This is a genomic window from Vibrio pomeroyi (assembly GCA_041879425.1).
Classification (GTDB): Bacteria; Pseudomonadota; Gammaproteobacteria; order Enterobacterales; family Vibrionaceae; genus Vibrio; species Vibrio pomeroyi_A.
This window is the reverse complement of record CP090855.1, coordinates 922,743-1,038,085: the sequence shown is the minus strand read 5'-3', so window position 1 is coordinate 1,038,085 and position 115,343 is coordinate 922,743. Positions and strand designations below refer to the sequence as shown.

114 protein-coding genes (1 of these 114 only partly in view) are annotated in these 115,343 nt (G+C 44.9%); 54 read left to right on the top strand and 60 right to left on the bottom strand.

Annotation, left to right across the window (positions count from 1 at the left end):
• Nucleotides 1–76 precede the first annotated feature (76 nt).
• Entirely contained in the window at nucleotides 77–859 is a 783-nt protein-coding gene (locus L0992_20530) for an FCD domain-containing protein (GenBank protein XGB68788.1), read from the top strand.
• Between the two features lie 208 nt (nucleotides 860–1,067).
• Complete coding sequence (gene uxuA, locus L0992_20525; GenBank protein XGB68787.1) at nucleotides 1,068–2,255, top strand: mannonate dehydratase; 1,188 nt, start codon at nucleotides 1,068–1,070, stop codon at nucleotides 2,253–2,255.
• A gap of 100 nt (nucleotides 2,256–2,355) precedes the next feature.
• Here the strand turns inward: uxuA and L0992_20520 are convergent, their stop codons facing one another.
• The gene (locus L0992_20520; GenBank protein XGB68786.1) at nucleotides 2,356–3,129 is read right to left on the bottom strand and encodes a helix-turn-helix transcriptional regulator; all 774 of its coding nucleotides are present in this window, start codon (nucleotides 3,127–3,129) and stop codon (nucleotides 2,356–2,358) included.
• A gap of 97 nt (nucleotides 3,130–3,226) precedes the next feature.
• On the opposite strand from L0992_20520, the gene L0992_20515 reads away from it, so the two are divergent.
• The 4 genes from L0992_20515 to L0992_20500 all read left to right on the top strand — a co-directional run bounded on the left by L0992_20515 (nucleotide 3,227) and on the right by L0992_20500 (nucleotide 7,456).
• Nucleotides 3,227–4,348, top strand: a complete 1,122-nt coding sequence (locus L0992_20515) for a multidrug effflux MFS transporter (protein XGB68785.1) — start codon at nucleotides 3,227–3,229, stop codon at nucleotides 4,346–4,348.
• A 168-nt stretch (nucleotides 4,349–4,516) separates the two neighbouring features.
• Nucleotides 4,517–5,035 carry a TetR/AcrR family transcriptional regulator gene (locus L0992_20510; protein ID XGB68784.1) on the top strand — a complete coding sequence of 173 codons (519 nt, stop codon included), beginning with the start codon at nucleotides 4,517–4,519 and terminating at the stop codon, nucleotides 5,033–5,035.
• A complete protein-coding gene (locus L0992_20505; GenBank protein ID XGB68783.1) occupies nucleotides 5,032–6,087 on the top strand; it encodes an alcohol dehydrogenase family protein in 1,056 nt (351 codons plus the stop codon). The genes L0992_20510 and L0992_20505 overlap by 4 nt, the downstream gene beginning before the upstream one ends.
• A gap of 238 nt (nucleotides 6,088–6,325) precedes the next feature.
• Nucleotides 6,326–7,456 (top strand): HDOD domain-containing protein, encoded by a 1,131-nt coding sequence (locus L0992_20500; protein ID XGB68782.1) that lies wholly within the window; start codon nucleotides 6,326–6,328, stop codon nucleotides 7,454–7,456.
• Nucleotides 7,457–7,616: 160 nt separating this feature from the next.
• Here L0992_20500 and L0992_20495 read toward each other — a convergent pair whose 3' ends face one another.
• From L0992_20495 to L0992_20480, 4 genes are all read right to left on the bottom strand, one after another.
• A complete protein-coding gene (locus L0992_20495; GenBank protein XGB68781.1) occupies nucleotides 7,617–8,015 on the bottom strand; it encodes a DUF1090 domain-containing protein in 399 nt (132 codons plus the stop codon).
• A gap of 136 nt (nucleotides 8,016–8,151) precedes the next feature.
• Nucleotides 8,152–9,657, bottom strand: a complete 1,506-nt coding sequence (locus L0992_20490) for an SgrR family transcriptional regulator (GenBank protein XGB68780.1) — start codon at nucleotides 9,655–9,657, stop codon at nucleotides 8,152–8,154.
• Between the two features lie 9 nt (nucleotides 9,658–9,666).
• On the bottom strand, nucleotides 9,667–10,677 hold the full coding sequence (locus L0992_20485; protein ID XGB68779.1) for a Gfo/Idh/MocA family oxidoreductase: 1,011 nt from the start codon (nucleotides 10,675–10,677) through the stop codon (nucleotides 9,667–9,669).
• Between the two features lie 132 nt (nucleotides 10,678–10,809).
• Nucleotides 10,810–11,709 (bottom strand): homocysteine S-methyltransferase family protein, encoded by a 900-nt coding sequence (locus L0992_20480; protein XGB68778.1) that lies wholly within the window; start codon nucleotides 11,707–11,709, stop codon nucleotides 10,810–10,812.
• Between the two features lie 240 nt (nucleotides 11,710–11,949).
• Here L0992_20480 and L0992_20475 point away from each other — a divergent pair, with 240 nt between their 5' ends.
• Nucleotides 11,950–12,651 carry a lipoate--protein ligase gene (locus L0992_20475; GenBank protein XGB68777.1) on the top strand — a complete coding sequence of 234 codons (702 nt, stop codon included), beginning with the start codon at nucleotides 11,950–11,952 and terminating at the stop codon, nucleotides 12,649–12,651.
• A gap of 144 nt (nucleotides 12,652–12,795) precedes the next feature.
• Complete coding sequence (locus L0992_20470; protein XGB68776.1) at nucleotides 12,796–13,803, top strand: LacI family DNA-binding transcriptional regulator; 1,008 nt, start codon at nucleotides 12,796–12,798, stop codon at nucleotides 13,801–13,803.
• A gap of 73 nt (nucleotides 13,804–13,876) precedes the next feature.
• On the opposite strand, the gene edd is transcribed toward L0992_20470, so the two are convergent.
• Nucleotides 13,877–15,673, bottom strand: coding sequence for a phosphogluconate dehydratase (edd, locus tag L0992_20465; protein XGB68775.1), 1,797 nt, complete (start codon nucleotides 15,671–15,673; stop codon nucleotides 13,877–13,879).
• The gene (locus tag L0992_20460) at nucleotides 15,670–16,194 is read right to left on the bottom strand and encodes a gluconokinase (protein XGB68774.1); all 525 of its coding nucleotides are present in this window, start codon (nucleotides 16,192–16,194) and stop codon (nucleotides 15,670–15,672) included. Before L0992_20460 ends, edd begins: the two co-directional genes overlap by 4 nt.
• A 242-nt stretch (nucleotides 16,195–16,436) precedes the next feature.
• Here L0992_20460 and ascF point away from each other — a divergent pair, with 242 nt between their 5' ends.
• The 3 genes from ascF to L0992_20445 all read left to right on the top strand — a co-directional run bounded on the left by ascF (nucleotide 16,437) and on the right by L0992_20445 (nucleotide 20,066).
• Nucleotides 16,437–17,915, top strand: a complete 1,479-nt coding sequence (gene ascF / locus L0992_20455; GenBank protein XGB68773.1) for a PTS cellobiose/arbutin/salicin transporter subunit IIBC — start codon at nucleotides 16,437–16,439, stop codon at nucleotides 17,913–17,915.
• Between the two features lie 71 nt (nucleotides 17,916–17,986).
• Nucleotides 17,987–19,417 (top strand): 6-phospho-beta-glucosidase, encoded by a 1,431-nt coding sequence (gene ascB / locus L0992_20450; protein ID XGB68772.1) that lies wholly within the window; start codon nucleotides 17,987–17,989, stop codon nucleotides 19,415–19,417.
• A gap of 31 nt (nucleotides 19,418–19,448) precedes the next feature.
• Complete coding sequence (locus tag L0992_20445) at nucleotides 19,449–20,066, top strand: bifunctional 4-hydroxy-2-oxoglutarate aldolase/2-dehydro-3-deoxy-phosphogluconate aldolase (GenBank protein XGB68771.1); 618 nt, start codon at nucleotides 19,449–19,451, stop codon at nucleotides 20,064–20,066.
• 56 nt (nucleotides 20,067–20,122) lie between these two features.
• Here L0992_20445 and tsaA read toward each other — a convergent pair whose 3' ends face one another.
• Nucleotides 20,123–20,533, bottom strand: coding sequence for a tRNA (N6-threonylcarbamoyladenosine(37)-N6)-methyltransferase TrmO (tsaA, locus tag L0992_20440; GenBank protein ID XGB68770.1), 411 nt, complete (start codon nucleotides 20,531–20,533; stop codon nucleotides 20,123–20,125).
• A gap of 45 nt (nucleotides 20,534–20,578) precedes the next feature.
• Nucleotides 20,579–21,469: a DMT family transporter gene (locus tag L0992_20435; GenBank protein ID XGB68769.1), complete on the bottom strand. Its 891-nt coding sequence runs from the start codon at nucleotides 21,467–21,469 to the stop codon at nucleotides 20,579–20,581.
• A 119-nt stretch (nucleotides 21,470–21,588) separates the two neighbouring features.
• On the opposite strand from L0992_20435, the gene L0992_20430 reads away from it, so the two are divergent.
• Nucleotides 21,589–22,173 (top strand): TetR/AcrR family transcriptional regulator, encoded by a 585-nt coding sequence (locus L0992_20430; protein XGB68768.1) that lies wholly within the window; start codon nucleotides 21,589–21,591, stop codon nucleotides 22,171–22,173.
• 125 nt (nucleotides 22,174–22,298) lie between these two features.
• Here L0992_20430 and L0992_20425 read toward each other — a convergent pair whose 3' ends face one another.
• The 3 genes from L0992_20425 to L0992_20415 form a co-directional block, all read right to left on the bottom strand.
• A complete protein-coding gene (locus L0992_20425; GenBank protein ID XGB68767.1) occupies nucleotides 22,299–23,174 on the bottom strand; it encodes a radical SAM protein in 876 nt (291 codons plus the stop codon).
• A 218-nt stretch (nucleotides 23,175–23,392) separates the two neighbouring features.
• A complete protein-coding gene (locus tag L0992_20420; GenBank protein XGB68766.1) occupies nucleotides 23,393–24,229 on the bottom strand; it encodes an SDR family NAD(P)-dependent oxidoreductase in 837 nt (278 codons plus the stop codon).
• A 172-nt stretch (nucleotides 24,230–24,401) separates the two neighbouring features.
• Entirely contained in the window at nucleotides 24,402–25,247 is an 846-nt protein-coding gene (locus tag L0992_20415; protein ID XGB68765.1) for an enoyl-CoA hydratase/isomerase family protein, read from the bottom strand.
• 328 nt (nucleotides 25,248–25,575) lie between these two features.
• Between L0992_20415 and L0992_20410 the strand changes: the two genes are divergently transcribed.
• Both L0992_20410 and L0992_20405 read left to right on the top strand, forming a co-directional pair.
• The gene (locus L0992_20410) at nucleotides 25,576–26,949 is read left to right on the top strand and encodes an MATE family efflux transporter (protein XGB68764.1); all 1,374 of its coding nucleotides are present in this window, start codon (nucleotides 25,576–25,578) and stop codon (nucleotides 26,947–26,949) included.
• Nucleotides 26,950–26,958: 9 nt separating this feature from the next.
• Nucleotides 26,959–27,873, top strand: coding sequence for a LysR family transcriptional regulator (locus L0992_20405; GenBank protein XGB68763.1), 915 nt, complete (start codon nucleotides 26,959–26,961; stop codon nucleotides 27,871–27,873).
• Nucleotides 27,874–28,001: 128 nt separating this feature from the next.
• On the opposite strand, the gene L0992_20400 is transcribed toward L0992_20405, so the two are convergent.
• Nucleotides 28,002–30,074, bottom strand: a complete 2,073-nt coding sequence (locus L0992_20400) for an MBL fold metallo-hydrolase (protein XGB68762.1) — start codon at nucleotides 30,072–30,074, stop codon at nucleotides 28,002–28,004.
• 189 nt (nucleotides 30,075–30,263) lie between these two features.
• On the opposite strand from L0992_20400, the gene L0992_20395 reads away from it, so the two are divergent.
• Nucleotides 30,264–31,178, top strand: coding sequence for a LysR family transcriptional regulator (locus tag L0992_20395; protein ID XGB68761.1), 915 nt, complete (start codon nucleotides 30,264–30,266; stop codon nucleotides 31,176–31,178).
• A gap of 100 nt (nucleotides 31,179–31,278) precedes the next feature.
• On the opposite strand, the gene L0992_20390 is transcribed toward L0992_20395, so the two are convergent.
• Nucleotides 31,279–32,175 (bottom strand): DMT family transporter, encoded by an 897-nt coding sequence (locus tag L0992_20390; GenBank protein XGB68760.1) that lies wholly within the window; start codon nucleotides 32,173–32,175, stop codon nucleotides 31,279–31,281.
• A 209-nt stretch (nucleotides 32,176–32,384) separates the two neighbouring features.
• Between L0992_20390 and L0992_20385 the strand changes: the two genes are divergently transcribed.
• Nucleotides 32,385–32,774, top strand: coding sequence for a VOC family protein (locus L0992_20385; protein XGB68759.1), 390 nt, complete (start codon nucleotides 32,385–32,387; stop codon nucleotides 32,772–32,774).
• Nucleotides 32,775–32,825: 51 nt separating this feature from the next.
• Nucleotides 32,826–33,350 carry a hypothetical protein gene (locus tag L0992_20380; GenBank protein ID XGB68758.1) on the top strand — a complete coding sequence of 175 codons (525 nt, stop codon included), beginning with the start codon at nucleotides 32,826–32,828 and terminating at the stop codon, nucleotides 33,348–33,350.
• Between the two features lie 55 nt (nucleotides 33,351–33,405).
• On the opposite strand, the gene L0992_20375 is transcribed toward L0992_20380, so the two are convergent.
• Nucleotides 33,406–34,320, bottom strand: a complete 915-nt coding sequence (locus L0992_20375; protein XGB68757.1) for a DMT family transporter — start codon at nucleotides 34,318–34,320, stop codon at nucleotides 33,406–33,408.
• Nucleotides 34,321–34,556: 236 nt separating this feature from the next.
• Between L0992_20375 and L0992_20370 the strand changes: the two genes are divergently transcribed.
• The 3 genes from L0992_20370 to L0992_20360 all read left to right on the top strand — a co-directional run bounded on the left by L0992_20370 (nucleotide 34,557) and on the right by L0992_20360 (nucleotide 37,842).
• Nucleotides 34,557–35,996 carry a 6-phospho-beta-glucosidase gene (locus L0992_20370; GenBank protein XGB68756.1) on the top strand — a complete coding sequence of 480 codons (1,440 nt, stop codon included), beginning with the start codon at nucleotides 34,557–34,559 and terminating at the stop codon, nucleotides 35,994–35,996.
• A gap of 110 nt (nucleotides 35,997–36,106) precedes the next feature.
• Entirely contained in the window at nucleotides 36,107–37,105 is a 999-nt protein-coding gene (locus L0992_20365; GenBank protein ID XGB68755.1) for a LacI family transcriptional regulator, read from the top strand.
• Nucleotides 37,106–37,281: 176 nt separating this feature from the next.
• A complete protein-coding gene (locus tag L0992_20360) occupies nucleotides 37,282–37,842 on the top strand; it encodes a sugar O-acetyltransferase (protein XGB68754.1) in 561 nt (186 codons plus the stop codon).
• Nucleotides 37,843–37,898: 56 nt separating this feature from the next.
• On the opposite strand, the gene L0992_20355 is transcribed toward L0992_20360, so the two are convergent.
• On the bottom strand, nucleotides 37,899–39,083 hold the full coding sequence (locus L0992_20355) for an MFS transporter (GenBank protein ID XGB68753.1): 1,185 nt from the start codon (nucleotides 39,081–39,083) through the stop codon (nucleotides 37,899–37,901).
• 164 nt (nucleotides 39,084–39,247) lie between these two features.
• On the opposite strand from L0992_20355, the gene L0992_20350 reads away from it, so the two are divergent.
• From L0992_20350 to L0992_20340, 3 genes are all read left to right on the top strand, one after another.
• Nucleotides 39,248–40,129: a LysR family transcriptional regulator gene (locus L0992_20350; protein XGB68752.1), complete on the top strand. Its 882-nt coding sequence runs from the start codon at nucleotides 39,248–39,250 to the stop codon at nucleotides 40,127–40,129.
• A gap of 171 nt (nucleotides 40,130–40,300) precedes the next feature.
• A complete protein-coding gene (locus L0992_20345) occupies nucleotides 40,301–41,449 on the top strand; it encodes an S-(hydroxymethyl)glutathione dehydrogenase/class III alcohol dehydrogenase (protein XGB68751.1) in 1,149 nt (382 codons plus the stop codon).
• A 164-nt stretch (nucleotides 41,450–41,613) separates the two neighbouring features.
• The gene (locus tag L0992_20340) at nucleotides 41,614–42,894 is read left to right on the top strand and encodes a dicarboxylate/amino acid:cation symporter (GenBank protein XGB68750.1); all 1,281 of its coding nucleotides are present in this window, start codon (nucleotides 41,614–41,616) and stop codon (nucleotides 42,892–42,894) included.
• Between the two features lie 81 nt (nucleotides 42,895–42,975).
• Here L0992_20340 and L0992_20335 read toward each other — a convergent pair whose 3' ends face one another.
• The 3 genes from L0992_20335 to L0992_20325 all read right to left on the bottom strand — a co-directional run bounded on the left by L0992_20335 (nucleotide 42,976) and on the right by L0992_20325 (nucleotide 44,660).
• Nucleotides 42,976–43,266: an antibiotic biosynthesis monooxygenase gene (locus L0992_20335; GenBank protein XGB68749.1), complete on the bottom strand. Its 291-nt coding sequence runs from the start codon at nucleotides 43,264–43,266 to the stop codon at nucleotides 42,976–42,978.
• A gap of 224 nt (nucleotides 43,267–43,490) precedes the next feature.
• On the bottom strand, nucleotides 43,491–43,988 hold the full coding sequence (locus L0992_20330; GenBank protein XGB68748.1) for a hypothetical protein: 498 nt from the start codon (nucleotides 43,986–43,988) through the stop codon (nucleotides 43,491–43,493).
• 138 nt (nucleotides 43,989–44,126) lie between these two features.
• Entirely contained in the window at nucleotides 44,127–44,660 is a 534-nt protein-coding gene (locus L0992_20325) for a dihydrofolate reductase family protein (GenBank protein XGB70360.1), read from the bottom strand.
• A gap of 93 nt (nucleotides 44,661–44,753) precedes the next feature.
• Here L0992_20325 and L0992_20320 point away from each other — a divergent pair, with 93 nt between their 5' ends.
• A complete protein-coding gene (locus L0992_20320; protein XGB70359.1) occupies nucleotides 44,754–45,323 on the top strand; it encodes a TetR/AcrR family transcriptional regulator in 570 nt (189 codons plus the stop codon).
• Between the two features lie 206 nt (nucleotides 45,324–45,529).
• Nucleotides 45,530–47,062 carry a phospholipase D family protein gene (locus L0992_20315; GenBank protein ID XGB70358.1) on the top strand — a complete coding sequence of 511 codons (1,533 nt, stop codon included), beginning with the start codon at nucleotides 45,530–45,532 and terminating at the stop codon, nucleotides 47,060–47,062.
• Between the two features lie 105 nt (nucleotides 47,063–47,167).
• Here the strand turns inward: L0992_20315 and nfsA are convergent, their stop codons facing one another.
• From nfsA to arcC, 3 genes are all read right to left on the bottom strand, one after another.
• Entirely contained in the window at nucleotides 47,168–47,890 is a 723-nt protein-coding gene (gene nfsA / locus L0992_20310; protein XGB70357.1) for an oxygen-insensitive NADPH nitroreductase, read from the bottom strand.
• 93 nt (nucleotides 47,891–47,983) lie between these two features.
• Nucleotides 47,984–48,604 carry a TetR/AcrR family transcriptional regulator gene (locus tag L0992_20305; GenBank protein XGB70356.1) on the bottom strand — a complete coding sequence of 207 codons (621 nt, stop codon included), beginning with the start codon at nucleotides 48,602–48,604 and terminating at the stop codon, nucleotides 47,984–47,986.
• Nucleotides 48,605–48,729: 125 nt separating this feature from the next.
• Entirely contained in the window at nucleotides 48,730–49,638 is a 909-nt protein-coding gene (gene arcC / locus L0992_20300) for a carbamate kinase (GenBank protein ID XGB70355.1), read from the bottom strand.
• A 396-nt stretch (nucleotides 49,639–50,034) separates the two neighbouring features.
• Between arcC and L0992_20295 the strand changes: the two genes are divergently transcribed.
• The 8 genes from L0992_20295 (at nucleotide 50,035) to L0992_20260 (ending at nucleotide 59,183) form a co-directional block, all read left to right on the top strand.
• Entirely contained in the window at nucleotides 50,035–51,471 is a 1,437-nt protein-coding gene (locus L0992_20295; GenBank protein ID XGB70354.1) for an APC family permease, read from the top strand.
• A 16-nt stretch (nucleotides 51,472–51,487) separates the two neighbouring features.
• Nucleotides 51,488–52,579: an agmatine deiminase gene (aguA, locus tag L0992_20290; GenBank protein XGB70353.1), complete on the top strand. Its 1,092-nt coding sequence runs from the start codon at nucleotides 51,488–51,490 to the stop codon at nucleotides 52,577–52,579.
• Nucleotides 52,580–52,768: 189 nt separating this feature from the next.
• Nucleotides 52,769–53,815, top strand: a complete 1,047-nt coding sequence (gene argF, locus L0992_20285; protein ID XGB70352.1) for an ornithine carbamoyltransferase — start codon at nucleotides 52,769–52,771, stop codon at nucleotides 53,813–53,815.
• 175 nt (nucleotides 53,816–53,990) lie between these two features.
• Complete coding sequence (locus L0992_20280; GenBank protein XGB70351.1) at nucleotides 53,991–55,256, top strand: reactive intermediate/imine deaminase; 1,266 nt, start codon at nucleotides 53,991–53,993, stop codon at nucleotides 55,254–55,256.
• 176 nt (nucleotides 55,257–55,432) lie between these two features.
• Nucleotides 55,433–56,416, top strand: coding sequence for a haloacid dehalogenase-like hydrolase (locus L0992_20275; GenBank protein XGB70350.1), 984 nt, complete (start codon nucleotides 55,433–55,435; stop codon nucleotides 56,414–56,416).
• A gap of 161 nt (nucleotides 56,417–56,577) precedes the next feature.
• Nucleotides 56,578–57,273, top strand: a complete 696-nt coding sequence (locus tag L0992_20270; GenBank protein ID XGB70349.1) for an aspartate/glutamate racemase family protein — start codon at nucleotides 56,578–56,580, stop codon at nucleotides 57,271–57,273.
• Between the two features lie 582 nt (nucleotides 57,274–57,855).
• Entirely contained in the window at nucleotides 57,856–58,092 is a 237-nt protein-coding gene (locus tag L0992_20265) for a YdcH family protein (protein XGB70348.1), read from the top strand.
• Nucleotides 58,093–58,286: 194 nt separating this feature from the next.
• Nucleotides 58,287–59,183, top strand: coding sequence for a LysR family transcriptional regulator (locus tag L0992_20260; GenBank protein XGB70347.1), 897 nt, complete (start codon nucleotides 58,287–58,289; stop codon nucleotides 59,181–59,183).
• Between the two features lie 102 nt (nucleotides 59,184–59,285).
• On the opposite strand, the gene L0992_20255 is transcribed toward L0992_20260, so the two are convergent.
• The 6 genes from L0992_20255 to L0992_20230 all read right to left on the bottom strand — a co-directional run bounded on the left by L0992_20255 (nucleotide 59,286) and on the right by L0992_20230 (nucleotide 66,666).
• Nucleotides 59,286–60,095, bottom strand: coding sequence for an SDR family NAD(P)-dependent oxidoreductase (locus L0992_20255; protein XGB70346.1), 810 nt, complete (start codon nucleotides 60,093–60,095; stop codon nucleotides 59,286–59,288).
• 255 nt (nucleotides 60,096–60,350) lie between these two features.
• Nucleotides 60,351–61,910 (bottom strand): glycerol-3-phosphate dehydrogenase, encoded by a 1,560-nt coding sequence (gene glpD, locus L0992_20250; protein XGB70345.1) that lies wholly within the window; start codon nucleotides 61,908–61,910, stop codon nucleotides 60,351–60,353.
• A 348-nt stretch (nucleotides 61,911–62,258) separates the two neighbouring features.
• Nucleotides 62,259–63,050 (bottom strand): DeoR/GlpR family transcriptional regulator, encoded by a 792-nt coding sequence (locus L0992_20245; protein XGB70344.1) that lies wholly within the window; start codon nucleotides 63,048–63,050, stop codon nucleotides 62,259–62,261.
• Nucleotides 63,051–63,361: 311 nt separating this feature from the next.
• Entirely contained in the window at nucleotides 63,362–64,882 is a 1,521-nt protein-coding gene (gene glpK / locus L0992_20240; GenBank protein ID XGB70343.1) for a glycerol kinase GlpK, read from the bottom strand.
• 59 nt (nucleotides 64,883–64,941) lie between these two features.
• A complete protein-coding gene (locus L0992_20235; GenBank protein ID XGB70342.1) occupies nucleotides 64,942–65,796 on the bottom strand; it encodes an aquaporin in 855 nt (284 codons plus the stop codon).
• Nucleotides 65,797–66,234: 438 nt separating this feature from the next.
• Complete coding sequence (locus L0992_20230) at nucleotides 66,235–66,666, bottom strand: PACE efflux transporter (protein XGB70341.1); 432 nt, start codon at nucleotides 66,664–66,666, stop codon at nucleotides 66,235–66,237.
• 128 nt (nucleotides 66,667–66,794) lie between these two features.
• Between L0992_20230 and L0992_20225 the strand changes: the two genes are divergently transcribed.
• Nucleotides 66,795–67,676 (top strand): LysR family transcriptional regulator, encoded by an 882-nt coding sequence (locus L0992_20225; protein XGB70340.1) that lies wholly within the window; start codon nucleotides 66,795–66,797, stop codon nucleotides 67,674–67,676.
• A gap of 71 nt (nucleotides 67,677–67,747) precedes the next feature.
• On the opposite strand, the gene arsB is transcribed toward L0992_20225, so the two are convergent.
• The 3 genes from arsB to L0992_20210 all read right to left on the bottom strand — a co-directional run bounded on the left by arsB (nucleotide 67,748) and on the right by L0992_20210 (nucleotide 69,887).
• Entirely contained in the window at nucleotides 67,748–68,803 is a 1,056-nt protein-coding gene (arsB, locus tag L0992_20220) for an ACR3 family arsenite efflux transporter (protein ID XGB70339.1), read from the bottom strand.
• Between the two features lie 104 nt (nucleotides 68,804–68,907).
• Nucleotides 68,908–69,249 (bottom strand): metalloregulator ArsR/SmtB family transcription factor, encoded by a 342-nt coding sequence (locus L0992_20215; protein XGB70338.1) that lies wholly within the window; start codon nucleotides 69,247–69,249, stop codon nucleotides 68,908–68,910.
• A 119-nt stretch (nucleotides 69,250–69,368) separates the two neighbouring features.
• Entirely contained in the window at nucleotides 69,369–69,887 is a 519-nt protein-coding gene (locus L0992_20210; protein ID XGB70337.1) for an HPP family protein, read from the bottom strand.
• 131 nt (nucleotides 69,888–70,018) lie between these two features.
• On the opposite strand from L0992_20210, the gene L0992_20205 reads away from it, so the two are divergent.
• Complete coding sequence (locus tag L0992_20205) at nucleotides 70,019–70,600, top strand: TetR/AcrR family transcriptional regulator (GenBank protein ID XGB70336.1); 582 nt, start codon at nucleotides 70,019–70,021, stop codon at nucleotides 70,598–70,600.
• 75 nt (nucleotides 70,601–70,675) lie between these two features.
• Here L0992_20205 and L0992_20200 read toward each other — a convergent pair whose 3' ends face one another.
• Nucleotides 70,676–71,341: an START domain-containing protein gene (locus tag L0992_20200; GenBank protein XGB70335.1), complete on the bottom strand. Its 666-nt coding sequence runs from the start codon at nucleotides 71,339–71,341 to the stop codon at nucleotides 70,676–70,678.
• Nucleotides 71,338–72,369 carry a glycosyltransferase gene (locus tag L0992_20195; GenBank protein XGB70334.1) on the bottom strand — a complete coding sequence of 344 codons (1,032 nt, stop codon included), beginning with the start codon at nucleotides 72,367–72,369 and terminating at the stop codon, nucleotides 71,338–71,340. The genes L0992_20200 and L0992_20195 overlap by 4 nt, the downstream gene beginning before the upstream one ends.
• A 409-nt stretch (nucleotides 72,370–72,778) precedes the next feature.
• On the opposite strand from L0992_20195, the gene L0992_20190 reads away from it, so the two are divergent.
• The 3 genes from L0992_20190 to L0992_20180 all read left to right on the top strand — a co-directional run bounded on the left by L0992_20190 (nucleotide 72,779) and on the right by L0992_20180 (nucleotide 75,647).
• On the top strand, nucleotides 72,779–73,576 hold the full coding sequence (locus L0992_20190) for a Cof-type HAD-IIB family hydrolase (GenBank protein ID XGB70333.1): 798 nt from the start codon (nucleotides 72,779–72,781) through the stop codon (nucleotides 73,574–73,576).
• Between the two features lie 180 nt (nucleotides 73,577–73,756).
• Nucleotides 73,757–74,404 carry a DsbA family oxidoreductase gene (locus L0992_20185; GenBank protein XGB70332.1) on the top strand — a complete coding sequence of 216 codons (648 nt, stop codon included), beginning with the start codon at nucleotides 73,757–73,759 and terminating at the stop codon, nucleotides 74,402–74,404.
• Between the two features lie 34 nt (nucleotides 74,405–74,438).
• The gene (locus L0992_20180; GenBank protein XGB70331.1) at nucleotides 74,439–75,647 is read left to right on the top strand and encodes a winged helix DNA-binding domain-containing protein; all 1,209 of its coding nucleotides are present in this window, start codon (nucleotides 74,439–74,441) and stop codon (nucleotides 75,645–75,647) included.
• 43 nt (nucleotides 75,648–75,690) lie between these two features.
• Here the strand turns inward: L0992_20180 and L0992_20175 are convergent, their stop codons facing one another.
• Nucleotides 75,691–76,629 (bottom strand): LysR family transcriptional regulator, encoded by a 939-nt coding sequence (locus L0992_20175; GenBank protein XGB70330.1) that lies wholly within the window; start codon nucleotides 76,627–76,629, stop codon nucleotides 75,691–75,693.
• A gap of 106 nt (nucleotides 76,630–76,735) precedes the next feature.
• Between L0992_20175 and L0992_20170 the strand changes: the two genes are divergently transcribed.
• Together L0992_20170 and L0992_20165 are read left to right on the top strand one after the other, a co-directional pair.
• Nucleotides 76,736–77,050: an antibiotic biosynthesis monooxygenase gene (locus tag L0992_20170; GenBank protein ID XGB70329.1), complete on the top strand. Its 315-nt coding sequence runs from the start codon at nucleotides 76,736–76,738 to the stop codon at nucleotides 77,048–77,050.
• A gap of 3 nt (nucleotides 77,051–77,053) precedes the next feature.
• Nucleotides 77,054–78,028 (top strand): Gfo/Idh/MocA family oxidoreductase, encoded by a 975-nt coding sequence (locus L0992_20165; protein ID XGB70328.1) that lies wholly within the window; start codon nucleotides 77,054–77,056, stop codon nucleotides 78,026–78,028.
• 111 nt (nucleotides 78,029–78,139) lie between these two features.
• On the opposite strand, the gene L0992_20160 is transcribed toward L0992_20165, so the two are convergent.
• The 7 genes from L0992_20160 to L0992_20130 form a co-directional block, all read right to left on the bottom strand.
• Nucleotides 78,140–78,778 (bottom strand): 2-dehydro-3-deoxy-6-phosphogalactonate aldolase, encoded by a 639-nt coding sequence (locus tag L0992_20160; GenBank protein ID XGB70327.1) that lies wholly within the window; start codon nucleotides 78,776–78,778, stop codon nucleotides 78,140–78,142.
• Nucleotides 78,768–79,676 (bottom strand): 2-dehydro-3-deoxygalactonokinase, encoded by a 909-nt coding sequence (locus L0992_20155; protein XGB70326.1) that lies wholly within the window; start codon nucleotides 79,674–79,676, stop codon nucleotides 78,768–78,770. Before L0992_20155 ends, L0992_20160 begins: the two co-directional genes overlap by 11 nt.
• 134 nt (nucleotides 79,677–79,810) lie before the next feature.
• Nucleotides 79,811–80,956 (bottom strand): mandelate racemase/muconate lactonizing enzyme family protein, encoded by a 1,146-nt coding sequence (locus L0992_20150; GenBank protein ID XGB70325.1) that lies wholly within the window; start codon nucleotides 80,954–80,956, stop codon nucleotides 79,811–79,813.
• Nucleotides 80,957–80,970: 14 nt separating this feature from the next.
• The gene (locus L0992_20145) at nucleotides 80,971–82,239 is read right to left on the bottom strand and encodes a TRAP transporter large permease (GenBank protein XGB70324.1); all 1,269 of its coding nucleotides are present in this window, start codon (nucleotides 82,237–82,239) and stop codon (nucleotides 80,971–80,973) included.
• Between the two features lie 9 nt (nucleotides 82,240–82,248).
• Nucleotides 82,249–82,722, bottom strand: a complete 474-nt coding sequence (locus tag L0992_20140; GenBank protein XGB70323.1) for a TRAP transporter small permease — start codon at nucleotides 82,720–82,722, stop codon at nucleotides 82,249–82,251.
• 135 nt (nucleotides 82,723–82,857) lie between these two features.
• The gene (locus L0992_20135) at nucleotides 82,858–83,913 is read right to left on the bottom strand and encodes a TRAP transporter substrate-binding protein (GenBank protein ID XGB70322.1); all 1,056 of its coding nucleotides are present in this window, start codon (nucleotides 83,911–83,913) and stop codon (nucleotides 82,858–82,860) included.
• 58 nt (nucleotides 83,914–83,971) lie between these two features.
• Nucleotides 83,972–84,697, bottom strand: coding sequence for an IclR family transcriptional regulator (locus L0992_20130; protein XGB70321.1), 726 nt, complete (start codon nucleotides 84,695–84,697; stop codon nucleotides 83,972–83,974).
• A 224-nt stretch (nucleotides 84,698–84,921) separates the two neighbouring features.
• Between L0992_20130 and L0992_20125 the strand changes: the two genes are divergently transcribed.
• The gene (locus L0992_20125) at nucleotides 84,922–85,260 is read left to right on the top strand and encodes a Fis family transcriptional regulator (protein XGB70320.1); all 339 of its coding nucleotides are present in this window, start codon (nucleotides 84,922–84,924) and stop codon (nucleotides 85,258–85,260) included.
• A gap of 73 nt (nucleotides 85,261–85,333) precedes the next feature.
• Here the strand turns inward: L0992_20125 and L0992_20120 are convergent, their stop codons facing one another.
• Nucleotides 85,334–86,233, bottom strand: coding sequence for an AraC family transcriptional regulator (locus tag L0992_20120; GenBank protein XGB70319.1), 900 nt, complete (start codon nucleotides 86,231–86,233; stop codon nucleotides 85,334–85,336).
• 501 nt (nucleotides 86,234–86,734) lie between these two features.
• Here L0992_20120 and L0992_20115 point away from each other — a divergent pair.
• Nucleotides 86,735–88,966: a hypothetical protein gene (locus L0992_20115; GenBank protein XGB70394.1), complete on the top strand. Its 2,232-nt coding sequence runs from the start codon at nucleotides 86,735–86,737 to the stop codon at nucleotides 88,964–88,966.
• Between the two features lie 71 nt (nucleotides 88,967–89,037).
• On the opposite strand, the gene L0992_20110 is transcribed toward L0992_20115, so the two are convergent.
• The 4 genes from L0992_20110 to ulaR form a co-directional block, all read right to left on the bottom strand.
• Nucleotides 89,038–89,490 (bottom strand): hypothetical protein, encoded by a 453-nt coding sequence (locus L0992_20110; GenBank protein XGB70318.1) that lies wholly within the window; start codon nucleotides 89,488–89,490, stop codon nucleotides 89,038–89,040.
• A 206-nt stretch (nucleotides 89,491–89,696) separates the two neighbouring features.
• Entirely contained in the window at nucleotides 89,697–89,939 is a 243-nt protein-coding gene (locus L0992_20105) for a hypothetical protein (GenBank protein ID XGB70317.1), read from the bottom strand.
• A 68-nt stretch (nucleotides 89,940–90,007) separates the two neighbouring features.
• Nucleotides 90,008–91,075 (bottom strand): L-ascorbate 6-phosphate lactonase, encoded by a 1,068-nt coding sequence (gene ulaG, locus L0992_20100; protein ID XGB70316.1) that lies wholly within the window; start codon nucleotides 91,073–91,075, stop codon nucleotides 90,008–90,010.
• Nucleotides 91,076–91,195: 120 nt separating this feature from the next.
• Nucleotides 91,196–91,951 (bottom strand): HTH-type transcriptional regulator UlaR, encoded by a 756-nt coding sequence (ulaR, locus tag L0992_20095; GenBank protein XGB70315.1) that lies wholly within the window; start codon nucleotides 91,949–91,951, stop codon nucleotides 91,196–91,198.
• Nucleotides 91,952–92,291: 340 nt separating this feature from the next.
• Between ulaR and L0992_20090 the strand changes: the two genes are divergently transcribed.
• From L0992_20090 to L0992_20065, 6 genes are all read left to right on the top strand, one after another.
• The gene (locus L0992_20090; protein ID XGB70314.1) at nucleotides 92,292–94,094 is read left to right on the top strand and encodes a PTS ascorbate-specific subunit IIBC; all 1,803 of its coding nucleotides are present in this window, start codon (nucleotides 92,292–92,294) and stop codon (nucleotides 94,092–94,094) included.
• A gap of 66 nt (nucleotides 94,095–94,160) precedes the next feature.
• Nucleotides 94,161–94,628 (top strand): PTS sugar transporter subunit IIA, encoded by a 468-nt coding sequence (locus L0992_20085; GenBank protein ID XGB70313.1) that lies wholly within the window; start codon nucleotides 94,161–94,163, stop codon nucleotides 94,626–94,628.
• A gap of 10 nt (nucleotides 94,629–94,638) precedes the next feature.
• Nucleotides 94,639–95,337: an L-ribulose-5-phosphate 4-epimerase gene (locus tag L0992_20080; protein ID XGB70312.1), complete on the top strand. Its 699-nt coding sequence runs from the start codon at nucleotides 94,639–94,641 to the stop codon at nucleotides 95,335–95,337.
• A 111-nt stretch (nucleotides 95,338–95,448) separates the two neighbouring features.
• The gene (locus L0992_20075; protein ID XGB70311.1) at nucleotides 95,449–96,270 is read left to right on the top strand and encodes a pyridoxal phosphatase; all 822 of its coding nucleotides are present in this window, start codon (nucleotides 95,449–95,451) and stop codon (nucleotides 96,268–96,270) included.
• A 4-nt stretch (nucleotides 96,271–96,274) separates the two neighbouring features.
• Entirely contained in the window at nucleotides 96,275–96,922 is a 648-nt protein-coding gene (locus tag L0992_20070; GenBank protein XGB70310.1) for a 3-keto-L-gulonate-6-phosphate decarboxylase UlaD, read from the top strand.
• Between the two features lie 8 nt (nucleotides 96,923–96,930).
• A complete protein-coding gene (locus L0992_20065) occupies nucleotides 96,931–97,812 on the top strand; it encodes an L-ribulose-5-phosphate 3-epimerase (GenBank protein ID XGB70309.1) in 882 nt (293 codons plus the stop codon).
• A 162-nt stretch (nucleotides 97,813–97,974) separates the two neighbouring features.
• On the opposite strand, the gene L0992_20060 is transcribed toward L0992_20065, so the two are convergent.
• A complete protein-coding gene (locus L0992_20060; protein ID XGB70308.1) occupies nucleotides 97,975–98,184 on the bottom strand; it encodes a hypothetical protein in 210 nt (69 codons plus the stop codon).
• A 245-nt stretch (nucleotides 98,185–98,429) separates the two neighbouring features.
• Here L0992_20060 and L0992_20055 point away from each other — a divergent pair, with 245 nt between their 5' ends.
• The 3 genes from L0992_20055 (at nucleotide 98,430) to L0992_20045 (ending at nucleotide 100,123) form a co-directional block, all read left to right on the top strand.
• On the top strand, nucleotides 98,430–99,029 hold the full coding sequence (locus L0992_20055; GenBank protein XGB70307.1) for a beta-phosphoglucomutase family hydrolase: 600 nt from the start codon (nucleotides 98,430–98,432) through the stop codon (nucleotides 99,027–99,029).
• 36 nt (nucleotides 99,030–99,065) lie between these two features.
• A complete protein-coding gene (rpe, locus tag L0992_20050) occupies nucleotides 99,066–99,737 on the top strand; it encodes a ribulose-phosphate 3-epimerase (GenBank protein XGB70306.1) in 672 nt (223 codons plus the stop codon).
• Between the two features lie 248 nt (nucleotides 99,738–99,985).
• Nucleotides 99,986–100,123, top strand: coding sequence for a hypothetical protein (locus tag L0992_20045; protein XGB70305.1), 138 nt, complete (start codon nucleotides 99,986–99,988; stop codon nucleotides 100,121–100,123).
• A gap of 195 nt (nucleotides 100,124–100,318) precedes the next feature.
• Here L0992_20045 and L0992_20040 read toward each other — a convergent pair whose 3' ends face one another.
• From L0992_20040 to yiaK, 13 genes are all read right to left on the bottom strand, one after another.
• A complete protein-coding gene (locus L0992_20040; GenBank protein ID XGB70304.1) occupies nucleotides 100,319–101,518 on the bottom strand; it encodes an MFS transporter in 1,200 nt (399 codons plus the stop codon).
• An 89-nt stretch (nucleotides 101,519–101,607) separates the two neighbouring features.
• Nucleotides 101,608–101,931, bottom strand: a complete 324-nt coding sequence (locus L0992_20035; GenBank protein ID XGB70303.1) for a hypothetical protein — start codon at nucleotides 101,929–101,931, stop codon at nucleotides 101,608–101,610.
• A gap of 10 nt (nucleotides 101,932–101,941) precedes the next feature.
• Nucleotides 101,942–102,811, bottom strand: coding sequence for an L-ribulose-5-phosphate 3-epimerase (locus L0992_20030; protein ID XGB70302.1), 870 nt, complete (start codon nucleotides 102,809–102,811; stop codon nucleotides 101,942–101,944).
• 9 nt (nucleotides 102,812–102,820) lie between these two features.
• Nucleotides 102,821–103,579: an IclR family transcriptional regulator gene (locus L0992_20025; GenBank protein ID XGB70301.1), complete on the bottom strand. Its 759-nt coding sequence runs from the start codon at nucleotides 103,577–103,579 to the stop codon at nucleotides 102,821–102,823.
• Nucleotides 103,580–103,586: 7 nt separating this feature from the next.
• Entirely contained in the window at nucleotides 103,587–104,231 is a 645-nt protein-coding gene (locus L0992_20020; GenBank protein ID XGB70300.1) for a 3-keto-L-gulonate-6-phosphate decarboxylase UlaD, read from the bottom strand.
• Nucleotides 104,224–105,717 carry a carbohydrate kinase gene (locus tag L0992_20015; GenBank protein ID XGB70299.1) on the bottom strand — a complete coding sequence of 498 codons (1,494 nt, stop codon included), beginning with the start codon at nucleotides 105,715–105,717 and terminating at the stop codon, nucleotides 104,224–104,226. The genes L0992_20020 and L0992_20015 overlap by 8 nt, the downstream gene beginning before the upstream one ends.
• A complete protein-coding gene (locus L0992_20010; GenBank protein ID XGB70298.1) occupies nucleotides 105,717–106,205 on the bottom strand; it encodes a YhcH/YjgK/YiaL family protein in 489 nt (162 codons plus the stop codon). The genes L0992_20015 and L0992_20010 overlap by 1 nt, the downstream gene beginning before the upstream one ends.
• Nucleotides 106,206–106,213: 8 nt before the next feature.
• The gene (locus L0992_20005) at nucleotides 106,214–107,056 is read right to left on the bottom strand and encodes a Cof-type HAD-IIB family hydrolase (GenBank protein ID XGB70297.1); all 843 of its coding nucleotides are present in this window, start codon (nucleotides 107,054–107,056) and stop codon (nucleotides 106,214–106,216) included.
• A 10-nt stretch (nucleotides 107,057–107,066) separates the two neighbouring features.
• Nucleotides 107,067–107,777: an L-ribulose-5-phosphate 4-epimerase gene (locus L0992_20000; GenBank protein XGB70296.1), complete on the bottom strand. Its 711-nt coding sequence runs from the start codon at nucleotides 107,775–107,777 to the stop codon at nucleotides 107,067–107,069.
• A 94-nt stretch (nucleotides 107,778–107,871) separates the two neighbouring features.
• Nucleotides 107,872–108,846, bottom strand: a complete 975-nt coding sequence (locus L0992_19995; protein XGB70295.1) for a DctP family TRAP transporter solute-binding subunit — start codon at nucleotides 108,844–108,846, stop codon at nucleotides 107,872–107,874.
• Between the two features lie 21 nt (nucleotides 108,847–108,867).
• Nucleotides 108,868–110,148: a TRAP transporter large permease subunit gene (locus tag L0992_19990; GenBank protein XGB70294.1), complete on the bottom strand. Its 1,281-nt coding sequence runs from the start codon at nucleotides 110,146–110,148 to the stop codon at nucleotides 108,868–108,870.
• A complete protein-coding gene (locus L0992_19985) occupies nucleotides 110,148–110,636 on the bottom strand; it encodes a TRAP transporter small permease (protein XGB70293.1) in 489 nt (162 codons plus the stop codon). Before L0992_19985 ends, L0992_19990 begins: the two co-directional genes overlap by 1 nt.
• 24 nt (nucleotides 110,637–110,660) lie before the next feature.
• A complete protein-coding gene (gene yiaK, locus L0992_19980; GenBank protein ID XGB70292.1) occupies nucleotides 110,661–111,662 on the bottom strand; it encodes a 3-dehydro-L-gulonate 2-dehydrogenase in 1,002 nt (333 codons plus the stop codon).
• A 426-nt stretch (nucleotides 111,663–112,088) separates the two neighbouring features.
• Here yiaK and L0992_19975 point away from each other — a divergent pair, with 426 nt between their 5' ends.
• From L0992_19975 to L0992_19965, 3 genes are all read left to right on the top strand, one after another.
• Nucleotides 112,089–113,261: a glycerate kinase gene (locus L0992_19975; GenBank protein XGB70291.1), complete on the top strand. Its 1,173-nt coding sequence runs from the start codon at nucleotides 112,089–112,091 to the stop codon at nucleotides 113,259–113,261.
• A gap of 287 nt (nucleotides 113,262–113,548) precedes the next feature.
• Nucleotides 113,549–115,000 carry a catalase gene (locus L0992_19970; protein ID XGB70290.1) on the top strand — a complete coding sequence of 484 codons (1,452 nt, stop codon included), beginning with the start codon at nucleotides 113,549–113,551 and terminating at the stop codon, nucleotides 114,998–115,000.
• Between the two features lie 124 nt (nucleotides 115,001–115,124).
• A protein-coding gene (locus L0992_19965) for an IS110 family transposase (protein ID XGB70289.1) crosses the window boundary here: on the top strand, nucleotides 115,125–115,343 show its start. The gene runs 795 nt beyond the window's last position; only the first 219 of its 1,014 coding nucleotides appear in the window; its start codon is at nucleotides 115,125–115,127; the stop codon falls past the right edge of the window.

Sequence of the window (115,343 nt, the reverse complement as noted above, 5' to 3'; positions counted from 1 at the left end):
AACAAGGTGTTACTGCATTTTAGGATATAGAGGTTGACCAATTATATTTGGTCATTATGATGGCGAGAGAAATACAATGGAAAGAAGCGACAATATCATCATGATGCCTTTCGAGCCGAAAAGACCTTATCAGGAGATAGGGTTAGTACTAAGAAAAGAACTGATTGAAGGCCTGTACAAGGTCGGAGATAGGTTGCCTCCAGAACGAGATATTGCTGATCGTCTAGATGTTAGCCGCACTGTGGTGCGTGAAGCGATCATCATGCTGGAGCTTGAAAACTTAGTTGAGGTAAAAAAAGGGTCAGGTGTTTATGTCCTGAACATTCCTACTCATTCTCGCGAGAATGTGGTCAGCGATGATGCTGGTCCATTCGAGATGCTGCAGGCCCGTCAATTACTGGAAAGTAATATCGCGGAGTTTGCGGCAACTCAGGTCACTCCGGGCGACATCATTAAGATGCGCTCTGCACTCGAACTCGAGCGCGAAGAGCTTGCAAGCGGCACGACCGATTGCAGCGGAGATGAAAGATTTCACATGTGTATTGCAGAGGCTACTCAAAACTCTGTGCTAGTAGACATGTTGAAGCAATCCTGGGATCGACGCGAAAAGAGTCCAATGTGGAATAAACTCCACTCTCACATCAGTGGTCAAGATTACCGTGAAGAATGGTTAGATGATCATGCTCGTATCCTCGCTGCCTTACAGCGCAAAGACCCTGTCGCTGCTAAGAACGCAATGTGGCAACACCTTGAGAATGTTAAACAGCGTTTGTTAGCGCTGTCAGACATTGATGACCCAAACTTTGATGGTTACTTATTTAGCTCAAACCCAGTGGTGCTGCTGAGCACTGAAAGTTAGTTCTGAAAGCTAACGTTGAATTCAGCTTCAAGACTCTTTTTGGAAGCTGATTCATTCACTAGGTTGTAAATAAGGCATCGTCTTTAGACCGGCGTAGACCGGTGCTATCTCGGGCAGTAATTGTCATTGCTGCCATTAAGAAGTCGTTATTGCATTTAGCTTGATTAATTCGAGCCGGCTAAGTGCGTCTTAAAGAAAGGTAAGTCTCATGGAACAAACGTGGCGTTGGTACGGCCCTAATGATCAAGTTTCGCTAGATGATATTCGTCAAGCGGGCGCAACTGGTATTGTGAATGCACTGCACCATATTCCAAATGGTGAAGTTTGGACAAAAGAAGAAATCCTGAAGCGCAAAGCCATTATCGAAGAGAAAGGCTTAACGTGGTCGGTAGTCGAAAGTGTGCCTGTGCACGAAGAGATCAAAACTCAAACTGGTAACTACCAGCAGTGGATCGATAACTATAAACAAACTCTGTCTAACCTTGCTGAGTGCGGCATTGACACGGTTTGTTATAACTTCATGCCTGTGTTGGATTGGACACGTACTGATTTAGAATTTGAAATGCCAGATGGCTCTCGCGCACTGCGCTTTGACCAAATTGCGTTTGCGGCATTTGAGCTGCATATTTTGAAGCGTCCGGGTGCAGAATCGGACTATTCAGAGTCAGAGCAAGTACAGGCGTTGGATTACTTCAACAATATGACGCCAGAGCAAATCCAACAACTGACTAACAACATCATTGCGGGTCTACCGGGCGCTGAAGAAGGCTACACACTTGAAGCGTTTCAAGCACAGCTAGACCGCTATGCGGGCATCGACAAAGATAAACTACGTGAGCATATGTCTTACTTCCTTGCTGAGCTGATGCCTATCTGTGATGCGAGTGGTTTGAAGATGGCGGTTCACCCAGACGATCCACCGCGTCCAATTCTAGGCTTGCCTCGCATCGTTTCTACGATCGAAGATATCGATTGGTTGACCGAACATGTGCCGAGTAAAATGAACGGTTTGACGATGTGTACAGGGTCATACGGTGTGCGTGGCGACAACGACTTGGTTAATATGATCAAAAAGCACGGTGACCGAATCTACTTTACGCACTTGCGCTCAACCAAGCGTGAAGAGAGCAACCCAATGACATTCCACGAAGCGGCGCACCTAGATGGTGATGTGGACATGTACAACGTTGTAATGGCTATCTTGGATGAAGAAAATCGTCGTGCAGAAGTGGGCGATCACCGTTTAATTCCAATGCGTCCGGACCACGGTCATCAAATGTTGGATGACCTAAAGAAAACCACGAACCCTGGCTATTCGGCAATTGGTCGATTGAAAGGCTTAGCTGAAGTTCGTGGTTTAGAGATGGCATTGAAACGTGCTTTCTATACCAAGTAACGATTGCATCTAGCTTTAAAATACTTCTAAAAACCAGAACTTATGTTCTGGTTTTTTTGTGTCTGAGCTAAGTAAAACTTAAGAGTTTGGATTACTACAATCACGCCCCTAATTTGGTAAAGGCCAACGGGGTTTGTCCGGTTTGTTGTTTGAAAAAGGCAATAAACGCGCTGTTGGATGAAAACTCTAACAGATGCGCGACATCGCCGACTTGTCGGTTTTCTGAGAGTAGTTCAATTGCCTTAAACAAGCGCCACTGTTGTCGCCATTCTTGATAAGTCATGCCTGTTTCTGCCTTGAACAATCGAGTGATGGTTTTAGTGCTTGCCCCAACTGAATCAGCTAATGTCGATAACCCGGGGGCTAAGAATGAATCGCTTCTAACTTGTTCACAAAAGCGTTTGAATCGGCGATCTGTCGGTAGCGGCAAGATGAACGAATGCTGATTGGCGCTGTAAAATTCTTCCCAGAATAGGTTGGCGGTGTTGGTGGTTTGCTCCGGTGAGATGTTCCAATCCCAAAAAGCCATCTTATTGATCAGCGCCTTCAAAAGCTCGTTCACTTCCACAATCTCAATGGCCTCCGGGCAGGTGTAAATGCTGCTATCGAAATAGAGCGAGCGATAGGCGACTACATTAGTCATTTGCGCTCGGTGCTTGGTATAGGGCGGGATCCACACGGCTTTGGTCGGCGGTAAAATGCAAAGGGCGTTTTCTAAGGTCAAGGTGATACAGCCTTGCGGAGCATACAGAAGCTGCCCCTTAACGTGGTGATGTATGCCCGAGTCATGTTTGCCTAGCTCTGCGGCAATGCCAATTACAGGCGCGGGTAAGCTGTCTGCATCAAACTCGATGGTCTCACTAATTAATGCCATTTGTCCCAATCTTGTTGTTTTTGGTTTTAATGTTGTTAACGAGCCAAGGTTAGTTTCCCCTAGACTTCGCGTCAAGTTCACTGGTCTTGGAAAAATGATGAAAACAAAACCTTCTTTATGGCAAATGGTGCTGCTGTTGATGTTCCCTCAAATCGCAGAAACCATCTATAGCCCGACTCTGGATTCAATATCGAAATCCTTTGATGTCAGTTACACACAAGCCGCTCAAACCCTATCGATTTACTTCTCTGCATTTGCGGTGGGTGTAGTGGTATGGGGCGTGTTAGCGGATAAATGGGGACGTCGTCTCACCATGTTATTGGGGATCGGATTATTCGCCTGTTCTGCACTCATAGCCATGCAAACCGACAGTTTTACGTGGTTGATGATAGCAAGAGCAATGGGCGCTTTCGGACTTGCGGTTGGCTCTGTCGTCACTCAAACCATGCTTCGAGATGCTTTTCGCGGCACAGAGCTAGCCAAGGTGTTTGGTTACATGGGTATGGGGTTGTCGATTAGCCCAATCATCGGGTTACTACTTGGTGGTCAATTAAGCCAAGCTGGCGGGCATCAATATGTGTTTATTGCCTTATTTATTATGGTATTAGCGTTGCTGGCACATAGCTTATGGTCGCTGCCTGAAACGCAAAAATCTAAGCAGCCATTGCAATTGAAATCGCTCAGTATTCATATGATTAAAGACGGTGGCATTTGGCTATCAGCACTGCTTGTGGCGTCGTTCAATATTGCGCTGTTCTCGTATTACCAACTGGGTTCATTCACCTTCTTACAGCTTGGATTCAGCATCGAGCAGTTTGGTTATAGTGGTGTGGTGCTTGGATTCGGAACCTTGTTGGGAAGCTTGGTTAACAAAGCACTATTGAAGCGACAAGTATCATCTATCTCTTTGATTAGCTTAGCGGCAGGGCTCCAAATATTAGGTGCGGTGGGTGTGTATTTTTCACAACACACGATCTGGTTCCTACTTCCGATGATGCTGGTGGTTATGGCGTTTGGCATTGCGATCCCTAATGTATTGAGCCGTGCGTTGGTTCGCTATCAATCTCAAGCAGGAAGTGCAGGCGCACTGTTTGGTTTGATGTATTACACCTTAATTGGTTCAGGGCTTGCTTTAGCGGGAATGATTCAAGATCTAGGTGTGGTGTTGGTACTTTGTGGTGCGCTATCTGTGTCGGTGACGATACGCAGTAGACTCTAGCTTAAACGGTAAGTCTCTCATCTATATCGATAAATTCCGTATCCTATTGGGCGCGGAATTTTTCATTTTATTCATTCGTAAATTAGGATGTTGACATGGGTAGAGTGATCGTTCTACCCTGTAAGTAGAACAATCATTCTACCCTTTGTCAGGTATTGAGAGAGCACTATGTTGAGAGAACAGATTGCAGCAAGCCTTGAAGTAGCGTTCAGCCAACAAGGTTTTGCTGAGCCGAGCGTTGCACAGCTGAAAACAGCGTGCGGTGTAAGCCTAAGAACCCTGTATAAACATTTCCCTTCAAAAGAAGCGATGATTGTTGGTGCATTGGAATACCGACACCAACGCTATCTCGACTTCTTACTGGAGGCGTCGCCAGAGGCTGGATTGGAATCTGTCACTCATATCTTCAACAAGCTTCAACAATGGTTAGAAGAGTATGCGCCGCATGGGTGTATGTCGATGAATGCGATTGCTGCATTTCCAGATAATGAGCTTATCAACCAATCGGTTACGCAACATAAAGAACAAGTTCGTTTGCTTATAGGCAAGCAGAGCCTGCGAGATGATCTCGCGACACCACTGTTTTTACTTCATGAAGGCGTATCAAGCGCGTGGCCAGTATTAGGCGAAGAAGCGGTGGCATCAGCACAGAATATGGTTACAAAATTACTCGAGGAAACACGATGAAATTCGAACTACCAAAGACAATGAAAGGCGTAGAGATGTTGGGTCACGGCGGAGCAGAAATGCTTGGCTACCGCGAAGATATCGCTGTTCCTCAAATCGAACCTAATGAAGTGCTGATCAAAGTGATGGCGGCAGGCGTTAACAATACGGATATCAATACGCGAATTGGTTGGTACTCAAAAAGTGACGATTCAGACGATGCAAGCTGGTCGGGTGAAGCGCTAAAGTTCCCTCGAATCCAAGGTGCTGACGTGTGCGGTTTCATCGTTGCAGTTGGTGATGAAGTCTCTGTTGACCGTATTGGTGAGCGCGTTCTTATCGAGCCTTGTTTAACGGAAGTGTACGGACGAGATCTGCCACAGCCATGGTATTTCGGTTCTGAGTGCGATGGTGGTTTTGCTGAATACACAAAAGTCGCCGCGAAACACGCTTATGCGGTGAACAGCACTATGTCGGATGTTGAGCTAGCCTCTTTTCCATGTTCTTACTCGACGGCAGAGAACATGCTGACTCGCGCAAATGTGGCTGAAGGTGATCGCGTACTTATCTCTGGCGCATCGGGCGGTGTCGGTTCGGCGGCGATTCAATTGGCGAAAGCACGCGGTGCATACGTGATTGCAATTACTAGCCCAAGCAAGAATGAACAGCTACTTGAATTAGGTGCTGATGAAGTGATTGCTCGTGATGCTGATTTGGTAAAAGCATTAGGTGTAAACAGTGTGCATGTGGTTATCGATTTGGTTGCCGGTGACAAATGGCCAGAGTTTCTTGACGTTCTAAAACCGCACGGCCGTTATGCCGTCTCTGGTGCAATTGGTGGTGCGATGGTCGAGCTTGATGTTCGTACTCTGTATCTGAAAGACCTTAGCTTTTTTGGTTGCACAGTTTTAGAACCACAAGTATTCCAAAATCTGGTTAACCGCATTGAGAAACAGCAGATCGGCGCGATTGTCGCGGAGTCTTTCCCATTGGCTGATATCCATACTGCACAAGATGAGTTCTTGAAGAAAAAGCACGTCGGCAAGATCGTACTAGAAGTAGCAGAGCGCTAATTTAGTCAGCTGCACGATTTAGATTGATGGAAGAGCGAGCAAGCTTTATTTGCTCGCTCTTTTTGTTTCTGGCGAATGCTGGGGGGGGGCTTGGCCTAGCAAATCGTTGAGTAACAGATCCTATACAGCTGAAAAATTAATGATTCATTTATCACTGTATGGTTTATGAGTTGCCTGTGCAATAATCACCGCCCTTATATATCCCGATCTATGTTGTATTCATCTAGGAGCCGTATTGATGTTTAAAAGGGTATTGCAGGCACTATTTTCCCCTTTCGTTGCTAATCAAAGTAAGCAAAGTCATTCTTCAAAAAGTGTCTCCCAACAAGCTACCTCCCAACAAACGACCTCTGAACAGGAAAGTGTTAAAGCAGCGCAAGTCACGCCTCGCTCTTCAATCTTTGTTCCGCCTTCGTCTGCTCAGCCATCATTATTAATTGTCGATAAAACGATGAGCCTTCACGATGGGGAGTTTCTTGATTATCTGTTTGGAGAATCACGCCTGAGAACAGAGTCAGATCCGTTTAGCGATTTTGTGGCTTGCCAAATCGAACGTTTGATTCGTTCTCCGAAAGCGTTGCTGAATGAGTTACCTGTTATGCCTGCCTCTGTCACTACATTAATGGGCGAACTACAGAATGATGAGTTTGATGTTGAGGCACTGTTGAGAGTGATTGAGCGTGAGCCAAGCATGGCAGCCGATGTGATTAAACTGGCTAACAGCGCCTTCTACAAACGCAGTGAAAAACAAGTTACCGACTTAAAAACCGCTTTCCTAAATATGGGCTCACAAGGGCTAATTGAAGGAGTGGTGAATTCTTACATGAAGAACTTTACGCCGGGCAATAACATTTACTGGCGTCATTTCGGTGAGAAGATTTGGAATCACAGCATCCAAACTGCGTCCTTTTCTAAAGAGCTGATGAAAGAATCACAAGCTCAAGAAGACCGAGCCACAGCCTACTTTGTTGGGTTAATTCGTAATCTGGGCAAGATGATCATCTTCCAAATGATGGTTGAAGCCTTCAAACATGTAGACCCTTCTGTTCCGCCGAATTCGTTAGCATTGAAGCGTTTGATGAACAGCTACTCCATTCGTTTGACCTACACCATTGCGAAGTTTTGGGAAATGCCGGAATCGGTGCTGACGGTGATCGGATACCAAGAATCGAGCCGATACGAATGCACACCGCTTGGCCAAGCCGTGTTTGAGGCTAACTACCTAAGTGAGCTGAAATACTTGTTGGAAGAGCAGGCTATTGATATTGAGCAGTTTAAAGCGCGATGCAAAGAAACGCTGATGTCACCAGCGGCATTCGAAGTGGCTAACCGTATCTATAAAGAGTCTGAAGTAGCATTGGCAGGATAAGCTGGTGGCTTAGGGCTTCGTGACCTAGGAGCTGGGGATTAGTCGTGTTAATTCTGGACACTGTTTTTCAGCGGTAGATTGTAAATGGTCTTACGAATCAGTAAGACCATTTTTGTTTTTGGTTGACTGTATTTAGTTTTGAATTGACCGCAACAGCGGTTTAGGGGATCTCAGCCAGTTGCTGCTTTAAGCTATCGATCTTGCGCAGTTCCTTGTCGATCTTATGTTGGTACTTTTGGACCTTATCGGCTTTGTCGTCTTGTTTGGCTTCTTCTAAGTCGGCTCTGTATTCGGCCAAATCTTCCTCACTGGATTCGATTTTTTCACGGAGGTCGTCTTTCAAACCTTCATTGGTGCAGTTCTCTTTCGCAGCTTTTAACGCTTTTGTTAATCGCTCCACTTTGTACTGATTGTCGTACTGTTCCGCTTTCTTGATTTGGTATTCGATCTCGCAGAACTTCTTCTCACAACCTGTGAGCGCGTCGCATTCAGTGCTTGCCATGCTGTTAAATGAAAATGCACAGAGAAACAGCATTGAGCCTTTTAGATATCGATTCATGATTTACCTTCTAATGGGTCTATTGAATTTGAGTCGAGTTTCCATCGTAATCTAACACTCCCGTTGTGTGCTATTGGCAGAGGAGTGTTAAAGATAAGTCTTTGTGCCTAAAGATTTATCTCTATCAAGGAGTGCTTCAGATATGACTAATCCACACATCCCCGAGGTCGCACCAACCGAATCCATCCACTTGAGCGGCCTGAATCTTTTCTGATACTTCCAAGTTAAACGCCTCCTGTTTGAGTTCAACCACAACCCCGGTTTCATCTAGCCAATGTCTAAGTTCAAACAGCCTATTCATTGCTAGAACGATGTCTGGCTCGCGTCGAATTGAGGTGATCCCTTGCCCAATAGTATTTAGCATCTCTGTGGCTAGCGATAAGTCTTCAAAAGGGAAACGAGTAAAGAAGCTCAACCATGAAGAGAAGGTGTCGTTTTCATCAATAATACTGCATAGGGCTATGTCTTTGGTCGCCGTGTAGTGCCCGTATTCGACATTGGTTTTTTGATCGCCAGATATTGATAATTGCTCGAAAAGCGCTTGGCATTCAGAGGTGTCCTCAACGGTGAAATCACGAGTGGTTTTCGACAGCTTTGGGTTTTGAATCTTAAAGAAGATTGACCCGTAATTCTGTAGATCTGAATGGCGCGCTCCACTCACCGCGATCGTTTTCTCTGGCACTTTGACGCACACTTGGTTTTGCGCACATGCCTTAGTTTTTGACCATTCAGGATAAACCCAAAGCTCGACTCGATTGAGAATCGGTGTGCTGTGTGAATAGGCATTGTTGCGGTTTAACCTCATCATCTTGCTTGAAAAGATGTCCAAAGCGAACGCACCGGAGCCGATAAGTTTATCTTCTGATGTGTTCTCAAATATCGAAGCCTCAGCTCTAGCCAGTAATCGAGGCAAATGCCAATCAGGCTCGCTCAGAGTCACTTTGATCACATCGCCAGTGACAGCCGAGACTTCAACAATATGTTGATAGCAACGACGCCAGAGTTTGCTCTTAGAGAGTGAGGAGAGACAACGCACTATGTCTTGGACTTCAAGCTTTCGACCGTTATGGAATTGAACACCATTACGAACTTGGAAATGCCAAACGGTAGCATCTTCATTAGGTTGCCAATGATAAGCCAAATCACCGCTGAGCTTCCCTTGTTGAATTGCAGTGAGGCGTTGGCAAATCTGCATCACTAAGAAACGTTCAGTACGCCTTAGTACACGCTGAGGGTGGAGTACTTCAAGTTCTCGGTGAAAGGGAACATACGCGACGTTCTGTGTTGAATGATTGTTGCTGCTCAGAAAGGTTTGTAACTCAGAGCCAGCGTTGCGGCCATTGAAGCTTAGGGTGTTAAACACCTGCTCAATATTGCCTGAATCTGCTTGGCTTTGGGCGTATTGGTAACACGCTTCAATCGGCTCAATAAGACACGTAAGCTGCGCCTTTTTATTACGCCCCGAACTGGCTTGCCACTCAATCCAGCCTTGCGCTGTCATTGCTTTCAATAGAGTTTGAACGTGACGTTCACTCACATGCAGTAGCGCTGCTAATTGGCTAACTTGGCAGCGTGATACTCCAGGCCCAAAAGCCTGAAATATCTTTTCATACAGTTCAAGCTTTCGCTTAAGGTTGCCCAATTCGAAGTCCTAAATCTTAGGTTGAGTTAAGTGTTGGTAGCCAGCATCAATGAGTGCTTTCTCCATGGTATCCAGTACGTGAGCACTTACCTCTGAGCTTAGGATATCGGAGTGCGTTTTTCCCTCTAACACCAGCTGTGAGAAGTGTTCGATTTGATATTCGAACCCATTACCTTGAATTGGGTGCTCGATGGTGACGGTTTCATTCTGATATTCAACCTCGATGTAGGCAGGGTTCCACCATTTTTCTTGAATCGTGATGGTGATATCTGAGCCACTTAATCGTGCAGTGCGTGGTAGGTTGTGCACTGTCGATGCCGAGATGGTGGCGTTGATCTCGCCAGAAAACTGGAAGCATGAGTCGGTATCGACATTTGAACCCTCATAAAGGCTCGACATTTCTACTTGAGGGCTGGAAGGTGTAACTCCAAGCGTGCGGCATAAATCGTAGAAAAACCACAGTCCGTAGACGCCAACATCGAGCGTTGCTCCACCTGCTAAGTCCGGGTTGAAGATAAACAAATCAGGGTCATAATCGTGATGGTTACCAAAGCTGGCTTCTACCGAATCAATCTTAATCTTGTTGTTGGTTAAGAATGACGTGAGCTCTCGATAAGCGGGGAACACGACGGTCTTCATCGCTTCTAGCAGCATCACACCGTTTTGCTCTGCGAGGGCTTTCATCTCCAGCAAATCGCCGAGGTTGGTGAAGGCTGGCTTTTCTACCAGCACGTTCTTTTTATGGCTTAGAAACAGTTCAGCCAAAGGCTTGTGATAAGGATGAACCGTGGCTATGTATACCGCTTCAACATCTGGGTCTTGCGCCATGGCTTCATAAGATCCATAAGCCTTGTCGCAACCGAATTTATCTGCAAACAGAGTGGCTCTTGAGTGATCTCGTGCTGACACCGCATAGAGTTCGCCATGTGAGCAATGCTCGGTGAGTGCAGTCGCAAAGCGGTTAGCGATGTTACCTAATCCAGCGATGCCCCATTTAATCTTGCGTTGCATGTTGCTCATTACTTACTCCAAATCTTTGCTTTGTAATAAGTGTACTTAGAGTTGCCCAATACAAATAGAGAACAGATTTCTCAACCTGTTCTCTATTTTTAATTAGCTTGTTTTGTTTGTGCTGCGCTTTGCTGTGCATGACTAGCCTTGTATTGAGCGCTTCCAATCAGCTAAAGCCTGAATGTGTTTTGGCCCAATACCGCAGCAACCACCAACAATATTGGCACCCAATGCGTACCAACGTTTTGCGTAAGCTAAGTAACCTTGGCCATCTAACTCACGCATCTCTTGAAGCATGTCATTCGCTTCATGTTCGCTGCTGATCGGCGCAAAGTTATTGGCGTAGACACCGATGTCTAGATCACAGCCTAACTCTTCAATTACTTGTTTAGCATCGATGATGGCTTGGTCCATTACTTCAGGCACTGAGCAGTTAAACATAATGCCTTTCGCGTTAGATTGGCAGGCCAGCTTGATGGCGTCTGTTACGCTCTCGCCAGAACGAATGTTGGCAGAGTCACCCTTAGCGTCTTCCAAGCTAAAAGCGTAGTAGCACGGCTTATCGGACTGCTTAAGTACCGCATGAATGGATTCGAATTCTTGCAGGCTACAGATTGTTTCCGCGATCCAAAGGTCGATGTTTGGATCTTGCGCATCGTAAAGGGTTTGAATGATTGGAGCCGCTTCTTCGACCTTGAACAAGTCTGGTCGGTAGCTGCCAAACGGTGGCGGAATCGCACCTGCAACTTTAACTGTGTGAGGTGCATTGTCAGCAACTGCCTTAGCCAGTTCACCAGATAGAGCCGCTAGCTCAAAGCCTCGTTGTGCAAAGAGATCTTCACCCAAATGAAAAGGCACACACGCATAGCTGTTTGTTATCAGGAGTTCAGCGCCTGCATCGACAAAGTTTTGATGCGCTTGGCTAACAAATTCAGGTGCTTCAATCAGTGCTTGAGCGCTCCAAAGAGGCTGTGAGAATGGCGCACCAATTTCTTTGAGTTCTCGGCCCATGCCGCCATCAAGTATGGTTAGTGTTTTCATATTCAATACTATCTAAACAATTGCTGAAGTTCTGCCGTCACCATATCAGACAACCTTGTCAGACAGAAGCCATCAAAGTGGAAGTGGTTTAGCTAAGTCAATACATCTCAATAACACAAGGAAAAGGGCTGGAGAGGTAATTGGTGCTATGCTGCATTGGATTTTAGAGATATGTTTGTCTCATTAACCATTGCGGAATGTTAAATGGTCGGTCACCACAATCTGTAGAGGAAAAGTGCATTGAAGTTATCGAATAAGCTCGTGCGTTACCCGCACATTGATGTTGAGCGTGCGTTTGAAAAAGAAGATGAGCTATTGCAGCAAATACAGGCTGGTGAGATTGGACAAGCCTTAATGCTGTGGCAAGCAAAAACGCCGACACTCGTTTTGCCTGCAGGTAAAAAGTGGCCAGTGACGGTAGAGTCTAGAAAGCAACTCGAGGCACAAGGTTGGCAACTCTCTTCGCGTAAAACGGGTGGCGCTCCCGTTCCCCAATTACCGGGGATCATTAACCTATCGCACATTTACCATTGGCCTCGTGATGAAGCTTACAATATTCAAAAAGCGTACCTGCATCTTTGCAATGTCTTGACCCTGTTTTTTAAAGAGTTAGGCGTGGATGTGGATGTACACGCGACTCCCGGTTCTTATTGTGACGGCGACTACAACCTCAATATCAATAAACAAAAAATAGTGGGTACTGCTCAGCGTGTTTTGTTGAAACGAGGAGGCGGTCAAATCGTACTTTCACAAGCCTGTATTTTGCTCGACGTTGACTTAGAGAACATCGTTGCGCCAGTGAATTTTTATAATCAAATTTGCGATAACCCGACCGTGGTTGATGCGCAGGTTCATACGCTGTTGTCCGCGCATGTGACGCCTCTACCCAACGTAGATTCACTCTTTCAGCAGTTAAGCCAAACCTTCATCAAGTATGCGTAGTATGAGTCTACTTTAAACTCTATACGAACTAGTTGGGGGACGAAAAATTCCAAAACTATGTGTTGATGAGAACGAATGGGTTGAAGTTGAGGGAGCGGAAACTTTATAATGTTACTTGTAACATAATAAAGAGTTCACATAGTTATGAAAGAGCCGCACAAGAAAACTCGAACCACACTTCAAGATGTGGCAGACAAAGTAGGCGTCACCAAGATGACCGTCTCTCGTTACATGCGTAATCCCGATTCAGTTGCAGCCAAAACTCGCGAGAAAATTGCTGCGGTTATTGAAGAGATGGGATACATCGAAAACAAAGCGCCAGCGATGCTCTCTAAGTCGTCGAGTAAAGCGATCGGTATCTTGCTCCCTTCATTATCAAACCAAATCTTTGCCGCGTTTGTTCAAGGTATCGAAACGGTTACCAAAGAGAACGGCTACGAGACGTTGCTCGCTCACTTTAGCTATGATGCTGTGGAAGAAGAGGAAAAAATTGCTTCGCTGCTTTCGTATCAAGTTGATGGGTTGATATTGACAGAAAGCCACCACACCCCCCGCACGTTACAGATGATTAAGAACTCTGGGGTCTCTGTGGTTGAAACCATGGAATTGCCGAGTAAACCGATTGATATGGTTGTCGGCTTAGACCACATCGATGCTTCTTATCACGTCGTGAAGCGCATGATTGAAGCCGGTAAGTGCTCTATTGCTTACTTTGGCGCTCGACTGGATGCGCGAACTAAATTGCGTTTGCAAGGCTATGACAAAGCGATGCATGAGGCTGGATTAGAGCCTAAGCACGTGTTGACTGAACAGCACTCTAACTTCTCTTTGGCTGAGGATCTGCTTGATCGCGCTCTTGCAGATTATCCAGATCTAGATGGCGTGTTCTGCACCAATGATGACATCGCGATAGGTACCTTGCTCATTGCCCAACAACGTGGAATCCAAGTGCCGCAACAGCTATCTGTGGTGGGCTATAACGCTCTAGATATCGGTCAAACGATACGCCCCAAACTGACCAGTGTGGATACGCCACGTTATGAAATAGGTAAGAAAAGTGCCGAGCTACTGCTTGCCCGATTGAAAGGTGAGCCAGTCGCGGAAACGGTAGTGGATATGGGCTATCGCATCACTGATGGCGAAAGCGTTTAACCAAGTATCGTGGAAACCGAAAGGGGCATCGAAATGATGCCCCTTTTGCGTTTACATTTAAGCGATAACACAGTTAGACGATAAAACTCGCCCCTTGTTCTGCACTCGAAACGCTTTGGCGCATCACGCTAAATAGGTTGCGCCCCATGGTTTGTTGGTTGGCGTCTACCTCAAACACTCTCGCTTGGCGAGACTGCATGTCGTTGAGGTTATTGAGTTCACCACTCGCACAATCTAAGCGCAGAATATCGCCTTCGCGAATAAGCCCAATGGCTCCGCCTCGAATAGCCTCCGGAGAGACATGAATTGCAGACGGGATCTTTCCTGATGCACCAGAGAGGCGACCATCAGTAACCAGAGCCACTTTAAAACCTTGTTTTTGTATGTTGCCTAGAATCGGCATGAGCTTGTGCAGTTCCGGCATCCCGTTTGCTGCTGGGCCATTGTTTATCACCACAACAATGCAGTCTTTGTTGAGCTCACCTCGTTGATACGCGGCTTCTACCTTGTGTTGGCAATCAAAAACTACCGCAGGTGCTTCTATTACACGTTGCTCTTCTGCAACAGCTGACACCTTAATCACTGCCTTGCCAAGGTTCCCTGAAAGGACTCGCGTTCCACCTGTGCTTTGGAATACTTGTTCTGGACCTGCAATTACCTCTGCGTCTGCCGACTGCTCGCACTTTTTCCACGTTAGCTTTCCATTTTCCAACTCTGGGATACTCATTTGATCTTCAAATGAGCCAAAGGTAGGTGTGACATCTCGGTGCAGTAAGTTGGCTTGATCTAAACGGCGCAATAGCGCGGGTACTCCTCCCGCCGCTTGGAATGCATTCATATCTGCAGGCCCGTTGGGGTAAACTCGAGCAAGTAAAGGCACCACATCGGATAGATCACTGATGTCTTGCCAAGTCAGAATAAACCCTGCTGCACGTGCGACCGCAACCATGTGAATGCTGTGGTTAGTACTGCCTCCTGAGGCGAGTAGGGCAACAATGCCATTGATTAAGCTTTTAGCGGTAAAGACTTCAGAAAGTGGGCGGAAACCTGAAGCTTGTGGTGTCATCGAGGCGATTTCGATTGCAGCATGCTGAGTCAGTGATGCGCGCAATTCAGAGTCAGGGTGAATAAACGCTGAGCCCGGTAGCATCAAGCCCATTGCTTCAAATACCAGCTGATTGGTATTGGCTGTGCCGTAAAAAGTGCAGGTGCCCGCTGAGTGATAAGCGTTGCACTCCATATCCAGTAAGGCATTTTTACCTACTTTACCTGCAGCATACTCTTGGCGGACGTGTACTTTCTCTTCGTTGCTGATGCCCGTTGCCATTAATCCTGCTGGAACAAATGCCGTGGGCAGATGCGCAAAAGAGAGTGCGCCTATTAACTGCCCCGGGGCTATCTTGTCGCAAATGCCAAGTAAAAGTGTTGAATCAAACACATTGTGGCTAAGTGACAAAGCCGTAGATTGAGCAATCAAGTCTCTTGAGAATAAAGACATATCCATTCCTGGTTGCCCTTGAGTTACTCCATCGCACATTGCAGGAACACAACCCGCTACTTGAGACGTGTGGCCGAACTTAGCTAATGCCTTTTTGATCTGATCAGGATAGTGTTGATACGGCTGGTGGGCGCTTAACATATCGTTGTAAGAGCTGATTAACGCCACATTAGACTTAGTGAGATCAAGGATGGATCGTTTCTCATCGGAACAAGAAGCCGCGACAGCGTGAGCTAAGTTGCCGCAAGAAAGCCCTTTGCCACCTTTGCCTGCATAGGCTTGATGTTTAGTTCGGTTTAGAAACGCTTCACGATCCGCTGTGCTTCGTTCGATTAATCGTTGAGTAACCGCTTGGATGGTTGGAAGGGTCATGCTATTTCTGCCTCATCAGTCATTGAAAGCACAATCGCAGCACAGTCCACAACGTCATCAATATCGCCATCAATGCTAATGACAACCGTATCTGGCTCGTGATCGGGTCTTTCTAATGTTTCGAATTGGCTTTTGATCATGTTCTCTTTCATGAAGTGGCCTTGGCGTTGACGCATTCGATGCAAGATCAGGTCAACATCGCCATCTAAAAAGAGAAAGGTGAGGTTTTTGTTCCCTTCGCGAATTTGGTCCCGGTATTTCTTCTTCAACGCAGAACACACAATAACGCCGTGCTCATTTTTACTTTCTAGGCTGTACGCTGCATCACGAACACGTTCCAGCCATGGAATACGATCATCATCATTAAGAGGTTGGCCTGACGCCATTTTTTGAATGTTTGCTCGAGGATGAAGGTCGTCACCATCAATAAACTTACGCCCAAGTTTTTTTGCCAACTGCTCGCCTATCGTGCTTTTCCCGCAAGCACTGACACCCATGACGATGACACTACTACCAGCCATAACTCAATCCTCTTAACAAATTTGCGCGTGATCTCAATTTTGAACATCGCTTGTAAATATGGCTTTATCTTATAAGTGTTATCGGTAACATGTTACCGGTAACTTAAGGAAGTGTGATGAAGGACACAAAACAACAATTCACAACAATTGTGATTGTTTTTGCATCCTACTGACTGAAAATTAGTCACATCTCACTATATTCGCGTTTAAAAATCACTGGAAAGAGATCTTTGGGGGATAAAATGGCCAACGATTACCGCGCAATTGCGAAATCTGTTGTTGAGCATCTTGGGGGCAAGACAAATGTGGCAGCCCTGACACACTGTATGACTCGACTACGATTCGTTTTACACAGCCAAGATGGCGTCGATATCAACAAACTAAAAGCACTGAAAGGTGTGATGGGTGTTGTTGATAATGGAGACAAAGTACAAGTTATCATTGGTAACGAGGTATCGTATGCATACAAAGAAGTGATGGCGCTTTGTGAGCTATCCACTGTATCTGAGTCAGAGGTTCCTGCTAAAAAAGAGAAGCTAACGGCTAAGTCAATTGGTGCGAAAATGTTGGATGCACTGGTTGGCACCATGTCGCCTCTTATCCCAGCAATCATTGGCGCTTCAATGGTCAAACTGCTCGCCATGGTACTTGAGATGCTGGGTTGGGTTGAGCCAAATGCGCCAACTTTGATTATCTTGAAAGCGATTGGCGATGGTGCTTTCTTCTTCCTACCGGTTATGGTTGCCGCTTCTGCATCGATCAAGTTCAAGACCAATATGTCTCTTTCCATTGCTATTGCTGGCGTCTTGATTCACCCGAACTTTATGGAATTGATGGCGCAAGCTGCAGAAGGCAAGCACGTTGATTTCTTCGGAATCCCAATCACGTCAGTAAAATACACCTACACGGTTATTCCTGTACTTGTGATGACTTGGGCTCTTTCTTACATAGAACGTTGGGTAGATAGCATTACCCCTGCTGTGACTAAAAACTTCCTGAAACCTATGTTGATCGTATTGATTGCAGCTCCGGTTGCTATCGTACTGATCGGCCCATTTGGTATTTGGGTAGGTACTGCACTTTCAGCGCTTGTTTACACAATTCATGACACGCTAGGTTGGTTGTCGGTTGCTATCATGGGGGCATTGTGGCCACTACTTGTTTTGACTGGCATGCACCGTGTATTTACTCCAACAATTATTCAAACCATTGCCGAGACTGGTCGTGAAGGTATGGTTATGCCTTCAGAAATCGGTGCCAACCTTGGTATGGGTGGCGCGTGTCTAGCTGTTGCTTACAAAACCAAAAACAGCGCATTAAAGCAGACATCATTAGCGGCGGGTGCTTCAGCTATCTTCGCTGGTATCTCTGAGCCTGCTTTGTACGGTGTGCTTGTTCGTCTTAAACGCCCACTTATCGCAACAATGATTACTGGTTTCATCGTAGGTGCATTAGCGGGTATGGGTGGTCTTGCGAGTCACTCGATGGCAGCACCAAGCCTGTTTACGAGCGTTCAGTTCTTCGATGTGAATGACCCGATGAGTATCGTTTGGGTGTTCGGTCTGATCGCATTGTCTATTGTTCTGTCATTCGTTCTAACCCTAGTTTTAGGCTTTGAAGATGTTCCAGAAGATGATGCCGATGAGAAAGCAACTTCAGAGCCAGCAAAGAAAGAAGCTGGCAAGGCTGAAGAGAAGACCACTGTAGTGTCCGCTTCTTAATTAGAATTGATTAATTTATTCAGTCACCTTACTTCATCGTAAGGTGACTTTTATTGTTTCCGAGGTATTCGATGTCAAACATTCAATTTCCCGAAGATTTCTTATGGGGCGGCGCTATTGCCGCAAACCAGTCTGAAGGCGCTCACTTAGCGGGTGGTAAAGGCCTTACAACCGTAGATATGATTCCTTACGGTACGAACCGCATGCCAATTAAGCTTGGTCAGGTTGATAAGGTGACGCTCAGCGAAGACGAGTTCTACCCAAGCCATAACGCGATAGATTTTTATCACCGTTACAAAGAAGACATCGCCTTGCTGGCAGAGATGGGATTTAAAGTGTTTCGCGTATCAATCGCATGGAGCCGAATCTTTCCAAAAGGTGATGAGTTAGAGCCGAACCAAGCCGGGTTAGACTTTTACCGTGATGTTTTTGAAGAGTGTAAGAAATACGGTATTGAGCCATTAGTTACCTTGTGTCATTTCGATGTGCCAATGCACTTGGTGAACGAGTATGGTTCGTGGCGCAATCGTAAGATGATTGAGTTCTTTAGCCGTTACGCGAGAACCTGTTTCGAGAACTACAAAGGTTTGGTGAAGTATTGGCTAACCTTTAATGAAATTAATATCTTACTGGCAAGCCCATTCTCTGGTGCTGGATTGTTGTTCCAAGAAGGCGAAAATCACGATCAAGTGAAATACCAAGCTGCCCACCATGAGCTAGTGGCGAGTGCTTTAGTGACTAAAATTGCCCATGAAGTTGATGAGCAAAATCAAGTGGGTTGTATGCTGGCGGGCGGTAACTTCTACCCTTACTCTTGTATGCCTGAAGATGTACTTATGGCGATGGAAAAAGACCGTGAGAACCTATTCTTTATCGATGTTCAATCACGTGGTTACTACCCATCTTATGCTCAAAAAGTATTTGATAACAAAGGTGTGGTGCTTGAAACACAAGAAGAAGATTTCGAGATCCTGAAAAATACTGTCGATTTCATCTCTTTCAGTTATTACGCTTCACGCTGTGCTTCCGCTGATATGAATGCAGGAAATACGAGTGCAGCGAACGTCGTCAAGTCAATCAAAAACCCTCACCTGCCAGCAAGTGATTGGGGATGGGTGATCGACCCTACTGGTCTTCGTATCACGATGAATACCCTATATGATCGTTACCAGAAACCGCTTTTCTTGGTTGAGAATGGCTTAGGCGCTCGTGACACCTTAGATGACAAGGGGGAGGTGAACGATGACTACCGTATCGATTATCTCCGTCAGCACATTGTTGCGATGCATGAAGCGATGGAAGATGGTGTTCCATTGATGGGATATACACCTTGGGGTTGTATTGATTTGGTCGCAGCGTCGACTGGCGAAATGAGTAAGCGCTACGGCTTCATTTATGTGGATAGAGACAACCTAGGTAATGGTACGTTAAATCGTATTCCTAAAAAGTCGTTCCATTGGTACAAAAAAGTGATCGCAAGCAACGGCAGCGACTTGGCTTAATTTGTCTGTTTGATAGTGAGAGAAATGAATAATGAAAACAATTGAGCAGCGACTCAGAGATATTCGCATCGTTCCTGTGATCGCCATTAACGACGTTGCCCAAGCGGTTCCTCTTGCCAAAGTACTGGTTGAAAATGGTTTACCTTGCGCAGAAGTGACCTTTCGTACTGAAGCGGCAGCAGAGTCGATTCGTTTGATGCGTGAAGCCTACCCCGAATTACTGATTGGCGCTGGTACGATACTAACGACAGAGCAGGTGGATATTGCGATTGATGCGGGTGTTGATTTTATTGTGAGCCCTGGCTTAAATCCAACGACGGTAAAATACTGTCAGCAGCGTGGCGTTGTGATTGTACCTGGGGTTAACAATCCGAGCCTAGTCGAGCAAGCAATGGAAATGGGCCTTAAAACACTTAAGTTCTTTCCTGCAGAGCCATCAGGTGGTGTTGCTATGTTGAAAGCACTTACGGCTGTTTATCCAGTTAACTTTATGCCGACAGGTGGCGTGAGCCCAGCTAACGTAGATTCTTACTTAGCGCTAAAATCAGTCGTTGCCTGCGGTGGAACTTGGATGGTTCCTACCGACAAAATGGATAAGGGTGATTGGGACGGAATTGCTGAATTAGTTAGAGCTATCGGTTCGAGATAGTTCGATAGATAACAATATAGATAGAAAATGAAAGGGCCAGTTGATACTGGCCTTTTTTATTTTCCTTCATTCAGCTCTTTATAGATCGCAGGCTTAATATCCAACAGCGGTGTGTTGTTCAAGCAATCTAAACCTCTTACTGTCACTGTGCCATTCTCGATTTTCTCAATCGGCAATATGGCTGCACCTATTGGGTTTGGCCTGTGGGGTGAACGCAGTGCGAAGGTCCCTTTGGTTGGTATCTCTTCGTCCCAGCTTTGTATCAGTTCATCTCGATTAGCGCCTTCTAACCAATACAATATCAAGATGTGATCGCCACTGTGTAAGCCCAGTAAACCTTGTTGGAACTCAGCGTCTAATTTGATTTCGCATATCCGACCGTTGTCCGGTTGAATGTTGTTTGGGCAATCAGCAACCGAGTGATAGGGCGTGGTAATTCGGCCTATAAATTTCAGTTCAGTAGACATGTTTAGCTCCTGTTCAGTTCTTTAGTAGTCTCTTTATTAATCTATTTATTTGTCATCGTTTTTCATGGTCACGAAGGTGTAGATAAAGATCGTAATCAGGATCACCACACCACCGATAATGCTGGTCATTGGTGGGATTTCGGTGAAGAAGATAAACGCCCATACCGGAGCTAATACAGTTTCCAACATCAGAGTCATTGATACTTCAGGTGCGGTAATGTGGCGAGTGGCAACCATGGAAAGCACACGCCCAACTGGAGCGGTAAACAAGCCCATCATGCCCATGATTAGCCACGTTTCAACGCTGTAGCTTGATGGTGTTGCAAAGAAGAACATCACCATCGCCAGTAACAAGCCACCTAAGCCAACACTCGCCAATCGGCTGACATCTTGATATTTACGCAGCAAGGTAAACATCATTGAAAGGCAGATCACCGCGAACACCGCCAAAGCGTCACCCATCCAATTACCCGAAGAAAACGAACCTGAGACGACGATCGTAATGCCGATCATCACGGCCACAATCGCAATTAAGGTCGAGCGGCTGGTGGCTTCTTTCAAGATCAACCAACTGAAAATAGCCGCCACAGCAGGAGCAGCACTGAGGATCACAAAGGTATTAGCGATCGAAGTCATCTTGATGCTGAACACCAAGCCCGATGCACTGCCCAACATAAGTACGCCAGCTGCCAATAATGGCCAACCGCTCTGGACCACTGCTTTTCGAACCCCACGTTTGTCGTTGAACTTAAGCAAGATCGGCATCGATATCGCGCTGAATAAGCCAAACAAGAAGGCCGTGTCGAAGCCGCTTACGCCAGCATAGCGAATGAATATCGGATCAATACTCATCAATACAGCACCTGCAATCGCGAGGGTGAAGCCGAAGGTTCGTGTGTTTCTTACTTCTGTTTTCGGGAGATTAATTGTCGCCATTTCTCTATCCAATTTTTCATTATTAACAAATCATACTGGTTAGTATGATTTTTGAAATTGGTTGAGTCAACACAAATCATACTTTAAAGTATGATCTCTGTTTTGGGGTGGATGAAGTAATGAGCAAGATTGAGCAGAACAAAGAGAAGAAGCGACTCGCGATTTTGAAAGCGGCGAAGGACATATTCTTAGCTGAAGGCTACGTGCAGACCAGCATGGATAGAGTTGCTAGCGAAGCGAAAATGACCAAGCAAACGCTCTATCGTTACTTCTCGTCTAAGGATGTGTTGTTTGAAGCAACCTTGAGACAAATGGGCAGCCAAACCGACGACAAGTTGGTGGTGCATTTACAACAGGAAGATACTCGACAAGCATTGGTGGGTTTCGCAAAAGACTTTGTCGCGTTTCATCTTTCTAGTGAACACATCGCGACATTTAAGCTGCTCATCTCAGAGGGCAGTAAGTCTCCTGAATTGGTCAGTCGCTTTATGGAGGTTGGCCCAGATGATACCGACCGAGTGCTAACGCAGTTTTTCAATGACCGATTCAAGCTCGAAGAACCGAAAACCAAGATAAACCTGTGGCTTGGTATGGTGATGAGTCTCAGAGATGGTGTATTGATGGGAATGCCAGCACCAACAGAACAAGAGATTGAAGCACACGTTGAAGCGAGTACTGACTTGTTGTTAGCGGCTTTGGCTTAGGGTTTTAAACCTAAAAAGTAAGAGATACGTTAGGCGCTGCTGGACTTTGATTATTCCATAATATGGAGTGGCAACGCCTGTCGTTTAGTTTGTCTACGTTTATCGTTATGAGTTAAATCGAGCGACTACCAGGCAAAGGTTTTAATTACGTTCTGCTTAGTGATCGGGTTATGCGCGATGTCTTGATTGATCTTATCAAGAAACGGCTTGCGCGCTTGAGGGAGCATGCCTCGCATCGGTGAGATATTGTTCCCGTGATCGCCCCAGTAGTAACAATCGAAGTCCTCTAAGTTTTCGAGCAAGTACTTCTCTTCTTCTAGAATCTGCAATGGTGTCGGTAATACGAATTCGCCGCGCTGCACTTCTTTCTCTAATACTGAACCCGGTTGAACCGCCAAAGCCATCGGTGCAATCGCATCTGGCTGCATGATGTTCAGCAAGCTAGTGGTATTAATCGCATGTTCTTTTGAACGTTCACGACCACCAAGGCCAAAGATAAACGAAGCCAATACTTTAATGTCGGCTTCACGCGCTAGGTTCATGCCTTCAATTGCGTGTTCACGTGTCATGCGTTTTTGAATACGATCCAGAACAATAGGGTCACCTGACTCTAAGCCTGAATACGCCATGCTCAAACCTGCCGATTTGATCTCTTTCAGTTCCGATAAACTCTTACGACGGAAGTCGTTGAAGCCTGAATACAGAGAAATATTCTTGATCTCTGGGAAGGTGATTTTGATGTAATCCAGAATCGAAATCAGCATCTCGGTTCGGATTGCCATCACGTTACCATCGACTAAAAAGATAGACTCTACATGCGGGTAGATCTTTCTCGCGGCATCAATATCTTCAAAGATGTCTTTGATGTCTCTTACTTTGAAACGCTTATCATCAAACATCGTGCAGAAGGTACATTGGTTGTTGCTGCATCCCAATGTTGTCTGGATGAGTACGCTCTCTGCTTCCATCCAAGGACGATAAACTTTGCCTTCAAAACGCATAAATGCTCCTCGGCCTTAGCCTGTATTGTTTCGACGAGGACAAGTCTAACAACCTGCATCTTGGGTGATAATTGGGCAAAGCAGGGAATCAGTATTAAAGAAATTTTAATAATCGAATGAGCACACAGTTCTTGATTTAAATGGAAGAACTGCGTGCTCGGATTAGGTGGTATTCGAGGCTATTTGTTGGGGCTATCTATCAACGTGTTAGCGGAGAGTTATGAGTGTGCGACGCACAACTTCTCTTCGAGTAACTGGTCAAGCACCGCGACCAGTTGTCGGTTTTTGGTAGGGTCTAATGCATCCGCGTGAGGGTCTTTGAATAACCCTGAATCATTATCAAAATATTTCCCAGAAGCGTTGGCAAATTCTTCTGACAGTGCAGCACGACAAAGAATATCTGCACCAATCGCCAGATCGTTACCATCAACGCCATAAGCATCTTTTACTAACTTGCTGCCGAGGAAAGAGGCTGGGTTTACAGGGATAACGGCGGGGCTATTCTCTAATCGAGAGTTAGATAAGGAATTGGCTAATTCGATAGACCACATCGTCAGTGCAAGCTTACTTTGTGCGTAAACAGGGCCATCCAGTTCGCCTGCGTTTGGGCTGGTTAGCGCGTCCAAATCTACGGATGACTGGGCTGCTGAAGATAGGTTCACGATACGACCTGTCGCATCAAAAAGAGGGAGCAGCTTTTGTGTCAGAAGATAGGGCGCAATGGTGTTCACCACAAAACGCACATCAAGATTATCTGGAGTAGTGACGTCCGACACCTTGTAGACGCCAGCGTTGTTGATGAGTATATCGAGTCGCTTGTGATTGCTTTTGATTTGGGTCGCTAGCTTATCAACATCGGAGAGCGTCGATAGGTCGGCGATGTAGCTTTCGATGATGGCGTTCTTAGACAGGCGAGATAAAGCCGTCACGACTTTGTGGACCTTGGCTGGGTTGCGGCCATGAATGAGAACGTGGTGTCCTTGCTGAGTCAGCGCTTTTGCGGTCTCTAAACCAATGCCATCTGTGGCTCCTGTGATCAGAATTATTTTTTGCATTTTTGATCCTTCAAAAAATAGTTTGAACAACGTTATAACAAAGATTAATGACACATAGTTGCATTTGGCTCACAGGCTGAAGACTCAAATGTGAGTCTATGGGACAAAAAATGGCTAATTTAAAGATAAATGGGTCAGCTTTTGGCTGACCCAAATGAGGGAAGTGAACGAGCTATTTGATGTCTTGAACGTTCATAACCAGATTTTCCCAGTTACGTTGGTTTTCGATATCGTGCTCTAAGCCTTGTTCATCGGCAATTTGGAAACGCTTAACCGCAGGGGTTTTGCTGGTTGCTTGGTACAGCCAGTAGGCTTCCGCTTTTAGTGCTTCTTCGATAGGTTTATCGATGGATTCGTACACCGCTTGCTTACATGCGTTGATCGATTCAGCTGGGAATTTTGAAATTCGTTTCGCTAGTGTATCAACGTATTCACCGATCTCATCCGGCTCTAAAGCCTTGTTGATGGTGCCGTACGCTTCTGCTTCATCTGCATCAAAATCTCGAGCACTTAGGATGATTTCGAGTGCGCGCCCTAAGCCAACTTGACGAGCCATTCGTGATGCGCCACCGCCACAAGGAAGGATGCCCATGCCTACTTCCATTTGCATGAATTTATACTTACCACGAGCGGCGAATCGCATGTCACACGCCAGTGCAAATTCATGGCCTCCACCTCGTGCGAACCCTTCAAGCTTGGCAATGGTGGCTTGTGGTAGTTTGCTGATGCGCTCTAATACAGATTGCAGGTCGAGCAGTTTTGCTTCTTCACGAGACACAGCTTCTGTCGACATGTCTTTTAATAAATTGGTGTCGTAGTGACAGACCCAAATTTCAGGGTTTGCTGATTGGAAAACCACAACCTTGATGTCACGGTCGCGCTCCAGCCTCATTGCTAAGCCATTTAAATCGGCAAGCATCTCTTGCCCTTGAACATTCACAGTACCGAAGTCAAAAGTGACGGTAAGAATCCCATCTTCGGCTTGAGCTTTAAACGTTGTATAACCTTGATATGCCATTTCCATATTCCTTCTGAAAGATTTCATTTCAGCCTATTCGGTGGTGAATGCGGCCTAAATTCAGGCTAGCTAGGAATGCTCAAACCAACAATTAACCATTAAACGAAACACTATTAACGAATTATTAAGAGTGATCTTTTGGTTGCTAACTATCATAAATTCAGAGTGTTACGTTAGGCTTGTTGTTTTGATTATGCTACCAATTCGATTGTTAACGAAAACTAAAAACTCATTCAGCCTTTAGCGCTCTTATCATTTCACTCTGGCTTCGTATACTGCTCAACTAGGCCATTAATGCCCCACACAACAGATGAGAGTAAACCGACCTATGTTGATGCGATCCGCGACTTTGAAAACCATTATTGATAAAACGCTGCCCCTGACGTTGGGTGTGTTTGCGATCATGATGGTGCAACTGGTCGACTCGATTTTTATCGGTCAACTTGGGGTGAATGAGCTGGCGGTGCACGGTATTACCTTGCCATTTCAGGCGGCATTTACGGGTGTTCAAGTGGGCATTGGTGTGGCGGCAACGTCCATTATTTCTCAGGCGGTGGGGGCAAAAGAGCAACGAAAATCCACCTCAATCGCCACGCTGTCGGTTGGCTTCGGCGTCACAATCATCGCCTTGATTTGCCTCGGGTTAGTGGTTTTTGGTGACTCTGTTTTTGCATCGTTCGTTAATGATGTGTCTGAGGGGCAATACCAATCTATGCTGTCGATTTTTAACGTGTATTGGCCGCTGTGGTTGTTCAGTGCACTGACGGTAGCAGCGCTTTATTTGGCAACCTGTGTTTATCGAGCAAACGGTGATACCAAAACGACAGGCAGCATGTTTTTGGCTGCCAGCATTATTAACCTGATTCTCGACCCCATTCTGATCTTTGGTTTGGATATGGGCATCGCAGGCGCAGCGATTGCGTCCAGTATTGGCTATGCATTTGGTGCGATTTACATGTTGGTTAAATCACGAGGTAAAGGGTGGTTTGGCTTTAATGGTGCGTGTAATGACCAGATCAGAGGCTATAGCTTCGAGTTAATTAAGACGGTCATTCCTACCACGGCTAATCAGATTCTGCCTGCGGTAAGCGCATTCGTTTCTGTACTTTTGATTGCTCGAATCGGGACAAGCGAGATGGCTTTTTGGAGCCTGTTAGCACGTGTTGAGAGCTTTATGTTGGTGTTTTCACTTGCTCTGACCATGTCGATTCCCCCTATGATAGGCCGTTACTTAGGGGCGCAGCAACGATGTAAAATACCTGAGTTATTGAATACCACCGCTAAATTCCTATTGATTTTCCACACCGCAATGGCGGCACTGTTGGCTATTTTTAGTGGTTGGATTATTCCTGTGATTTCAGAAGAGCAGAGCATTCGAAGCTGGTTTGAAGTGACTTTGTTGTTCATACCATTTAGCTATGGCCCACTGGGACTTTGCATGTTGGTGGCTTCGGTGTTTAACGCATTGGGTGTGCCTCGCAAAGCGTTGAGTGTATCTTTCTCTCGCCTGTTTGTGTTCTACATTCCGGCGATATGGCTAGGGGCGCTAACCGGAGATATGGTCAATGCGGTTATCGCTGCGACCATCGCCAATGTTTTAGCAGGCGCTTTTGCATGGTTTAAGCTTAATGCCTATATTAAAACTCACATTATTCCTCGTGTCGCTGCTGCCAACAAGCAGTGTGCACTCAGCGCAGGCTAATAAATATTGATGAATATTGAACATCTAAAATTGTTTGTGCGACTCGCATCTACGCACAATATCAGTCAAGCCGGACAAGAACTGGGGTTGTCGCCGCCGGTTGCCAGTATTCATATTGGTAAGTTGGAAGAGAGCCTTGGCGCTCGTCTTGTGCATCGCACCACACGAAAGGTGTCTCTTACTGAAGAGGGCATGGCCTTTCTGCCTCATGCTAAACAAATTTTGTTGAGTGTGGAGGCGGGTGTCGCGTCGGTCGGAACCGGTAACGAACTACCAAAAGGTGTATTGCGAATATCGGCTCCGTCATCGTTTGGTCGAATGCATGTTATGCCCGCGTTGAAAGGCTTCTTAGCTAAGTATCCTGATTTGTCAGTCGATATTTCATTGAGTGATTCAATCGTCGATTTGATTGATGGCGGCTTTGATGTAGCAATTCGTAATGCCGAGCTACAAAACTCAAGCCTGATCGCTCGTAAGCTTTCTACGGATAAACGCATTCTGTGTGCGTCGCCAGAATACTTAGCCACTCACGGTTACCCTGAAACGCCAGAAGATCTCAAGCAGCATCAATGTATCAATCAAACCGGTTTGGAAGGTTGGACATTCGATACGCCCGAAGGTGATATCACCATCAAGAAAAAGGGCGCGATTCGCGTCGATCATGGTGAAGCGGTAAGGGATGTGTGTGTTGATGGTTTGGGCATTGCGATGTGCGCGTCATGGATTGCTTACAAGCAGTTAGCTGAGGGCACATTGGTCGAGGTGTTACCTGATTACCCACTAAAAGATGCGGCTGCGATTTGGGCGGTATACCCAAGTGCTCAATTGCTTGCGCCTAAGGTGCGTGTCTTTATCGATTACTTTGTTCAGTATTATGGTTCGCCATCTTATTGGGACTGTGAAGTAAACGGTCAAACGCAGTAAACTATTCAAGCGCGATGCAATAAACAAGAAAGCCCCGACCAAAGGTTGGGGCTTGTTTTTATGTTCTATATAGAACGTTTTTCTAGCTAACTGCTTGTTGTTTTTATTAGGTTTAACGTGTCGGGCATCTAATGAGCGTGTACCGCTGAATCTTGGTATAGCTCAGCATCTACTTCTTCGCCTTTTTTCGGGCGTGGGACAATCTCAAACGAGGTGTCAGCCTCAGTCAGTGAAGACAACAGTTTGTTCAAAGACGACTTGTCACCTTTCACGCCTGCTTGTCCCTCTTCTAAAAGCTGATTGAGTGTGGTTTCTTTCAACACGATATCAGACACGTCTGATTTATTGATGATCAGTGTGGTGTCAGCGTCTTGCAGTTCGCTCACTTGAATGTTGTTTAAGTTGCCGTTCGACATCTCTACGTAGTAGAACTCTTTCACGTCGGGCAGCTGAATGTTCATGGTGAACGGCGTGTCTTGCGCCTTCAATGAATCCACTTTTACTGCTAAGTAATCCAGCAGGTTTTCGATGGTCATGTTCGCCAATACATCCGGAGAAGCCGTTTTCGGTGCGCCCGGTTGTGTGCCGATACGCAGCTCTTGTGCACCCGTCAGGTAGATGTTTCTCCAGCCCGCACCTTCAGATTGGTAACCCAGCTGTTCGTAAGTATCGGCCAGTAGGCCACGTGCGACTTTGTTTTCTGGCTCCGCTTGAACAACCTTGTTCAATGCCGTTGCGACAAAGCGGTATTCACCTTGTTTAAAGTCTTGCTGCGCTTTTTCAATCACAGCATCGCTGCCACCCATGTATTCAACAAACTTAACCGACTCCGGGTGAATTTGTAGCGGGTTCAGGTTCGCAGGGTTCATATCGAAGTAACCAAGGTACATGTTGTACACCGCTCGAGCGTTATGTGAGTAAGTACCGTGATAACCATTGGTGTGCCAAGATTGTTGAATGCTGTCTGGCATCACTTTGTAGATCTCGTCACCGATGTCTTGCAAAACTACGCCGTTATTCGCTAAGCGAAGGGTTTGGTTGTGAGTAAAGCCGTACGCGTCACGCTGCATTTTTAGGTAATCAGAGATCTCTTGCTCGCCCCAGATTGGCGATGAGTGAGAAGCAAACAGAACCTCGGTTTCTTCACCCCAAGTTACCAACATTTCGTTGATTTTCTTAGACCACTTCAAACCATCACGCACCTTTGCGCCGCGCAAAGTATACAAGTTGTGCATGCCTTGATAAGTCAGTTCGCCCGTCCAAAGCGCCTTCATGCTTGGTATATACGTCACCATTTCAGACGCTGCTTCAGTGCCCGATGCATCCATGAATTGCATTTCTAGGCCGTCGATAATCAGCGTTTCAATTTCTTCGTTATGGTTAAGCTCGTAATCTGGCAATACGTAAGTAATGGTGCCAGTCGACAAGCCTTTCGCGAGTGCCGCATCCACAATACCGTGCTCATGACGATTCAGTGTCGCACCATATTGATAAGCAGTGCGGCGAGACATCGCGTTACCCGCTAATACGTTTTCATCTACGATTTCTTTGGTGATGTTTTTTGAGCCATACACTTTTACATCTGGATACGCTTCTTTGATCGCTCTAGCACCACCAAAGTGATCGGCGTGTGAGTGAGAATAGATCATCGCGACGATAGGTAAATTACCGCCCTCAGGGACATTCTTTTGGAAGAAATTGAGTGATTTCTCCGCGGACTCTTTAGTAAGTAGCACGTCATAAGCGATCCAACCGTTGTCACTGCGGATAAAAGAGATAGACGCTAAATCGGCACCGCGAACTTGGTAAACCTTACCTGGGACAACCTCATACAGGCCTTCGGCAGCTTGGTTCAATACCGCTTGTCGCCACAATGATGGGTTGACTGAATCTGGCGCTTTGTCGGCGTTGGTGACACTGGGTTCGATAAAGTTGAAGCTGTTACGGATGATGTCGCCAGTTTCTTGGTCGAAGCTCGCGATCAGGCCTCTGTTGTTATTGTCGAAGGCACGCGTGTCTGAGTAGTTCAGCGTTTTCGCAAACTCTTGGTTGGCTTGTGCCGTCATCTCGGTCGCGTCTTTGCCACCTTGATCGCCAATCTCACTAAAGTGTGCATGGTCGTGATTCGCTGCAATGGATGGGAATGCAAGAGAGATTGCAAGGAACAGGGATGCGTTCTTGAAAGTACGTAAAGTTGTCATTAGCGCCTCTTCAATTCTAATTTCGTTTCGATGAGGAAATTGTATGACTAACACATATAGCAAAAAATAAAGTAAGCTTTATTTAACACATCACGAACTGTTATGTGTTGTACGCTTTATCAGTGACCTATTGAAAACCGAACCTTGTCGTATGCTCGATACAACCTCAAGCGAACATGGAGAGTAGCCGTGAGTGATGTTGAAAAGTTAGACCTGAATTTACTGAGCGTGTTCTTGGAAGTGTATCGATTAAAGTCGATTACTTTAGCCTCGGAATCCCTTGGTATGACTCAACCCGGAGTCAGCGGTGCATTGAAGCGACTGCAATCTCAACTGGATACCGATCTCTTTATTCGCGAAGGACGAGGGATCACTCCGACCAATGCGGCGGTGCAATTGGCAATCCGAGTTGAACCTGCCTTAGAAGGGATAACCAGCGCGGTCAGCACCCTAAAGCAGTTTGATAATCAGCAGCATCATGTGTTTCGTATTCTGGTTAACGAGATCGGTCTCACCAAGCTTCAACCTCTTGTCGAGCAAGATGATACGCTGGGCAATATCTCAATCGAGTTCAATATGGTGCCGAATAACGAAGAAGAGTTATTGCAGAGCTTGAGCATGCAGCAGGCGGATTTAGCGATTGATGTTCACTACCCGCAAGTGAATGGCTACATGAAACAACCTGTGATTGAAGATGAACTGGTGCTCATTGCGAGAAAAGGTCACCCTAGAATCAATGGTTCGGTCAACGAAGAGCAATATTACAACGAGAAGCACATTACTTTTCGGATGCGTCGTACTCGCTTGTATACGGCGGATTACTTCACCAAGTCGCCACTCAAGCAACGTAAGGTCAGCGCAGAGTGTGACTCGTTGATGACCATGTGTGTATTGGTGTCGGGCTCAGATTGCGTAGGCAGTACATCGCGTGATTTTGCCAATCAATTTGCAGAAGCCTTCCAACTGCAAGTGCTCGATCAGCCGTTTGAAATTCTGCCAATGCAGCAATACATGATTTGGCATAAACGAACCGATGTGAACTCGGCTCACCAGTGGTTGCGAAACAAAATTCAGCAGTACATGAATAAGTCTGCAATCAGTTAAATCCCTAGATAACACTTATAAAAACGGCCTCGAAAATGAGGCCGTTTCTGTATCTAATTGTTCCACTTTTATTGGTATAAGAGGCGGAACGGATTCGAGTCTAGCTCGCTTTTTGTCGGCGCTTTTCTCGCGCGTTTTTGATCATCTGAGCTGGCGATAAGCCCGTCACCAACATAGTACCAGTGATAACAAGAACGGAACCAACCACTGTGTTGATACCAATCGCTTCATCTAAGAATAAGTTCCCCCAAAGGATACCAAACACCGGAATCAAGAAGGTGACTGATAGTGCCGAAGGCGCGCCAAGTTCATTGATGAGGTTGAAATAAAGGAGGTACGCTAGCCCAGTACAAACAGCACCCAACAAGATAACCGATGTGGTAATCGTGAGATCGGGTGCTTCTCTCATCGGAATGAAGAACACAAATGGCAATACGATTAATACCGCCGCCCACATACTGCCGTGTGCGTTATTGAAGGCTTCTACTTTTGGAGCTGTTTTGGTGTAGTTAGAGGCGATACCGTAACTAAACGCAGCCATTACTGCAGCGAAAATAGGAATAATCGCTTCCTGGCCTATGTTCATCGCATCCCAACCGACCAATACACAGACACCCGTGACGCCAATACCCAATCCGAGTAATACCTTGCTTTCAAGCGCCGTTTTTGTCCAAATCGCCCCTATAATAGCTGCCCAAATTGGCGCAGTGGAGTTAAGAATAGCAAGGGTCGACGCATTGAGTGTTTGAGCCGCATAAGCGAAAAACAGAAAAGGAAGCGCGGTGTTAAACAATCCAAGAATGAAAAAGTGCTTAGCGTGGGCATTAAAAGAGAGCTTCCTTTTCAGATAAAAAGAAACCAAGAGTAGGGTGATTGCTGCGCACAAAACTCGCGCTTCAATAAGGACTGCTGGGCCTAAAGGATTAGCCGCAATTCTCATGAAAAGGAACGAGCCCCCCCATATTGCAGCTAGCATGATCAGTTTTAAAAAGCTCACAGTGTAAATCTCGGATTGTGTTAAAACCCGACTATGGATCAAAGCTATGTATTACACAAACTTAGATGTTAATACTGTGCAGCCAATTGTTGTTATTTTGCTAATTCAACCGCTCCTTAAATAGGAACATCTTTGATGAATTCTGTTCTGTTTATCCTTCCTTGTTTGGCGAGTAATCTAGTGTCATACGTAAACATTAGGTGGTAAAAATGAAGATTGAACATATCGCGATTTGGACCAAACAACTCGAAGTACTTAAACGCTTTTATGAGGATTACTTTGGTGCGACATCTAACCAGAAATACCACAATCCAACCAAAGGCTTCTCGTCTTACTTCTTATCTTTTGAGAGTGGTAGCCGCTTAGAGATCATGGAAATGGACTCGGTTCCTGAATCGAAAGATGACATCTATGATCAATTCACCGGCTTCATTCACATGGCGATTTCACTGGGTTCAGAGCAAGCAGTAGATGAGCTTACTCGCCGCTTAGTTGAAGAGGGTTATGAGCGCTTAGATGGGCCAAGAAGAACCGGTGATGGTTATTATGAGAGCTGTGTACTCGATCCTGATGGTAATCGCTTGGAACTTACCGTTTAATGTAGAGACTTAATGGAGTGACTCATCTACGAACGGAACTGAGGTATTACAATGATCAAGCGTGCTGTGACTTTTCTTTTTAGTCTTGGGCTTATAGGATGTGCTACCTCAGAACCGGTTTATGAGCCAGAGACTGACGCTAAGCCTGAACCATCACAGCCAATAGGCTACCTCGGCTTTAAAGCTCACGAAGAGTGGGCCATTAAGTTCAATGACTGCACCGTTTATGATTTAACTGGCGCACAGCCTTACCAATGGTTTGACCGCACTTCAGAGTCTGTCAGTTGTTATACGTTTAAGCCAAGCGATGCTATCGAGCCTATGCTGGTTTATTCCAATGCTGACTTCAGCAGCAACAAACTTACCCCGATTAATCGTTTCCAAGAACTGCAAGTATCAGAGTCAGGCTGGGGCAGTTTTCCTAGCGTCTATGAGACAAGCGGCACCAATTGGCTGAGAGTCAAAGAAGGTTGGATTCACCTCACTTTAGCTGATCAAACGCTCGTACAGTTCTATCCTGGCACTCAAGACCAATCAGCTAAATCACAACACGACCAGTATTTTGAGCAGCATTGATGTTGGGATAACAAATAGCCCCTATCAAATGTGTAGGGGCAAATTGAATGGTGAACTACTGAGCTTTCTTTCGCTTAATTACAAAGGACATAACCGCACTGAAAACGATCACTGCTGCGCCAATCAAAGCTAAGCTGTTTGGTAATTCCGCGAACAACAGATACCCAAGAATCATTGAGTAGATCATCTGTGAATATTCGACATTCGATACCACGTTCGCTTCTCCCCACTTGTAGGCAGTGACGCCAAACCATTGGCCGATGGAAGAAATCACGCCGACCAACACCAATAAAGCCAGTTCAGACCATGTTGGCCATTGCCATTCAATGATCGCAGGGATAAGTGCGACGGCTCCAACAAAGATCGCTTGATAAGCCAGTACCACAACTTTCGATTCTACATTCGCCATTTTCCTTACGCAGATAACGGCAATTGCTGCGCCTAACGCAGCCACTAAGCCCGTTCCAACATAGAACAGAGATTCGCTCTCTAGGGTCGGCTGAACAACCAACATCACCCCAGTAAATCCGACTAATATGGTTGTCATTCGTGCCCAACCAACGTTTTCTTGTAGGAGCAGACGGGAAATGACCGCCACAAATAATACCTTCATAAACCCTAACGCCGTTGCGTCGGCAAACGGGATGTTACTCACGGTTAAGAAGCTAAAGTAGAGCGCGATGAAGGCTCCAGTGACGCGCCATACATGCATCGACACCATCTTAGGATTGAGCATCGCATCCATGTTACTGACGATAGAAGGCATCAGTAGGGTGACAAAAACCAACTGTCGGAATAGCAATATTTGGAAAATATCGATGGTCTGGCTGAGCTCTCGCACAATCACACCGACTAAAATGAATAGCGCGTTTGAGATTAAAGCGAGTGCAATTCCTTTTGCGGGATCGGATAGTCCATTAAAAAAAGAAAGCAGCGGCTGAGGGACAGCAAAGGAACGATGGATAGACATAACACATCTCTTGTTGAATGGGTGCTGAGCATAAAGCCTACACTGGTAGACGGGTCAAACGAGAATTTGAAGTTTATCCAATGTAGCAAGAGCTAACTCTGAGCAAAAAAAGATCAAAAAGGCATTGTTGAAACCGGTTTCAATGTGTATCTTTGCTTTTATTGAAATCGGTTTCAGATTTGCAATTGCTTCTCTAATCCTGATCTTTTTACGAACAACTTCTAGCGAGTAATGGTATGAACAACGAATTTCCAAACGATTTTTTATGGGGCGGTGCGGTTGCGGCACATCAGCTTGAAGGCGGCTGGGATGCGAATGGTAAAGGTGTGAGTGTGGTCGATGTGTTAACGGCAGGCGCTCATGGTGTTCAACGTCGAATCACCGATGGTGTGATTGATGGCGAAAACTACCCAAACCAAGTTGCTGTGGATTTCTACCATCGCTACAAAGAAGACATCAAGTTATTTGCTGAGATGGGCTTCAAGTGTTTTCGCACCAGTATCGCGTGGACACGTATTTTCCCGTACGGCGATGAATCCGAACCTTGTGAAGCGGGCTTAAAATTTTACGATGACCTCTTTGATGAGCTTTTGAAATACGATATTCAGCCAGTAGTGACGCTGAGCCACTTTGAAATGCCTTACCATCTAGCCAAAGAATACGGCGGCTGGATGAACCGTAAAGTGATCGACTTCTTTGTTAAGTACTCGACCACCGTGATGGAGCGTTACCAGCATAAAGTGAAATACTGGATGACGTTTAACGAGATCAACAACCAGATGAATACCTCAGCGGACATCTTTGGTTGGTTATGTTCTGGCGTGAAGTTCCCGCAATGCGAAAAGCCGCAAGAAGCGATGTACCAAGCGGTTCACCACCAGTTTGTTGCAAGCGCATTGGTAGTTAAGAAAGGTCACGAGATCAACCCAGATCTTCAGATCGGTGCGATGTGTGCGATGGTACCTTTCTACCCTCGTTCTTCTAAGCCAGAAGACATCATGCTGGCGCAGCAAGCGATGCGTGATCGTTATTTCTTCTCTGATGTCATGGTTCGTGGTCACTACCCAAGCTATGCCAAGCGTGATTGGGCCATCAAAGGCTTTAATATCGAAATACAGCCTGAAGATGAGCAGATCCTAAAAGAGGGTAAAGCCGATTACTTAGGCTTTAGTTACTACATGTCGAACACCTTGGATTCTTCTTCGCATCAGTCGACTGAAGAAGCTATGGACGGCGGTCATGAAAACTCGGTTGATAACCCGTTCATTCAGTCTAGCGATTGGGGCTGGCCGATTGACCCAACAGGTTTGCGTTTCTGTTTAGCTTCTCTCTATGAGCGTTATGAAGTGCCATTGTTCATCGTTGAAAATGGCTTTGGCGCGGTCGACACCATCGAGGAAGATGGCGGCATCAATGATGACTACCGCATCGCTTACCTTGGCGACCACATTAAAGAGATGAAAAAAGCGGTTGCGATTGATGGTGTTGACCTGATGGGATATACCCCTTGGGGCTGTATCGATTTAGTGTCGTTCACCACGGGCGAAATGAAAAAACGCTACGGATTCATTTACGTAGATAAGCACAACGACCAATCTGGTTCTTTAGAGCGCAAACGCAAGAAGTCGTTTGAGTGGTATAAAGGTGTGATTGCATCTAACGGTGCCACTATTTAGAATGCGTTGTGCTGCGTAGTTACACGAAATATAAAGTTATACGCAATATGAATTAGCATTAAATTAGTCGGCTTATGTCGGCTAATTTTTTATATAAGGAAAAGAAGCAAATGGTCACAATGCTTGATGTCGCGAACCGCGCGGGTGTATCAAAGTCGACGGTTTCTCGTGTCTTAAACGGCAAGAATATCGTGCGCCCTGATGTGGTGAAAAAGGTCTTTGATGCGATTCAAGAAACGGGCTATCGACCAAACCTGCTAGCTCAACAATTGGCGACTAAGAAGACTAACTTTATCGGCTTTGTTATTACCAACGAGCTTTTCAACGGCCCTTACTTTTCATCTTTGATGTATCACGCCGCTTCTTACAGTGAAAAATCCAATCATCAGTTGGTAATTACCGATGGTAAACACAGCGCTGAAGACGAGCGAAAAGCCATTAACTTTCTACTCGATATGAAGTGCGCTGGGATCATCATTTACCCGCAATGCTTGAGTGAATCTGAAATCGTGCAGATCATCGAGAGTACTGACACACCCATTCTTGTGCTTAACCGAGAAATGCCTTCGAAGCCTGAGCATGCTATCACTACCGATCATTATCAAAGTGCTTGTTTGATGGTTGAACACATCATCGATCAGGGTCATACAGATATTGCGGTTATTCGTGGTAAAGCTGGTTCGTCGACCGATGAACAGCGTTATCAAGCCTATCAAGATGTGCTCACGAAGCATGGTATTGAGCTAAACCAGTCTAACGTTGCTCAAGGCGACTGGACGATGGAGAGTGGCTATCGTGCCGCGCAAGCTTTAGTGGCAAGCAAAGCAAGTTTCACTGCGATCTTGTCTGAAAACGATGACATGGCGATTGGCGCGATTAAGGCGTTAACGGAGCTGGGTTATTCATTACCTAACGACATTTCTATCGTCGGATTTGATAACAGCAAAGTGGGCGAGTTTCTCACACCAAGCTTAACCTCTGTGAGCGTTCCATTAGAGCAAATGACGCAAAAGGCGATTCTGCAAATCGTCGGTGAAACTGAGCAAGCACAAGCCTTAGATACGACGGGCAGTTTAGTGATTCGTGACTCAGTCGCTCAGCGTATTTAAGCTCAATTAACAGAGAGTAGATTTCATAGTTAGCCTACAAAAAGTGATGGGCTACACATCTCTGAAATCGAGCTCAAACCTTGCTTACTCCGTTTTATTAGATGTGCGATATTGCGTTTTTTGGTCGATGTGTTGATCATTATTAGGTAAGTAATGTGAAAGAGTAGGTAAGTAACGTGAAAACAGAAAAACAAAAAATGCTAGCAGGCGAACCTTATCAGGCTTGGGATAAAGAGCTTTATTCAGCTCGTATCGAATGTCGTAAGGTGCTTCAAAGACTCAATAACAGTATTCCTGACACACCTGAGTGGGAAGCAGCAACTCAAGAGCTGATTCCGGGCTGTGAAAATGCGCATTTAGAACCTCCATTTCGTTGTGATTACGGCTCGAACATCAAGCTGGGCAAGAACTTCTACGCCAACTTTAACTGCGTGATCTTAGATGTGGCTGAAGTCACCATTGGTGACAATGTGCTGCTTGGTCCTAATGTACAAATCCTTACAGCAGGCCATCCATTAGATGTGAAAGGCCGAGTTGAAGACGGCGTCGAGTTCGGTACTCCGATTAACGTTGGCGACAATGTTTGGCTTGGTGGTGGTGTCATCATTTGCCCCGGCGTGAACATTGGCAAGAACAGTGTGATCGGTGCGGGTAGCGTGGTGACCAAAGGTATTCCAGACAATGTGGTCGCAGTCGGTAATCCATGCCGAGTTTTGAAGCCAATTGATAATGAATAGTAGAGCAACCAAATAGACAAAGCCCAAACCTAGATTCGGGCTTTGTTTTTTCTATTCTAGCTAGATGCAGCGACTTGCTGAGTCTGTTTCTTGTCTAGCAGACCACTGAATCGAGTCAGTGCTAATGCAACTAAGACAATCACAGCGCCAATCCAAGGAGTGTTCATTAAGCCTGACTCTGCGACAATGATACCGCCTCCCCAAGAACCAAGTGCGATGCCTACATTGAAGGCTGCGATGTTCAAGCCTGATGCTACGTCTACTGCATCTGGCGTGTATTTCTCTGCTAGCTTAACCACGTAGACTTGTAAGCCTGGAACATTACCGAAGGCAAAAGCACCCCAAACTAAAATTGTCGCGACTGATGCGTAAGGGTTAACTGCCGTGAAGTTAAACACAACCAGTACCGCAGCTAGACCAGAAAAGATAACCGTCAGCGCTTTGATTGGCCCCATTTTGTCAGCCATCTTACCGCCCCAGATGTTACCTACCGCGACTGAAACACCGTAGACCAACATGATTAGGCTGATTGCGCTTGAGTCGAAACCAGACACATTTTCTAGGATTGGAGCAAGGAACGTAAACGCGGTAAATGTGCCGCCGTATCCCAGTGCGGTAATTGCATAAACCAGTAGCAATCTTGGTTGAGTCAGAACTTTCAATTGAGCAGAAAGCTTCGTTGCTGGTGGCTGTTTAAGGTTGTTAGGCACCAATAACGCACTGCCGATCAGAGCGATAAGACCAAGCAGAGCAACGATCAAGAAGGTCGCTTGCCAGCCAAAAGTCTGGCCAATATAAGTGCCCAGTGGTACGCCAGTCACGAGTGCTACCGTTAGACCGGTAAACATAATCGCGATCGCACTTGCCGCTTTCTCTTTGGCCACCAATCCAGTCGCGATGGTTGAGCCGATCGAGAAGAATACACCGTGTGCAAGGCCGGTGAGAATACGTGCGGCAATCAAGGTGTTGTAGCCAGGAGCCTGCCATGCCAATAAGTTACCGACAACAAACAGAGACATCACGGATAGCAGTACTATTTTACGATTCCATTTTCCCGTTAACGCGGTGAGTACTGGTGCGCCAATCGCAACGCCTAGAGCGTATAAGCTCACTAATAATCCCGCTGATGGCAGTGATACATTCAGATCGCTCGCCATGGTAGGAATCAAGCCTACGATGACAAATTCTGTAGTTCCGATGGCAAAGGCGCTGAGCGTCAATGCAAGTAAAGCTAAAGGCATGATTATTTCTCTCAAAGATTATTCTTAAAAGTGGAGCCTATTTACTGGCTCGTTTTGTTGGCGAGGATTATGAGATAAATATCCTTTGCCAAAAATAGTGTGATTAACAAATTACTTTTGTTATAAATGCAATAGTTGTTCTGTTAATGGCCTAGGAGATTCCCGTGTTAACGCGATCGGATGATTTAGAAATTATGCTTACTGTTGTTGATAGCGGTGGCTTTTCTGCAGCGGCGCAGACGCTCGATATCCAAGTGGCTCGCGTTTCTCGAAGCGTCAGTCGAATTGAGAGTCAGTTGGGTGTTTCTCTCTTCAATAGAACCACTCGTCGAGTTGAACTGACGGAAGAGGGGCGACAGTTTGTTGACTCCGTTAGGTTAGGTCTGCAAATGATCCAGAGCGCTGAAGAGGAAATTGTGTCGCGCGGTGAACTACCAAAAGGACGTTTGCGAGTCGATGCCGCTAGCCCATTTGTGTTCCACCAGTTAGTGCCGATAGTCGGTGAGTTTAATGAGGCTTATCCTGATATTGAGCTTGAACTGACCTCAAATGAAGGGTTTGTCGATTTAATCGAGAAACGAACCGATGTCGCTATACGAATAGGAAAATTAACGGACTCCACACTCCACGCTCGCCCATTAGGTAAGAGTCTCCTCTATATGTTGGCATCACCTGCCTATCTGGCCAAACGCGGCATACCACAAAATGCAGATGAGTTATCAACGCATCAGACGGTGGGCTTTACTGGTGCGAAGGTGTTAAATCACTGGCCACTGCCAAACCAAAACTTCGTAGAACCAACCATCACAGCAAGCAACGGTGAGACTGTGCGCCAATTGGTATTAGCAGGTAATGGTATCGCTTGTTTGTCTGGCTTTATGGTGCAACAAGATATTGCTGAAGGGCGATTGATTCCGGTATTGGAACATTTGAAGCTGAATGACACAGATCGAGAGCGAGTCAATGCGGTATTCTACAAATCATCATCGGTAACTAAGCGTATCTCCGCGTTTATTGATTTTATTCAGCCTAGGCTAAACCTTTGATTTACCGTTAGACGAAGTTAATCTTGCTATTGATTATTACTAAAGTGTAATAATCATTCTCAAAAACATGGGATTATCAAATTGGATGGTCGCACCTATACTAGCCTCAACAAAACGAGAGAGCGATAACTAACAAGCTCAACGTTGACTGACTAATATAGGAAATATCACATGACTATCGAAATCAAACCTGGTCAAACTCATATCCAATCTAAAGCAATGGTCGCTTGGAAAGCAGGTGAGCCGCTAAAACGTGAAACGGTTGACGTTGAACTGCCAAAGGCTGGCGAAGTACTTGTTCGTATCGTTGCTACTGGTGTTTGTCACACTGACGCATTCACTCTTTCAGGTGACGATCCAGAAGGTATCTTCCCTTCTATTCTTGGTCACGAAGGTGGCGGTATCGTTGAAATGGTTGGCGAAGGCGTAACAAGTGTTGAAGTTGGCGACCACGTTATCCCACTTTACACAGCTGAGTGTGGCGAATGTAAATTCTGTAAGTCTGGTAAAACTAACCTTTGCCAAGCGGTTCGTGAAACTCAAGGTAAAGGCCTCATGCCAGACGGCACAAGCCGTTTCTCTATCAACGGTGAGCCAATCTTCCACTACATGGGTTGTTCTACTTTCTCTGAGTACACTGTACTTCCTGAAATCTCACTAGCGAAAGTAAACAAAGAAGCACCTCTTGAGGAAGTTTGTCTTCTAGGTTGTGGCGTAACCACTGGTATGGGTGCGGTACTGAACACAGCTAAAGTTGAAAAAGGCGACACAGTTGCTGTATTCGGCCTAGGCGGTATCGGTCTTTCTGCAATCATCGGTGCTCGTATGGCTGGTGCAAGCAAAATCATCGGTGTTGATATCAACGAGAGCAAATTCGAGCTAGCAAAACAACTTGGCGCGACTGACTGCATCAACCCAATGAACTACGACAAGCCAATCCAAGACGTTATCGTTGAGATGACAGACGGTGGTGTTGATTACTCATTCGAATGTATCGGTAACGTAAACGTGATGCGTCAAGCTCTTGAATGTTGTCACAAAGGTTGGGGTGAATCAGTTGTGATTGGTGTTGCAGGTGCAGGTCAAGAGATCTCAACTCGTCCGTTCCAACTAGTAACAGGTCGTGTATGGCGAGGTTCTGCTTTCGGTGGTGTTAAAGGCCGCTCTGAACTTCCAGAAATCGTAAACCGTTACATGGCGGGTGAGTTCGGACTACAAGAGTTCATCACTCACACTATGGGTCTTGAAGACGTAAACGAAGCATTCGAACTAATGCACAAAGGCGAGTCTATCCGTACTGTTCTACACATGGATAAATAGCCTTAAATTTTAAACCTTATCTGGTTTTCATAAAGTCCGTTAGATTGAATCTAACGGACTTTATTTTTTCCTAGGCATGCTTTACCAAGGAATATTTTTATTAAAGGTTCTTCCCTTTAATAAAGGTATCTGAATTGTCCTACAGGGTTACTGGAATTGTCCTTATGTTGACTAAACTTCGCCACTCTTTACCTCTACAGTTGATGCTAGCTGCTTTGCTTGCATGGCTTTTTGCACAACTTATTGCTTCAACCTCTGGTATTACCCAAACGGGGTGGTATCAGTTCTTAATGCTTGGCAAAACTACCTATATCAGCTTGCTGAAAATGGTCGTTGGGTTAGTGGTTTTATTCTCGTTGTTGCAAGGTATAACAAGCATTGGTTCGATAACTCGATTGAAGAAAATTGGCCGCAATACGGTGCTTTTCTATAGCTTCACGACGTTGATAGCCATCTCTTTGGGCTTGGGTGCTTCACTGCTGTTACCTGCTTGGGAGCCTTTAACCAGCGTTGCTACGATTGGAGACGACGTTCAGCTTATAAGCGAAGATGCGGCAGGTGGCGCTGCGATTGCCAGCAAGCTTTTTAGTATGGCACTCGTGAACCCAGTAGCGGCGTTAACCAATGGTAACTTGCTCGCGATTGTCGTGTTCTCATTTATGTTGGGTATTGCTCTGCTTTCTTCATTGCCAGAAAAACACCCGATTTTTGAGGTGCTTAATGGCTTGAACAAGAGCATCAATACCATTGTTGGTTGGATAATTCGTTTAGCACCGTTCGCGGTTTTCGCCATTGTTCTCGATTTTACCGTTCGTGGTGGTGAATCACTGTTTGAGCAATTGGCACTGTTTGCTTTGCTCGTGTTTGTGCTGACTTTGATTCACGGAGCGATTGTCTTACCGACTATTGCGAAGGTGATGACTGGGATTCGTCTTAGCACCCTATTTAAAGGTATCTCGGCACCGATGGCGATGGCGTTCGCAACGTCATCAAGCTCTGCTACTTTGCCACTGGCAATGCAGAGCGCAGAAGAAAAGCTCGGCGTATCGCAAAGTACAAGTAGCATGGTGTTACCACTTGGCGCAGTTATGAATATGGATGGTACGGCACTTTTCGAAGGTGTTGCGGCAATCTTCTTGGCTCAACTGTTTGGTGTTGACCTCACGACTTCTGGCTTGGTGATGATCTTCATTATGGCGATGGTCTCTTCTGTGGGTGCACCGGGTATGCCATCTGGATCTATGTCTGGCATGCAGTTGGTGTTATTGGCCGCAGGTATACCACTGGAAGCGATCGCGATTCTGCTGATTATTGAACGCCCATTAGATACATTCCGCACTGCGGTTAACGTAGAAGGTGACATGATTGCTGCACTGGTCGTGGATAAATGGCAGAAACAACAAAAGACCGTACTTGAGCCTGCACTGAGCGAGTCCGCAGCTTAGAGAATACCAAGTTCAATGAAAAAGCCCGTTCAGGTGTTCCGAACGGGCTTTTTGTTGTTTGTTAATGTGTGAAGTCAGTGACTAACCAATTTTCGTCATCTCATTCAGTGTGAATGATGCAACACTACCTTCCGTTGCAGCCATGTACTCAGCAAGGTGAGTATTACCCATGTGTGTTTGCCAAAGTTCGCGAGACGTCCAGTTTTCGTAGAAAGTGAAATGCGCTGGATTTTCATTGTCTTGGTGAAGGTCATAGTTGATGCAGCCTTCTTCCGCACGAGTGATATCAATCAGCTTTAGTAGTTCTGTTTTAACCAATTCGATTTTGTCTTCGTTAGCGACGATGTTTGCGATGATAGTCAGTTGAGTCATGTTCATTACCTATATTATTGAGTTCACCGAAATGGTGTTGTTCTTTGTCACAGGGCTTATTAGCTCAAGAGCGGGTCTATGTTTATTGAGCTCTCCTCTGTGTCGATGGGTAAATAATAGTAGGAATATTCCAAACGATAAACCGCGCTACGTTTGAATTATTATCAAAAACTATTTGATAATAATTTGAGTTTTATAGTCTAAAGGACATAGGTAGACGAATATTAAAACCCGCCAGCCCAAGCATCAAAGTTATCAATGTTGTCGAGTTCTTGCTGGCTTCTTGGGGCTGGGTAATAAGGCAGCGCTAATCTCACAACAGAAGGGAGCAGTTCCCATTCTGGCGTCATCTTCAGGCGTGTCAATTCGTCATTTAGGCGCACAAACATGTAGTAGCCATCGCTGTGAGTATTCGCATAACTTGCGACTGTGGCGATATCGCCAGAAGGTAACTTTACATCTCGGCCTAGCGGGTAGAGCTGGTGAAGCGCAAAGCTCACTTTCGGGTCTTGCAGCTTGCCTTGCTTAAAGCGTTCTAGGCCAATGGCAGTTGAGGTCGTGCGAGGCTTCCAACCTGTGAGGAACAAGCCACTCAAGCTATCTTGGAACGGTTTACCCTTTCGACTGCCTTCATTGCTAATGAATTGAACCGTAAGTTTGTCTCCCGACTCTTCCAGAATTTCTAAAAACTGTTCACCAGTGCGATCGACTAAAAGCTTCATAAGACCCAGATACCATTAAGAATGAGATACGATAAATGGTACTACTTTAGGGGAGGTTTTGGTAGGGCTATAAAGGTTATGCAACGTGAACACTGTTTTCAATGTTGATCGTTACATTCCCTTTATATGAGCGATAGTTTAACGCTTACGCAAGTAGTGAGTTTGTACAATCTCATCAAGGTAAGTCGTGACGCCTTTCAGTGTAAAGTCGAGAGGAGAGACTAAGTCACCAAACAAAGGAGAGCCGCCACCAAGAACGACAGGAATCGTCGAGATGATTAGCTCGTCAATCAGGTCTTCTTTCATGAAGTTTTGAATGGTGACGCCACCATCAATGTAAAGGTTGTTCATGCCTTTGCTGTTCAGATCCTTGATGATCTGAGTGAGCTCGCCCTTCACCAAGAACACTTTACCTTCCAGTTCCTTAGGCACTTCCGTCAAGGTGTTACTCAGGACATATACCGGTTTACTGTAAGGCCAATTAATACCGAAGCTCAACACCATATCCATCGTGTTACGGCCCATGACCAAAGCATCAATGCGATCAGTATGGGCGTTGTAACCCATGTCATCGCTCTCTGGATTTGGGATCGCGTGTAACCAATCTAGGCCACCTTGTTTGTCTGCAATGTAACCATCAAGACTCGCGCCGATAAAGACAATATTTGACATTTTTAACTCCGAAATTGAACAGGAACTTGGCAACCACACCGTAATAAATTAAAATATTCTACAGTGTAGAAATTAAGTTTAAGAGGTGGTGTTATGACTGTCAAGGATCAAAAGCGAGGTCGACCAAAGAGTGGATCAAGCCAACTCAGCGCTGACAAGATCTTAGATACGGCCAAAAGCATGATGCGCGAAAGTGGCAAAGTTCCGAGTATTCGAGGGTTAGCGATGGAGCTCGGCGTGGATGCGATGGCGATATATCATTACTTCAAGAATAAAAATGCTCTCTTGGAATCGATCACTGTGTCTTTGGTAGGAGAAGTTGCGCAGCCACAACAAAACCAAGTGTGGCAAGAGAACCTTTATCAGCTCAGCGTGAGTTATCTGTCGGTATTGAATGACTATCGTGGGTTGCTCGAAACCCTGCTGACGATGAAATCTCTTGGGCCTGTTGAGGTGTTTAGCGAGCGCTTTGAAGCGGTAATGAGCCCGTTGAATCTCACATCAGAGCAAACCGAAGACGCCCTTCATTTGCTAGTGGACTACCTGCATGGCTATGCGCTAGCGCTCAACTGTAATCCAGATAGAACGGAGATTACGGTTGAGATGGTGAGAAAGCCTTTAGGCCTTTACTGCTTGGGTATCGAACAGCTGAGAGCGCAGTAATTTAAGAACCAAGATGAAGGTTTCAAGGCGTGGTTTAGTGATGTGCTGCTCACGATGGAGTACTGATGTTTCATTTATAGTGGATAATTACCTATAAATTTCAGGCTTTAGCAGTAATAATCAATGAATAGACCTGAACAGCTTGTGAGTCGAAAAGCTGTCAGGACAGTTTCTAAAGACGTCATCGTGAAAAGGAAGTCAGACACATGCCTGTGCTCCAACGCATCAGTTTAACCTTAGTTTTGGCCGCTATTTTGGGCGGCTGTTCTTCATTACCAGAAGGCATCGACCACCCCGCAGAACCGTACACCTCTTATGGACCAAGCACTTTGTCGGTTTTAGTGGATGAATACCAACCACAATCATCAGAGCAGGCGACTACCGCCGTTCGTTTACAAGAGTCTGGTTGGGATGCATTGGCACAGCGTTTAGCGTTGGTTGAAAGTGCAGAACACACCATCGATATTCAATATTACATCTGGAACTCTGACGAATCGGGCAGGTACCTAGCCAGCCGTTTGTTAGCCGCAGCTGATCGTGGTGTTAAGGTGCGAGTCATGCTCGACGACATTAACCTCAATGAGCGTGAAGGCCTATTATCGGCACTTGATGCACACCAGAACGTCGAGATCCGAATCTTCAACCCAACACCAACACGCCGTGGTTTTAGTAAGTGGCTAAGTTTCCTTGGCGATTTTTCGCGCCTAAACCGCCGTATGCACAATAAGTCGTTTACCGTAGATGGCACCTTGTCTGTGGTTGGTGGGCGTAACATTGGTGATGAATACTTCGACCTTTCGGATGAGATCAACTTCCGAGATCGTGATGTATTGGTGATGGGATCAGTTGTTACCACGATCCAAACCAGCTTTATTGAGTATTGGGACAGCCGCTGGTCTTACCCAGTCGATATGTTGGGTGACGACGAACAACCGGATCTTTCAAAGATTGATGATATCACCGTTCCACAATACAAAAATTATCCAGAGTTACCATTAAATCGCGAAGCGGCAGATAGCTTACTGAAAGAAGCGCTTGATGAGATGACTTGGGTGAATGCTCGTTTTGCTTACGATCGCCCTGTGCCTGTCGATTCAGACAATACTGATGAACCTAAAGCAACGGCAGTTCTGTTAGGACAACTAGCAAGTGAGTCGAAACAAGAGATCTTGCTTGAGTCGGCTTACTTGGTATTCGATGATGGCCAATTAGATGAGTGGCGAACGTTGAATAACGAAGGTGTTGAGATAAAAGCACTGACTAACTCAATGGCGTCAAATGACTTGGTTACTAACCACTCTGCTTACGCGGGCAGACGCTACGATATGTTAGAGCATGGCATCGACCTGTTTGAGCTAAAACCAGATTCGAAGTTGTGTGAAGCATCTACCCAAGACGTGTCTAAATGTGCGCCAGAGACAGCTTATGGTCTGCATGCTAAATCAGTGGTATTTGACCGCAGTATTGCGAGTATTGGCTCATTCAACTTCAACCTACGCTCGACTTACTTAAATACGGAGTCGGTGTTAATCATCGAAAACAAAGCAATTGCTAAAACGCTAGCTGAAACCATCGAACAGGCGATGAGCGAAGACAACAGTTGGCGTTTGGAGCTAGAAGATGGTGATGTGTATTGGTACTCCGGTGAGCAAAGTTGGGACAGCGAACCAGAAACCGGCAAGTGGGAACGCATGCAATCAGGCTTCCTACAGCTTCTCCCGATAGAGAAATACCTCTAAGAGAATCAGAACCTTAGAAAATAAAAATGTCAGCGCATAATACGCTGACATTTTAGTTTGTGGTGATTGAAACTTAGCTTGTTTATCTGAGCTAGGTTTTGAACGCTATCTCTTAGTCAGTTGCTTGCTGTTCAAGTAAGGAAGAATATGAGGACGAGATTCACCAGACAGCTTCTGCGTGATCTGTTGTGACCAGCTGCTTTGCTTCTGATTGCTTGAGCGGTTTGCGTAGTAGCTTTGCATCGAATCGTCGTAGCGTGCGATTTCGTCTAGGCTCAACGGCTGATATTGGTTTTCGTGCATCACTACGTGAGCAGGAAGGCGAGGTTTGATTTCAGGTTGCTGCGCAGGGTGGCCTAAACACATACCAAATAGCACGGCCGTGTGTTGTGGAAGTTCCAGTAGTTCATCGACTTGTTGCGCACTGTTACGCAAGCCACCGATGTACACGCCACCTAAACCAAGAGACTCAGCAGCCAGCATACAGTTCTGCGCCATGATGCCAGAATCAACAGCGCCAATCAGGGTTAGCTCGGTAAAGTCAGTTTTTACCTCAGGGTTAATCTGAGTGTGGCGTTGATAGTCGATACAGAACACCAAAAACTCGGCTGCACTCTCCACATAAGCTTGGTTGCCTGCGTATTCTGCTAACAGTTTACGCTTCTCTTTGTCTGTCACTCTCACGATAGAAACAGCCTGAAGTAAGCTCGATGAAGACGCGGCAAGGCCTGCCTGAACAATTAAGTCGAGGTGCTGTTGTTCTATTGGTTGGTCCGTATATTGGCGAATGGAGCGGTGCCCCAAAATGGTCTCAATCGTACTATTCATAGCTCTCAGACTGTCCTTGTTTTTATGATGTATTACAAATCACCATAACGACATTTGAGGTTGGGGTAAACCTCAAAACAGCCTTTGTTGAGACTAGTGGGTTTGGCTTTTCATCGTTTTAGGGCAAATGTGAGGAATGTACAATTGTAGGTATGATTCCGTGAGTCGGATGGCTTCATTTGCAAGCTCTGGAGTAATGTGACCGTGTTGACGATAGGACAAAGAGTAAATTTTATCAGCAACTTGCAGCGAGATAGCGAAGACATTGATTGATTGCGGTAACTGAGGAACATCAAAGAACTGTCGATAAATCGTTTCTACTTCTTTGCCCAAAATTAAGTCATTCTCTGTGTCTGCGTGACCTAATTCTGTGAATGTATGACGACCTAAAATAAGCTTTTTAGCAATCGGGTGATTGTTATAGTAATTCACATACGCTGTTTCAATCATACGATTGATATCAGTCCAGTGATTAACATGTTCCACATCTATACATTTACCGAGCAGAGAATCGAAGTCAATAAATACGTCGTCTAACAAGTTGTGGAATAAGTTTTCAATATTCGGGTAGTGATGATAAACCGTGGATGTTGCCATTCCACACTCTTTGGCAACATCGTACATTGAAATATCAGTCGCTTCACGGCGTTCCATTAGTTGCACAACAGCATCATGAATTCGAATTAACTTTTCTTCGGTGGTTACTTTGCGCATCTAATGGTCCTCACTGTTATTTGGAACACGAAAAACATAAAGGGTTTTTAATCAAAGTTCCAATTGGAATATTCAAAACTTAGACTTTGTTACCCTTTATTTATATAAAGAATGATAAGCCGTTATTAGGCTTTAATATGTGTCCCTGTTTTTCCTTCTATGATCTCTAATGCACTCGACAGGTCACCAATGTGTCCGTGTTGTCTTGTTTTCTCCACAAACTGACAACATGCGTCGACCTTCGGCCCCATCGAACCTGCTGGGAAAGTGTACTTTTTCATTTGCTCAACTGACACGTTTTCAAGCTTCTCTTCTTTTGGGGTTCCCCAATCTAAACAAACATGAGAGCCGTCGGTGAGGATCAACAAATGTTCAGCGCCGATTTCTTCTGCGATAAGAGCCGCTGTCATGTCTTTATCGATGACCGCTTCGAAACCCACATAAGCGCCATCTTTCTCGACGACTGGAGCACCGCCGCCGCCGCCACAAATAATTAAGTGTTCTTTCTCTAGCAAGTCTTTGATGGCTTTTATCTCTAGTACTTCTTTCGGTGAAGGGGACGGAACCACGCGGCGCCAGTGTGCTCCGTCAGGCTTCACAATCCATTGGTTGGCTTCGGCGAGTTGTTTAGCTTGTTCTTCTGTATAGACAGGGCCAATAAATTTGGTCGGGTCAGCAATTGCAGGGTCATTTTCGTCAACAACAATTCGAGTTAAGATCGTGGTGGTAAAGCGATCTTGAATCGCAGCGTTTAAGCCTTGTTGGATAAGATAACCAATCATCCCTTGCGTCTCAGCGCCAAGCACATCAAATGGGTAAGGTGGGCAATCTTTGTAAGCATTGTTCTGCAACGAGAGTAAGCCTACTTGAGGGCCATTTCCGTGCACAACAACCAAACGGTAATCTTTACTTAGTTCAGCCAAAGAAGCGGCGGTTTGCGCGATGCTCTTTTTTTGGTTTTCGCAACTCATTACCTCACCACGTTGTAGTAAAGCATTCCCACCGACAGCAACAACAATAATAGGCTTCGACATGTTTAATTCTCCAAATGATATTTCGCTCATAGCAAATAAGTTGGTTTGAATTGTATTTAAATATTGTCGGAGTCGTGGGGATAAAAATCACAATTCGATTTGTGCTCAATATTTGATGTTTTTAGTCGCCTATATGTCACAGAAAGCCTTAATTATCTCTAGATTAACTAGATATGTGATCTTGGTTTTGAAATAGAAAATGTATTTATTAATCGAATGGTTATTGACCAAAATCAAGTATTCCGCCTTTTATCATTATAAATCTAATATTTGTTGGGTTTATTTTGTTTTTTACCCGAATTCGTTTGTGTAAAACCGATATTCAATTTTCATCCCAGTTCACTTCATCGCTTTGCCGTTTAATTAATCCCGAATTAGAGATTAAGGAGCTAAGAGATGAGTAACGAAACGCAAGGAAAAATGGGGGTTACGGGAATTGCACTCTTTACACTGTGTGCAGTTTTGGTGGTCGACACATTAACCGCGTCAGCCAGTATTGGTGTCAGTGCCATTGGCTGGTGGGTGTTAATGCTGGTCTTCTTTGTTATCCCATACGGCTTAATTACTTCTGAATTGAGTACGACCTATCCAGGGGAAGGTGGTATTTACGATTGGGTAAAGCAAGCCTTCAACTTTAAATGGGCAGTCAGAACAACTTGGTTTTATTGGATTAACGTTGGTTTATGGATGCCAGCGGTATACATCATGTTTGCAGGCATGTTTGCCGAACTTTTCATGCCGGGCCTGTCTTTATGGGGCCAAATCGCTATCTGTATATTACTTACCTGGTTAACGGTCTGGATTTGTAATGTGTCGGCCGACATCGGTGTTTGGGTTACGAATATTGGCGCGGTACTCAAAATTATCGTGATCAGCACATTAGGCGTAGGTGGTTTCATCTATGCGATGAAAAACGGTGTTGCCAACGAATTTACGCTACCCGCAATGATGCCTTCATTGGATTCAGCCGTCTCTTTCTTACCTGCGATTGTGTTCAACCTAATGGGTTTTGAACTGGTTGCGACCATGACCAAAGAAATGAAAGATGTTCGCGACATGCCTAAGGCCGTCTTCCTTTCTATCGGTATCACCGCTTTCTTATACATCTTCGGTACGGTAGGCATCTTGATGGCGCTGCCTGTCGAAAGCATTGGCTTAGTATCGGGCCTTATCGACACCTTCAAAACACTCTTTGGTGGTGGCGTGTTTGGTACAGCCATGGTCTACATCTTCGGTACTTTCGCTCTGTTAACGCTTATCGGCAACATGGTGAGCTGGACAATGGGTGCTAGCCGAGCAGCAGCTGAAGCCGCTCAAGAAGGTGAGCTGCCAGCGCCTGTGGCGAAAGTATCAGAAAAAGGTTCTCCAGTTGGTGCAAACAACATCACAGGTACCGTATCAACGGTCGTTATCCTGTCTTACGCACTGTTTGCACAAGGGAATGATGATCTGTTCTGGTCGATATTTGCTTTCTCTAGCTGCATTTTCTTACTTCCTTATCTGTTCATGTTCCCAGCATACCTAAAGCTTCGCGTGGTTGATGGTCAACGTGAACGCCCATTTAAAGTACCGGGCGGTATGGCGGCTCAGTGGGTCATGTCCATTGTTTGTTTCTTCGTCATCCTTCAAGCCGTGATTTTATTCATCTTCCCTGAGGCTCTTGATCTAACCGTTGCTGACTGGGGATACACAGGACCTGTTTTGATTGGCGTGATTGCCACTGTTCTCGCTGGTGAGTGGATTCTACTCGGTGCGCTAAAGCGCAAGAAACAGCAAGGCTCGGACGATAACGACACTGCCGATTCGCAAGATAAAAAAGAAGCTCAAGCATAATTTAGGGGACATAACGATGAAAAAACTGATTGAGACTACTCCAAAACATGATGGCTTCAGAATGCCGGGGGAACATGAACCACACAGCGAAATTTGGATGGCTTGGCCAGAGCGCACCGACAACTGGCGTAATGGTGCAAAACCTGCACAAGCGGTCTTTGCAGACGTGGCAACCAAAATAAGCCATACAACACCAGTCACCATGCTAGCGAGCTCTGAGCAATACGATAACGCGGTATCCCGTTTACCTGAGGACATTCGAGTGTTGGAAATCTCGACGGATGACTCTTGGATGCGCGACATCGGTGCAACTTATGTTGTTGATGACAGCGGTGAACGCCGAGGTGTGGATTGGGAATTCAATGCATGGGGCGGGTTTGTGGATGGATTGTATTCACCATGGAACCGCGATAACCAAGTCGCTCAAAAGATGTGTGAAACCATTCGTGACTCTCGATATCGCGCTCCAATCGTACTAGAAGGCGGCTCAATTCATGTTGATGGCGAAGGCACGCTCTACACAACAGAAGAGTGTTTATTACACGAAAGCCGCAACCCAGACATGAGCAAAGAAGAGCTGACGGAAGTGCTTTGTGAACACCTCAATGTTGAGAAAGTCATTTGGCTACCTCGTGGTTTATACAACGATGAAACCAATGGTCACGTAGACAACATTCTCCACGTTGTGAAGCCGGGTGAAGTGGTTCTGACATGGTGCGATGACAAGAACGATCCTCAATATGAGATCAGCAACGAAGCTTATGACTACATCACAAGTCAGACCGATGCCAAAGGCCGTCAGATAAAGGTACATAAGCTGCCAATGCCTGGCCCTCTATTCATGACTGAGGAAGAAGCGGCAGGCATTGATATCGCAGACGGAATGGAGCGAGAGGCGGGTGAGCGTTTAGCGGCGTCGTATGCCAATTATCTGATTACTAACAACCAAATTGTGTTGCCGTTATTGGACAAACGTTACGACAACGATGTTATCGGGATCTTAGAAGATATTTATCCAGGCTACGAAGTGAACGGCGTCCCTGCTCGAGAAATTTTGTTAGGTGGCGGCAATATCCACTGCATCACCCAACAAGTGCCAAGAGTTTAGTTGGAACAATAAAATCAAATTAAGAATAGATATTTAAGATAAAACAAAGACTTAAAGATAGTCATTAACACCAATATTTAATCCAAATGTAGCGGTTCTTGAAAGTGATGGCAGGTATTCGAAATCAAATCGCCATCAAAGTGAACTTAAAAGAGCCGCACACAATATTATGAAAAATAGGAACTTATTATGAAATTACCTTCTTCTAGCGCAACTGAACTAAATAAATCAAACCTAGAGCACATGGTTTCCATGAAAGATTTCTCTGTAGAAGAGATGGACAACATGATGGAGTTGATGACTCACCTGAAACAGGCGCGTAAAGACAATGCAATCCCGCCACTGTTCAAAGGCAAATCGGTAGGAATGATTTTCGAAGCGGGTTCTACGCGTACGCGTGTTTCTTTCGAGGTTGCGGCAACATTGCTGGGTGGCCATGCGCTATTCCTATCACCAAAAGACATTCACTTAGGTGGTAAAGAGTCGATTGATGATACGTCTCGTGTGCTATCACGTATGTGCGACATCATCATGGCTCGTACTAACAGCCCTGAAACACTCGATGGCCTACTTGAAATGTCGACAGTGCCAGTGATCAATGGCCTAGATACTCGTTTCCACCCAACTCAAATGTTAGCGGATCTCTACACGATCAGAGAGCACATCACAGATGGACGTAAATTGTCCGATTTAACATTAGCATTTATGGGCGATGCGACAGATGTGTGCCGCTCTTTAATGCTGACGTGTGCTAAGTACGGTATGGGCTTCAAGCAAATTGGTCCTAAGAAATACCACATGGAGCAAGAGTGGATCGACATGGCGCTCAACTTCTGTGAAGAGTCTGGTGGCACGATTGAAATTACTGATGATGTAGAGCGCATCAGTGATTGTGATGTGGTTTACGGAGACAGCTTCTACTGGGTAACGCAAATGGATGAGAAGGAAGAGCGCCTTGCGGCATTCATGCCTAACTATGTGATCACAGAAGAGCTAATGGCTAAGGCTCGTCCGGGCGCAATGTTACTGCACTGCCTACCTGCGAATGACAAAGAAGAAGTGACTCGTGGCGCACTAGAAAGCGAATACTCAGTGGCGTTCGATGAAGCAGAAAACCGACTCACTGCTCAGATGGCGATTTTAGTGTACTTCACACATAAAGATGCGGTTATCCCAACACAAGAAACCGTTAAGCATCATGAAGAAAAAATCAGTAGCTTCTTAAGCACTCTGTAGGGATTTATCTGTGGGGGCGTAAAAACCTCCACTGTGATGCTCGAATTAAGCTGAACCAGTATTCATCACGATTTATTGGTTCGGCTATTTTTATACCTTTTATTTTGAAATGTCGGTAAACACGTAGCTAATTGGCTCTATCTGACATCAATACTCGAATAGGAGATGTATCGACATGAGTGCCGATATTATTAAAGTTTCAAGAAACACTGAAGATGCACCATTGAGCCCTTTCTCAACACAATCGGTGGCATTTTCACACTACAATAACCTCTCTGCTCAATTACCGATTGATCCTAAAACAGGCAGCCTGATCCCTGAATCCTTGGAAGATCAAACAAAGCAGTGCTTATCAAACATTCAAGCGATTGTGGAGAGCATTGGACACCGCATGCACGACGTTGTGAGAGTAAACATATACTTGAAGAACATTGCGGATATGGATTCAGTTAATGAAATCTATGCGTCTTTTTTCCAACACTACGCACCCACATGCACGACACTCGCAGTAGCCGATTTGCCGCTAGAAGGTGCTCATTTGCAAATGGATGCCGTGATCTCGAATGGTGAAGGTACCTATCCTCAAGCGGCTTGTGAGCTAGTCAAAATCGCTAGAAATACTCAACACGCGCCAGTCAGTTCTTTATCAACTCAGACGGTGGCTTTCTCTCACTATAACCATATTTCAGCCCAGCTACCGATTGATCCTCAATCGGGCAATATCGTTGTTGGTGGGGCCAAAGAACACGCCATTCAATGTCTAAAAAACATCAAATCGATTCTGGAAAATATTGATGTTCCACTTGATGATATTGTGAAGGTGAATATCCATGTGAGAAGTTTGGATGACCTTGCCGCCATCAATGAAGTGTACACCACCTTCTTCCCTGACTCGGCGATTGCAAGGGCTGTCGGTTATATGCCAGCACGCTCGGTGACGGTTGTCGAAGGCTTGGCGATGGGGGCGTTAGTACAGATGGATGCGACTGTGTCACACGGCGATGGCACACCACCACAAGCTGTTGAAGATCGTCATGGAATAGTGATTAAGTCAAACAACACCAAAGCTGCGCCAATCAGTGAGATCTCAACACAAACCGTAGCTTTTTCTCACTACAACAATATCTCTGCTCAGTTGCCACTTGATCCTAGAATTGGTGCGATTGTGACGCATGGTGCCAAAGAGCAGGCGATGCAGTGCCTCAATAATATTAAAGAAGTGATTGAGAGCGTTGGGCATGTCATGGATGACATCGTGAAGCTTAATATTCAATTAAGATATATGGCTGATCTAGATGTACTCAATGACGTTTGCACGCATTATTTTGACGGTCCGTTGCCTGCGCGCACGGTGATCGGTGTCTCTGATATACCTATGGGTGCTTTGGTGCAAATTGATGCCATCGCTTCCAATGGTGAAGGCACTCCGCCTAGCCTTTAAGCTTTCAATTTAGCGTTAAAACAATGAGGGTTGGCCGTGAGGTCAGCCCTCGCTTTACGTCTGTACCAATAGCAACATAAACAGCGGTTATAGTGTTCATAAGTGGAAAATCAGAGTAGACCAACTAGGATGAATTACATTAAACCCGGTAATTAATTCAACAACATGGTAGTGCTATGAAGAAAATAACCCTTTTGTCCGTTGCGATTTTATCTAGCCTCTCTTTCTCATCTTTTGCTAGAGATTGTGATCCTAATTTGCTGCCTTCGTGGAAAGACAGCGACAGTAAGTCCGCAATCGTGGATTTTGTTGGTCAAGCCACTAAAGCAGAGTCTGATACGTTCGTTGCGGTCCAAGATCGTATTGCTGTATTTGATAACGACGGTACGCTTTGGTCTGAAAAGCCTTACTACTTCCAACTGGCCTTTGCGCTAGATCGTGTAAAAGAGATGGCGCCTAACCACCCTGAATGGAAAACGGAAGCACCGTTTAAGTTTGTACTCGAAGATGATATTGAGAGCGTTCTGGGCAGTGGCGAAGAAGGGCTATTGAAAATCATCATGGCGACACACTCTGGTATGACAGTCGAAGACTACCAACAAGATGTTAAGCAATGGTTGGCGGTAGCAAAAGACGAGCGCTTCAATAAAGCGTACACAGACCTAACTTACCAGCCAATGAAAGAGATGCTGACCTACCTGCAAGAGCATGACTTCAAAACTTACATCGTGTCGGGAGGTGGTGTTGATTTCATGCGAGCGTGGGCTCCGCAAGCTTATAATATCCCGCCTGAGCAGATTATCGGCAGCGCACTTAAATACAATTATAGCTACAACGACGGCAACCCGACCGTGACCAAAGATTCGTCCATTTTGACGATTGATGACAAAGCTGGAAAAGTCACCAACATTCAGCATATTATCGGTAAGAAGCCGATTTTAGCGGTGGGTAACTCAGACGGTGATCAAGCGATGATGCAATGGGCAACGAGTCAACCAAATTCAATGGCAATGATTGTTCATCACACCGATGCCGAGCGTGAGTGGAAGTACGATCGTGAATCCCATGTTGGTAAGCTTGATAAAGCACTCGATGAAGCGAACTCTAGAGATGATTGGACGCTGATCGACATGAAATCCGATTGGTGTGAGGTGTACTAACCCTCATAAACTCTCAGGTAAAACAGCAAAGGCTCGGATTATTAATTCGAGCCTTTTTGCTAAATAGCGAAGGCTTCGTCTCACTTTGAACAAGAACGTACTATAAATCTTCAACGTATGACGCTTTAATCGGGATAGTCAGAAATTAAAGGAATAGAAAAATGAAAACGATCGGATTGCTTGGTGGCATGAGTTGGGAGTCGACAGTGAGCTACTACAAATCCATTAATGAGGGCGTGAAAGCCACACTCGGCGGGCTCAATTCTGCAAAGGTTTGTATGTATAGCGTGAACTTCGATGAGATAGAAAAGCTGCAACACCAAGGTCGTTGGTCTGAGACTGCAGATATATTATCGGACGCGGCTTTATCGGTAGAGAAGGGCGGAGCCGACTTCATTCTGATCTGTACCAATACAATGCATAAGGTTGTGCCTGAGATCGAAGAGAAAATCACGATCCCTATCTTACATATCGCCGATACCACTGCGCAGAAGCTGCTTGAGCAGGGCGTAAAGAAAGTCGGGTTACTCGGCACAGCTTTCACGATGGAACAAGATTTCTACAAAGGGCGTTTAAGCGAAAAATTCGGTATCGATGTTGTGATACCAGATGAGAGTGACCGACAACAAGTGCACAACATCATTTATCAAGAGTTATGTCGAGGCGAAGTCAAAGAAGAGTCTCGCGCTATCTATAGTCAGATCATTGAGAAGCTAAGCCAGCAAGGAGCAGAAGCCGTTGTTTTAGGCTGTACTGAAATCGCTCTCCTGATTCAGCAGCAACACACCGATGTGCCACTGTTTGATACCACTGCCATTCATGCAGAAGCGGCGGTACGCTTGGCGACGCGCGATTAACTTCTAGCTCTTATTTTTAGCTGCATAGCAGTTCTCTTTTAGTTTTTGTGCGATTTTCACTCAGTTGAGTGAAAGTTTTTTGTACAAAAGCAGGTCGTTAATTAATGAAGCGATGCTTTGTTCATTAACCAAGGCTTTATCGGCAGGTAAGGCTTTAGTTAATGGCTGAGGTATCCGCGCTTTTAAGCACTATGCTTTAGTCATGACCAAAGAGGATTTATTATGAAATGGCTTATCTTATCTGTGACGTTATTGTTTGTGGCGGGATGCCAATCGACGGGCTCTCAAGAAGCACAAGTCGGTGACGACATGAATCGAGTTCATACTCAGGGGTGTAGTAGTTAACTCAACCTTGCCTGTGAGTATTTAATCGAGCTCTGTATTTTTACAGAGCTTTTTTATTGCTTAAATGGTGATGTGATGTGATGTGATGTGATGTGATGTTCATGTGCTGAGAATATTAGGTTGGTTGTTTTATGTTCTATGCTGTGTACTGGATCTCATTTGTTATTTTAGTCCCTTGCTAAGGTAAATAATGAATATGTGTAATACCAATCACTTTACTCAACTTAAGAGGTTTCTATGCTAGGTGAAAATCATTCTCTTGTTCACGAATTTCCTGAAATGAAAGATAAAATTGCTGAGCTTGTTAAAACTGACGATGGCTTTGCAGCAGATATGAAGACGTACGACAACCTTGATAAAGAGATTCGTAAGCTTGAGCTGAAAGATTCACCCATTGATGACGGCTCGATGCACCAACTGAAACACGATCGTTCTGTACTTAAAGACGCACTGCACGCTCGCTTAACTGCTTAGTTAGTTGGCAATTTGGCTAGTTAGCTAAATGGCGAATTGCAGATTTAGATACTAAAAACTCCTTCGGGAGTTTTTTTCTTTTTGGCTCAATAACATGTCTACAATTAAACAGCGCTAATACGTTGTATTGTTATGTGAATAACGCATAATGAGGATTACTGGCACACGATTTTTAAGATTTTATTGGTAATCACATGAATATTGAACACCTCAAATTGTTTGTTCGTTTAGCCTCCACACATAACATCAGTATGGCTGGCCAAGAGCTGGGGTTGTCTCCTGCGGTTGCTAGCTCCCATATCAGTAAACTCGAAGACAATTTGGGCGTTCGCTTAGTACATCGCACCACTCGTAAAGTATCTTTAACAGAGGAGGGGGAAGCATTCTTACCTCACGCTGAAGAGGTGTTATCGAGTGTTGATGCTGCCAAGTCGGCGGTCGGTGTGGGCTGTGATTCTCCAACCGGAACATTGCGCGTTACGGCATCTGCGTCTTTTGGACGTTTGCATTTGGTTCCGGCACTGCCTGGATTTCTTGAGCGTTACCCGGGTTTGAAAGTGGATTTCAGGTTGTCAGATTCTATGGTCGATCTTGTAGAAGGCGGCTTCGATATCGCGATTCGCATCTCTGAACTGAAAGATTCGACACTCATTGCTCGAAAGCTCGCGACCGACAAACGTGTTGTGTGTGCATCGCCAGATTATCTAATCAAATACGGCAAGCCAGCCACGCCTCAAGATCTCAATGACCACCAGTGTATTAGTTTGATTGGCTTAGAAAGCTGGACCTTCCATACTGAAAACGGGCCTAAAACGATTAAGGCCTCGGGGTCTTTTCGAGCGGATAACGGCGAAGCGCTGCGTGATGCAGCGTTAGGTGGTATTGGTATTACGGTGACGTCGAATTGGTGTGCGTATGAGCAACTGAAAAGTGGTCAGCTGATTCAAGTGTTGGAAGATTACCCACTTACCTCAGAAGCGGCGATTTGGGCGGTGTACCCAAGCACAAGGTTGCTTGCGCCAAAAGTGAGAGCCTTTATTGACTACTTCTCTGAGTATTATGGCAACCCGCCGTATTGGGAACAAAAGTAAAATCAGATAGGTTTAACGAAAAAGCCCTGCGTGACTAACGTATAACTTAGTCACGCAGGGCTTTTTTCTTGGAATCAGACAATCAATTGAGCGTAGCTGTCATTAAGAAAGCGTTGCTGCGATGATCTCATCAATTTTAGCGACAACTTGTTGTGACTTATCACCGTAAATTGCATCTGGGTGCGGGTTAGCAAAGGTGTTGTTGTCGTTATCAAAGTACTGACCGCCCGCTTGTGCGAACTCGTCAGACAATGATGCGCGAACAAGAATATCAGAACCAATGCTTAGGTCGCCGCCAGCAATGCCGTACGCGTCTTTCACCATTTTGCTGCCCAGTAACGAAGCTGGGTTTACCGCAACAACCATCGGTCCTGCAGAACCTAGCTCTTTTGCCATTTCACGAGTCCACATGGTGATCGCCAGTTTACTTTGTGCGTAAGCGTCGCCATCAGACATTGGCTTCTTGCCTTCTAGCGCTTCAATGCTCACTGCGGCTTGCGCTGCTGAAGAAAGGTTAACCACGCGGCTAGATGAGCCTAGCACTGGCAGCAGGCGCTTGGTTAGGTGATACGGTGACACTGTGTTTACAGCAAAGCGAACATCTAGCCCGTCTTTGGTAATTGGGTTCGGAGTGTTGAACACGCCTGCGTTGTTAATCAATACATCAATCTTATCGTGCTCAGCAATCACTTCGTCAGCCAATGCATCCACATCAGCCAAAACGGACAAATCTGCCACGTAGCTTTGGATTTTTGCTTCGGTCGAGAGAGCCACAAGTTGCTGCTCAACGTCTTTGAGTTTGCTCGGGTTACGTCCATGCAATAAAACGTGGTGACCTTGTTGAACGAGTACTTTTGCAGTTTCGAAGCCGATACCGTCGGTAGAGCCTGTGATCAGAATAACTTTTTGCATGGAATAGATTCCTTATTAAAGCGCTGACATCGCGAGCGTTTTTAAATGTGTTGTTTCGTTGAGATAAAGAATAGCAACCTTTTACGAACTTGATAATCAACGGGATTAATAAAACACTATTTAGATTTTATTGAAAATGGAAGTGCGAACAACGTCTCAGTCAGAGCGAAATAGCAGACAATAAAAAAGCTTAGCGCGGGGGACGCTAAGCTTCGAGATAATCAGGTTCTTGAAATGTATTGTTGGCTGGTGGAATTAGCCTACTTGAGAAAAGCTCACGACTTTGCTTTGTAGCTTCTCTTTTAAGTAATCGGACACCGCTTGCTGCTCTGACTCGCTCATGTACAGGCCAAGCTTGGTTCTGCGCCACAAGATGTCTTCATCTGTCATCGCCATTTCTTCGTTGATCAAGTAATCGATCTCAGCTTGATAAACGCCATGTGCTTCACTTGAGAATTTAATGCCAAGGTCAGCTTCGCTGGTTGCCCCTTCCAACAGATTCCACGTGTAAGTACCAAATTGAGTGACATAGCGAAGCAACAGCGCTTCTGATACCCAAGGGTATTTGGTATGAATCATGGTCGCCAGTTGTTCTCTGCTGCAGCTGAAGTTACCACCTGGTAGCGTGTCGTTAGCTGTCCAAGGTGCGCCCATGTGTTTCAAGTAAGGTTGCAGTTTGTTTAGTGCCGCTTCACCAAGCTTACGGTAAGTGGTTAACTTGCCACCGAAGATTGAAAGCAGTGGTGCTTGATCCAGCTCTGCGTCCAATTCTAATGTGTAGTCACGAGTGATCGCTTGCGGTGAGTCAGATTCATCATCACAAAGCGGTCTTACGCCACTGTATGTCCAAACTACGTCTTCACGACCAAGTTGCTTAACAAAGTGCTGATTAACGATATCAATCAGGTAATCCACTTCTACATCGTCGATAGCCACTTCGCGTGGGTCGCCTTTGTATTCAAGGTCGGTAGTACCAATGATCGAGAACTTGTCTAGGTAAGGGATCATGAACACAATGCGATTGTCTTTGTTTTGCAGAATGTAGGCTTGTGGTTCGTCATGAATGCGCGGAACAACAATGTGTGAACCTTTGATCAAACGAATATTACGTGGAGACGCCTGCTCTAAACCATCATCAAAGAATTGCTTAACCCAAGGGCCAGCAGCATTAACAAGCGCTTTTGCTTGGCGCTCAAAGCGTTGGTTCGTCATCACATCAAGAATCGTTACATGCCAAACATCGCCTTCACGGTGTGCTTTTTCAACTCGGCAGTAGTTACGAACTTCTGCGTTGTTTTCTTTCGCCGCTAACACGTTCAGCAATACCATACGCGCATCATCTACCCAGCAATCTGAGTATTCGAAACCTGTTTTCATCTCTGGCTTCAATAAACCTGATTTCTCTAAGTTCACTGTTTTACTACCAGGAAGCGTGGTGCGTTTACCCAAGTTATCGTAAAGGAATAGGCCACAGCGGATCATCCAAGCTGGGCGTAAAAATGGTCGATGAGGTAAACGGAAACGCATTGGTTGAGCAACATGAGGTGCTTTTCTTAACAATACTTCACGCTCGGCCAGTGCTTCCGAAACCAAACGAAACTCGTAGTGTTCAAGGTAACGTAAACCACCGTGGATAAGTTTTGAACTTGCAGACGACGTCGCAGAGGCGAAATCATTTGCTTCGTATAAACCAACGTTTAGACCACGACCTGCTGCATCTGCCGCGATGCCTGCACCATTGATGCCGCCGCCGATCACGATTAAGTCTAGAGTTGAAGATGTACTATTTTTTGAATTATTTTGTTGAGCACTCATGGTTTTGACCTCTTGCTGAGCGAACGAGCATTTTAGAACATAGTTGAATCCTATATTAACTTTCGTTTGCGGTCATTTATTATTTTCGTTTATGCGCGTTTTATGTGATTTGCGCATAAAAAAACCTCTGCTTATGAAAGCAGAGGTTCAAATAAAACTTATTCGAGCATAGAAGTGACATGAACAGGGATCAAGTATTGATGGTTTAGTTATTAATAAAGCCAGCTATCGATAAGTGTTTATCAATAGATCTGGCTTTTGATTGTTCACGAATGCGAGTGCTCTTACTTAACTCAACTAAAACCAATTCAACTCAATTCAATCTAGCTTAGCTTAGCTTAGCTGGGCCTATTCACTGGGTGTTGAAGGTTGAGCGGTATCGATGACTTCTAACGGAATGTCTGAATCTTTTAGGATGTTAAGAATCTCTTCCGGCGGCTGCTTATTAGTAAATACCATGTGTGCCTGAGAGATATTACCAAGCTTAACCATCGCATTACGGCCAAACTTAGTGTGGTCGACAGCTAAGAAAATACTGCGGCTGTTTTCTATGATGGCTTGTTTCACTCGAACTTCGTGATAGTCAAAATCGAGCAGTGAGCCGTCAAAGTCGATACCACTGATCCCCAAGATACCGAAATCAAGGCGGAACTGTTTAACGAAATCGAGTGTTGCTTCACCCACGATGCCGCCGTCGCGGTTTCTCACTTCGCCGCCCGCCAAGATAACCTTGATCTCTGGGTTCGGCAGAAGGATGCTCGCAACGTTAATGTTGTTAGTCACGACTCTGAGTTGTTTGTGGTTTTTGTTCAGCGCGCGCGCCACCGATTCAGGTGTGGTTCCGATATCAACGAACAAGGTTGCGCCATCTGGGATATGTTTAACCAGTTCGTCGGCGATCACGTCTTTTTCGTTGAAGTTATGCGCTTTACGCGTGTTGTAAGAGGTGTTTTCTGAGCTTAAAGGAATGGTTGCACCACCGTGATAGCGACGGATTTTGTTGCTATCGGCCAGTTCGTTGAGGTCTCGTCTGATGGTTTGTGGGCTGACATCGAACTTTTCAACGAGCTCATCGGTACTCACATATCCTTGTGTTTTAACCAGGTCTACAATCTGCTGGTGTCTTGGTATCTGCTTCACTTAACTTACCACTCCCTGCACGCCAAAGGCTCTAGCGCGTCAAAATCGAAAATATAAACTCGCGCTATTGTGCTCGAATTGACGAAGAGAGAGAAGTAATGATGGTAAGGAATCGTGTCTAAACCGCAAAAACGGTGCTGAGAGCGGTAAATTTGAGCCCGAAACGCAAAAAAGAGCACAAAACAGTGCTCTTTTTAGTTTCGTTTACTGAGGTTCGAACAATCCAATCGACGTGAAAGGTGATTATTCGAACGCCTCAGCTCAGTTAACGACTAGTGTCTAGCTAATAGTGACTAACTGAATACTCAGTATTACTCTTCGTCGTCATCGTGCAGTTCAGACCAAACCTGAGCACACTTGATAGCACGCTTCCAGCCTTTGTAACGGCGGTTACGCTTCTCTTCGTCGTGGTGTGGCATGAAGGTACGGTTTAGAACCGCTTTGTCTTGAAGCTCATCAATGCTGTCCCAGAAACCAACTGCTAGACCAGCAAGATACGCCGCACCCAGAGCCGTTACTTCCGTTACTTCAGGACGGTGAACTTCAGTATCCAGCACGTCTGATTGGAATTGCATTAGGAAGTTGTTCGCAACTGCGCCGCCATCAACACGTAGGTTTGCTAGCTTGATACCAGAGTCCGCTTGCATCGCGTCTAGTACGTCACGAGTTTGGTAAGCAATGCCTTCCAGCGTTGCACGGATGATGTGGTTCGAGTTAACACCACGAGTTAAGCCAACAATCGTGCCGCGAGCGTAAGCATCCCAGTATGGTGCGCCTAGGCCTGTGAATGCAGGAACCACGTAAACGCCGTTCGAAGAATCCACTTTAGTTGCGAAGTACTCAGAGTCTTCTGCGCCAGCCAGTAGCTTCATCTCATCACGTAGCCATTGGATTGATGCACCGCCCATGAATACCGCACCTTCCAGTGCGTATGCAGGTTCACCTTTAGGACCACATGCCAGTGTTGTTAGTAGGCCGTTTTTAGACGTTACTTTCTCTTGGCCAGTGTTCATTAGAAGGAAACAACCTGTGCCGTATGTGTTCTTCGCTTGGCCAGCTTCTACACACATTTGACCGTAAAGTGCAGCTTGTTGGTCACCCGCAATACCCGCGATTGGGATACGAGTACCGCCTTTACCGCCAAGGTTTGTTTGACCGTAAACCTCAGAAGAGCGTTTCACTTCTGGCATCATTGATGAAGGGATACCCATCTCATCAAGTAGCTTTTGATCCCAGCATAGGTCGTTGATGTTAAATAACATAGTACGAGACGCGTTAGTGTAATCCGTAACGTGTACACGTCCTTGAGTCATCTTCCAAACTAACCAAGTATCAACCGTACCGAATAGCAATTTGCCTGCTTCAGCGTCTTCGCGAGCGCCTTCAACGTTGTCTAGAATCCATTTTACTTTTGTACCTGAGAAATACGGGTCAAGGACTAAGCCAGTATTGTCACGTACGTAGTCTTCTAGGCCACGTGCTTTTAGGTCTTCACAGATGTCTGCTGTACGGCGACACTGCCATACGATTGCGTTGTAAACCGGTTTGCCAGTTTCTTTGTTCCAAACAATGGTGGTTTCACGTTGGTTAGTGATACCAATACCCGCTAGCTCGTCGCTGCGAATGCCTGCTTTAGCAAGCGCTTCAACCAATGTAGAGCTTTGAGTCGCCCAGATTTCCATTGGATCATGCTCAACCCAGCCCGCTTTCGGGTAGATTTGAGTAAATTCTCGTTGAGAAGAGCTTACGATGTTTGCATCGTGGTCGAGGATTACAGCGCGAGAGCTTGTGGTGCCTTGGTCTAGGGCAACAATGTATTTTTGCTCGGTCATGGTAAGAATCCTTTTTCTTTTGTTATTTATATTTTAGTAAATGTAGGGTCGCTTAGGGATTAAGCTTGAGCTTGTTCAGCTTCTTCTGCTGTTTCACATTGGTTTGGAATTGTGCAGCCTTGGCCTTCTACTGGTAGGTAAGCACCGATAACACGTGGGTACAACCAACCGCCAAAACACGCACCAGCAATTGGTGCAAGAATTGGAACGATGAAGTAAGGAATATCACGAGCACCGCTCAATGCAAAATCCCAACCTGCAAAGTAAGCGAAAAGTTTTGGTCCAAAGTCACGAGCAGGGTTCATTGCGAAGCCAGTCAGTGGACCTAAAGAACCACCGATAACTGCGATAAGAATACCGATCAGTAGTGGGTTCATCGCGCCGCGAGATGCGCCATTGTTCTCATCACCTAGCGCCAAAATGGCAAACATCAACACAGCGGTAATCACGAATTCCACAGCAAAAGCGCCGAAGAAAGAGAGTGAAGCATGTGGGTAAGTCGAGAAGATACCAGCGGTTGATAATGCGTCTTGGCTGCTACGAACGAAGTTATGCGCGATTTCGTAGTCAGTAAATAGGTTGCTGTATAGGCTGTAAACCAAAGCTGCAGAGCAGAATGCGCCAAGTAGCTGAGAGATAATGTAAGGCACTACTTTCGCCTTATCAAAGCCATGGAACATTGCCAGTGCGATGGTCACTGCTGGGTTAATGTGTGCGCCAGAAACACCAGCAGTACAGTAAATCGCGATAGCAACACCGAAGCCCCAGATGATGCTGATTTCCCATTGTCCGAATGTTGCACCGGTTAATACCAATGCTGCCACACAGCCAACGCCAAAAAATATGAGCAATCCTGTGCCGATAAATTCGGCTAAGCATTGCCCAAATAAAGAAGGGTGTTTGTTTGTTGTCATGTTCGAGTCCTTTTTAGTTTTGCTTATCTAGCACGTGTATTGTGCATAAATTTGCGAACTCGAAAATAAACGAACATTAAAAGTGAGCGTTTGAGCATAAAATTGTTAATTAAAGTCACTTGAAATGTTAATCCGAACACTTTTGTTCGAAAAAGAAGCTCGCATGAACGTCATTGCTCGAATTGATGTGTTTCGAGGCCGCTAAAATTACCTGTATGTAAACGGATGCACAACTGGTACGAGGAGTTTCTGTTGAGATTTGTGATGCTACTTCGTGAGTGGTGGATTATTAGACTTAATTAAGAAGGGTTAGGCGATGTTCTTGCTATGTAACAAGGGCGTTAACCAATGAGCTTACATGCATAACTGAATAAACTGCCAACTACGGTGTAGTTTGGCAGTTTTGATTTGGGGGTTGTTTTTCTAGAACTTGGTTCTCTAAACCAGAGCTGCGACCTTTCCTCGCGCAACCAACTGAGCTCGGATCGAGTCATACACCCAGTTGAACGCAATTGCGTAAAGCACGAAGAAGATAACAATTCCGATATCCATCATTAATACTGTCCAGAAATCGAGTTGAAGTACCCACATCAGTAGCGGGAACGACACCAACATCAAGCCTAATTCGAAACCTAAGCCGTGCAGAATACGTGTTTTCTTGGTTCGTTTGCTGCGGTCAGCGCTGTAAATCTTGTCGTAACCGTAGTTGTAGACATAGTTCCACGTCATCGCAATCAGCGATAAAGACAGCGCCAAGCCTGCCATTTTTACTGCTCCGCCACCAACAATGTAAGTTGCCGCCACGGCCATCAAAATCAAAGCTGCTAATTCAAATAGCACCATGTGTAACATGCGTTCTTTATGTGACATCTCTTTACTCTCTTTATGTTTTTCTAGCCTCTATGGGCTAATGACTTGGCTAGATAGTATCTATTTAAGTGATAATATAAAGATAGTTAGCATCACATATGGTGATAGTAAGTGTTGGGAGACACCGAATGTACAACATAGAACAGCTGAAAATGTTTGTGTATGCCGTTGAATTAGGGTCATTTTCTGCCAGTGCTCGAGAGTTAGGTAAGGTGCAGTCGGCGGTGAGCCAAGGTATCAGTAATCTTGAAATAGATTTTAATGTTCAACTTTTTGACCGTTCGACACGCAAGCCAACGCTGACGGCGCAAGGTCAGCAGATTTTCAAGCAGGTCAAAGCGATTATTCTACAAGTGGAAGATCTCAACTCGTCGGTCAATGCCATCAATAATCAAGAGGAAGGGCTACTGCGTATCGCTTTAGACGATGCCTTGTTACTTCCTTCATTGCCTAAGGTGTTGGATAAGTTCAGCCGAACATTCCCAGCGACAGAAATTGAGTTAATGGCAGCGGCGAGTACTGATGTGAACCGTTTGGTGTCACAAGACCGCGCAGACATCGGCCTGATGTTTACTGACCTCGCTTTTCATGTCGATTCAGAGCCGTGCTTTATCGGTAATCTGCCTTTTGTTGCTGTGTGTCATCCAAGCCATGCTTTAGCTGAAGTGTCGGTTGCGAAGTTGCCGGACTTTATTTCTCATCGACAGCTTATTCTACGAGGCAACAAAGGTAAGGTGATTGACCATTTCCCAGTGGTAGCGGGCAAGGTGTGGTGGGCGAACAGCTTTGTTGCTATCAAGGAGATGATCGTACATAGCTCGGTGGGCTGGGCATACTTACCGAGTTACTTGGTGGAACATGAGATTCAACAAGGAAAGCTTAACCAGATAAACGTCTCGTTTGACCATAAAACATGGTCGCCTCCTGTCGATTTGGTGATCTCCAAGAAAGCGATGAAAGGGCCGGGTTTGCTGTGGTTGGAAGACAACCTCAAAACCTTACTCGATTGATCTTTTCCAAACCATAGACAAATGAAAGGGCTTACCCCGAAAGGTAAGCCCTTAGTTTTTCTAATCTTCTGCTAGATGCTAGATTTAACCGTCAGACCGTTGTAGTACTTGTCTTTCATCTTAAGCGCAACGTTCACTAGGTAAATCAGCACGGGTACTTCTATCAGTGGACCGATAACGCCTGCAAACGCTTGGTCTGAGTTAATACCGAATACTGAGATAGCAACGGCAATCGCTAGCTCGAAGTTGTTGCCTGTCGCTGTGAATGCGATTGACGCGTTCTTGTCGTATTCAATACCCATCTTCTTACCAATGAAGAAGCTGATGAAGAACATCGCTGTGAAGTAGATAGTCAGTGGAACCGCAATCAACAATACGTCCATTGGCAGTTCAACAATCATCTCGCCTTTTAGGCTGAACATCAGCACGATAGTCGCCAGTAGAGCAATCAGTGTGATTGGTGAGATACGTGGAATGAACACATCGTTGTACCACTGCTCGCCTTTCATCGACACAAGGATCTTACGGCTTAGGAAGCCTGCTAGGAATGGGATACCTAGGTAGATAAGTACACTGTGTGCAATATCGATCATCGAGATATCAACCATCATGCCTTCGTAACCAAATACTGGTGGAAGAACGCTGATGAATAGCCACGCCATAAAGCTGTAGCTCACCACTTGGAATGCACTGTTTAGAGCAACTAATGCCGCACCGTATTCTTTGTTACCGCCGCCGATGTCGTTCCAAACCAGAACCATTGCCACACAACGAGCAAGACCAATCAGAATCACGCCGACCATGTAACCTGGGTGGTCACCTAAGAATGTTAGCGCCAACACAAACATCAGAATTGGGCCGACAAGCCAGTTCATGATCAAAGATAGTTTGATCGCTTTCTTATCTTTTACCACGGTGCCTAACAGGTTGTAGTTAACCTTTGCCAGAGGTGGGTACATCATTAAGATAAGACCAATTGCCAGCGGAATGTTGGTTGTGCCAACAGACATTGATTCGTTCCACTGTTCGATTTGTGGGAATACGGTGCCAAGTAATACACCAAGCCCCATCGCAATAAAGATCCACAGTGTTAAGTAGCGATCTAGAAAACCTAACTTTGGTTTCATGATATTTTCTCTTTAGTTGATATCGTTAATCGTCGAAAAGCGATATTAAAGAATAAAAAATACGCTTAGTTTATTCTGTATTCGACAAACTAAGCGCGATGAATCTATTTCAAAATGGTGTCGATTAGCGTCTCAAATTGCTGAATATTATCTCGATTAATGCGGTAGCACATTTTCGGTGGTATTGATTCAGCAGTGATGAAACCGGAGGTTTTCAAGATTCTTAGGTGCTCTGATACTGTTGATTGCGCCAAACCTAATTCGCTAACCAAGTCGCTGTTCAAGCAGCCCCCCGATTTTTCTAAAGCGGACAAGATACTAAGTATGCGAATTCTCGCTGGATGAGCGAGTGCTTTTGCTAACGCAGCCATCTCTTTTTCTGCTTCAGTATTACTCGTCGGAAGAGGTAGAGAACAGCTATCTGTTGCTTGGCATGTTGTAGTCATACTTAAGTGGCTCACTTTAAGATAATCGTTAAAAGACGATTAATAGTAAGCCCATTTCTTTTAGTGGTCAACGCTAATTTATTTAATGCCTGACAGGAATGGGCAACCTTAAGGTCGATTTAAGATTTTCCTAACCAATACAGCGGCCATCGTTGTTGTCTCGAGGTGTTATTGAGCATAGCGCCCACCAAAACGAGCGCGACACTACCGACTAAAACAGGCGTAAACAAGAAGGTCCAATCGACGAGTGATGTGCCTGCTAACGCGATAACGATCGGGTTAGCACCTGCTGGTGGATGAACCGCTCGAAAGTACTGCATCAAAAATATCGCGCTACCTACTGCTATCGACATTACTAAATAAGAATCACCAAAACTATACAGCGCTGCGAGTCCGACTGCTGCTGATATAAAATGACCCGCAATGATGTTGCGTGGTTGAGCAAGCGGCGAGGTTGGTACTGCAAACAACAGCACACAAGTCGCGCCGAACGGTGCCATTAACCAAGGAACTTGTGATTGCTCGGCAAGTAAACACAAGATCAATATGCCTACCGTACCACCGACAAAGCCCTTCAATAGTTGGTTCAATGTTGCCTTTGGAGGTAGATCTCCTCCACCGATCAGTTTTTGTATCATCACGAACTCCTCGCCTATGAGTAGAAAATAAAAAAGAGTGTACAGATCTGTACCGTTTGATTTGAATGATACAGATCTGTACACTCTTTACAACGTAAAATTTTGTGACCCGAATTGAACGAGTGGATAGGATGAGTAAGAAAGAACTAATCTTGGATGTGGCTGAGTCTTTGTTTAACCAGTTTGGTTATACCGCTGTTGGGGTGGATATGATCCGAGATGAGGCAGCGGTTTCTAAGACATCCATGTATCGTCACTTTGGTTCTAAAACCAAGCTGATTGAAGCGGTGTTGGAAAGGCGTCATCAGCGTTTTGAGTCGAGTTTAGAGGAGGCACTTGCATCCAATTCTGGATTACAAAACCAACTGGACGCACTTTTAGATTGGCATTTCGCATGGTTTGAACAACCAGACTTCAAAGGTTGCATGTTCATGCATGCACTCGCCGAATTTAAAGAGTCAGAAGATGACATTGCAACGCTCTCGCACAAACACAAGACTTGGCTTAAGAATACGATCCACAATATGGTAAGCGATGGCGAGGCCGCAGACGCTGCAACGTTCGAACGACGAACAGAATCGGTTATGACGTTTATCGAAGGGCTTATTGTAAGAAGTGAATTTGGCGAATTTGATTCAACATCAGATTCAAACCATGGCGTCAAGAAAAAAGCCTACCGACAAGCATTAAACGTCTTAGCGACTCTCGCTTGATTTTTAAGGAGATTAATGAAGATAGGCTGTCCCTATCTCCATTAAACAGTTCTATCTTGGAGCGTTGAAATACTCTTACTCAGCTGGCTCATAGTTCTTAATGTAATCCAATGCACGCTCAGAGTAGGCATGTGAATCCAACATCTCAGACAGACCAAGAAGCGTCTTGTAAGGTTGAGATACCGCAACCATATTAATTAACCAAGATGGAATCGATCCTCCTGGGTCACTCAACACTTGATAAGAAATATGAGTGGTATTGTTGTCCAGTGGTGTGAGAATCCATCGCGACTCTAAATGTGCCACTCTTACGATGCGTTTGTTGTCATTTGGTAGATAATTGGGTCTGCCGTGTTGGGTAATCATCACGGTTAATGTGTTTGGATCTTGCTCGATAAAGTTTTCGACAATAGCTTCACGATCCGAGACAGGCCAAGGCGCTTTTGTATAGGTTTTAGTAACCGTGTGTACTTCGCTAAAGTGTTCTATCTCTTCCATTTCATCAATGTTCTCTACCCATTGAGTGCCTACTGAAGTATCCGTAAACAAAGCGATGATTGAAGTAAGGTTGGCTTTGATATCAGCTTCTGCACGAAATTCTTTAAAGTCGTTACCTTCAATTTTTCGGTTGTAGACTTCGATGCCTTTTTTATCGCGTACGAGCTTCCACTCATTGGCATCCGACGCTAAAGCTGAAAAGGACGTCACTATGATTATGAAAGTTAGAATCTTACTGATCATGAGAGTGATCGCCCTTTCCAAGTGACTTTATTGTTCTTTGATAAACGATAGCTGTTAAGAATCAACAAGCTTTGCAACGAAATCCCCAAAGGTACGGTTAGCGCATAACGAGCTGGTATAAAGAGCTCTTTAACCAAAATAAGATAAGTGACAACGGAAGCGAGCAACATCAGAGCATTGATCGCCAAGGAATAGGTGTTGAATGATGACGGGTCGCCGATGAAATGCTGAGTTGATACAAGCAACATCACCGGGACTGCCCATGCAATGACATTTGTTTTTATGAATGCGAAAAGTACTCCGAATCTTGATTGGCAATTTACAATAAGATTCATGTTTTTGGAGAAGCCCGCCCAAATCGAACCAAAGTCGGAATACATATGAGTACTCATGAGCTCGTCCGCAAAAGCCCAAAACGTTTTTAGTCCGCACATCTTCATTAGTTTTGCAAAAGCGATGTCTTCGGATATCTCGCTGGCTACCGCAGTATGTCCACCTACCGCATCGTATGACTTTCGTGTAAAAAGCATGGCTTGGCCGTTAGCAATAGCTTCTGCTTTTGACTTGTCGTTTGCGTTCTTGAAGTTCATATAAGACGCGATTGAAAGAAATATGCCGGGTAGGGTGATTTTCTCAACGGTTGATGTGAATGCTTGTCTAGGGTTGAACGACAGCAAATCCGTTTTGTGTCTTGAGGCGAAATGGATAACGCTCTGTAGCATCAAGGGTTCAGACTTGGTATCAGCATCGATAAAATACAAATACTCACCGGTTGCTTGCAGTGAGCCCATCATGCAGGCGTTGCTTTTCCCTAGCCAATTGGGCGGTAACTTTCTTCCTGATATACAACGAACGTTAACACTCGACGCGTCGATTAGCCTATCAACAATAGTTCTTGTCGAATCAGTAGAAAAATCATCAACCACGATGATTTCAAACCTGTCTCTTGGGTAGTTTTGCTTCATTAGCGAACTGAGGCTGGTCTCAATATTATCTTCTTCATTTCTCGCAGGGATAATAATGGACACGGTTGGCCACTTGGTTCGGTTCAACGAAATTTTAGGCGTAATGTGAACGCGATGGCGCGCTAAATTGGCAAGTGTGATTAAAAACTTGATGGTAACGATGCAAAACAAGGTCGAAGTGATAGCTAGAATCATGATTACAGTGGTCAAAAACAGAATGATAGAGATCTAAGGAGCGTATAGCCTTGAGGCTTTTCGTTCACCTCAGATATGTAGGACTCAATCATACAAAGCGACATGTCGGGCCGTTCAGTTTGGCGTTTGAACCATATTTGAAGCGATTTAATAGAGCTCAGAAATAAGCATTGCATTCACTGGCTACTCTAGCGATATAATCGAACGTAGAACCGTTACACAAGATAACGAAAATCATAATTTACACTTTAATTTTTACTTATAGGTAAGCCCTGAAATGCCACAACAGAACATCAAATTTATCGCTGCTGATATGGACGGCACTCTGCTTAATGAACACGGAAAATTAGACCCGGAATTTTTCAATCTTTATGAGCGCTTAGAAGCTCAAGACATTATTTTTGCCGCGGCATCGGGGCGTCAGTACTACAGCCTGATGGAAACCTTTGCTCCACTTAAAGATCGCATGATGTTCGTTGCTGAAAACGGCACATTAGTGATGCACAAAGGCCAAGAACTTTACAGCTGCTTGCTAGATACAGATGCCATCAAAGAGATCATTAAAGAAGCGCGTGCTATTGAAGGTGCACATGTGGTGCTGTGTGGTAAGAAGTCGGCATACATCGAAACCAAAGATGAGCGTGCTTTAGAAGAGATCTCTAAGTACTACCATCGCCGTGAGCAAGTAGAAGATTTACTGGCGGTAGAAGATGAATTCATCAAAGTTGCTATCTGCCATTTCGACGGCTCACAAGAGAAAGTGAACCCAAGCATTAATGCCAAGTTTGGTGACAATTACCAAGTGGTTGTGAGTGCAAAAATTTGGTTGGATGTGATGAATGCTGAAGCGTCGAAAGGGGCGGCAATCAAACATCTACAAAACACATTAGGTTTCACTTTCGAGCAGACGATGAGTTTTGGTGATTACCTGAATGACTACGAAATGCTTAAAGAGAGCTACCACTCTTACGCAATGGAAAACGCACACCCTAAGTTGAAAGAGATCGCACGTTTTGGCGCGCCAAGTAACGTCGATGCAGGTGTGTTCCAAGTGCTTGAGAAGCTGCTAGCGTAACGCGGTTAAGCTCCATCCGATTTTTATCAAAGCCGACTCACTAACATGAGTCGGCTTTTTTGTTCGCTAATGATGCATAGAGTTAAATTTGAACGAGTGTTCAGTATGCTGTAGTCTGATCAGAAATATGGGTATCAATTTCGAATTGGATACACCTAATCAACCACATTTGGAATGACGATGAGCAAGAAACTTCAACTCGATATTATTTCTGACGTAATGTGCCCTTGGTGCGTTGTCGGCTACAAAAACTTAGAGCAAGCCATTACGGAACTTGGCTTAGTGGAGCAAATTGAACTTGAATGGCAGCCGTTTGAGCTAAACCCTGATATGCCGCAAGAAGGTGAAAACCTGCGTGAGCACATCATGAGAAAATACGGTTCTAGTGCAGAAGAGAGCCAAAGTTCACGCGAACAACTTGCTGCTCGTGGCCAAGCGGTTGGTTTCGATTTCAATTTCTATGACAGCATGAGAATGGTTAATTCTCGTCATCTACATGTGTTGCTCGATTTTGCTCTAGCACACGGTAAACAGACCGACTTAAAGCTACGCTTCTTCACTGCGCACTTTTCAGAGCAGAAAGATCTGTCTGATCTTGAGGTGATTGCGCAAGAACTTGAAGCGGTTGGCTTAGACTCAACGAAGGCATTGAAACGCTTGAAGAACACCGACAACTTAAAGCAAATTGAAGCGCAAGAGTTTGAATGGCAGCGCATGGGCATCTCTGCAGTTCCTACTGTGGTATTCAACCGTAAGAGTGCAGTGACAGGCGCGCAGACGGTCGAAACGTACAAGCAAATCCTTCAAGAGCTTATGGCCGAATCATAAGCCGATCATTGGTATCAATTAGAGTCTGAATTTCATGGAATCACTTTCACTCGCACAAGCGCAAAAAATTGTACTGCTTTCGCAAAAATTGCCACCTAAGAAGCTACCGCCTAAAAAGCAACGTAATGGTGGCGCTTTGGCGAACACGTTGTCTGCAATTGAAAACCTTGGTTATGTGCAAATTGATACCATCTCTGTGATTCAGCGAGCTCACCATCACACGCTGTGGAATCGTAATCAAGACTACCAACTGAACCATCTGGATAAGCTGTTAGAGCGTCGAGAGGTGTTTGAGTATTGGTCGCATGCCGCCGCATATTTACCCATGCGCGACTATCGTTTCAGCTTGCATCGAAAGAATGGGTTTGCGAGCGGTAAGCTTAAGCATTGGTATAAAAAAGATGACGCACTCATGGCGCATGTTCTCAAACGTATTGAGAACGAAGGGCCATTGATGGCGAAAGATTTTGAAGGGGATAGACCCAACCCTGGCGGGTGGGGCGGTAAACCGGCTAAACAGGCGCTAGAGACTTTGTTTATGCAAGGTGACTTAATGGTGCCAAGTCGAGTGAACTTTCATAAGGTGTATGACCTAACCGAGCGAGTTTTGCCGAGTGGCATTGATACCTCGGAACCAACTGAACAAGAGTATATCGAGCATCTGATCACGCGTTATTTAGAAGCGAACGGTGTGGGAATCGCATCGGAAATGAGCTACCTCCTTAAGAACACCAAACCACTGATACAGAAGACACTCCAGCAGATGCTTGAAGACAAACAAGTCGTGAAGGTGGATGTTCAAGGTGCTGATTATTATGTGTTGCCTAATGCGTTTGAGCTTCTGAATCAGCCTCTTTCTCGAACTAAGTTAAAGATACTGTCTCCGTTCGATAATCTGTTGATTCAACGTAAGCGAATGCAATCACTGTTTAATTTTGACTACCTTCTTGAGTGTTATGTTCCAGAAGCCAAGCGCCAGTTTGGTTACTTTAGTTTGCCGATTCTGTGGCAAGGAGAGCTGGTGGCACGAATGGATTGTAAAGTTGATAGGAAGAGTCGCTTACTCAATATTCGTAACTTGGTTATGGAAGAGCGAATCAAAAAACATGAATCATTTGTTCATGCCTTATGTGATGAGCTAAAACACTTCATGGTGTTCAATCAATGTGATGAGATGGTCGTCCATAAGACCACGCCCTCTGATCTTGGCAAGCGCTTGATGAGTCATTGGCAAACGGTTTAACGTTTATCGCTGCTTAAAAGTCCTAGTTACATAAACCATCTCGTTATTCAGCAAGCTCGGCCAACAAGAACTCGACAAAGGTTCTGTTCTTCAACGACAGTTGCTTGGTTTTGTAGAGTAAGTGAATCGGCTTAGGTAAAGGTGCCATGCCGGGCAAGATTTCAAGTAGAGCACCACGTTCAATCTCTTCTGACACAAAAATAGTTGGCTGCAATAACACGCCCACGCCTTGCAGGGCGGCATATCGTAATACATCCCCATTATTCGACATCAAACGAACTTGCCCTTTATTCACCGCGCTATGCGTTGCGTGGTGGTTCTGAGAGGCTAGGAGTTGCGATTCACTGTTTTGCGCACTCCGCGTTTGTGCATTTCGACTATTCACATCACGACGACTGCTATAACTGAACCCAAGCGATGGGTGCTGTGCGAGATCTTCTAATACACGAATCTCGGCATGTTGGTTTAGGTATTCAGGCGCTGCGCAGTAACACATCTCGTAATCACCTAAATATCTAGCGACTAAACTCGAGTCAGACAGGTCACCAATTCGCACAATTAAATCAATATCCGAAGAGTAGGGATCAACAAGGTCGTTGTTCAGTACGAGCTCGACATTAATTGTCGGATTATTGGCAAGGAACTTCGCCACTATCGGGGCTAGCACCTTGTTCCCATAGGTCACTGGGCAGTTTATTTTGACCGTGCCTTGAGGTTGGTTTTCTAAGGTTTGAATTAGATTTTCAGCATTGCTGATGTCTTCCAGAATTCGTTTACATTCTCGATAGTAGAGCTGCCCTGAATCGGTTAAAGACTGCTTACGCGTAGTGCGATGAATCAGCTGAGAGTTAAGGCTCGATTCAAGGTGATGGATATGTTTACTGATCATGGTCGCCGATAGATTGAAGTGGTTGGCGGCACTACGAAAGCTACCTTGCTCCACCACGTAAACGAAGACTTTCATGCTAGTTAACTTATCCATTAAGCACTCTTGGTTGATAAATAATAAACAAAAGGTGAGTTTATCAATTATTAGGGGTTAATTATATTAATGACAAACTGATAATTAACTAAAATAAGAGCGTGAAATGCCTCAAACAAACGAAACCATCTTTGTTACTGCTGAACTTAAGATTAAAACCAACATTGAACGTGAGGCTGCGGTTGAAGCCATCGAACGGTTTTGCTTAGACATGCAGAGCGAGTCGGGTTGCCTACAAGCAATAGCAACCTATGATCAAAACCAAAGCGATCGCGTGATCTTGCTAGAGCAATACGTTAACCGTGAAGCAATCAATCAGCACTTTGGAATGCCTCACACTCAAGCGTTTATTGAGCGTGATATTACCGAACTGGTTCAGGCGTTCGAAACGCAGCTTGAATCAAAAGAGCAGGAGAAGTAAGCCATGAAATGGGGAATTCTAGGGACGAGCTTTATCTCAGGCGTAATGGCGGATGCGATTAAAGGCGATGCTCAAAGTGAACTGTATGCCGTTGCTGGTCGCACAGAGAAAACACTCAATGAGTTTGCCGCGCAGTATCAACCAACACGAACCTTCAACAGCTATGAAGCCTTGATTGAAGATGAGTCGGTCGACATCATCTATATCGCGCTACCTAACCACGTTCACCACGAATACGTGATTAAAGCCGCTCAAAAAGGCAAAGCGATTCTGTGTGAAAAATCGTTATCGGTTGATATGGAAAAAACCGAACAAGCTCTGCTAGCGGTGAAAGAAGCAGGCGTATTCTTCGCAGAAGGTTTGATGTACTTACACCATCCATTGATTGCCAAGCTTCATCAAGAATTAGCTACTGGTGAGATTGGTGAAGTTCGCTCTATTCAAGGTTCATACGTCGCTGCGATTGCCCAGTTCGTTAACCCTGCGAGCAAGGGGGCACTGTATAACTTGGGTTGTTATCCAATGTCGCTGATTCACTCTGTCGCACAACACCAGTTTGGTGAAAGTGTGTTTGATGATCTGCAGATCTCTGCAATCGGCCGACGTGGCCAAGATGGCAATATCTGTGAATCATCGGCGATGATGCGTTTCAATGACCACTTCACTGCGCAAGTTCATACTGCAGAAGACCACGGCTTAAAGCATGGCTTTACCATTTTAGGCAGCAAAGGCTGCATCACACTCGACACCAACCCATGGCTACCGACCGAAGACAACACATTTACAGTTGAGATCTATGAAACATCGTCACGTGAAGTGAAAGTCGAAGCGCAAGGCGATGGATTTCATTATCAAGTGCGTAATATTCGCCAAGCAGTTGAGCGAGGTGACACACAACTGGCAACACCCATGGCGACTCACCAAGACTCTCGCGTAATCATGAAGTTACTGACGGATTGGGAACAAGCGGCTAGCTAGTTTCTTAATAAAAGAAATACGACTCATATTGTTCTGTATGACTTGATAAAAAGTCACGTAGATAAATATGAGCCGTATTGTTGCTTCTGCTTACTTTTTGGGTGAGCTTACTTAAGCTACAGACGCTTTAAAGGCGGTATTGAATGCTTTTGCATTGGTGCGAATCTCGTCGTCAGATAAGCCAGGCTTGTACAGTGACGCCCCTAAACCAAAGCCTTTCGCACCTATGTCTAAGTAAGGCTTCATGCTCTCGATGGTAGGGTTGATTCCACCTACTGGTAAGCAGATTGCTTCGGGAGGCAGCACGGAATTCAACGCCTTAAAGCCGTCAAGGCCAAGCACTGAAACTGGGAATAGTTTTAACCCTGTCGCGCCGGCAGCAAGTGCAGCGAACGCCTCTGTTGGCGTAACAACACCAGGGAAGCTGACGCAACCTGCAGCCGCTGACATTTTCACGACCTGTTCGTTGAAGTTCGGCGTTACTACTAAGTTTGCACCCGTATCAATCACAGCTCGTGCTTTTTCTGGTGTGGTAACGGTACCCGCGCCAATTAAGTATTCGTCGCCGAAATGTTCGACTAGCATTTTTATACTGGTCAATGCATCTGGTGAGTTCAATGGCACTTCGATCATTGAGAATCCCTCCTCAATCAAAATTTGTGTCACACGAATACAATCTTCCGGTTCTACACCACGGATAATGGCAACGAGTGGTAAGTGATCACTTAGGTTAAAGTCTTTATTTGTCATTATTCATTGCCTCTTTAATTTTTAACATTCCAGCGATGAAAGTGTCATCGCCATTCACGTATTCGGTTGTTTTTTTTAGCTGACGACATGCTTGGTCATAGCGTTCTGATAGGGCTTTTCCGCCCACCAAGTAGATGCTTTCTTGATGCAGTTCTCGTACTTCGTTGCCGATTAACAGCCCTGATAAGTAATCAAACACTTCACTCTCTTCTAGATTGCCGAATAGACGATGCGATCTGGCTTTGAAGAGCTGATTAGTGATTGACGGGTTCGAGCTTTCCTCTACCCCTTTTACAAAAGCAGCGTTAGAGCTGACTTGTTTAGGTAAGCCACGCCCTAGGATTGTGTGTGTCGACAGTGCAGAAAAAAGTTCGCCAGTCATGTAGGTTGAAAATGAGACTAACTTACCCGCTTCAATATTTGCGTGCTTGCTGTGAGTGCCCGGAAAGGCAGCTTCGAGTGTCGGTTTGTCTGCTAACTCAAGAAGTCCAAACAACTGAACCTCTTCACCACGCATGACGTCGTAGTGGCCATGCTCATCACAATGGCTGACACCCGGAATGATGGTGGCTGTTGCCCCCCAAGGGAGGTCGAATTGATGGGTGTTTTGAGCTAAGGACTCCACATCGGTTGGCGTGGAAACATAAGGGACGTTGACCCAACCTTGTGCAGAACCAACCATACCTGCCATATAAATTGGAAAGTGTTGGTATTCGCCGAGCCACTCACTCAGTAATGATTCAAGCTCGGTTGCAAAGGCACCATCTTCAACCTGAAGCAGTCCCATTTTGCGTTCTGTTTTATCAACGACCTGTCCTTGTTCATCCATGGCAAAGGCACGAAAGTTTGTCGTTCCCCAATCCAGAATTAGCCAACTGATTTTGTTTTTTTGATTCATAATTACAGCCCACAGACGCGCCCTAAGACGCGCAGTTTTAGGTTTAGTTGATGTACATTTTTATCGGTTTACTTTGTCGAACCGTTAACGTTTCGGGTCTAGCTAACTATGTTTATTTAGTTAACCTTACCTCTTTAGTTAACCTTGTATTGCTTGATGATGTCGGTATTCACATCGACACCGATGCCCGGTTTGGTAGAGATTTGTACCTTGCCGTTTTCCATCTTAATGCCATCGCAAATGAGATCTTTGCGGAATGGATGTGAAGATTGGTCAAACTCAAGCATTGGTTCGATAGGGTTGAGTGAGAGTGGTGAACTTGGAAGTGAAGCAATAAACTGCAAAGAGGCCGCAATACCAATACCAGAACCCCACACGTGTGGAATCATCATGGTGTGGTTTGCTTGTGCCATTGCTGCAATCTTCTTACATTCCGTGATACCACCTGAAGAACATAGATCAGGTTGAATCACGTCTAACGCTCTCTGTTCAAGCCAAGGGCGGTAGCCCATTTTTCCGAACAGTTGCTCACCTGCGGCGATATAAGTCGTAGAAAGGTTCTTGATTTCTTGATAGCCAGCAATGTCTTCTGGAGCTAACAGCTCCTCTAAGAAGTACAGGTTGAACTCTTCTGTTTCTTTGATGATGCGACGTGCAGCAGCGGCGTTGTACGCCCCATTAGCATCAGCCATGATCTTCACATCATTACCAACTGCTTCACGAATCGAACGAATGAATGTGATGTCTTCATCTGCGCCAAATCCAATTTTGAGTTTGAACGCTTCAAAGCCACTATCGACATAGCGATGTGCTTCCTCAATAGCTGCTTCTGGATATTTCGCGTCTGCGACACGATAGAAGCCAGTTGCGTAAGGGGTGACTTCCTTGCGGAAAGCACCGCCGATCAGTGAGTGAATTGGTTTATTGAGAGCCTTCCCAATGACATCCCACAGTGCAATATCAACACCGCTGATCGCGTTCACCGCAGAACCACCTTGACCGTATGGGCGAGTCACGTTGTACATCTCTTCCCAAAGCACTTCCACGTCGAACGGGCTACGTCCGAGCAGTAGTGGCTTAAAGGTATGTTCAATAAATGCCGCCGCAATGTGTGGGCTCTGTAGGCCGTGACATAGAGCTTCACCAAAACCAACAACCCCTTCATCAGTAACGATTTCGATGATCATTGAGCTACGGTTATGAACCCAGCCTTGTGCGAAGTAAAATGGCGTCTCTAGTGGAACTGAGATTGCGTGTGGAATGACATCAATAATTTTCACAATAAATACCTTACTTAAATCAGAATCAGAGATATCTGAGGAATAAATACAATCAGCGTTAACGCTAACATCATGGCTAAGAAGAACGGGATAATGGCTTTAGAAAGTTTCTCTACAGAGACCCCTGAAACGCTCGAGCCAACAAATAAGTTTAGACCCAGAGGAGGAGTGATAAACCCGATAGCCAATGTCACCACCATGATGATGCCGATGTGTACTGGGTTGAAACCGAATAGCATGGCCACTGGAACCAAGATTGGCGTCAGAATAATGATTGCCGCAACGGTCTCCATGAAGCAGCCGACAACGAGCAGTAGTGCTACCATCAAGATAATAAAGATCACCTTGCTATCAGAGAACTCAAGCATCGCGTTAGCAATTTGTGTTGGAATTTGCTCAAGTGCTAAGTACTTACCAAAGGCAGTCGCGGTACCCACAATCAACAACACAATCACGGAAGTAATCACCGATTTAGTGAAGATTTTTGGTAAGTCTTTAAAGGTAATTTCTTTGTAGGCGAATAAGCTCACAATAAGGCCATAAACCACCGCTACTACACTTGCTTCTGTTGGGGTGAAAATACCGCCGTAGATACCACCAAGAATGATTACTGGGATAAGAAGTGCGAGTTGAGCGTGTTTAAATTGAGCCCACACCTCTTTCCAGCTAAATGGTTCGTCTGATCCTTTGTAGCCTTTTTTCTTAGAGTAGATGTATGCCCAAGCCATCAAACAAAGCGATACCAAGATGCCTGGGATGATGCCTGCAATGAATAAGTCGCCAATTGATACGCCTGCAGATACGCCGTACATCACCATTGGGATACTTGGTGGAATCATGACACCAATCGCACCAGCTGCTGTGACAACCGCGGTTGCAAAGCCCTTGTCGTAGCCGTACTTGATCATCGCTGGAATCATGATGCCGCCAACCGCTGCTACCGTAGCTGGGCCAGAGCCCGAGATAGCAGCGAAGAACATACATGTAATGATTGAAGCAATCGCGAAGCCACCCGTGATGTTTTTCACTAATGAGTTAGCAAAGTTCACCAAACGTTGCGAGATACCGCCGCTGCCCATGATGTCACCCGCTAAGATGAAAAATGGTACTGCCATAATTGGGAAAGAATCGACAGAGGTGATTAAGGTACTCACAAGAAAATCAACGCTTAAGGTGCCGGTTGAAATAATGGTGAGTAGCGTTGCCATACCCAATGAGATAGCAATGGGCACAGAGGCAATAACGAGTAGTGCGAAAGTCGCAAACAAAATAAATACTGACATGATTACCTCCTATTTCGCTGTTTTGATGTCATCAGTGGTGGATACCATCTGTTGAATCAACCTGATTGATGTCAGTGCAAAGCCTACTGGGCCAGCTAGATAAACGATCCACATTGGCAACCCAAGTGCTGGTGATGTTTGACCTAGGTAATATAGGTTCGCCACCATTTGCGTTGATTTAAATAAAATAACAACAGAGAATGCTAAGAAGACGAAGTCCGAAAATAGGCTTAGGTACTTTTTTTCCTTCTCATCAATTAACATTGCTATGGCTTCTATTTTTATGTGGCTCTTTTTCGCGACAGCAAAGCTGATACCGATATAAACTAACCAAATGAAACAATAGCGAGCTAACTCTTCAGTCCAAGCAATTGAATAATCGAATGTTCTGGATACTACTTGTAAGAATATTGCCGCTGTCATAATAACGAGCAGTATTACGGCTATCGTATTTTCAAAATACTTATCTAACCAATTCAACATAATAAGGTTCCTTGTTCACTTATTAATTAGACCTATTACTTGTTTATTATTTATTAATGATAGTTATTGAGGGTTAATCATTAAAATAGTCAGTATTAATAATGTAATGGTCTAAATGTTAAGTGATGGCTTAAGTTACTGAGCAGCTAATTCGTTTTCAGCTTTTTTAATTTGTTCTTGGAAAGCGGAGACAACATCTTTGCCAATGATTGGTGTGTATTTCTCAATAACGGGCTTAGTCGCTTCTTGGAAGCCAACCAGTGCTTCAGGTGTTAGCGTTACGACTTCCATGTTTTGTTTAATAACATCCAAGCTTTCAAGATTGACTCGACGGTTAACTTGACGCTCGTAGTCGCCAGCATCAATAGCGGCTTGGCGCAGAACCCTTTGATCGTGACGGCTTAGTTTGTTCCATGTCGCTTGGCTAACAATTAAAGCCAATGGTGTGTATACATGGCCTGTGTTTGATAAGGTTTCTTGTACTTCGAACAAGTTGTTTAGTGCGATATTCGGATATGGGTTTTCTTGCCCATCAACTGTGCCTTGCTGTAACGCTGTGAACAATTCGTTGAAAGCCATCGGCGTTGGGGTTGCGCCCATCGCTTTCCATGCGTCTAGGTGAAGTGGGCTCTCCATAGTACGGATCTTTAGGCCTTTCACATCTTCAATCGATTTCACAGCACGACGTGAATTAGTGACATGACGGAAGCCATTTTCCCAGAAATCCAGGCCGACTAAGCCTTTTGACTCCAGTCTTTTCAGCATGTCGTCACCAAATTCGCTGCGTAGCACTTTATCTGCGACATCTTCACTGGTGATCATAAAGGGAAGGTCGAACACATTGTATTCAGGGTAGAAGTTAGCCAGTGGACCCGTCGATGGAATAGATACGTCAAGTGTTCCTAATTGCAGCATTTCAATCGCCGCACGGTCATCACCTAATTGCGCTGAAGGGTATATATCCACCTTCAGTTCAGTAAATTTCTCAACAATTTCTTTAAACTTAGCAGCACCATCATAGATAGGGTGTTTGTTATTAGAGCTCATGCTGAAACGTAATGTTTGAACTTGAGATTCACCTGCTGCAATACTCGATTGGTTATTTCCTTGAGAATTTGTAGCAATAGCTGCACCAATGATTGAGGCGACAAACACCCCACCAATGGCTAGAATTTTTCCGGTTCTAGACATAGTCGTACCTGATTAATTTATTATTTATATAAAGTGTACGTTACATACACCTGTAGGGTTAATTAAGTTGCTTGGATATTTTCTGACAATATTCAGTAATAACAGGAATTAACTCCGTCATTCTTTCGTCAGACATGTATTCTTTAATGCTGGTTACTGATATAGCCGCAATAATATTGTTATATTTATTTCTTATTGGTACAGCAACGCAACGTACAAGGTCTTCGTTATCTTCTAAGTCATAGCTATAGTCATGCTTAGAATATTCATTCATTCTTTTTAGCATCGACTCGACGTCATGATTAGTTTGCGATGAAATAAGTCGAATCCATTCCATCTTTGGCATATCAATCATTAACGCTTTTCCAATCCCTGTTGCAGACATTGGCAGTCGGTCTCCCACTTGAGATCGCAGTTGAATTGCACGCTCTCCCGGGATTTTATCTAGGTAGAAGATTTGATCCTCATCTTTGATGCCTAGATGGACGGTATCTTTAGTTTGAGCAGCAAGTTCGCGAATAAAGGGTTTCGCAATTTCTTTGAGAGGCATGTCTTGTTGGGCGCGGATACCAAGTTGAATCATTTTAGTACCTAGCACTAGACCAATCCCTTTCACTTCTCGGATATAGCGAGCTTCAATAAGGCCTTGGATAATTCTGTGCACCGTAGATTTCGGCAGCTGCAAATATTCACACACATCTTTCAGTTGTCGATTACCTTCAGCGATCGAGTCGATGACCGCGATTGCTTTTACCAATGCTTGATTACCTTGTAATTTGCTCATAAAACCGCCTCTCGTTGTATGAGAGAAATATAGCGAGAGTTTGGTATTGATAATGTGATAACTATCAACATTCCACTTTGTGAAACAATAGTCCCACATTGTGGAATTCTTTAGTTTGGATATAAATACTTTGCATTTAAAACGGCCACAGTGTCCAATGTCGGTTAAGACAACATTGACTGAAAAACCTTATTTTTTAAGGTGTTAAATAGGAAGTTTTCTGCATGCGTAAATCAGATAAGAAGATCGAAAATCAGATCAGAGACGTGCTAACTGACGTGTGTGAAGATACGTTGAAAGGCTACGATGGTTTTCTTTGGGTGACTCATACGGTCAATTTTTCTTCTTTTCCACAAAGCTTAAAAATCGTCTGTGTGTTCGATACCAATCAAGACCGGACGAATTTTTTAGAAGGAGAGGGCCAACAGCAAGTCTCAATGACCATCCAAATGGCGTTCAGTCAGGTAGGTATTGCATTGAAGAATGTTGATAAACACATCAGCTACGATACACAAGAAAATTGCGACCGTGACCACGAAGGGAAGTGGAATAAAAGGCTTTAAGGAGCTTTATCACAGCGCTAGTTGGAAAGCGAACTGAAGAGACGAAAGCCTACACGAGGTAGGCTTTCAGTAGTTACTTGATTGCAGCACAGAAGCTAACGTCTGAGTGTTGAGTTTGCGGATCGTAGCTGTGGTAAAGCTCAAAGCAAGGTCGGTCTTCGGTTTCTAGGCCGGACTCTATAACCTTACTCATTAGGTCATCCCACGCTTTAGCATATTGGCTTGACTCGGTGATGGTTTGGCGCATTACGGCATATTGTCCGCCGGGAAAATCTTTCAATTCGATCCCACTTGGTACTTCAGTGTCGTCTGACACCATCAAGCAGATGTCAGTACGACATTTATCGTTTGGAGTGATTTCTGGATTGTCATGATAGATAAAGATGCAGCTGTTACCTGCTAACCCTTTCATTTCGGCCCATTGGTAAAGACGACCGCTTGGCTCTTCATAACCTTGTCCGTAAGGGCCAGTCACTCGTACATACGCTAGTTTTGATGGTTCGAATTGTTGCGTTTTCATTGTCATACTCCATGTTGTTCGTTCGGAGTCAGTATATGAATTGCTTGCCACTGCATCGTTTCCATTCTTGCGCAACGTGTGTCCTATCTTGCTATTTCGAGTGAGCTCGCTGAACGCTTGGTAATCTTCACAATCACGGAAGGCACTTGGTGTGACACCAAAGTGTTGTTTGAATGCTTTGGCAAAACTTTGAGAAGACGAGAACCCATAGTCCAATGCGATATTAATAATGGGTTGCTTGGATTTGAAGAGATCATTCGCTGCCGCTTCTAGCCTCAATCGCCGAATGAAATCAGCAAGGGTCTCGCCTTGAACGGCCTTAAAAGTGCGATGAAAGTGGTAGGGTGAAAAGTTGGCTAATGCCGCGACTTCGATTAGGTTGAGCGGCTCGTTAAAGTGCTTCTCTAGATAACGGACAACGGGAATTAGCCGCTTATGATAGTCAACGTACATTGCTTTATTTACCACTCTTTATTGCCATTAATCTTATATAGCTTCAGAGACTAACCTATCCCAATTGAGTTTCAATAGAGTGGCATTGAAACTGAGATTAGATGCAGTAAATCCAATTCCCGCTTTCCATTTTCCTTCGATCAATAAGATTAACTTCTCCCAAACTGAATTGCCTTTTTAGCCATCGTGCGTTCACTGTTCGTTCGATTTAATTCTCATAATGAGAAAAAGTGAAGCAGAGAATCGTGACTCTGGAATACTTAGCTTGTCAGCAAAATTAAGATTACAAGTTTTTAGCTTTCGTTCTAACGTGCTGACTTTACGTATGTATTAGGAGGTATTTTTCGAGGCAAGAGATACTGAGCCGATGGGGGGCTTGATCAATACATGTTTCTAACCGATACTTTTTTCGTATTTTGATTCCTAAATTGACACGTAAGTTGGCTGACTTTTCGTCTCGTATTTTTGAGTAACGACAGTATCGATTAGGAAAACTGAATGATGAACCCCTACATTTTATGGTTACTAGCACTCATTCCATTCTGCCTAACCGCTAGTAACGCTTTTGCTGCCGGTAAAGCGATTGTATTGCCCGGATCGCACCAGCAAGGTGTCGACTTAAGCGATTCGCCAATGTCGGCAACTGATGTCATTGATTGGGAAATCACAAACAATGATATCGTGTTTGGCTCTTATGCAGACAAAGCCGCCAATGAGCGAATTACAGCGATTGGTTACATGTACAACCAAAAGTTGGAGATAAACTCTGGCTGGTTAGAAAATGATCTTCGCAATAACGCAGCGCTAAACGGTGCCAATTATGAAGACTTCTTTCTGCATTTCTCTGAAGACACGGTGATTGCTGAAGTCGACAAAAGCCACGGTGAAAATACCCTTCTTAATCGAAAACCTATGATCGTCGGTTATACCGCAAGTGAAGACCACGCGGGTTTTTGGCTCTATCAACAACCGCCTTGGGATGCGGATGTGTTTGAGAACTTCGAACAAGGCGGTGCGCTTTATGTGTATCACGCAGAGCAGTTCGATAGGCTGACACTAAAGTTCTCTCAATTCGCCTCTGGTGGTCAATTTTGGCTTGAGTATCCAACAGAAGTTGATGCCCATGGGCAGGTATCACAATGGTCTGCGTTGGATCTAAAGAAAGACAAAACCCTCAACATGACCAAGAACCAATCTGTGTTGTGGAACCTTCCATTTGATTGGGTAAGGGCGACAACTCATGATGGCAGTGGCGCTAGCTATGGCGGAGGCCAATATTTCGGTTCTACTTTTGTGCGTGACGGTGGGCGTTTGTATGTGGTGAGAATCCGTTGGCAAGGTGATAACGCCAACGACAGACCGCGCCTTAAAGAAGTGAAGCTTAGAAATAGCTTTCCTGTGGTGAAGCTAACCGATGCGCCTGAAACAACGCCTGATGGGAATGCTATCAACCAGTGGCGTAAGATCCGTGGCTTTGATGTGTCAGCCGATTTGAATCAAGACAACTACTTGTCACCAAGTGAGTATAAAAATCGCACCAATAAAAATGCCACCGCTCGATTTCGTTGGGAGTCGCGCGTGGTGCCATTTGGCCGAATGTGGAGTCAGAGCTCTTCATGGGCGCTAGCTAATGTCGCCAACCTCAATTATCTATCGGCGGTTCACGCTTATTATCAGCAGAACTGGGCAGAGCAGGGGCTAAATGGTGCTTATAACGATGACACCAACAAGCTGCTAGGGGGAAATCAGTTTTATGTTCACTCTGGTGGCACGGTGCAAGAGCTTGGATTGGCGGCGGGTTCTACCGAGGCCGATGATCTTTATAAAGCGCAATTCTCTGCTTTCTTAAAAAGCCTCGCAACTCTCAATAGTGATGCCTTGATAGGCTTGAATATAGGGACAGCCAACTTACTTGGCCGTAACGGTCAATCTCACCTTGTGGAAGCAGGCTCTTTGTATTTTAGGGAGCATTACGTGTTCCCATCGACTGGTTTTAGTGGCTATTCGGGTATCTCCAAGTTTTGGGATAATTCGGCATTGGCGCATGCCGATCAAAGCGTGATTTTTCAGGCGACAACGCGTTTTGGTCGTCTTCAGTTCTTTGGTGGTTCTGAACAAAACTGGCGACAAGACCAATACTCAGCGTTAGCGATCTATTACTTGAATCACCATTCACAACACAGCTATTTCAATCAGTGGAACAATAGTTATGTTTATGGGAGTGACAACACCACAGCGGATAACTTTTGGAAGGGTGGTGTGCCGAAAAATGTCGCTTATCAACCAAGTGCGCTATTGGCGGTCGATTTAGGCGAACCGAGCAATCTCATACCTGAAGGCTTTGAAGCCATTCCCTTGATGCTTTCGACTAGCACGCCTGTGCCAGCGGATTACACCATTGTGGGTGATTCCTCGATGCATGAAATGGTACATGCAGACTTACCTGATGGAATGACTCACGTATTGCCTACGTATACCTATTTCTTGCATCAGTCTGAGCGGTTAGTCGTGGCTGGTGGCCCGGAAGATATGGTGTTGGCGAGAGAGTTTGATAAGGGGCGTGTGTTGTACCGTACAGATTTCCACGGTAAGAGCGCGAGCTTTTATGAGACAGAGAAACTGACGATTGTATTGGACGTGCCGATGAAGCCTGTCGATGCAAACGGCAACGTCGGAGAGTATGTCACGCAAATAGAAATAGGTGGCTATGAAGGGCTGTTCTTACTTTATTAGGACGGTATTGAAAGTGGTGTTAATTATTTAGAGGGCTTCTTTTCGGGAAAGCCCTGACCATGAAATCGAAGCTAGGTTCTTGAGATTAGCTTATTGTTTTTGCACTGCTTGAACTCTTTGGCGATCCATGACTTTTCATTCAAACCATTGTCGATTAGGGCAAAGAGATAACCATCAACCTTGCTTGAAGCGGTTGGGTATTCTTGAAATACATGCTTGGGATAGCCCGGGTAATTCGTTTCATATTTGCTGTCTAGTTGCTTGCCTAGCTCTCGCCATTTGACGAATAGTTCAGAAGACGAGGTTGGCTTTTTGTATTGGCCTAAAATCCGATGATGATGGACTAATGCCACTTTGGCGCAGTGGTTGGTTTGTACTACCTTCTGTATGAGCTCTGCCTGTGTCTCGCTTATTGTTTTCGCTAATGCATTTTCTTGCTCGATGCGCTCACCAAAGGTTTCAGCGTACGTAGAAAAGATAACAGAAATGGGTAATACCAATGCCAAAAGGCGCTTGCAGAACATAACCTAACTCGTTGAATGGATTCATGACTATTATGCCGTTGAGTAACAATATTATTAACGAATAAACACGCTTAATTGTAAGAATTATTTTTATCGAGTGGATTAATAAATGCTTTCTGTTTTATTTCATTCGCTAGGTGAATGATTTGCTTGTTCTGCTGGGATAACGGTTTTCAACGACCTTAATTTAATTGGAATATGAGCGGTTAGAGATGTTGGATATCGATCGAGTGGTAAGGAAAACCGATCGCTTTTGCCGCATTCAACAGCGCCTGTTGAGTCTTAAATACTCTGGGTTGCATCTTTCTATCAGATTCAAGAAAACTGTTCACACCCCACTGATTGCTTTTCACCATTAAGTAATAGCCATTCGCACAAGGTGAAACAACCCCAATAGCTGCTTTCAAATCGCCACGACTAAAGTGATTCTTAAATTCGCGTAATACCATATCAATGTCCCTATTCGATGATGAAAAAAGGGAGCGAATCGCTCCCTAGTTAAAGTGGTTATTAATGATTACAAGAATGCGCGGTATGGCAGTTCTGGGTCATTTTTGAAGATGTCAGCAAAGCCGCGGAAGTGTTGGTAGTGCATGCGACCTTTGTCTGTTGGGTAAGTGTATTTACCGCCTACTTGCCAGAAGAAAGGAGCGAATCCGTATTGCAGGCGTTCTTTCTTCATGTTCCACAGCATTTCGATTTCACGTGGGTCGTTTTGGAAGTTTGCCCAAATGTCGTGGTGGAACGGAACAACCACTTCACAGTTCAAAGACTCAGCAGCACGAAGAATGTCTGAAGATGTCATTTTGTCTGTTACGCCACGTGGGTTCTCACCGTAAGAAAGCAGTGCAACGTCAATCTTGTGGTCATTGCCGTGTTTAGCGTAGTAGTTTGAGTAGTGAGAGTCACCAGAGTGGTAAACAGAGCCGCCAGTTGTTTCTACTAAGTAGTTCACTGCGCGGTCATCCATGCCGTCTAGGATTTCTTTGTCTATAGAAGAAGTTCCTTCTGGTAGTGTTACAAGTGCAGTACGGTCAAACGCATCCAGAACCTTAATGTTCACGTCTTTGATTTTGATCTCGTCGCCAACCTTAGCAATAACACAACGATCTTCTGGCACACCCCATTTCATCCATAAATCAACACACGCTTTAGGACCAATGAATTTAACGTGGTCGCCGCAGTTTTGTAGAACCGCCGCTGCAACGTTGATATCAATGTGGTCGCCGTGGTCATGAGATGCCATAACTGCATCGATCTCTTTGATAGCGAAAGGGTCCAATGGGAAGATCGCGGTACGTAGGTTTGGTTGAAGTGCTTCCACACCGCCCATACGCATCATTTGGTGCTGGTTTTTCATTTTTTGTACGGCTTGTGTTTTTTTACCAGTACCACACCAGAAGTCCATTGATAGGTTTGCACCTTCTTCTGATTTTAGCCAAATACCTGTACAACCCAACCACCACATAGAAAACGTGCCCGGTTGCACAACCGTTTGTTCAATCTCTTCATTTAACCATGTGCCCCACTCAGGGAATGTATTTAGGATCCAAGACTCGCGAGTGATTTCGTTTACATTGCTCATGATAATACCTTTTATTTCAATAATTTGATTAATTTTGGATGTAGGGAGCCGAGCGCCTTAATTTGGATTAAGGCACTGAGCTGAATTTATTATTATTGGGAGGGCAGTTTGCCCTGTGATTTAAACTAAGATGACTTGCGTCCCTTGAGCTTCAATCTGCTTAACAACTTCTGGATTGGCGTCTTTACCGGTGATGACGATGTCTATTTGCTTGGTATTGCAAAAGAGCATTCCGGTGCGTTGTCCAACCTTTGAACTGTCGACCACCACCACGAGTTTATCGACCTGTTCAAGCATTTGCTGTTCAGCGACGGCTGTTAACATGTCGGCTTTGTATAGCCCCGCGTCAGTTAAGCCTTTGCCTGAAGTGAACATCCAGTTTCCTGCATAACCGCCTAGTGAATTAGGGGCTGGATTCAAAAAGATGTTCTGCGCTTTGTTGTATTGACCGCCAATGATGATGACATCGTCATGATCCTCGTTGATCAAGTAGCTTGCGAGTGGGAAGTAGTTCGTTACGATTTGAACGTCATCCCCACATAACTGTTGGCCAAGTAGAAAAGCTGTAGAACCGCAGTTGATTACAACTGTATCACCCGACTGACAAAGTCCGGCTGCTGCTTGCGCAATCTCAGCTTTCTCTTCATAGAACTCAGTGCTGTTGATATTGAGTGGTGACCACTTTCTCTTCTGATTCTCTACTCGTTCAGCGCCATTTCGAACTTTTCTAAGTCGGCCAACTTCATCTAATTTAGCGATGTCACGCCTTGCAGTAGCAGGTGAAACACTAAATTTATCAATAATATGTGAGACGTTTATTGTCTGCATATCTTCTAACAGCGACACGATGCCGTTATGTCTTTGTACTTCATTCATATTTATCACTCTTTATGTCGTTGTGACAATTTGATGATTACTTTTGATTTGTTTTGATTCTAATAATCACCATCATGATTGTCAAACCACATTGCTATAAAAACTAGATCTTAATCACAATGATTTATAAGTCATTGATTTTATTTAATTTGTTGTTTTTTGGTGTGATCCGAAGCTCAATTAGGCACATTCTGGGTGTGGTTAATTGATATAAATCAAAGTAATCACAAGTGAGCATTGAATGATTACTTTTGATTGGTAAAGTCTAGTTCGTGAGCAAAACTAGACATCATCACATCCTACATACCATTAAAATTAAAAATTAATCAGGGGTAAAGATATGGAATTCTTATATGATATTTTCTATATTTTTTACAGTCAGGTAATGACCAAAGCACCGTTGCTACTCGGTCTTGTTACTTGTCTGGGTTACATTCTACTCAAGCGTGACGCAACAACTATTATCTCCGGCTCTATTAAAACCATCGTTGGTTTCATGATAGTGCAGGTAGGTGCTGGAACATTGGTAGCGGGTTTTAAACCGGTTATCGAGAAAATGAGTGAAATACATGGATTGACAGGGTCGGTGATTGACCCGTACACATCCATGATGTCCACCATGGAAACCATGGGCGACAATTACTCTTGGGTTGGTTATGCCGTATTACTGGCACTTGGGCTCAACATTCTACTGGTTGCCTTCCGCCGTATTACTGGTATCAGAACCATCATGTTGACGGGACATATCATGTTCCAACAAGCTGGCCTAATTGCTGTTTTCTACTTCGTGCTTGGCGCAGGTATGTGGGAAACCATCATCTATTCTGCAATATTGATGGCGTTGTACTGGGGTATCTCGTCAAACATCATGTTCAAGCCCACTCAAGAAGTGACTGGCGGAGCGGGTTTCTCGATAGGTCACCAACAACAGTTTGCGTCATGGGTAGCCACCAAGGTTGCTCCTAAGCTTGGCGACAAGAATGACAGTGTCGACCACATTAAACTGCCTAAATGGCTGCACATTTTCCACGATAGCATTGCAGCGACAACGCTCGTAATGACGGCTTTCTTTGGCATCATTCTTCTTTCGTTTGGTCTTGATAACCTTCAAGACATGGCAGGTAAAACACACTGGTTTATCTACATTTTCGAAACTGGTTTGAAATTCGCAGTAGCGATTCAAGTTATCGTCACCGGCGTTCGTATGTTCGTAGCGGAATTGTCCGAGGCCTTTAACGGTATTTCTCAACGTCTTATTCCTAACGCTGTGTTAGCAATCGATTGTGCAGCTATCTACGCATACTCTCCAAACGCAATGGTGTTCGGCTTCATGTGGGGTGCGGTTGGTCAATTCACCGCTGTTCTTGCAATGTTAGCGTTTGACGCACCAATCATGATCATCCCTGGCTTTATTCCAATGTTCTTCTCGAACGCAACCATCGGCGTGTTTGCTAACCACTTTGGTGGCTGGAAAGCAGTAATGAAGATTTGTTTCGTTATGGGCATCATCGAAGTGGTTGGTTCTGCTTGGGCAATCCACATCTTTGCTCAATCTGGTACTGAGTTTAACGGCTGGATGGGTATGGCTGACTGGGCTCTGGTATTCCCACCTATCATGCAAGGTATCTCAAGCTCTAGCATGTTCTTCTTTGTGATTTTGGCTTTGGCTGGCATCTACATGTACTTCGCTTCTAAGCAACTACGAGCTGAAGAAGACGCAGAAGCTGCCGCTGAAACAATGACCGCAGTAACACCTGAGGGCATTGAGGTTGAAGTCGCGGTTCCACAACAATCGACAGCAACTGCTCAAGCTCCATCTGCTTCTACAACGGCAGCTGATCAGAAACCGGTTCGTGTCTTAGTGTGCTGTGGTTCAGGGCAAGGTTCTTCAATGATGTGCTCTAAGAAAATCAAAGAGTACTTGGATAAGAAAGGCATCCCAAGCTCGACCTTTAACAGCGCCATCACCGATTACAAATCGCACCTTGGTTCATTCGACATCATCGTTACTTCGGTTGCTCTTGCAGCGAAGATCACGGGCCTGCCGGAAGGTAAGCAACAGTTAGCGGTTAAGAACATGATTATGGTGAAAACTTTCGGCGACGAGCTTGTTTCCATCATCGAGAACAACTTCCATAAATAATGATAAACGGCTCAGTGGTACCGCACTGCTGAGCCAATAAAAACAATTATATAAGTGAGCAATAACATGAACTTAAAAGAATCTCTTATCAAGAATAACTCTATCCTCCTGAACGCAAAAGCAACTGACTGGAAAGCGGCGATCAAGCTGGGTACTGACGCATTGGTTAAAGCCGGTGTTGCTGAAGAGCGTTACTACGACGCGATTACCAAAGCGATTGGTGAAGAAGGCCCTTATATCTGTATTCACGATGCGTTCGCACTGCCGCATTGCCGCCCTGAAGATGGTGTGATTCGTACCGGTTTTGCGTTAACCGTGCTGGAAACCCCGATTACTTTTGAAGGTGTTGATGAGCCTGTTGATGTGTTGATCACGTTAGCGGGTAAAGATTCAGAAGAGCACATCGAAGGCACCATGCAAGTGGCGAACTTGATTGAATTTGATGAAGACTTCTCAAAACTTCGCGCATGCAAAAGCCCAGAAGAAGTGGCGCGTTTAATTGATGCTGCGTTACTGCAAGCGGAAGCAGCGTAAGGAGACAACTATGTCTAAATATAGCCAACTGAAACAACGCGTCTTAGAAGCCAATTTGCAGCTTCCGAAGTATGGTTTGGTGACATTCACTTGGGGCAATGTCTCTGAGTTTGACCGTGCTAATGGCGTGATAGCGATTAAGCCATCAGGTGTCGAATACTGCGATATGACAGCTGAAGATATGGTGGTCGTCGATCTAGAAGGCAACATTGTTGAAGGGAAACTGAATCCTTCAAGTGATACCGCAACTCATTTAGAGCTTTACAAAGCTTTCCCTGAGGTCAGTGGCATTGTTCACACGCATTCACGCAGTGCCACTATTTGGGCGCAAGCCGGTATCGATATTCCAGCCTTGGGCACCACTCATGCGGACTATTTCTACGGTGACATCCCATGTACACGTCGATTGTCTCACTCTGAAATTGCTGAAGAGTACGAGAAAAATACTGGCTTGGTGATCATTGAAGAGTTCAAGCAGCGTCGAATCGATCCAATGGCCGTTCCCAGCGTTATTGTTGCAGGACATGCGCCTTTCTCTTGGGGCAAAGATGCCAACGATGCGGTTCACAACGCGGTGGTATTAGAAGAAGTTTCTGCAATGGCGTTGGCAACGCGCACCTTGAATAGCGGCATCAAAATTCAGCCAGAACTATCCGACAAACACTACTTACGTAAGCACGGTGAAAATGCTTATTACGGCCAACAGTAAATCGGCTTTTTGTTTAAATAAGCCGTTTAAGTAAGCCGCTTAACGAGCTTCGACTCTAAGTAGTTTCAATATTGATTAGGCCCGACTTCAGGGAATAAGTGAGAGGACTCTATGTATAAAGTGCTGGCGTTAGATCTCGATGGAACCGTGTTAAAGGATGATCACACGATTCATCCAGAACTGAAAAAGGCGATCCAAGAAGCCAAACAAAGTTGTCATGTCGTGATTGTGACTGGTCGACACCACACAGCAGCACGACCTTATTACTACGAATTGGGGTTAGATACGCCAATCATCTGCTGTAACGGCACTTATGTTTATGACTATCAAACTGAAACGGTACTGACTCAAAACGCGATAGATAAAGACAAAGCGCTGACCTTCATCGATATGGCAGATGAGTTTCAGCTCAAAATGGTCATGTACATCACGCATGCCATGACGTACTCACACTACAACCCATTTGCCTACATGTTGGCATTGGAAAGTTGGGCAGAAACGGCACCAGAGCAACATCGCCCTCAAATTTACCAAGTGGAATCATTCATTGAAACGGCTCAGCAAGCCGAACACGTTTGGAAGTTTGTGGTGGAAGGTAGCCAAGACTCAGTAGACCGTTTAATGCAACACCCATGGATAGAAGAGAACTTCAACGGTGAGCGTTCTTGGTCAAACCGAATCGACTTTGCTGCAAAAGGTAACAGTAAGGGCCTACGCCTTGCTGAATACATCACAGAACTCGGTTATCAAGCCGATGACGTCATTGCCGTCGGTGACAACCATAACGATATATCCATGCTCAAGTACGCCGGATTAGGTGTAGCGATGCTCAATGCTGATGACATCGTCAAGTCACACGTTCAATGCGTGTGCTCAACAGATAACAACCATGATGGCTTAGCCCGTCTAATACGTGAACAAATTAAAGGATAACAACATGACTAAACCAATGATTCAGATCGCCCTAGACCAAACAAACCTTCCTGCTGCAATTGAAGTGGCAAACAACGTTGAAAGCTTTGTTGATGTGATTGAAGTGGGCACTATTTTGGCGTTTGCAGAAGGGATGACGGCGGTTTCTACGCTTCGTAAGAATCACCCAGACCATATCCTTGTGTGCGACATGAAAACAACAGATGGTGGCGCTATTTTGGCTCGTATGGCATTCGAAGCGGGCGCTGATTGGATTACCGTTTCTGCTGCTGCACACATCGCAACCATTGGTGCATGTAAGAAAGTTGCTGATGAATTTAACGGTGAAATCCAAATCGAAATTTATGGTAACTGGACAATGGACGATGCTCAATCTTGGGTCGACCTAGGTATCTCTCAAGCTATCTATCACCGTTCTCGTGACGCTGAATTAGCCGGTGTGGGTTGGACAGAAGAAGATCTTGTGAAGATGCGTGCATTGTCTGAAATGGGTATCGAGCTTTCTATCACAGGTGGCATCGTGCCTGAAGACCTATACCTATTTGAAGGCATTAAAGCGAAAACCTTTATCGCAGGTCGCGCACTTGCGGGTGACAAAGGTAAAGAAACAGCAGAAGCACTAAAAGCTCAGATCGATCGCTACTGGAACTAGGAGGCGTTATGTATCAAAACTTGTTACGCCACCGTGTAGGGCTTTATGAGAAGGCCCTACCTAACGAACTCAGCTGGGAAGACAAGCTGGTAACAACCAAAGAACTCGGCTTTGATTTTCTTGAGATATCGGTCGATGAATCAGACGAGCGCCGTAGCCGTTTGGATTGGAATGACGAGGAAGTGTATGCCTTACGTCGTCTGTGTGAAAAGCATGGTGTACCACTGCAATCCATGTGTTTAAGTGCGCATCGCAAGTTCCCATTTGGTTCCGCAGATCCGGTGATTCGTGAGCAAGCGGTTATCCATATGGAGAAGGCGATCTCTTTGGCTTACAAATTGGGTATTCGTACCATCCAACTGGCTGGATATGACGTTTACTACGAGCCTGCTGATAAAGTCACTCACCAGAGGTTCATTGAAGGAATGAAGCTTTCGGCACAGTTGGCTGAAAGATCGGGCGTAATGCTTGCTGTGGAAATCATGGACACCGATTACCTGAACTCTTTGAGTAAGTTCGAAGTGCTGAGTCGTGAAGTCAATTCACCGTATTTCACGGCGTATCCGGATGTGGGCAATATCTCTGGTTGGAATTACGACATAGTGACTGAGCTCAAACTGAGTAAGCCTCATATCACTCAGATCCATCTCAAAGACACGTATAAAGTGACTGACGAGTACAAAGGGCAATTCCGAGACTTAGTGATTGGTGATGGTGAAGTTGACTTCAATGCCATTTTTGAAACGTTGAAAGAGACTGAGTGCGTTGTACCACTCGTGATCGAGATGTGGGCTCAAGATGAACGCTGGAAAGAGAATATACTCACGGCACAAAAACGCTTGAATGAAGTGTGTGTTCAAGCGGGTGTTCCGATGTTGTTTGACCACTAGCTCTACTTAGAATGCTTAACGAGTTTCTCTTTACGTTCTCCATGTTCCTAACGAAAAGAGAAAATGCAGCATATTGCCCCCAATATGCTGCATTTTTATATCAACATGTCTCTCTAAACTTTTGAAGCTGAGGTTTTGTCAATTTTCAAATAGTGGCTGTTCTTAAACAGCGATCGTCACATGATCACGACCCACTTCAGCCATTTGAATGAGGTAGTCCGTGTGGTATTTCTTCTTGATAACGATTTGGCTACCGATTTCAGCAACAATCTTTACCACTTCTAACGCATCAGAAGGATGCAATGAAGAGTCTTTTGAAATTTCGATATTAACGCCTAAATTTGCCAATTTGATGATGTCGCTAGAATGCATGGTCATGTCCAAGGTATTTGATTTTGGTGGACTATATCATCTTCAATTTATGCATCTCTAGTTCGTTTAAGTAAAAATGGGTGAGATGTGCTCAAAATATGATTTCAATAGTAAAACAACGGCTTTTATTGCATCACTTCGGTTAATTGTCGGATTGTTGAATAAGATCATATTAAGAGGATCATGAATAGGTTTTATCTAGTGCGATTAGTACTATGAGTCTCAAAACAGATGAGAGATTGACGATGCCAAAGTTAGATAAATATAAAGGAATTATTTTTGATCTCGATGGGACTCTGGTCAATTCTATGGTGGCACATGCTCATGCATGGCAACAAACTTGCGAGAAGTTTGGTATTCCCTACGACAAAGAATGGTTAGATCAACTTGGTGGAATGCCATCGAGAAAAGTCACACAAGAGATCCTAAAGCGTTACGACCTAGCACTAGATGCTCGGGAGATTACCTCGGATAAAATCGCCAACTTTGAAGCCATTGAGCACAAAGGTGATGTTATCCCAGAAACCTATGCGCTCTTGCAGCAACAGTATCAATTGAAAAAAATTGGAATTGGCACTGGTGCGCAGGCAAAGCATGCGAGGGCGATTCTCAACACGACGGACATCCCGTCAATGATAGGCACAATAGTGACTTCGGATGACGTAGAAAATCATAAACCTAACCCAGATACTTTTCTGAAAGTCGCTAGGCAGTTAGAGCTTGATCCGACGGATTGTGTGGTATTTGAAGATACGATCATTGGGCAATATGCTGCAACGGCTGCAGGTATGGATTGTTACATGGTCGAGGATGGGCACATAACCCAGTTTGTTCCAGCGAGCTAAACAGAATTTAACGATACAAAAATAACTAGGAAAACAATGAAACAATATCTTATCGCACCTTCGATTCTTTCTGCTGATTTGGCTCGCCTTGGTGAGGACGTAGAACGCGTTCTGGCGGCTGGGGCTGAAGTTATTCATTTTGATGTTATGGATAACCACTATGTACCCAACCTGACTTTTGGTGCGCCAGTATTAAAAGCACTACGAGATTATGGAATTACAGCGCCGATTGACGTGCATTTAATGGCGAAGCCTGTTGATCAACTGGTGCCTCAATTTGCAGAGGCGGGTGCGACGATGATTACGTTTCATGTAGAAGCCTCTGAGCATGTTGACCGTACTTTACAGTTAATCAAAGAGCACGGTTGCCAAGCCGGAGTGGTATTAAACCCTGCAACGCCGTTAAGTCATCTTGATTACATCATGGATAAAGTCGACCTGATATTAGTGATGTCAGTGAACCCTGGCTTCAGCGGTCAATCTTTCATCCCAGCTACGCTCGATAAGCTGCGTTCAATCCGATCACGCATTCATGAATCTGGGCGTGATATTCGCTTAGAAGTCGATGGCGGTGTGAAAGTTAACAACATAAAAGAGATTGCTGAAGCGGGTGCGGATATGTTTGTTGCTGGCTCGGCTATTTTTGATAGTGAAGATTACGGACAAGTTATCGATTCAATGCGATCGGAGTTGGCTCAATTGAATTAAGTTGTGTATCTATTGCCCTACAAAGGCTCGAAGTGTTCTGTGTATCAGGCTTCGGGCTTTCTTTGTATCTAATGGATGTTGATTAAATGAAAAATCACGTGGAATAAGCAGAGGTTTTGAGGCGTTGTTTGGTTGGTGTGCTCTTCAGTTGGAGTTTAGATTTGTGTAATAAAACTACAGTTATTATTGACTTTGGTCACATAACGGCGCAAAATTGACCTCAGATCACATAACGATGAGAACACAGTATGAACGCTACAGTAATCACAAATGAAAACAACGCATCACTAGCAAAACCTTCAGTAATGAATGAAGTTCTATTTTTTGCTAAGTCTACCGTTATCATGGGTGCAATTATCCTACTTGTTGCTTCTGCTTGGGTTTAATTTCTTAAATAAACCCGCGTTAAGTGTGATCAGTGGTGGTGATTAGCCACTCACTGACACAAACTAACATCAGAAGCATTACATCCATTCTCTGTATTTTTTCACTTCTAGGCCAATCAGGCCGAATTTCTCGCTATCGATAACCCCTAAACTTCTTTACTTCTTCAAACCAAGCGACGTATCTAAACCGATGGTTCAAATACGATGTTTCAAGCTCGACCAATACAAAACCACCATCAATAGATACGCAAGTGTAGGCGCAATATAACTCGTGCTCAGCGATATCCCATCAATCAAGCTCGCCTGTCCGAATGGCAAAATAACCCCTCCAATTGAACACATGATTAGAATCGCTGCCCCTTGTGAGCTTTGCTTACTGGACGCATGTAGCGCTTGTGCGTAAATAATAGGGTAGAGAGCTGAATTGCATAGCCCGATGAAAAGCATTAAATAGCCTATCCAAACATGATTTTGATACATCGCAATGGCACTAATCAAAGCTGCAATTACGCAAGACAGTGAGAATAGATAATGTTTGTTTACTGTATTGCCGAACTTTGCGAACAGTACTCTGCCAACAAACATGAATACCCAATAAAGAGCGATGATCTGTGTAGCGGATACCAAACCAAGACCGCCATATTGCTGATCGGCAAGGTACGTAATAGTAAAGGTTCCAAAACTGACCTCGACACCTATGTACAGCAAGAGTACCAACGCTAACTTCATAAACTGCTGATTTTTAATTAAAAGCGTTAACCCTCGCCAAAAGCCTGTCATCTGCTTTGGTTTGATATCTGGGAGCGTCATTTTGCTAAAAAATATCAGCAAGCCGAAGAAGAACAGGGCGATGAGTAAGAACAGATACGAAACTTGATGAGCGGTGTTGTCAACGTTAAAACTTGTCGCTACGAGGATCACAGCGGTAAGTACCAACGGGCCAAGCACAGTGCCAACCGAGTTCGAAGCTGTCGCCACACTTTGACGTATAACGCTCTTATCGGGTGTCGAGAGTAGTGATACGTAAGGTGAACTCACAACTTGAATGGCCGATACTCCTGAAGCCATCAACAAGATACCAAGCAGGGTTGAAATCAGTTGTTCTCCTCGGACCAAATATGCCATGGCTAGGCAGCCGAAAAGGCACCACATCAAGCAGAACTTCAATGTACTTCTATAACCCACTTTCGCCATCACAAAGGACGTTGGAAGCGACACTGTTATTCGCGTAATAAAAAAGGCCATGGGAAAGAGCATTGCCATTTTATAATCGAGAGAGAAAGCTTCTTTGTAATAGGGAATGAGGGAGTTACTTGAAACGGTAATGAGTCCCCAGATAAAAAAGATCAAAGACAGTAAGACCAGTGGGGCATCTTTTAACGGGAATACTTTCATAGTGATTCCTTATCAATAGCGATAAAAAAAGCAGAAGATGATCTTCTGCTTTTCGATTGAGACTTTACGGTGTATTGCCTATTCAGCCGTTAATCACGTACAAAATTGATGTGATGAACATGAATGTTGTATTTCTCAATAATCACTTTGGTCGCATGCATACTTTTGATTCGTTGCTCAGAATCTAAAGCAGCAGCCATTGCTGACTCGTTCTCGTAACTGTGTTGCATCATAAGCAGCAGGTTCTTATGGCTTTCAGCTTCAATCGCTTCAGGCTTATTCAGCGTTAACCCTTGGTTATTCGGAAATGTGCGAATAATAGGCGCGACTTCGTTTTCCATGTATTGGTAGAAGTCTTGTTTTTGATCTTCAGTTAAATCAGCTTCGAAAAAAGCGGTGCGAAAAATTGTCATGGTCGTTTCCTTACAGTTCAAAGCCAGATTGGTTAGCGATAGATTTCAACGTTGCTTTTGCTTGTTTGATATCGTCTAACCAGTTGTCATTTTGAGCCCACATTTCAATCACTAATGGTGCGCTGTAATCAATTTCAGCGAGTATTTTGAAAATAGCAGGGAAGTCGACTTGGCCTTCACCAATAACCAGATCTCGGAACTGACCTTTACAGGTTTCTGAAACTCGTAGCGTGTCTTTAAGGTGAACTTGTACTAGGTGATCGCGGCTCAATTTTAGCTCGGTACACACGTCGTAGTTCCAACCAGAAATATTACCTACGTCTGGGTAAGCCATGAAGTAAGGTGATGGGATTTCACGCTTAAGTACTTCAAACTTGCTCAGAGAGTTAAGGTACGGTGTGTCCATGATCTCCACACCTAACATGATGCCTGCACGCTCCGCCATTTTGGTGGCTTGTTGCATGCCTTCAATAAAGCGAGCGTGAGTTTCAGCCGATTGCGGCTCGTAATACACGTCGTAGCCCGCCATTTGAATGCAACGAATACCCAGTTTGTATGCTAATGAAATCGCCTTCTCCATGATGATCAGCGATTCCGTGCGAATAGCTTCGTCCATAGAGCCAAACGGGAATTTACGATGCGCGCTTAAACACATCGATTGGAAAGGCATTTGGTGCTTTTCACAAAGGCGACGAAGCTCGTAAATTTCTTCATCAGACCAATCTAAACGAGCACGTCGCTCATCGGTCTCATCGACAGAAATTTCTACAAAATCGAAGCCCGCTTCTTTCGCGTGAATCAGGCGCTCTTCCCAAGTAAGGGAAGTTGGCATCGCTTTTTCGTAAATACCTAATCTGAATTTGTTTTTAGAATCAAACATTCTTTTTCCTTAAAAGAGTTGTTGTTCTATACGCGTTGTAATGTCTTGAATTCTGCTAGCAATTTCTTCGTAGCCGAGTGCTTTCATTTTGGGCGTAAGCGACGAGACACTTACCGCGTATACAGGAGATTTGTTCTTGTCAAAAATAGGGACAGCAACACAAGAGATACCCGCTTCGTTCTCTTCATCATCGAGCGCATAACCGCGCGCTTTGATTTTATCGAGAACATCAAAAAACTGAGACTTATCGAGAATCGTATTCTCAGTTAACGGTTTCATAGTGCTGACATTGCGTTGCCAGTAGGTTTCTCGAACGCTCTCTGAGCTGAATGCGAGGTAACATTTACCTGCAGCAGAGCAGTACATTGGTGAATGCAGCCCTATGTAGGTTCGAGTTCTAAAGGCAGAGTTAACAGGTTCGAACTTGTCTTTAAAAATGATGTTGTCAGCATCAAAAGAGAGAAAGTTAACCGTTTCATTCACATCGTCGAGCAGTTCAGATAAGTATGGCTTAACCGTGCCAGTGACATCAGAGTTGATAGCAGCATGTCCTAGCTGAACCAACTTCATTGTTAAGCGATATTCTTTACCTGAACACATTTGAGCAACATAACCAGAGGCTTCAAACGTCGCTAAAATACGGTGGACAGAAGACTTGTTGAAGCCTGTCCCTTCAGACACTTTTTGTAGAGAAACGCCATTCGGGTAGTTCCCAAGGAATTCCAATACGGTCAGTGCTTTAGACAACGATTTAATTTGCTCACTCATATATGTGCTACCAGTGTTTACCTATTTCAGTATGGAAGTTTTCTGCGATGTCACGGCCATTGCTACCGGCTAATGCACGACCAGCAATAAATGACTTTGCAGACAGATTCTTAAACAAATGCAGATCGTCTGGCACAATACCACCAGTTATGGATAGTTCAATTCCAATATCCGATAATTTCTGCATTTTTATCAAATCTTCTTCGGTCCAGCTCACACCTGCGAGCTCGGCATCACGTGAGCGGTGATAAATTGCTTGTTTAATACCCATGTCGACCCATGCTCTTGCGTCGTCTAGAGTCCAGTGTCCATAGAGCTCAATTTGTACTTCGCCACCAAATTCGTCCGTCACTTTTTTGGCTGAGCGTATTGTTTCGATATGAGCCGCTGCACTTACGGTTACCCAGTTGGCACCCGCTTCCATTGCTAGACGCGTTAAAATAGCGCTGGCATCGGTGATTTTCATATCACACACAATGATGTGGCTTGGGTATTTTTCTCGTAGGATTCTTATGCTATCTACGCCGTGGGCGAAGGCTAAAATCGTCCCGATTTCAATCACATCTAACTTATCTGCAACATGCTCTATTGAGGCTAATGCAGTGTCGATATCAGTGGCATCAAGTGCCATTTGTAATAAGGGCTTAGACATTCATTTCATCCTCAAATTGTTTGAACAACTGCACCAGTCTTTGATAGTGCTTATATTTTGTTTGGTATAGGTCATAGTGTTCAGGGTTTGGTTCGACACGTGATGCAGAATTGGTAATGGCTTGCGTGCATTCTTCTAGTGATGTGAATTCGCCTGCTCCCACCATCGCCATCATGGCTGCGCCTAATGAGCCAGTTTCATCAACGTCTGATATTTCAACCGTCATACCGGTTAGGTCAGCCAGCATTTGCATCCATACAGGACTAGACGCAGGGCCGCCGGTCACTTTCAATACGTTTGCTTTCGGAAAACGCTGGCGCATACGTTCAAGATGTATGTTGTGACAGAACAAAATACCTTCCCAAATCGCTTGAATCAGGTGACCTTTTGTATGGTGCGATTGCAGCCCGTAGAAGCCTGACTTCAAGCCGAGACCTTGGTTAGAACCGTAAAGAAATGGCACGAAATAGAGGCTGCTTGATGCCGTGTCTAATGCTTCAACTAATGCTTGGTTTTGCTGGTGGTCGAGTTGACCATTGTCACCAAGGTAATCGGCGAACCATTCGTAATTGCCCGCAGAGGTAGGGCTCGCTTCATGAATGATGTATTCACCATCGACCGCATAGTGGCCATAGACAAAGTTGTGCGCTTCTTGAGTCACTTGCTTTGAGATGCCAGACGTGACCGCCCAAGTGCCCATTACGTAATTCAGAGTGTCTTCAGAAGAGTTGATTCCAGAACAGATCGCGGTTGATACCACATCAAACAACCCGCCAAACACAGGTGTTCCAAGTGCAAGGCCTGTCTCTTTTGATACTGCTGCTGTGATTTTCCCTGCTTGTTGCTGAGGTTTCACTACCGGAGGGAGCGCATCCCAAATTTCTTCGATACCAAATGTTTTTAGAAGGGCTTTGTCATACTCACCAGTGATCGAGTTGAAAAAGTTACTTTCTGAAATATTGGTCAGTTCCGCGGCCACTTCGCCCGTTAAACGATAGCGAAGATAGTCGTGAGACATCATCACTGCGCCAATGTTGTTATAGCGCTCTGCATCGTGGTCTTTGATCCAGCGAATGATAGAAACCGGGTGACCTGTCCAAAGTGTTTGCAGTGTGGTTGGGTAGATCTCTTGTGCTTTACCTTGTTTTAGCCACTCTTTAACAATGGGCAGCGAACGCGAGTCTGAAGACATAATGCCATGACCAAGGTTTTGTCCCTTTTTATCAAGTAGGTAAACGCCTTTGCCTTGGGCTGAAATGCTTAAGCCTTTGATGTCTAATGGATCGACTTTTGTGGTATCTAGAAGCTGTGTAATGACGTCGACCGCGTTCCCCCATAAAGCATCAAGATCGCGTTCTACCCAGCCTTGCTTCTCGTTAATGACGCTCGCCGATACGCGAGCAAGGCCTTGTTGCTCACCTTTTGCGTTAAACAACGCGGCTTTCATAAAAGTGCCGCCAGAATCAATTCCAATGTAGTAATTCATTATTTGGCTTCCAGTAAGTCATTGTGAATTTTTACTACCAACTTTCTAATAATCGAGCTGTCGTCATTTTCAATGTTGGTGATATGAACGGTATCGGGTGTGAAGAGATAGAACTGCTGCGGTTTGGCATGAATAAAGTTCAGTTCAACACCTTCGAACTCATAAAACTGCAGATCTCTCTGTTCGTTGTAAGGTTCTGCGAGCTTGTGGTCACCAGTGTCTTTAGACCAAGCCATGATCTCTGAACCTTTAAGTACAATTTGCAGATCTGAGTAGTGCTTGTGTACTTCTGGTTTAAAGCATGCGAGTGGCTCTTTTTTATATTCCAGTACAACGAACCAAGCTTGGTCTGCATCAAAACCAGGTAAGGTGTGGCGTCCAATAGCTAGAGCATCTGTATCTAGGCTGTTGATATGCTCAAGCACATTTTGAACAGCGATTGGGTAGCTTCGGGTAAATTTAGAAGGTTGAGTATTTCCGACTAGCATAAAATTCTCTATTTAAATAAGCGGCTTAAAAGCTCTGCGAGCCCTGTCTTGTCATCGTTATTTTTGTCTGTGACAAGGTCTGCGGTGTTTTTAACGGTGTCGTCGGCATTGTGCATGGCTATGCCGAGACCAACGGCCTTAAGCATTGAGATATCGTTATGGTTGTCTCCTACGGCGATGCACTCGTCTAGATTGATACCTAGAGGTTCGATGTAACGAGTCAACGCATTACCTTTGCTGTTTCCCGTTGCGGCGAAATCGACCCGGTCAATCCAAGACCGTTCGCCATTGAAGTTCTCTTTTACGAAAGGAATCTCGGCAAACGTGTTTACTTCGCCTTCCACAACAAATTTCCACACATAGTCAGAGCTTTGAGCTTCTTGCTGGAAATCGTCGACCTTTTGAATATTGGGGCGTTGGCTTTCCGGAAAGGTTTGAGACCACGTCAACAGCGCTTCCATGTATTCAATTGGACGAGCTCTTGAATAGAGCATGGCATCACGAACGTACATCACCATCTTCAAGTTATGTGCTTGAGAAAGCGTAATAAATTCGGCTGCGATGGCCTTGTCTATGGCGTTTTCTTGAATGACCGTATCGTTCTGGTAATCAAAGATGTACGTGCCGTTGCAACAAATTATTGGGGTCGATAAGCCAAGCTGGTCGTAATAAGGTTTCGCCGCAACATGGTGGCGTCCGGTAACGATAACGACATGAGTGTGCTGAGCGATCTGTCTGATCGTCTCGACTAACTCTTGGCTAATCGTGTGCTCTGAATTAAGAGCGGTACCATCGAGATCGAGTGCCAATAGCTTGTACTTAGACGACTGATGCGTAAACAGCTGATCCATGTGTGAAACCTTACTTCTGTCCGTAGTATGAGTTCTTACCGTGTTTACGGTTGTAGTGCTTATCGAGCAGTTCTGGTTGAATAGCGACTTCTGGGCTGATTGAGCGAGTGGCTGTTGCCATAGCTGCAATCTCTTCCATTACTACCGCGTTGTGCACTGCGTCTGAACCATCTTTGCCCCATGTGAATGGCGCATGGCCTGCGATGATCACGCCTGGCATTGCTTGTGGGTCGATATCACGTTGGTTGAATTCTTCAATGATCACCAAGCCTGTATTTTTCTCGTACTCAGACTCAATTTCAGATTTAGTGAGTAATCGAGTACAAGGGACATCGCCGTAGAAGTAATCGGCGTGTGTTGTTCCCAACGCTGGAATATCTCGGCCTGCTTGTGCCCAAATAGTGGCGTTGCGAGAGTGCGTATGAACAATGCCGCCAATGTTTGGGAAGGCTTTGTAAAGCTCAACGTGGGTTGCTGTGTCACTTGAAGGGTTTAACTTGCCTTCAATACGGTTGCCTTCTAAATCCAGCACCACAATGTCGTCTGCCGTCATTACATCGTATTCCACACCAGATGGTTTGATGGCAATAACGCCGCGTTCGCGGTCGATCTCAGAGACATTGCCCCATGTGAAAGTAACTAAGCCATATTTAGGAAGCTGTAAGTTTGCTGCGAACACTCGCTCTTTTAATTCTTGATACGTGTTTGGTTCTTGAGACATGGTATTTGCCTATGTTGTATTGAGTTGAAGTACGAGTTGATTGCCTAGCTAAATTCTTAACCAAAAACGCGCTAGGCAATCGCACTCAATCGCGTTACTTAGTAGCTAGCTTGATCTTGTTGATCATGACATCGCCATTTTTCTCGATGTAAGCGCTCCATACAGGCTGAATCGCCTGTTGGAAAGCCGCACCATCAACATCACGGTTTACTTGCATACCGTTTGCTTCTAGTTGAGCAATCATCTTGTCTTCTTTCTGGATGCTTAGCTCACGCTGCATTGCCACGGCTTCAGCGGAAACCTCTTCGATGATTTTTTGCTCTTCTTCAGTTAGCTTGTCGAACTTACGTAGGTTCATAGTAAGAACCAGTGGTGAGTAAGCGTGCTGTGTAAGGCTTAGGTACTTTTGTACTTCATCAAACTTGAAAGACAGCGTTACAGAAATTGGGTGGTCTTGAGAGTCAACAACGCCTGTTTCAAGTGCAGTATAAAGTTCAGATACTGGAAGTTGCTGAGGGTTCGCTCCTAGCTCATTGAACATGTCATTTAGTGCTTTTGAGCCGTTAACACGCATCTGTAGGCCTTTGACATCTGAAGGTAGACGAATCGGTTTCTCGTTATTGGTCATGTTGCGGTAACCGTTTTCTGGGAAACCAAGACCTTTAAGACCGAATTTCTCGAAGTTCGCTAGCACTTCTTTACCCGGCTCGCCGTCTAGTACTTTGTATGCTGTTTGACGATCTGGAAACATGAATGGCAGGGTGAATGCTGCTGATTCAGGCATTAGACCGTTGTAGTTGTTTAGGCCAACCATCGCTAAATCAACGATGCCAGCGCGTGAACCGTCGATCATCTGCTTATCACTGCCAAGTTGACCTTGTGGGTATACGTTTACTTTGATTTCGCCGTTTGAACGAGCTTCTACTTCTTTCTTAAAGAACAAAGATAGGTCTTGTTGCAAATCTGACTCTGGTGCAGCGTGCGCCAGTTTTAGAGTAGTTGTTGCAAGCGCGTTTGAGCTCAATGCAATCGTTGAAGCAAGTAACGTAAGTTTTAGTAGGGTTTTCATTATTATTTTCTCCGTCGAGGATTAACCAATGACAAACGACATTGGCACAGTGATAATGCTTGGGAAGATGACAAACAGTGTGAGCAGAGCCATGTACGCAGCGATGAATGGCAATACACCTTTCACAGCCGTAGACATAGGAACTCTAGCTACACCACACACTACGTTCAGTACGGTGCCTACAGGAGGCGTAATCAGACCAATTGAACAGTTAATAACGAACAACAGTCCGAAGTACGTTGGGTCAATCCCAGCCATCTTGATGACAGGCATTAATAGAGGTACAAGAATCAGAATTGTTGGGCTTAAGTCCATAACCATGCCAACACACAGCACAAGCAACATAATCACTGCCATGAGTAGACGAGGGCTATCCACTAGTGGACCTAACATTTCTGCGAGTTGTTGAGGAAGTTGAGCAACAGTAATTAGCCAAGCTGCAACCATTGCACAACCTACTAAGAACATTACCATTGCGGTCGAACGACCTGCGTTCAGTACGATGTGATAGAACTTCTTAATGGTGAGTTCTTTGTACACAAACGTAGAGATAAAGATTGCGTATGCCGCTGCAACGACTGCCGCTTCTGTTGGCGTGAAAATACCAAAGCGAATACCAACAATAATGATGACTGGCAGCATCAAAGCCCAAACACCATCTTTCAGTGCTGCGCGCTTTTCTGCTTTTGTCGCTTTTTCTGATGTCGCTAGATTTTCTTTACGAACCGTCCAACGCCAAACAAACATCAATGTCATACCCATCAACAGGCCTGGAACAATGCCGCCTAGGAATAGGTTTTTAATTGAGATACCGCCAGCAACACCAACCAAAATCAGAGGGATTGAAGGTGGAATAACAGGTGCGATGATACCGCCGGATGCCAATAGACCCATTGAAGGTGCTTCTGGGTATTTGGCTGCTTTCATCATTGGGTAAAGAATACTTACCAAGGCTGCGGCATCTGCTACCGCTGAGCCTGAAAGGCCTGCAAGTAATACCGAAGTCATGATGGCTACGTAACCCAAACCACCTTGGCGGTGACCGACATACGTAGTCGCTAGTCGAACAATACGCTGTGACAAACCTCCCGATGCCATTACTTCACCTGCAATAAGGAAGAATGGGATGGCAAGCAGAGTGAAGCTGTCGACACCATTAATTAAAGACTGCGCAAGAATGTCTGCACTAAAGAAGTCCATATGAAGCATCAACGCCATTGAAGATAACAACAGTGCAAATGCGACAGGAAGACCAAGTAAGATTGAGACAATCAATACCGATAAGAAAATGGCTAACGTCATTATTCTTTCTCCTCTTCTAAGCTATCTAGCTGCCAGTCTGGTTTGAAGATTCGCACAAAGGCAATCACACCCATTAACACGCCTGACACCACGCCAGCTAAGTAAAATAACGCTGAAGGAAGCCCTGTTAGTTGAGAAATATCTGACCAGTTAGACATCATTTGACGGTATGAACCGACGTACAGCATGCCGACTGATATCAATACAATTACCCAACAAATACGTCTTAGTACGGGTACTGCTTTAGGGAATAGTCGTTCAGAAAATTCCGAAACCGCGAGGTGTTCACCTCGGCGCAGCACAACGGCTGCACCGAGCATGACAATCCATACAAGACCAAGGCGAGATAGTTCTACAGAGGGACGAAGACCAGAAGAAAAGCCGTAGCGTAAAACTACGTTTGTAAATACCAGTACAATCATACAAGTCAGAATGACCGCCATGATGACATCGATACTTTTCCAAATACTCTTAAATACACTTTGCATAAAGCTTTCCCTACCTTTGGCTAATTACAGAGATGTAATCTGTTCCCAAATTCCATCGTTGATTTCAATGCCGCCAGCTGCTTCGTGTTTCTTGATGAAGTTTTCAATTTCAGAACCAGCAATCATCACTGAGCCCGTTTCTGCAGGCTCTGATTCAAGTACGTAGTCACGAATGCGCTTCATCTCTTGTGCGTAAGTGCTTTCGTCCATTGTCTTGCTTAGGTCGATAGCGATAAGGAATTGAGATACACCAAACTCACCGCCCATATCTTCAGTTAGTGCGGGTACTGAGTGGCCGCCAGTAATAGCTGTTAGCATCATGTCTAGCACGATTGCCATTGATGAACCTTTCCAAAAGCCCATTGGAAGTAGACGTTTGTTCTCCCAAAGTACATGTGGGTCTTTGGTTAGTTCACCGTTGTCATCGAAGCCACCCACGACAGGCAGTTCTTTGTCAGCAAGGACGAAATTTTGAAGTTGGCCGTAAGAGAATTGAGTCATTGAGCAGTCAACAACAACAGGTGGATCGCCAGCTACTGCCATGATTAGAGGGTTCGAACCAACACGGTGATCTTTACCACCCCATGCTGGCATTACTGCGATTGAGTTTGTTGATGCAATCCCTGCGAAACCTTCACGAGCCATTTTTAATACGTAAGCTCCGCCGCGCATCCAGTGGTTCGAATTACGCATGCCGACCATGCCAATACCGTAGTCACGCGCTAATTCCATTGCTCGTTCTGCACAGATAAGACCATTAAGTACGCCAGGTCCGTAGTTGCAATCCCACTGCTCTAATGCACCCATGCTATTAACGCATTCTGGTTCAGAATTTAATTTGATTTGGCCTTTGTCTACTTGGTCAATGAATACCGGAAAACGGTTGATGCCATGTGAGTAAGTGCCTTCGTTTGCCATTTCAACAAAACCCGCTGCAAGCTTGGTTGCCATCTCTGGTTTCATGTCGCGAGCTAAAAGGATTCGTTCATATTCTTGTTGTAGTTTTTCTGTAGATACTAAAGGCATCAGTGCTCTCCGATAAGTTAAATTCCATAATGCGGAATGAATTATTGTTTTTATTCCGAAAACATTCTGTGAGCAAAGTTGCGAAATATTTCCTTATTAAGTTTTTCTCTAATAAGTGTTAAGCGGTTAAAAAACGGGACAAAAAGATTTTATAATTCCGCAATGCGAAACAAAAAGCGTGTTCAGGATCTGGTTTCTAAGACTAAATCGAATGAAATTCGATAATTTCGCGGGAATAAATTTGTCAAATTATGGAATTCGAGCAAACAGTAACTTTACTGAATATAAAATAGTGGCGCTGAAATCTGAGGGAGTGGTCAAATTCAGAGAGCGAAATACACACAGTTGAGCTGTCTTCTATATAGTGGTTTTGTTGTTTTGGAATTATTTCTTGGTAGATCTCGTTAAGTTTTGGAGCCAACTTCTATGAAAATTGTTATTGCACCAGACTCGTTTAAAGAATCTTTATCGGCGGTATCGGTGGCGGCGTGTATTGAAAAGGGCTTTCGTGAAATCTTCCCTGACGCTGACTATGTGACCTTGCCTTTAGCCGATGGCGGTGAAGGTACTGTCGATGTGTTGCTGCAAGGTTTAGTGGGGCAGAAGCGAACCCACCAAGTAGAAGGGCCGCTGGGTGAACTTGTAAATGCAGAATGGGCGATGCTTGAACCGTCAGCGCGTAATCCAAACAAAACCGCACTGATTGAAATTGCTGCCTCATCTGGATTGGATTTACTGACTCCAGCCCAACGAGAGCCTTTGGTTACTTCTTCTTTCGGTACAGGGCAACTTATATTAGAAGCGATAGAACAGGGCGCTCAAACCATCATCCTTGGATTAGGCGGCAGTGCGACCAACGATGGTGGAGCGGGTATCGTTCAAGCGTTAGGTGGAACACTGTTAGATAATACAGGGCAAGAGCTTAGCCGAGGTGGTGCTGCGCTAGCGGAGTTAGCATCTATTGATCTTACCGATCTAGATTCACGCTGTGCTGATATCGAGTTGATTGTGGCGTGCGATGTCGATAATCCGCTGAGTGGTGAAAACGGTGCCAGCCATATATTCGGCCCACAGAAAGGCGCAAGCCCAGAACAAGTTGTGACTCTGGATAAAGCGCTTGCGAACTTTGCTCAAGTCGCTGAAGTGCAAGGTTGTGTGAGTGGCGATGAACCTGTTCACAAGCGCACTGGTTATGGCGCGGCTGGTGGTACACCGATGGGGCTAGGTTTGCTATTCAATATGCAGATTAAACCCGGCATTGAGATGGTGCTCGATGTTCTACAAGCCGATGAAGTATTAAAGGGCGCAGACCTCGTGATTACCGGTGAAGGCCAAATGGACAACCAAACCCTGCAAGGTAAAACACCTTATGGCATTGCTAAACGAGCGAGCTTGCAAGGTATTCCGACTATAGGGATTGCCGGGTCATTAGGCACTGAAGTCGAAGCGCTTTACGGTGAAATGAGCAGCTTGTTCGGAACGGTAAGATCGCCACAAACTTTAGAAAAAGTATTACAAGAGGCGGAGCTTAACTTAACGAGAACGGCAAGAAATATCGCTGCGACTTTACGGTTAGGTCACAAAATATCGCAAAATTAGTGAGTTATGATGAGAAATGGAGAACCTTAGAACTAGTTCATGAAGTCATGTAAGTTCATGATTATTATATTCTAAATATTATTATCAATATTGAATGATTATGATTTAGATCATTAATTCGATAGGTTTTATCCATGATAACGATAATTACAAACGATTATATTTTACTTTGAGTCAGGCTTATTCTATATCCTTAATTGCTGCGTGGTTTTGTGTGATGAATAACCACCATACAGAAGTGAGGTGCAGCAAAGATGCTGTACCTAAATGGTAATAAGGAATTGATGATGAGTAAAAAACTAACTACAGCTGCGGGTTGTCCTGTTGCTCATAACCAGAATGTTCAAACTGCGGGCAAACGTGGCCCACAACTTCTTCAAGATGTTTGGTTTTTGGAGAAATTGGCCCACTTTGACCGCGAAGTGATTCCAGAGCGTCGTATGCACGCGAAAGGCTCAGGTGCTTATGGCACATTTACCGTTACACACGACATCACAAAGTACACCAAGGCAAAACTGTTCTCTGAAGTGGGTAAAAAAACCGACTTGTTTGCACGTTTTACGACAGTAGCGGGCGAGCGTGGCGCGGCTGATGCAGAGCGTGATATTCGTGGTTTTGCATTGAAGTTCTATACCGAAGAAGGTAACTGGGACATGGTGGGTAACAACACGCCCGTGTTCTTCTTACGTGACCCTCTTAAATTCCCAGATCTAAACCATGCCGTGAAACGCGACCCGCGCACTAACATGCGCAGCGCGAAGAACAACTGGGATTTCTGGACCTCTCTACCTGAAGCGCTTCACCAAATCACCATTGTGATGAGTGATCGTGGTATCCCTGCGACTTACCGCCATATGCATGGTTTTGGTAGCCATACATTCAGCTTTATTAACGCAGATAACGAACGTTTCTGGGTTAAGTTCCACTTCAAATCTCAGCAAGGTATTAAGAACTTGTCTGATGCTGAAGCGGCACAAGTGATCGGCGATGACCGCGAAAGTCACCAACGTGATTTGCTAGACAGCATCGATAACCAAGACTTCCCTAAATGGACACTGAAAGTACAAGTGATGCCAGAAGCGGACGCGGCGAAAGTACCATACAACCCATTCGATCTAACTAAGATCTGGCCACACGCAGATTACCCATTGATTGAAGTGGGTGAGTTTGAACTGAACCGTAACCCACAAAACTTCTTCGCTGAAGTTGAACAGTCTGCATTCAACCCTGCAAACGTGGTTCCCGGTATCAGCTTCTCACCAGACAAGATGCTGCAAGGTCGCCTGTTTGCTTACGGTGATGCGCAGCGCTACCGTTTGGGTGTTAACCATCAGCATATCCCAGTGAACGCACCTCGTTGCCCTGTACACAGCTACCACCGTGATGGTGCGATGCGTGTTGATGGTAACTTTGGTAGCACACTAGGCTATGAGCCAAACAACGAAGGCCAATGGGCAGAGCAACCAGACTTTGCAGAACCAGCATTGAACTTGGATGGTGCGGCAGCGCACTGGGATCACCGCGAAGATGAAGATTACTTCTCACAACCGGGTGACCTATTCCGTCTGATGACACCAGAAAAACAAGCGATTCTGTTTGATAACACAGCTCGTAACCTAGGCGGCGTGCCTAAAGAGATTCAACTGCGTCACCTAAGACACTGTTACAAAGCCGACCCAGCATACGGTGAAGGCATTGGTAAACTGCTTGAAATCGATGTAAGCGAATTTAAGTCGTAATCAACAAACTTGATTAGTTAAATGAAAGGCCGTTGAGTGAATCACTCAATGGCCTTAATTATATGGTCCGCCTCACTCTCAAGCCCTTAAGCTTAGAGTAGGCTCTCAGAATGAGGTGAACCATATGTCTTCTATTCATATTTTAGGTATCGACCTAGGTAAACATTGCTTCCATGCTATCGCACATAACCGTTGTGGCGTGGAGGTGCTGCGTCGTAAATTTAATCGCACTCAACTCTTAATCTTTCTTAGTAAAATAGAACCAACAACCATTGCTTTCGAAGCTTGTGGCGGTGCTCATTGGCTTGCTCGAAAGTGTAGTGAGTTTGGACATCAACCCCGA

Excerpts from the sequence above, each read along its gene's own strand:
- L0992_20530 (XGB68788.1), top strand. The coding sequence starts at position 77 with ATGGAAAGAAGCGACAATATCATCATGATGCCTTTCGAGCCGAAAAGA.
- uxuA (XGB68787.1), top strand. The coding sequence starts at position 1,068 with ATGGAACAAACGTGGCGTTGGTACGGCCCTAATGATCAAGTTTCGCTA.
- L0992_20520 (XGB68786.1), bottom strand. The coding sequence starts at position 3,129 with ATGGCATTAATTAGTGAGACCATCGAGTTTGATGCAGACAGCTTACCC.
- L0992_20515 (XGB68785.1), top strand. The coding sequence starts at position 3,227 with ATGAAAACAAAACCTTCTTTATGGCAAATGGTGCTGCTGTTGATGTTC.
- L0992_20510 (XGB68784.1), top strand. The coding sequence starts at position 4,517 with ATGTTGAGAGAACAGATTGCAGCAAGCCTTGAAGTAGCGTTCAGCCAA.
- L0992_20505 (XGB68783.1), top strand. The coding sequence starts at position 5,032 with ATGAAATTCGAACTACCAAAGACAATGAAAGGCGTAGAGATGTTGGGT.
- L0992_20500 (XGB68782.1), top strand. The coding sequence starts at position 6,326 with ATGTTTAAAAGGGTATTGCAGGCACTATTTTCCCCTTTCGTTGCTAAT.
- L0992_20495 (XGB68781.1), bottom strand. The coding sequence starts at position 8,015 with ATGAATCGATATCTAAAAGGCTCAATGCTGTTTCTCTGTGCATTTTCA.
- L0992_20485 (XGB68779.1), bottom strand. The coding sequence starts at position 10,677 with ATGAGCAACATGCAACGCAAGATTAAATGGGGCATCGCTGGATTAGGT.
- L0992_20480 (XGB68778.1), bottom strand. The coding sequence starts at position 11,709 with ATGAAAACACTAACCATACTTGATGGCGGCATGGGCCGAGAACTCAAA.
- L0992_20470 (XGB68776.1), top strand. The coding sequence starts at position 12,796 with ATGAAAGAGCCGCACAAGAAAACTCGAACCACACTTCAAGATGTGGCA.
- edd (XGB68775.1), bottom strand. The coding sequence starts at position 15,673 with ATGACCCTTCCAACCATCCAAGCGGTTACTCAACGATTAATCGAACGA.
- L0992_20460 (XGB68774.1), bottom strand. The coding sequence starts at position 16,194 with ATGGCTGGTAGTAGTGTCATCGTCATGGGTGTCAGTGCTTGCGGGAAA.
- ascF (XGB68773.1), top strand. The coding sequence starts at position 16,437 with ATGGCCAACGATTACCGCGCAATTGCGAAATCTGTTGTTGAGCATCTT.
- ascB (XGB68772.1), top strand. The coding sequence starts at position 17,987 with ATGTCAAACATTCAATTTCCCGAAGATTTCTTATGGGGCGGCGCTATT.
- L0992_20445 (XGB68771.1), top strand. The coding sequence starts at position 19,449 with ATGAAAACAATTGAGCAGCGACTCAGAGATATTCGCATCGTTCCTGTG.
- tsaA (XGB68770.1), bottom strand. The coding sequence starts at position 20,533 with ATGTCTACTGAACTGAAATTTATAGGCCGAATTACCACGCCCTATCAC.
- L0992_20435 (XGB68769.1), bottom strand. The coding sequence starts at position 21,469 with ATGGCGACAATTAATCTCCCGAAAACAGAAGTAAGAAACACACGAACC.
- L0992_20430 (XGB68768.1), top strand. The coding sequence starts at position 21,589 with ATGAGCAAGATTGAGCAGAACAAAGAGAAGAAGCGACTCGCGATTTTG.
- L0992_20425 (XGB68767.1), bottom strand. The coding sequence starts at position 23,174 with ATGCGTTTTGAAGGCAAAGTTTATCGTCCTTGGATGGAAGCAGAGAGC.
- L0992_20420 (XGB68766.1), bottom strand. The coding sequence starts at position 24,229 with ATGCAAAAAATAATTCTGATCACAGGAGCCACAGATGGCATTGGTTTA.
- L0992_20415 (XGB68765.1), bottom strand. The coding sequence starts at position 25,247 with ATGGCATATCAAGGTTATACAACGTTTAAAGCTCAAGCCGAAGATGGG.
- L0992_20410 (XGB68764.1), top strand. The coding sequence starts at position 25,576 with ATGTTGATGCGATCCGCGACTTTGAAAACCATTATTGATAAAACGCTG.
- L0992_20405 (XGB68763.1), top strand. The coding sequence starts at position 26,959 with ATGAATATTGAACATCTAAAATTGTTTGTGCGACTCGCATCTACGCAC.
- L0992_20400 (XGB68762.1), bottom strand. The coding sequence starts at position 30,074 with ATGACAACTTTACGTACTTTCAAGAACGCATCCCTGTTCCTTGCAATC.
- L0992_20385 (XGB68759.1), top strand. The coding sequence starts at position 32,385 with ATGAAGATTGAACATATCGCGATTTGGACCAAACAACTCGAAGTACTT.
- L0992_20380 (XGB68758.1), top strand. The coding sequence starts at position 32,826 with ATGATCAAGCGTGCTGTGACTTTTCTTTTTAGTCTTGGGCTTATAGGA.
- L0992_20375 (XGB68757.1), bottom strand. The coding sequence starts at position 34,320 with ATGTCTATCCATCGTTCCTTTGCTGTCCCTCAGCCGCTGCTTTCTTTT.
- L0992_20370 (XGB68756.1), top strand. The coding sequence starts at position 34,557 with ATGAACAACGAATTTCCAAACGATTTTTTATGGGGCGGTGCGGTTGCG.
- L0992_20365 (XGB68755.1), top strand. The coding sequence starts at position 36,107 with ATGGTCACAATGCTTGATGTCGCGAACCGCGCGGGTGTATCAAAGTCG.
- L0992_20355 (XGB68753.1), bottom strand. The coding sequence starts at position 39,083 with ATGCCTTTAGCTTTACTTGCATTGACGCTCAGCGCCTTTGCCATCGGA.
- L0992_20345 (XGB68751.1), top strand. The coding sequence starts at position 40,301 with ATGACTATCGAAATCAAACCTGGTCAAACTCATATCCAATCTAAAGCA.
- L0992_20340 (XGB68750.1), top strand. The coding sequence starts at position 41,614 with ATGTTGACTAAACTTCGCCACTCTTTACCTCTACAGTTGATGCTAGCT.
- L0992_20335 (XGB68749.1), bottom strand. The coding sequence starts at position 43,266 with ATGACTCAACTGACTATCATCGCAAACATCGTCGCTAACGAAGACAAA.
- L0992_20330 (XGB68748.1), bottom strand. The coding sequence starts at position 43,988 with ATGAAGCTTTTAGTCGATCGCACTGGTGAACAGTTTTTAGAAATTCTG.
- L0992_20325 (XGB70360.1), bottom strand. The coding sequence starts at position 44,660 with ATGTCAAATATTGTCTTTATCGGCGCGAGTCTTGATGGTTACATTGCA.
- L0992_20320 (XGB70359.1), top strand. The coding sequence starts at position 44,754 with ATGACTGTCAAGGATCAAAAGCGAGGTCGACCAAAGAGTGGATCAAGC.
- L0992_20315 (XGB70358.1), top strand. The coding sequence starts at position 45,530 with ATGCCTGTGCTCCAACGCATCAGTTTAACCTTAGTTTTGGCCGCTATT.
- nfsA (XGB70357.1), bottom strand. The coding sequence starts at position 47,890 with ATGAATAGTACGATTGAGACCATTTTGGGGCACCGCTCCATTCGCCAA.
- L0992_20305 (XGB70356.1), bottom strand. The coding sequence starts at position 48,604 with ATGCGCAAAGTAACCACCGAAGAAAAGTTAATTCGAATTCATGATGCT.
- arcC (XGB70355.1), bottom strand. The coding sequence starts at position 49,638 with ATGTCGAAGCCTATTATTGTTGTTGCTGTCGGTGGGAATGCTTTACTA.
- L0992_20295 (XGB70354.1), top strand. The coding sequence starts at position 50,035 with ATGAGTAACGAAACGCAAGGAAAAATGGGGGTTACGGGAATTGCACTC.
- aguA (XGB70353.1), top strand. The coding sequence starts at position 51,488 with ATGAAAAAACTGATTGAGACTACTCCAAAACATGATGGCTTCAGAATG.
- argF (XGB70352.1), top strand. The coding sequence starts at position 52,769 with ATGAAATTACCTTCTTCTAGCGCAACTGAACTAAATAAATCAAACCTA.
- L0992_20280 (XGB70351.1), top strand. The coding sequence starts at position 53,991 with ATGAGTGCCGATATTATTAAAGTTTCAAGAAACACTGAAGATGCACCA.
- L0992_20275 (XGB70350.1), top strand. The coding sequence starts at position 55,433 with ATGAAGAAAATAACCCTTTTGTCCGTTGCGATTTTATCTAGCCTCTCT.
- L0992_20270 (XGB70349.1), top strand. The coding sequence starts at position 56,578 with ATGAAAACGATCGGATTGCTTGGTGGCATGAGTTGGGAGTCGACAGTG.
- L0992_20265 (XGB70348.1), top strand. The coding sequence starts at position 57,856 with ATGCTAGGTGAAAATCATTCTCTTGTTCACGAATTTCCTGAAATGAAA.
- L0992_20260 (XGB70347.1), top strand. The coding sequence starts at position 58,287 with ATGAATATTGAACACCTCAAATTGTTTGTTCGTTTAGCCTCCACACAT.
- L0992_20255 (XGB70346.1), bottom strand. The coding sequence starts at position 60,095 with ATGCAAAAAGTTATTCTGATCACAGGCTCTACCGACGGTATCGGCTTC.
- glpD (XGB70345.1), bottom strand. The coding sequence starts at position 61,910 with ATGAGTGCTCAACAAAATAATTCAAAAAATAGTACATCTTCAACTCTA.
- glpK (XGB70343.1), bottom strand. The coding sequence starts at position 64,882 with ATGACCGAGCAAAAATACATTGTTGCCCTAGACCAAGGCACCACAAGC.
- L0992_20235 (XGB70342.1), bottom strand. The coding sequence starts at position 65,796 with ATGACAACAAACAAACACCCTTCTTTATTTGGGCAATGCTTAGCCGAA.
- L0992_20230 (XGB70341.1), bottom strand. The coding sequence starts at position 66,666 with ATGTCACATAAAGAACGCATGTTACACATGGTGCTATTTGAATTAGCA.
- L0992_20225 (XGB70340.1), top strand. The coding sequence starts at position 66,795 with ATGTACAACATAGAACAGCTGAAAATGTTTGTGTATGCCGTTGAATTA.
- arsB (XGB70339.1), bottom strand. The coding sequence starts at position 68,803 with ATGAAACCAAAGTTAGGTTTTCTAGATCGCTACTTAACACTGTGGATC.
- L0992_20215 (XGB70338.1), bottom strand. The coding sequence starts at position 69,249 with ATGACTACAACATGCCAAGCAACAGATAGCTGTTCTCTACCTCTTCCG.
- L0992_20210 (XGB70337.1), bottom strand. The coding sequence starts at position 69,887 with ATGATACAAAAACTGATCGGTGGAGGAGATCTACCTCCAAAGGCAACA.
- L0992_20205 (XGB70336.1), top strand. The coding sequence starts at position 70,019 with ATGAGTAAGAAAGAACTAATCTTGGATGTGGCTGAGTCTTTGTTTAAC.
- L0992_20200 (XGB70335.1), bottom strand. The coding sequence starts at position 71,341 with ATGATCAGTAAGATTCTAACTTTCATAATCATAGTGACGTCCTTTTCA.
- L0992_20190 (XGB70333.1), top strand. The coding sequence starts at position 72,779 with ATGCCACAACAGAACATCAAATTTATCGCTGCTGATATGGACGGCACT.
- L0992_20185 (XGB70332.1), top strand. The coding sequence starts at position 73,757 with ATGAGCAAGAAACTTCAACTCGATATTATTTCTGACGTAATGTGCCCT.
- L0992_20180 (XGB70331.1), top strand. The coding sequence starts at position 74,439 with ATGGAATCACTTTCACTCGCACAAGCGCAAAAAATTGTACTGCTTTCG.
- L0992_20175 (XGB70330.1), bottom strand. The coding sequence starts at position 76,629 with ATGGATAAGTTAACTAGCATGAAAGTCTTCGTTTACGTGGTGGAGCAA.
- L0992_20170 (XGB70329.1), top strand. The coding sequence starts at position 76,736 with ATGCCTCAAACAAACGAAACCATCTTTGTTACTGCTGAACTTAAGATT.
- L0992_20165 (XGB70328.1), top strand. The coding sequence starts at position 77,054 with ATGAAATGGGGAATTCTAGGGACGAGCTTTATCTCAGGCGTAATGGCG.
- L0992_20160 (XGB70327.1), bottom strand. The coding sequence starts at position 78,778 with ATGACAAATAAAGACTTTAACCTAAGTGATCACTTACCACTCGTTGCC.
- L0992_20155 (XGB70326.1), bottom strand. The coding sequence starts at position 79,676 with ATGAATCAAAAAAACAAAATCAGTTGGCTAATTCTGGATTGGGGAACG.
- L0992_20145 (XGB70324.1), bottom strand. The coding sequence starts at position 82,239 with ATGTCAGTATTTATTTTGTTTGCGACTTTCGCACTACTCGTTATTGCC.
- L0992_20140 (XGB70323.1), bottom strand. The coding sequence starts at position 82,722 with ATGTTGAATTGGTTAGATAAGTATTTTGAAAATACGATAGCCGTAATA.
- L0992_20135 (XGB70322.1), bottom strand. The coding sequence starts at position 83,913 with ATGTCTAGAACCGGAAAAATTCTAGCCATTGGTGGGGTGTTTGTCGCC.
- L0992_20130 (XGB70321.1), bottom strand. The coding sequence starts at position 84,697 with ATGAGCAAATTACAAGGTAATCAAGCATTGGTAAAAGCAATCGCGGTC.
- L0992_20125 (XGB70320.1), top strand. The coding sequence starts at position 84,922 with ATGCGTAAATCAGATAAGAAGATCGAAAATCAGATCAGAGACGTGCTA.
- L0992_20120 (XGB70319.1), bottom strand. The coding sequence starts at position 86,233 with ATGTACGTTGACTATCATAAGCGGCTAATTCCCGTTGTCCGTTATCTA.
- L0992_20115 (XGB70394.1), top strand. The coding sequence starts at position 86,735 with ATGAACCCCTACATTTTATGGTTACTAGCACTCATTCCATTCTGCCTA.
- L0992_20110 (XGB70318.1), bottom strand. The coding sequence starts at position 89,490 with ATGTTCTGCAAGCGCCTTTTGGCATTGGTATTACCCATTTCTGTTATC.
- L0992_20105 (XGB70317.1), bottom strand. The coding sequence starts at position 89,939 with ATGGTATTACGCGAATTTAAGAATCACTTTAGTCGTGGCGATTTGAAA.
- ulaG (XGB70316.1), bottom strand. The coding sequence starts at position 91,075 with ATGAGCAATGTAAACGAAATCACTCGCGAGTCTTGGATCCTAAATACA.
- ulaR (XGB70315.1), bottom strand. The coding sequence starts at position 91,951 with ATGAATGAAGTACAAAGACATAACGGCATCGTGTCGCTGTTAGAAGAT.
- L0992_20090 (XGB70314.1), top strand. The coding sequence starts at position 92,292 with ATGGAATTCTTATATGATATTTTCTATATTTTTTACAGTCAGGTAATG.
- L0992_20085 (XGB70313.1), top strand. The coding sequence starts at position 94,161 with ATGAACTTAAAAGAATCTCTTATCAAGAATAACTCTATCCTCCTGAAC.
- L0992_20080 (XGB70312.1), top strand. The coding sequence starts at position 94,639 with ATGTCTAAATATAGCCAACTGAAACAACGCGTCTTAGAAGCCAATTTG.
- L0992_20075 (XGB70311.1), top strand. The coding sequence starts at position 95,449 with ATGTATAAAGTGCTGGCGTTAGATCTCGATGGAACCGTGTTAAAGGAT.
- L0992_20070 (XGB70310.1), top strand. The coding sequence starts at position 96,275 with ATGACTAAACCAATGATTCAGATCGCCCTAGACCAAACAAACCTTCCT.
- L0992_20065 (XGB70309.1), top strand. The coding sequence starts at position 96,931 with ATGTATCAAAACTTGTTACGCCACCGTGTAGGGCTTTATGAGAAGGCC.
- L0992_20060 (XGB70308.1), bottom strand. The coding sequence starts at position 98,184 with ATGCATTCTAGCGACATCATCAAATTGGCAAATTTAGGCGTTAATATC.
- L0992_20055 (XGB70307.1), top strand. The coding sequence starts at position 98,430 with ATGCCAAAGTTAGATAAATATAAAGGAATTATTTTTGATCTCGATGGG.
- rpe (XGB70306.1), top strand. The coding sequence starts at position 99,066 with ATGAAACAATATCTTATCGCACCTTCGATTCTTTCTGCTGATTTGGCT.
- L0992_20045 (XGB70305.1), top strand. The coding sequence starts at position 99,986 with ATGAACGCTACAGTAATCACAAATGAAAACAACGCATCACTAGCAAAA.
- L0992_20040 (XGB70304.1), bottom strand. The coding sequence starts at position 101,518 with ATGAAAGTATTCCCGTTAAAAGATGCCCCACTGGTCTTACTGTCTTTG.
- L0992_20035 (XGB70303.1), bottom strand. The coding sequence starts at position 101,931 with ATGACAATTTTTCGCACCGCTTTTTTCGAAGCTGATTTAACTGAAGAT.
- L0992_20030 (XGB70302.1), bottom strand. The coding sequence starts at position 102,811 with ATGTTTGATTCTAAAAACAAATTCAGATTAGGTATTTACGAAAAAGCG.
- L0992_20025 (XGB70301.1), bottom strand. The coding sequence starts at position 103,579 with ATGAGTGAGCAAATTAAATCGTTGTCTAAAGCACTGACCGTATTGGAA.
- L0992_20020 (XGB70300.1), bottom strand. The coding sequence starts at position 104,231 with ATGTCTAAGCCCTTATTACAAATGGCACTTGATGCCACTGATATCGAC.
- L0992_20015 (XGB70299.1), bottom strand. The coding sequence starts at position 105,717 with ATGAATTACTACATTGGAATTGATTCTGGCGGCACTTTTATGAAAGCC.
- L0992_20010 (XGB70298.1), bottom strand. The coding sequence starts at position 106,205 with ATGCTAGTCGGAAATACTCAACCTTCTAAATTTACCCGAAGCTACCCA.
- L0992_20005 (XGB70297.1), bottom strand. The coding sequence starts at position 107,056 with ATGGATCAGCTGTTTACGCATCAGTCGTCTAAGTACAAGCTATTGGCA.
- L0992_20000 (XGB70296.1), bottom strand. The coding sequence starts at position 107,777 with ATGTCTCAAGAACCAAACACGTATCAAGAATTAAAAGAGCGAGTGTTC.
- L0992_19995 (XGB70295.1), bottom strand. The coding sequence starts at position 108,846 with ATGAAAACCCTACTAAAACTTACGTTACTTGCTTCAACGATTGCATTG.
- L0992_19990 (XGB70294.1), bottom strand. The coding sequence starts at position 110,148 with ATGACGTTAGCCATTTTCTTATCGGTATTGATTGTCTCAATCTTACTT.
- L0992_19985 (XGB70293.1), bottom strand. The coding sequence starts at position 110,636 with ATGCAAAGTGTATTTAAGAGTATTTGGAAAAGTATCGATGTCATCATG.
- yiaK (XGB70292.1), bottom strand. The coding sequence starts at position 111,662 with ATGCCTTTAGTATCTACAGAAAAACTACAACAAGAATATGAACGAATC.
- L0992_19975 (XGB70291.1), top strand. The coding sequence starts at position 112,089 with ATGAAAATTGTTATTGCACCAGACTCGTTTAAAGAATCTTTATCGGCG.
- L0992_19970 (XGB70290.1), top strand. The coding sequence starts at position 113,549 with ATGAGTAAAAAACTAACTACAGCTGCGGGTTGTCCTGTTGCTCATAAC.